Genomic DNA, 111,897 nt, shown 5'->3' with positions numbered 1-111,897 from the left:
GTCGAACACGCCGTCGTGGTTGACCAGGCACTTCCACGGCTCGTTCCAGTTGCCGGCGATCCAATTGATCATGTAGCCGCCGTAGCTGGCGCCGAGCGCGCACGCGTTCTTGCCGTCGAGGAAGGTGTACTTCTCCTGCGCCGCGGCCCAACCCTTCTGCAGGTCTTCCAGCGGGCGGTCGCCCCAATGCTGGCTGATCGCGTCGGTGAAGGCCTGGCCATAGCCGGTCGAACCATGGAAATCGATCATCACCACGGCGTAGCCCTGGCCGGCGTAGGTCTGCGGGTTCCAACGATAGCTCCAGCCGTCGCCGAAGCTGCCCTGCGGGCCGCCATGGATCAGGAACGCGACCGGATACTTCTGTCCTTCCACGTAGTCGTGCGGCTTGACCACGTAACCGTGCACGGTCTCGTTGTTCCAGCCCTTGAAGGTGAACTGTTCGAAATCACCAAACGACACATCCTTCAGCATGTCGCCGGCGCTGGGCGTGATGGCGCGCAGCGGCGCACCGGACAGATTGGTCGTGAACAGCTGATCGCCACTCTTCAGCGTGTTGCGGGTGAGCGCCAGCGTGTCGCCGGCGATGTCGAAGGCCGAGATGCTGCCGTCACCGACGATCTTCTTCACGTCGCCACTCGACGCGTCCACGGCGAACAGGGGATGCTGGCCCACGTCCTGCGCGGTGGTGTAGATCGTCGCGCCATCCTTCGACAGCACGATGCCATCGGCGGAGCGGTCCCACGTCGGCGCGATCTCGCGCACCTGCTTCGTGGCCACGTCCATCGCCATCAGGCCGAATCGATCGGCTTCGAAACCCGGGCGCTTCATCGCCCGGTAGTACAGCGTCCTGCCGTCGGCACTGAAGACCGGGCCGGTGTCCCACGCGGGATTCGCGGCGGTGAGGTTGACGGGTGCCGTGCTGCCATCGGCTGCGAACTGGTACAGGTCGAAGTTGGTGGACCAGGCTTCACCCTTGCCCGCCACGCGGATCGCGGCGACGACGGCGCTACCGTCGGGTGACCAGGTGTATTCGTCGGCGCCGCCAAACGGCTTGGCCGGCGCATCGCCATCGATCGTGTCCGTGAGCGAGGTGGCGTTGGCGACCGGCTTGGCCTTGCCCTCCGGCAATGCGGCCACGAACAGGCGGCTGCGACGGCCGTCGGCCCAGGTGTCCCAGTGGCGGACGAACAGGCCGTCGTAGATCACGCCGGTGCTCTTCTTGGCGGCGGTGTCGTCCAGCTTCTTCTTCGTGCAGGCGAAGTCTGCCTTGCACTCTGCGAAGGTGTCGGTGCTGAAGAGTACGCGCGTCCCGTCCGGCGAGAGTTTGTAGCCGGCCACGTCGAGTGCGAAGGCGGTCAGTTGCTTCGGAGTGCCACCACCAGCCGGCACCGCGTACAGCTGCTGCGCGCCGGACTTCGCGCTGAGGAAGTAGACGGTCTTGCCATCCGGCGAGAACGACGGCGAGTTGACGCTCCAGCCTTCCGGCGTCAGCCGCTTAGGCGGCGCCATGTCGCGGGTGAGCAGGTTGCGGATCCACAGGCTGCTGCTGGCCTTGACCACCTCGGCATCGACGATGCGCTTGGCGAACACGACGGTGCCACCGTCCGGCGACAGGACCGGCGACGAGACGCGGTCCAGCTTCTGCAGGTCGCGCACATCAAGGCCACGGGCGGCGGCCAGCGACGGCAGTGCCGCCAGCAGGCAGAGGGGCAACAGGGCGGATTTCAGCTTCATCCGGGGCTCCGGCAACAGGAAAACCCCGATGGTAGGCGCTAAGCGCGCCGCGGCGCAAAGGCGTGAGGTCACGCCTTTGCGCCATGTGTCCGGTCAGCGGGGACCGGGCTCCACGTCGCCCAGGGCCTTCGACCTGGCGCCGGTGCGGTACAGCAGCCAGCCGACGATGGCCAGGATCACCAGCCCGACGATCTCGCCCCGCTGGAACGCTTCCGGCAGCACCAGCACATCGCGATCCTTGGTGGCGTAGATCGCCACGCCCACCGCGATGCCCATCAATGCCTCGCCGGTGATCAGGCCCGCGGCGAACAGCGTGCCCGGGCGATGCAGGCGGTCGCGCGCTTCCTCGTCCTTCGTGCCGACCATGCCGTGGCGCTTCTCGACCAGGTACGACAGCAGGCCGCCGAGGAAGATCGGCACCATCAGTTCCAGCGGCAGGTAGATGCCGATGGCCGCCGCCAGTACCGGCACGCGGAAGCTGCTTTTCCGGGCCTTCAGCATCTCGTCGATGGCGATGATGACCGCGCCGATCACGGCTCCGATGGCGATGATGCCCCACGGCAGTTCGCCGCCGAACAGGCCCTTGGCGACCGAGGCCATCAGCGTGGCCTGCGGTGCGGACAGCGGGTTTGGATGCTCGGCCGTCGGTGCGCCGATGCCGTAGGCCTCGGACAGGATGTTCAGTACCGGCGCCATGATCAGCGCGCAGGAGAACGCACCGATACCCAGCATCAGCTGCTGCTTCCACGGCGTAGCGCCGACGATGTAACCGGCCTTGAGGTCCTGCAGGTTGTCGCCACCCACCGCTGCGGCGCAGCACACCACCGCGCCGATCATGATCGCGGCCACCGCTCCCAGCGGCGCGCCACCGACACCGACCGCCATGCGCCCGCTCTCGCCCAGCAACAGCAGCAGCACGACCGAGGCGAACAGGATGGTGGCGATGGTGATGCCCGACACCGGATTGTTCGACGAACCCACCAGGCCGGCCAGGTAGGCCGACACCGACACGAACAGGAACCCCGCCACGATCATGATGATCGCCATCGGGATGCTGACGTGCCACATGCCGACGATGGCCTGGTACAGCAGCAGCAGCGGCAGCACGAACACCACCAGCGCCACCAGCATCCATTTCATCGGCAGGTCGCGCTCGGTCTCAGCGACTTCGGCACCGCCCGATCCGGCACGCGCGGCAGCGATGCCGCTCTTCACGCCCGACAGCAACGACTTGCGCAGCGAGAACAGCGTCCAGACACCGCCGATCAACATGGCGCCGACACCCAGGTAGCGGATCTTGGCCGACCAGATCGCACCCGCGATGTCCTCAGGGCCCGCGCCTGCGATGCTCTGCGCCAGCGCAGGATCGGTGCCGAGGAACGCCATGTGGTACAGCGGAATGGCGATATGCCACGACAGGATGCTGCCCGAGAGCACCACGATGCCGATGTTCAGGCCGACGATGTAGCCCACGCCGAGCAGCGCCGGCGAGAGGTTGGTGCCCAGGTAGCCGAGGTATTTGCCGAAGAAGCCCGCGCCCGCCGCCGTGTCCGGGATCAGGCGCATGCCGCTGTGCGCGGCCACCTTGAGCACCGCGCCGATGGCGGCGGAGAAGGCGAGGATCTTCAGACCGGGACCCGGATTCTCGCCGGCCTTCAGCACTTCGGCCGCAGCCTTGCCTTCAGGGAACGGCAGCGGCTCTTCCACGATCATCGAACGACGCAGCGGCACCGAGAACAGCACGCCCAGCAGGCCGCCGAGACCGGCGATGGCCAGCACCCAGGAATACTGGAAATCCTGCCAGTAGCCCAGGATGATCAGCGCCGGAATCGTGAAGATGACGCCCGCCGCGATCGATGAGCCGGCCGAGGCACCGGTCTGCACGATGTTGTTTTCCAGGATCGTACCGCCGCCCAGCAGGCGCAGCACGCCCATCGAGACGACGGCCGCCGGGATGGCGGTAGCCACGGTCAGTCCGGCGAACAGGCCCAGGTAGGCATTGGCGGCCGACAGCACGACGGCCAGCACGATGGCCAGAACGACGGCGCGGAAGGTAAGTTGCGGGGTCCCCGGCGAGCTCATGATGCGTTCCCGAATGGCGGAAAGCGGACAAGCTAGCCTCCGCTGCGCGGCAAGTCCAGCTGCGGCGGCGGGGACGCCGCCTATACTCGCCCTGTTTTCCGACGCCGGAGCGGTCCTTGAGCCACCCTGTCCCCGCGGACACCGACCGCGACGACTTCCTCGGCCATCCCAAGGGCGTCTACGTCTGCTTCTTCACCGAGATGTGGGAGCGCTTCTCCTTCTACGGCATGAAGGCGTTACTGCTGCTGTACCTGACCAAGTACCACCTGTTCGCCGATGGCGCCGGCTACGACCTGATCGGTGCGTACGGCGGGCTGGTCTATTGCATCCCCGTGATCGGCGGTCTGCTGGCCGACCGCTGGCTGGGCATGCGCAAGGCCGTGGTGTTCGGCGGGCTGCTGCTGGTCGCCGGCCATGCCGGCATGGCGTTGGAGGGTGCGGCGGCGGTCTCGGATGGCGGCGTGGTGACCCGCGACGAAGGTGCGTTGCGCACGATGTACCTGTCGCTGGCGCTGATCGTGATGGGCGTGGGCTTCCTGAAGCCCAACATCACCGGCATCGTCGGGCGGTTGTATCCGCTGGGCGATCCGCGTCGCGATGGCGGCTTCAGCCTGTTCTACGCCGGCATCAACCTGGGCGCGCTTCTGGCCTCGCTGGTCTGCGGCTACCTCGGCGAGACGCTGGGATGGAAGTACGGCTTCGGCGCCGCCGGCATCGGCATGCTTCTGGGCCTGGCGATGTTCCTGTGGGGCCAGCGCCATCTGCAGGGCCATGCGGAGCCGCCCTCACCGGGCACCCTGCGCGTACCCGTGCTCGGCGTTCCGCGCGAGGTGGCGATCTATCTCGGTGCCCTGCTCGGCGTGCTGCCGCTGGCCTGGCTGATGTGGGCGGCGGCGAACGGCGCCTTCGCGCTGGGTGGAGAACTGTCGTTGGCGCTGGTCCTGATGCTGGCGGTGCTGATGCTGGTGCTGGGCTGGTTCACCTGGTTCGTCACCACGCAGTGCACCCCGCCGCAGCGGCGGCAGATGATCGCGCTGATGGCGATGATCTCCATGTGCCTGGCGTTCTTCACTCTGTACGAACAGACCTATGGTTCTTGGGTGATGTTCACCGACCGGCTGCTGACCAAGGACCTGTTCCCGGCGCTGGTGCAACCCCAGGGCGTGGTGGTGTGGTCGGACAGCCTGGCGGCGAACACCCGCATGTTCCTCTCCACCGCACCCTGGTCCACGTGGGGGTTGCTGGCGATGCCGCTTGCCTTCGTCGTCGCCGTTCGCGCCTCCGAGCGCAACCCGATGACGGAATTCCCGCGCGCCGTTTTCCTGGGAACTGCCGGCGTGATGGTGCTGCTGGTACTTCGCGATTCCGTCGTGCTCCCGCAGACAGCGGGATCGCTGACCTATCTCGGCGCGCTGTTCCTGGTGGTGCTGGCGCCGATCTTCGCGTGGCTGTGGGCGGCGTTGGGACGGCGTGGCCGCGATCCGTCCAAGCCGTTGAAGGGCGCGCTGGGCCTGCTGTTCGGTGGACTTTCGTTCGTACCGCTCGCCATCGCCGCGCAACAGGTCGGCGACACCGGCGTGATGGCCAGCGTGTGGTGGCTGGTGCTCGCCTATCTGCTGCTGGAAGTCGGCGAGATGTGCCTGGCACCTGTCAGCCTCGCAGCCGTCACCGAATTGTCCGTGCCACGCGTGGTGGGACTGATGATGGGCATGTGGCTGCTCGCCACCGCCTTCTCTGAAACCCTGGCGGCACAGTTCGGCAAGCTGGCGGCCGTGGATATTCCGGAGGACCAGACATGGGACATCGCGCAGGCAGCCGCAGGGTACGCGGACCTGTTCTGGCTGATGATGTGGATCGGCGTGGGGTGCGCGGCCCTGGCGCTGGTCGCGGCACCCGCATTGAAGCGGCTGATGCGCAAGGCTTGAACGACAACGGCGCCCGCAGGCGCCGTTGCGGCACGATCGAACAGGCTGCCTATTTCGCCTTCGCGCCGCCGAGGTGGCGGTGGAAGAAGTCCAGCAGCTTCGTGTAGTACTCGCGCTGGTTGGCTTCCATGTAGAAGCCATGCCCTTCCGTCTTGTAGTACAGCGACTCGACAGGCACGCCCGCGGCCTTCAGGCGACGCTCCATGATTTCAGTATGTTGAACGGGCGCGCGTTCGTCCTCGCCACCGGCGGCAAGGAACACCGGCACCTTGATCCTGTCGGCCATGTTGGTCGGCGAAACCGCTGCCAGGTCGGTGCGCAAGCCTATCCACTCGTTGAGATAGGTCTCACCCGATCCCCGCCGCTGCACGTCACCGCGTGTGTGCATCATCGGCAGGTCGTAGACACCCACGTATCCGGCCGCACAGCGATAGAGCCCAGGCTCCCTGGCTGCCCCCGTGACAGCCGCATATGCGCCGTAACTCGCACCATAAATGCAGATGCGACGAGGATCGGCGATGCCTTGCTGGATGGCCCACTTCGTGGCATCGGTGACATCGTCCTGCATGGCCAGGCCCCACTGGCGGGCACCCGCCTCCTGGAAGGTGCGGCCGTAGCCGCCGGACCCTCGGAAGTTCGGCTGGAGAACGGCGTAGCCAGCGCCGGCAAGCATCTGCGCTTCGTCATGGAAGCGCCACATATCGCGTACGCCGAAGGGTCCGCCGTGCGGAAGCACGACCAAGGGGAGGTTGCGTGGTTCCACGCCCCGGGGCAAGGTCAGGTAGCCATGCAGTGGCAAGCCATCACGCGTGACCAACTGCACCGGCTTGGACTCGGCCATCGCCTCGGGGTCGAACCAGTCCCGACGGCTGAGCAGGTAATCCGCCTTCCTCTCGTTGATGCGGAACAGGTAGAAATCGCCCGGGTTGCGGTCACTGGACATCTCGACCAGCGCAGTGCCGCCATCGGCTGTGATGGAGGTGATACCGACAGTGTGTCCGGCGAAGGCCTGCTCGAGCTCACGCTGCAGGATCGCCTCCTTGGCTGACTTGTCGAAGAAGGCCGTGCGTGGACGCCCATCCATATAGAGCGCGCCCACCGGCACGCGGCCGCCGGTCGCAGCGGCATCCAGTCCCACGACACCATCACTGTAGATGATGCCGTATGGATCGACGGTGGCATCCTGCAGCACGGTCTTTCGCTGACCCGAACCCACGTCGTAGGCAACGATGATATCGGGACCCTTGCGCTGCTCGCTCAGCAGATAGGCGATGCGATCATCTGCGGAAAATCCAAGTGCATACTCGCCGACGCCAGTCGCGGACTCATCGTTGATCAGCGACCATTCGGCGCCTTCGCCCGACCGGTAGTAGAGCTTTCGGATATTGTCGGAACCGGCGCCACTGGCGAACCTCACGGTGCCGGCGTTGTCAGTCACGAAACTGGCACGCCGGATCGGCGCGCGCGCCACCTGTGTCCGTCGACCGGAGTACACGTCCATGCGCTCCGCACGCGTGTAGGGGTCTTCGCTGAAGGGCCACACCGAAATGATGACGTTCTTGTCGTCACCCGGCAGTGTATCGACCAGGAACGCGGCCACGTCCTCGACCTTCTTGGGCTGGATGCGAGTCCCTGCGCCACGACTCTGCACCCGATAGCCGACGAGCATTTCCAGCTTGGTGCCGTCGACATTGATCCCGTACAACTCACCGGTCGGCTGCGGCTCGTCCAGCGCGCCGTACTTCTCGGAAATGGCAATCAGAACACGCTCGGGGTTGACCCACCAGAAACCGGATACGTGCGTGTTCTTTCCCAGCACGAAATGCGCAGTCAGCTTGTTGCCGCTCCTCAGCATGATCGCGAGTGCGGTCCTGTCCTCCAGCCTGACGGTCGCCGCATAGTACTCGCCACCCGGCGAGAGCTTGATGTCGTCGAACTTGTCCTTGCGGACGAACGCACCCACGTCGACGTCGTTGGCCGCCTCCGCGGACGCGGCGGCAAGACACACGCACAACAGGATGGCCTTGACGGCCACATGGATCCACTTCGTCATACTGCCTCCCCAGGCGATGCAGGCAGCCATCGTTCCACACCCACGAGCCGGGTTCAACGGTCGTGGACGCATGGACGGCAAGGCGTGGCTGCTTGCGGGCCTTCAGCCGCCGAGCACCTGTTGCAAGCCAGTCCGCCAGTCCGGTAGAGGACGTCCCAGTTGCTGCTCGAGCTTGCCAACGTCAAGCCGCGAATAGGAGGGGCGTTGTGCCCGCGTGGGGTAATCCGCCGTTGTGATGGCCAGAACACGGGGGGCGCGCGCCAGCAAACCCCGCGCGACTGCCTCATCGAAGATGGCTTCCGCGAAGCCATGCCAACTCGTCTCACCGCGCGGCGTCAGGTGGAAGGTGCCGGAAACCGGGGCCTGCTTGCGCAACAACTCGGCCGTCACGTCCGCGATCAGACTCGCGGGAGTCGGTGTGCCACTCTGATCGGCCACCACGCGCAGTTGATCCCGCTCGGCCCCTACCCTCAGCATGGTTCTCAGGAAATTATGGCCATACCGGCCATAGACCCACGCAGTTCGCAGGATCAGGTGACGGCCACCGGCATTGCGTACCGCCTCTTCGCCGGCCAGTTTGCTGGCGCCGTACACGCCGAGCGGCGAGGTCGCATCATCCTCGCGGTAGGGACGTGTGCCCTGGCCGTCGAAGACATAGTCCGTCGAGTAATGCACGAAAGGTGTGCTGCGGTCCGCACATACCCGCGCAAGCACACCCGGCGCCTCCGCGTTTGCGCGGAATGCGGCCTCGATGTCGTCTTCGGCCTTGTCCACCGCCGTATAGGCGGCTGCATTGATGACGATTGTCGGCCGGACGTGCTCGACCAGTTCAACCAGGGTGTCGGGCCGGTCGAAGTCGGCGACTTCACAGCGACCACCATCGGGCAGCTCACCGGACCGCGTCGCAGGCACGACCTCGCCCATCGCCGCCAGGCTGCGCCTCAACTCATTGCCGACCTGTCCATTGGCCCCCAGTAGCAGGAACGTCACGGCGCGTATACCGGCAGCCGCTCGGGCGCGATGTCGGCCAGCAGCGGTGCGGCTTCATCCTTGGCCGACAGCAAGGGCGCGGACACGGGCCAGTCGATGCCAATCGCAGGGTCGTTCCACCGCACACCAGCGTCTGCCGCCTTGTCGTATTGGGCCGTACACAGATAACTGAATATGGCCCGTTCGGACAACACCGCGAAACCGTGCGCGAATCCTTCCGGGATCCAGAACTGGCGCTTGTTCTCCGCGCTGAGGATCACCGCCGCCCACTGGCCGAAGGTCGGTGATCCACGGCGGATGTCGGCGACGACATCATAGACTTCGCCCTCCAGCACGCTGACCAGCTTCCCCTGGGGGTTCGGCCATTGGTAGTGCAGTCCGCGCAGCACGCCACGCGATGAAGATGACACATTGCTCTGAACGAACTTCGTCGGAAGACCCTGCTGGCCGTAGCGGTCGGCGTTCCAGGTTTCAAAGAAGAAGCCGCGGTCGTCGCCGAAGACGGCTGGCTCGACTACCACGCAACCGGGCAGGCTGGTTTCAACAACCTTCACCTGACCACTCCACGTGCTGCCAGCGAGAGCAGGTATTGTCCATATCCATTCTTGGCCAGTGGTGCCGCCAACTTCTCCAGCTGAGCCGCATCTATCCAGCCATTGCCATAAGCAATCTCTTCAGGACAGCACACGCGCAGCCCCTGGCGCGCTTCGATGGTTTCGATGAAAGTCGACGCTTCAAGAAGCGATTGGTGTGTGCCGGTATCGAGCCAGGCGTGCCCACGGCCAAGCTGCTCCAGGTGCAGGTTGCCGGCTTCGAGATAGCAGCGATTGAGGTCCGTGATCTCCAATTCACCACGCGGTGATGGTTTCAGCGAAGCTGCGTACTCGCTTGCCCGCCCATCGTAGAAATAAAGGCCGGTGACGGCGTAGTTGGATCGCGGTGTAGATGGCTTTTCTTCGATACCGATCACGCGTCCGTCCTTGTCGAACTCCGCGACACCGTATCGTTCAGGGTCGTTGACCCAGTAGCCGAAGACGGTAGCGCCACTCTCGCGGGAATCCGCACGACGCAGCTGATCCGTGAACCCATGTCCATAGAAGATGTTGTCCCCCAGAACCAGGCAGCTCGGCTTCCCATCGACGAAATCGCGACCGATGAGGTAAGCCTGTGCCAAGCCATCCGGGCTCGGCTGGACCGCGTACTCGATGTTCATGCCCCACTGGGATCCATCGCCGAGCAGAGCCTTGAACAATGCCTGTTCGTGCGGCGTATTGATCACCAGAACGTCACGGATGCCCGCCAACATCAGCACACTGAGCGGGTAATAGATCATGGGCTTGTCGTAGACCGGCAACAACTGCTTGCTGATGGCCTGGGTCAGCGGATAAAGGCGGGTGCCGGAGCCACCCGCCAGGATGATGCCTTTGCGCGTCGTCATGTCATGCCCCCGGATCAGATGGCGGTGCCGATGCGTTCGAGACGGTAGCTGCCATCCAGCACGCGCCGCACCCAATCCTGGTTTGACAGATACCAGTCGACGGTTTCGCCTATGCCCTGCTCGAAGGTGTACTCCGGCTCCCATCCCAGTTCGTCACGCAGCTTGGACGCATCGATCGCATAACGGCGGTCGTGTCCCGGCCTGTCGGCGACGAAGGTTATCTGGCTGCTGCGCGGCTGTCCGTCATCGCGGGGCACACGCGCATCGAGCAGCGCGCAGATCGTGTGCACGACCTCGATGTTCTGCTTCTCGGCATTGCCGCCGACGTTGTACGTTTCGCCGACCCGTCCCTTCGCGAGCACCGTGCGGATGGCGCTGCAATGGTCGCCGACGAACAACCAGTCGCGGACATTCTTGCCGTCGCCGTACACCGGCAACGGTTCGCCCGCCAGCGCGCGTGCGATGACCAGCGGAATCAGTTTCTCGGGAAAATGGTATGGGCCATAGTTATTGGAGCAATTGGTTGTGAGGACCGGCAGCCCGTACGTGTGGTGGAACGCGCGCACGAGGTGGTCGGAGGCGGCCTTGGAGGCCGAATACGGTGAATTCGGCGCGTAGGGCGTGGTTTCCGTGAACTTGCCGGTATCGCCCAGCGAGCCGTAGACCTCGTCCGTGGACACATGCAGGAAACGGAAATGTTCGCGGCGTTCTCCGTCCAGCGCTTTCCAGTAGTCGCGCGTCGCTTCCAGCAAGCCCAGCGTGCCGACGACGTTGGTCTGGATGAAGGCGCCCGGGCCATCGATGGAACGATCGACGTGGCTCTCTGCGGCGAAGTTGACGACGGCGTCCGGCCGATGCTCGGCCAGCAGGCGTGAGACCAGGTTCCGATCACCGATATCGCCTTCGGCGAAAACGTGCAGCGGATTGTCCTGCAGGGACGCAAGGGTATCCAGATTGCCGGCGTAGGTCAGCGCATCGAGATTGATCACCTTGACGCCGCTTGCAACCGCGCGCAGAACGAAATTCCCACCAATGAAACCGGCACCGCCGGTGACGAGCCATGTCGGCATATACAACTCCTTCAAATCAAGACAGATTGCCTTCCATTCGACCGCGATGCGCGGAAATCAGAACGGAATATCGTCATCCGCGAAGTCATCCATCGGCGCCGGCTGCGAAGCAGGCGCGGGCGCGGAACGACGCTGGCCACCACCACCGCCCTGGTTGCCGTAGTCCTGGCGCGGCGCACGGGCCGGGCGGTCGCCACCAGCCGCTCCGCCACCGCCGCCTTCGCGGCCGCCGAGCATCTGCATCTCGTCGGCGATGATGTCGGTGGAGTACTTCTCCTGCCCATCCTGACCGGTGTACTTGTCGTAGCGGATCGAACCCTCGACATACACCGAACTGCCCTTGCGCAGGTACTCGCCGGCGATCTCGCCGAGCTTGCCGAAGAACACCACGCGGTGCCATTCGGTGCGCTCCTGCTGGTTGCCGTCCTTGTCCTTGCGCACGCTGGTGGTGGCCAGGCTGATCCGGGTGATCGCCATGCCGCCCTGCGTGTAGCGGGTTTCGGGGTCGTTGCCGAGGTTGCCGACCAGGATGACTTTGTTGATGCCGCGGGCCATATCGATATCCGTTCAGGGATGCCCGCCAAGCGCGGGCAAAGACCAGTGGAGTATACCTGCCTCGCCCTCGCCATCGGCCGCCGACCCACCCGCCTGTAGGGCATTGCCGCACCCAAGACCCTATAATTACGTGACTTTCCGGCCCGTCGCCCCATGTCCGTCGTCGAATCCATCCGCACCGCCCTCGCCCTCCCAGGCATCCAGTCACTGGCCCAGGCCGACATGTCCGCCGTGGATGCCCTGATCCGGGCGCGGCTGGCCTCGGACGTGGTCCTGATCAACCAGATCGCCGACCACATCATTTCCGCTGGCGGCAAGCGCCTGCGGCCCATGCTGGTGGTCCTGGCCGGCCAGGCCTGCGGTCCGACCACGCCGGATCATCACCAGTTGGCGGCGATCATCGAGTTCATCCACACGTCCACCCTGCTGCACGACGACGTGGTGGACGAATCCGACCTGCGCCGCGGTCGCAGTACGGCCAATGCCCTGTGGGGCAACGCGCCGAGCGTGCTGGTCGGCGACTTCCTGTATTCGCGCAGCTTCCAGCTGATGGTGGAACTGGACCGCATGGACGTGATGCGCCTGCTGGCCGACACGACCAACCGGATCGCCGAAGGCGAAGTCCTGCAGCTGCTGCACGTCCACAACCCGGATACCGACGAAGCCGCCTACCTGCGTGTGATCGAACGCAAGACCGCCGTGCTGTTTGCAGCGGGCACGCAACTCGGTGCGATGGCATCCGGTGCGGAACCGGACACGCAGCGCAAGCTGTACGACTACGGCATGGCGCTGGGTTACGCCTTCCAGATCGCTGATGACGTGCTCGACTACACGGCCGATGCCGAAGCCCTCGGCAAGAACCTCGGCGACGACCTGGCCGAAGGCAAGGCCACGCTGCCATTGATCCACGCGATCCGCCATTCCGATACCGCCGCGGCGGAGCGCCTGCGCACCATCGTGCGGGAGGGAGACGCGGACGCCATGCCTGACGTCCTGGCCGCCATCCGTGCGACCGGCGGACTGGACTACAGCCGCGAGCTCGCGCACCACTACGCGACGATGGCCGAACAGGCCCTCGATGGCCTGCCCGAATCCGATGCGCTGGCGGCCCTGCGGGGTCTTGCGCGTTACGCCGTGGAGCGTGGGCACTGACCCGAGCGGCGCGTCACCTGGCGAACACCTCCGCGAAGAAGTCCGCCATCATCCGGTAGGCGCGCTTTGCCGAGCGCTCGTGATACACGCAACCCGGTGGATTCTGCGCATCCGCCTCGGCGAAACAGTGCACCGCGCCGCTGAAGTTCACGAATTGCCAATCGGCGCCGGCCCTGCGCATCTCATCCTGGAATGCGGTGATTTCCGCGCCGGATACGTAGGTGTCGTCGCCGCCGTTGAGCACCAGCACCGGCGACTTCACCGCACCGGCGGCCGGCAGGTCGGTGGCGAGCCCGCCATGCAGGCTGACCACGCCCGACAGCGCGTCACCCGCGCGGACGAGTTCCAGGACCGTGCTGCCGCCGAAGCAGTAGCCGAACGCAGCGATGCGCGTGGCATCGACCAAGCTCCCCGGTTGCTGCTTGAGCACCTCGACCGCCTTCTGGACGCGGGCACGCAGTTCCGGTCGATCGGCACGCATCGCGGTGGCCACGGGCCCGGCTTCGGCATCGGTCTTCGGCCGGATGCCCTTGCCGTAGACGTCGGCGACCAGCACCACGTAGTCGTCGCCAGCGACCAGACGCGCCTTCTCGATCGCGGACTCGTTCACGCCCTTCCAGTTCGGCACCATCAGCAGGCCCGGACGCGGCTGCTGCACCGCATCGTCGTAGACGAGCACGCCGGCGAATGTGTCGCCGCCGAGCTTCCACTCCACGGGCTTGGCCACGGGTGCGGCCCGCAGCAGAGGCGACCAGAACAGGGACAGCAGGCAGGGCAACAGCAGCATGCGGCGCATCACGCGTCCTCCTTGGGGGATGGCCTGCGAGTGTACGCCCGCGGATTGCAGGCGAATCGACGGTCCGTGCGGGCTCAGCCCGATCCGAGACCCGGGATGGCGGTGATGGCGTCCGGATCGAATCCGGCGAGTTCCGCGAAGTGGCGGCCGCGTGCCACGTAGTCCCGGTATTGCCCGAAGCTCGGTGCGCCGGGCGACAGCAGCACCACCCCGTCATCACCAAGCGCCTCGCGTGCGGCCGCCATCGCCTCCGGCAGTGTCTCGACGCCAATCAGCCTGAATCCCGCCTCGCGCGCCACAGGAGCGAGCAACGCGTGGATGCGCGGACCGTTGGCTCCCATCGTGATGATGGTGGCCGGCGCTTCATGGCGCATGTGCGCCGCGAAATCGGACCAGTCCACGCCCCGGTCATGCCCGCCGACCAGCAGCGCGATGCGGCGTCCCGTGAAACACTCGAGCGCGGCGACCGTGGCGTGCGGCGTGGTGCTGATCGAATCGTTGACCCAGGTGATGCCGTCCCGTGTGCCCATCGCCTGCAGGCGGTTGGGTAACGGACGGAACGATTGCGCATGCGCGGCCAGCGGCAACGCGTCGATGCCGCGCGCCTCCAGTGCCGTCAGCACCGCGCACAGGTTGCTGCGGTTGTGGCGCCCCGGCAGCGGCAGCGGCCGGGTATCCATAACGAACACATCGCCGCGGTACAGATCGTCCTCGCGCAGGTGCCAGCCATCGGCATGGTTGAACCAGCGCACCTCGCTGCGTGGCAGCTCGAGCGCGGCCAGGCGCGGATCGGCCACATTGAGCACGGCGATGCGGGGCTGCGCCGCGGTGACGAGCTTCAGCTTGTCCTCGATGTAGCGCGCCTCGCTGCCGTGCCAGTCCAGGTGCTCGGGGAACAGGTTCAGCACGATCGCCACGTCCGGGCGTGCACCGCTGTCCGCGACATCGCCGGTCTGGTAACTGGACAGCTCGATGGCCCACTCGTCCGGCGCCGGTTGTGGATCCAGCACCTCCAGCATCGGCAGGCCGATGTTGCCCGCCAGCACCGTGCGCCTTCCCGCTGCGCGCAGCAGATGCGCGAGCAGCGAGGTGGTCGTGCTCTTGCCCTTGGTCCCGGTAACGCAGAACGTGTGCGCGACCACACCGTCGTCGCCCGCGTGTTCGCCGAACCACAGGCCGGTGCCGCCGATGAAGCGCGTCCCCGACGACGACGCCGAAAGCGCCGTCGGGGTGTTGGGGCTGATGCCCGGAGACTTGATGACGATCCCGAAGGCCGACAGCCGCTCCGCCGTCGGCTGCGTTTCGATGGACAGATGCGCATCGCCCAGCGCGGCGGCCTCGACCGCTTCCGCATCGCTGCAGAACAGCGTCAATGGCAGCGACGGCAACCGCGACCGTACGGCGTGGTGAGCGGCGCGACCCTCGCGCCCCCAGCCCCACAGCGCAACACGTCGACCGTCAAGCTGCGAAATTCGCACGCAGGCGCTCCCACAGCGCAGCCGGGATGCGGTGTTCGCCGCCGATCTCCAGCAAGGGCGCCACCGCCAGGTCCCCGGCATCGAGCTGCGGGCGGATCTCATGATTGAAGCGCGCCACGATCGCGTCCTCCCGCCATTCCGGCCGATCGCCCAGCGTGGCCATCGCCGCGCGCGATTCCTGGCCTTCACCGACGCACTCGAACGGCTTGTGGTCCTGGTACTCGAGCAGCGCGTCGAAGCCTGCGGTCTGGTTCGCGTCGTCGAGCAGGTTGCGGCCGAAGATGCCGACCAGCCGAGGCTTGGGCATGAACGGCGCCAGCGCAAGGAACACGAAGTGGCACTTCGGGCAAACGCCGCACCAGCGGTTGGTAGGGCGCTCGCCGAGCAGGTGGAAGTTGCGATTGCAGCTGGAAAAATGCGCATCGTAGTGGTCGGTACGCGCGAACTGCCGCGCCACCGCCAGTTCCGACATGGGCCGCAGCAGCGAGTAGTAATGCAGGTCGGCCGCCACGTACGACTGCACGTAGGCGCCGAACGCCTGCTCGAACGCCCACCCCTTCGACCACTGGTGGTTCACTTCGCCGGTGCCGGGGATCATGCTGCCGTAGCTGGCCGAGCGCTCGTTGGAGAACACCACCTGGTCCACGCCGTGCAACAGCGCGGCCAGCACCATGATGGCGGAATTGATCGCCGTGACCGGGATATGTCCGTTCCACGCGCCCTGGCGGTTGTAGTCGAACAGCTCCGGCGCCAGCGCACGTCCGATATTGAGCGTCGGCAGCCCGGTGCGTGCGGCGCAGGCCGCAATCAACTGCGAGCCGCCGATCCAGGTGACGGTCTGGTCGATGCCGGCGCCACGCAGCGCCTCGATGCTGACCAGCGAATCCTTGCCGCCGCCAATGGCGACCAGCGCATGTTCGCGCAGCGCCGCCACCGGCGCGGGTGCCGGTGCCTGCGCAGCGACCGGGAAGCGGACGCGCCCATGCAGGCTCAGGCCGTTGCGGTAGGCGAACTCGCCCAGGCCGTGGACATACACCTGCTCCATCAGCACCGCAGTGGCGGCGTCGATGGCATAGCCGTCGATGCGGATCTCGTTCGGCACCGCCGCCTTGTAGTAGCTGACGCCAGTGATCAGGTGCAGCAGGCGCACCGCCTGTTCGACTGCCTGTGCACGTGTCGCGTCCAGCGCGAACGGCGCGCCCGGGATCGTCACCGTCTCGGTCAGCTCCGGGCCTTCGTCGAAGGCGTAGACCAGCCGCGCGATCCCGGTCTGTGCCTCGAAGGAGCAGCGGACGAAACGGAAGGTGCGGATGCTGGATTTGTCGAAAGTCGTCATGCGTGATCCGTCAAAGGAGCGGCCTGGCGGCGCAGGTAGCGGCGGCAGGCGAAGTATTCAATGGCAAAAAGCGGCGCGGCGCCGAACAGCACCGCCGCCAGGGAAGCGTAGAACACGATGACCGGCAACCAGGCCAGCGCGTCCGCAGATCCTGCCGGTCGACTGGCCACCAGCTGGTCGATGCCGGTGGCCACCACCGCCCATGCCGCAATGGCGAGCGGGAACAGCAGGAAGACCACCAACAGCATGCGCAGCGTCATGCCGCCGGCCTTCCATCGACGTCCCGCAGCGCTGGCATGCCTGTGCCAGCGGGTGACGGACCATGCGCCCAGCCCGGCTGCCAGCACCGAGGCCGGCAAGAAGCGCAATGCGGATGCCACCTCCGCCATGCCGGGCGTGCGACGGTCCGCATCCATCAGCACCACGGCCGCGACTGTCAGTGCTGCGGCGGCCAGCAGGCTGGATACGATGAACTCAGCCTGCGGCGACATCGCCGGGGACTCCTTCGATCACGTCTTCCGCCGGCAGCCCACGCAGGTTGTAGTGGCTGGCCATCACGTAGCCGTAGGCGCCCGCATCGGAGAACAGCAGCACGTCGCCTTCCGCCGTCGCCGATGACAGCTTGCGGCGCTTGCCGAAGATGTCGCTCGACTCGCAGATCGGACCGACCACGTCGAATGGCTCCTGCTCCGGGTCGTCCAGGCGCGACAGGTTGGCCACGTCGTGCCAGGCGTCGTACAGCGCAGGGCGTATCAACGTGTGCATGCCGGCATCGCTGCCGACGCGCCGGATACCCAGCTTCTCGACGACCTGCGTCACCTGCGCAAGCAACACGCCGGCCTCGGCCACGAGGTAGCGCCCCGGTTCGATCACCAGCTGGTAGGCGGGATAAGCCGCCTTGATCGCCGAGAGACCCTCACCCCACGCGGCCAGATCGAACGGCTCGTCGCCCTCGGCATAGGGAATCGGCAGGCCACCGCCGATGTCGATGGTCTCGATGGTACCGATCTGGTCCGCCAGCCCACCGAGCTCGTCGGCGATCTGGTTCCAATGCTGGGGGCTTTCCACGCCACTGCCGAGGTGCGCATGCAGGCCGGTGATGCGCACATCCAGCGCACGCGCGGCCGTGAGGAACGTTTCCAGCTTGGCCAGTGGCAGGCCGAACTTCGAAGTCTTGCCGCCAGTCTTCACCTTGTCGTGGTGGCCGTCGCCGCGGCCCAGGTCCACGCGCAACCACAGGCGGCGGCCACGGAAGACCTCCGGCCATTGTTCCAGCGCTTCGACATTGTCCAAGGTGACGTTGATGCCGCGTTCCAGCGCGAAGGCGTACTCGGCGCGCGGTGCGAAGCTCGGGGTGAACAGCACGCGGTCCATCGGCAGCGATGGCGCCACGTCGAACACGCGCTCCAGTTCGCCACGCGACACGCATTCCAGGCCGAAGCCTTCTTCCACCAGCGTGCGCAGGATGGCCGGATGCGAATTCGCCTTGATCGCGAAGAAGCGACGATCGACCGCCGCGATGCCGGCCAGCGCGCGGGCGCGGGCGCGCACGATGTCGAGGTTGTAGGCGTAGCGCGGCGTGCCGGCCTGCGCCAGCGACAGCAAGTGCTCACGCGCGGCCGGCGCGCTCCACCAGCGCACGCCGCGGTGGCGGACGGCGCCGTTGATCTCGCGCCAGCTCGGCCCGAATACGCTGCCTTCATCGACGGGCATCGCGCCGCTGTCGATCAACGCCTCGTGCAGTACGGGCAACAAACCTTCGGCGTCGGCTTCGTCGATCACGAACGTCAGGTTGAGGTCGTTCGACGACTGCGAGATCAGATGCACGCGTTCGCGGCCGAACATCGCCCACACGTCCGACAGCTTGTGCAGCAGCGACCGCATGCCACGGCCCACCAGAGTGATCGCCGTGCACGGTGCGATCACCTTCACCCGGCAGATCTCGGCCAGGTCGGCCGACAGCGCGGCCAGCACGTCGGTGTTGACCAGGTTCTCGCTCGGATCGAGCGACACGGTGACGTTGGTCTCCGACGAACCGATCAGGTCCACCGACAAGCCATGCTTCTTGAAGCGCGCGAACACGTCTGCCAGGAAGCCTACCTGCTGCCACATGCCGATGCCTTCCATCGACACCAGTACGATGCCGTTGCGGCGGCTGACCGCTTTCACGCCGGGCACCGTGATGGCGCTTCCGTCGATGGTGGTGCCGGGAAGGTCGGGGCGTTCGGTATCCAGGATCGCCATCGCCACGCCGGCATCGCGGCACGGCTTGATCGAGCGCGGGTGCAGCACCTTGGCGCCGGTGGTCGCGATTTCCTGCGCCTCGTAGTAGTCCAGCCGCGTCAGCAGGCGCGCATCGGGCACTTCGCGCGGATTGGCACTGAACATGCCCGGCACATCAGTCCAGATCTCCACCCGCTGCGCGCCGAGCAGTGCACCGAAGTACGCCGCCGACGTGTCCGAGCCCCCACGGCCAAGGATGGCGGTACCGCCATCGGCATGCCGCGAGATGAAGCCCTGCGTCAGCAGCATGCGGCTGGACTGCCCGGCGAACGCGCGGCGCCAGTCCTGGTCGGGCGCGGTGTTGCACGACACCGACAGCCGCTGTGCCCACGGGCTCTGGTTGGGCAGGAAGTTGGCCTGCAGCCAGTGCCGCGCATCGACCCAGCCGAAGTCCAGGCCTTGCGCGCGCAGGTAGGCCACGCCCAGCGTGGAGGACAGCAGTTCGCCCTGCCCCAGTATCTCGGCTTGCCAGTCCAGCGTGCGGCTGGCCGCGCGCGGATCGGCCAACAGGTTGCGCAACGCCGCGAGGCGCTCGCCCAGCACGTTGTCCGCGTCGAGTTCCATTTCGGCGACGAACTCTCGGTGGCGCTGTTCCAGCTTTGCCACGCGCTCCGCACTGTCCATCGCCCCGTCGGCGATCGCGGTCAGTTCGTTGGTGACGCCCGACAAGGCCGACACCACCACCAGGATGCGGGCATCACCCTCTTCCGCGCGTTTTTTCGCCAGCGTGCCAATCGTGTTCCAGCGGTGGCGACGCGACACCGAGGTGCCGCCAAACTTGAGAACAATCCAACGATCAGACGCGGGGATGGCAGAGGGCATGGATAGAATGGGGACGAATGCCCGAACCCTTCGGGCGTGAGCCCGCGATTCTAGCCGAACCCCACGCAGCCGACCGGACCGTACCGCATGCAACGAACGTCACATCGCTACCTGCAGGTCGACGTGTTCGCCGACCGGCCGGGCGCTGGCAACCCGCTGGGCGTCGTGCTGGATGCGGCCGGCTGGGATACCGCCCGCATGCAGGCGTTCGCCGCCTGGACGAACCTGTCCGAGACCATCTTCTTCCTCCCGCCGACAACGCCCGACGCCAGTTACCGCATCCGCATCTTCACCCCCCGGCAGGAACTCCCGTTCGCCGGGCATCCCAGTGTGGGCGCGGCCTGGGTCGCGCTGCAGGCTGGTCTGGTCGCCGCATCCGACCGCCTGGTGCAGGAATGCGCCGCCGGTCTGTTGCCCATACGGACCGACAGCACTGGTCCTCAACTCACGATTCAACTGAGGACACCGCAGGCGCACCTGGTCGAGACGCCGCCGCTACCCGCCCTGGATGCCGTCCTTTCATCACTCCCGATCGCCGGCCTCCGTCCCGCGCTATGGGACAACGGACCTTCCTGGTGGCTCGTGGAACTGGAGGACGCTGCAGCCGTGCGACACCTGGCGCCCGATCTCGCCACCATCGCTGCGTTGACCACGGCCACGGGGGCAGTGGGTCTGTGCGTGTTCGGCCGGACACCGCCAGGCAGCGACCACCACCTCGCCGTGCGCGCGTTCTGCCCTGCCGACAACATTCCGGAAGACCCGGTCACCGGCAGCGTCAACGCCTGCATCGCCGCGGCCCTTCACGCTGCCGGCACACTGCCCGGCAGCGGCGGACGCTACATCGTCAGCCAGGGCCGCGAGCTGGGTCGTGACGGCCGCATCCAGGTGCAGGTGGATGATGGGGGTCAGGTCTGGATCGGCGGTCAGGTGCAGTTGGTCATCGACGGCCGGATGACTTGGTAAGCTGCGCGGCCCCCACGCGAAACCCCGACATGACTTCTCGCCGTTACGTCCAGCTGGACGTGTTCGCCGACCGCCCTGGCGCCGGCAATCCCCTGGCCGTCGTGCTCGATGCCGCCGGCCTCGACGACACGGCGATGCAGGCCATCGCCCGCTGGACCCGCCTGCCGGAAACGACGTTCGTGTTCGCGCCCACGCAACCGGGCGCCAGCTACGCCGTACGCATGTTCAGTCCGCGCCGCGAAGTGCCGTTCGCCGGCCATCCCAGTGTGGGCACGGCGCATGTCGTGCTCGAAGCCGGACTGGCCGTGCCCGTCGATGGCCTGCTGGTGCAGGAAGGCGTGGCCGGCCTGCTGCCGTTGCGTGTCGAAGACGATGCTGCCGGCCGCACCATCGCGGTACGCACGCCGCGCGCCCACGTGGTGAAGGTGGGCGACACCCACAGCGACGATGTGCTGCGTGCCGCCATCGCGAACCTGCCGGCGGGCGCATTGCCACCCGCCCTGGTCGATGGTGGACGCCGCTGGTGGCTGACCGAAGTGCGTGACGAAGCCGCGCTGCGCGCCGCCGCGCCCGACTGGGCCGCGATCAGTGCACTGGCAACCGCCACCGACAGCATGGGTGTCTGCGCCTACGCACGCACGCACGGCCAGGGCTACGACCTTGCCGTGCGCGCCTTTGTCGGCGCGCCGGCCGCGTTCGAGGATGCGGCGTCCGGTGCGGCCAATGCAACGCTGGCCGCATGGCTGAAGTCGCGCGACGCATCGCCGGGTCGCAACGGACGGTACATTGTCAGCCAGGGCCGTGAAGTCGGCTACGACGCCCGCCTGCAGTTGCGCGTGGACGAGGCTGGTGACGTCTGGTCCGGCGGCCACGTGCGCACCATCGTCACCGGCCAGATCGACTGGTAGCGGAACCCGCCTCCTGTGGGAGCGACGTGAGTCGCGAAAGCGCGGTCTGCGACCGTTCCCGCAGCAACAGATGACGGGGAGCGATCGCGACTGACGTCGCTCCCACAACAGGGAACGGCTACTCCACCTCGTAAACCGGTTTCCCATCGACCCACGTCGAACGGACGTGCAAGTCGTCGAGCTGTTCGCCCGGAATCGCCAACGGGTCTTCGTCGAGGATCACGAAATCCGCACGCAGGCCGGGCGCCAGTCGGCCGACCGTCGCTTCGTCATGCGCGGCCCAGGCCGCATCGGCGGTGAAACCCCGCAGCGCCTCCGCAGCGCTCAGGCGCTCGGCCGCCCTCCAGCCTTCTGCAGGATGACCATGCGCGTCCTGCCGCGTCACCGCCGCGTGCAGGCCGCGCCGCGGATCGACCGATTCCACCGGAAAATCCGAACCCAGCGCCAGCTTCACGCCGCTGGCCTGCATGCGCTGCCACGCATAGGCACCCGCGATGCGCACCGGCCCCAGCCGGTCCTGCGCCCACGGCATGTCGGATGTCGCGTGCGTTGGCTGCATCGAGGCGATCACGCCAAGCTCGGCGAAGCGCGGGAACTCCTCCGGCGCGACGACCTGTGCATGCTCGATGCGCCAGCGATGGTCCGTCTTCGCCGTGTCGCCCAGCACGCGCTGGTAGGCATCCAGCACCAGGCGGTTGCCGCGATCCCCGATCGCATGCGTGGCCACCTGCACGCCACAACCCTGCGCCTTGCGCATCGCGGCTTCCAGCGCGGCAGGTTCGGTCACCAGCAGGCCGCGATTGCCGGGGTCGTCGCTGTAGTCCTCCAGCAACGCAGCGCCACGGCTGCCCAGCGCACCGTCGGCATACAGTTTCACGCCGCGCATCTGCAGTCGGCCACCCGCATGGCCATACAGACCGCGTGCGCACAGCTCGGCAAGCGCGGCGCCGTCGCCATCCGCATACGCGTCGATGCGCAGCGGCAGACGCTGTTCGTCGGCGAACTGCACCATCAGCGCCAGATCCTCGCGTGACACGCCCATGTCGTGCACACCGGTCAGGCCATTGCGCACTGCGGCCTGCAACGCCTTCTCCAAAGCCTGTCGGCGGTAGGCGCCATCGGGCGTGGGAACGACGGCATGGACCAGCGACATCGCGGCATCCACGAACACCCCGCTCGGCTTGCCATCGATGCGCTCGATGCGCCCGCCATCGGGCTGCCAGTCGCCTTCCAGCGGACGCGCCGCCTTCTCTGCCGCCTCGCGCAGCGCCGCGCTGTTCGCCCAGCCGGCATGGCCATCCACGCGCTCAAGCCAGACCGGACGCTCAGGGAAGGCCGCATCCAGATCGGCGGCCGTCGGAAATGCCTTCTCCGGCCAGTCGTTCTGGTCCCAGCCGCTGCCGAGCAGCCACGCATTCGGTGGAAGTTGCTTTTCGTACGCACGCAGGCGGGCGATCACCTCGGCCTTGTCGCGGGCATCGACCAGATCGACACGCATCAGCGCGTAGCCCAGGCCCATCACGTGGCCATGGGCGTCGATCAGGCCGGGGATGACGGTCTTGCCGGCCGCATCGATGCGCTTCGCATCGGGATACCGCGCGAGCAAGGTCTTCGCATCGCCGACCGCCAGCACGCGGCCCGTGGCATCCCATGCCAGCGCCTCCGCGACGGGACGGTCAGGATCGGAGGTATGCACGCGCGTCGCCGTCAATACCTGCACCTGCGCCTGTGCGACACCTGCCAACCCCAGCGCACACCCGATTCCCCATACCAGACGCCGCATGCCCCGCTCCCCGTTTGGTGACCGGCCGGACTATGCGGTCTCGCGCGCACTGCGGCAACCCGGATACACAAGAGGGGCCTTTCGGCCCCTCGGTTTCCGGCTGATATCCGTTGTCAGGCGAGATGTCCGCGGAGCGGACACCTCCGCACGATCATTCGGGGCGGACATCCACGCGGATGCGGATACGGTCGCCCGGATGATGGTCCGTACGCGTCCGGTAGGTGCGGTTGGCGTACTCGTAGGTCACGTCGTAACCGTTGACGCGTCCGCCACCGTAGTAATCGTCACCGTAGCGCCCGTCGCTCACCGGCACCGGATCGCAGACCCGCACCCGGCCGCGCTGTACCTGGCGCCCGCGCTGCGCGTTGTCGTAGATGGAACGGCCCGCCATGCCGCCGACCATCGAACCGACGGCGGTGCCGACGTAGCGGCCACTGCCATCGCCCACCTTGCTGCCGAGCACTGCACCGGCAATGCCGCCGATCACCGTGGCCACGGTACGGCCCGATTCGCTGCCACCGGCGGGATAGCGCCGGTCGCCGTAGCGGTCCTGTTCGTACACATCGCGGTAATCGCCATTGTCGTAGACATCGTCACGCGGGATGTCGCGCGCGTAGACATCGTCGGCATCGCGGTAGTAGCACCGCTCTCCGCCGCCATTGCTTCGGTACCCGCTGTCGATGACCGGATCCACCCGGACTACGCGGGCATAGTCGTAATAGGGCTGGTCGCTGTCACGGTCTTCGGTGCCGTAGTAGCGCGAGGATTGCGCGGACGCCATGCCCGTGGTCAGCAGGCCGATGGCCAGCACGGCGGCGGATAGACGCTTCATGTCGGGTACTCCCCACGCCGGAGTGGCGTGCCGGCATGCTCGGGCGCGCCGGGTGAAACATGGCTGAACTCAGGCGGCGGGCGATGCCCGGTTTAGCCATTCGACAGCTTGCGCGGCGATGCCGGCAGCCTCACGCCCGAGCAGTGGCCCGACGTGCGAACCCGAAAGCGTTTGCAGTGTTTCGGCGCCCCAGGCATCCGCGATGGCCCGAGTTACCCCGGGTGGTACGTCAGCGTCGTGTCGCGATACCACGCACAACGTCGGGCACGCGGGACGCCCCCGTGCGACGCCGCCCTGCGCCTCGCGCAGGACCGCGCCGGATTCGTCGCGCCAATGCCGGAAGGCGAACAGCGCCGTTGCCTCGTCCGTCCCGGGCAACGCCCTGCGGGTGCCGGCAAGCCGGGCATCGCGTCGCCACGACACCACGTCGGGCCAGTCGCGCACGGGCAATCCGGCGTGCCACGGTGCGGGCGGCAACGGATTGACCAGCACCACGGCATCCGCGTCCGCGGCGGCGCCCAGGGCCAGCAGGCCACCAAGGCTCGCACCCACCAGCACGCGTGGCCGGGGCAGGTCCGCGAGCGCAGCGCAGACCTGGGCCTGGTAGTCCTCCAGGCGGGTCGCCGCCAGTCCGCCGCGCACGGGCTCGAGGTCGGGCGCTTCCACCCGGATGCGCACCGCCTCGAACACGCCCCGCCACACGTTCCATTCCCAGCCGCCGCCACCGGCGCCATGCACCAGCAGCGCGGCCCGCATGGCCGTCAAAGCAGCGTGGCCTCCAGCGACACCGGCACCGACAGCGCGCGCGAGATCACGCAGCCCGCTTTCGCCTGCTGGGCGATCTCCTCGAACTGTGCGGCGCTGATGCCCGGCACGCTGGCCGATACGGTCAGCTTGATGCCGGTGACGGTGGGGCCCGGGTCCATGCCCGGCTCCATCGTCGCCTCGGCACGGGTCTGGATCTTGTCCGGCGTGAAGCCCGCCTTTCCCAACACCGCCGACAGCGCCATGCTGAAGCAGCCCGCGTGCGCGACCGCCAGCAGTTCCTCCGGATTGGTGCCCTTCTCGTCGCCGAAGCGCGTCTTGAAGGAATAGTTCTGGCCTTCGAACAGCCCGCTCTGCGGCGTGCTCAGGCTGCCTTTGCCGGACTGCAGGTCGCCATTCCACACCGCATCCGCATAACGCTTCAAAGCCATGGTCGTACTCCTCGGGTAAGGGACGCGCAGCGTACACCCGCCGATGTTCACGCCGCGTTCCGCAGTGCGACTTGACCCCTCCGGCAGCCGCGCCGATGCTGACCGCCCGCCATGACCGCCCGCCGAGCGACACCGCTCACGGGATGCGCTCAGCCCGGACAGCCATGACGGCCCTTCGACCCCAACCCTCGGGAGGAACGGCCTCATGTCGTACAGCACACAACAGATCCGCAACGTGGCCCTGGCGGGCCACCCCGGCGCCGGCAAAACAACCTTGTTCGAAGCCCTGCTGCATGCCGGCGGCGCCCTCCAGGTGGCAGGCACCATCGAGCGCGGCACCACCGTGTCCGACCACGACCCGATCGAGAAAGCGCGCGGGCATTCCATCGACACCGCCATCGCCAGCACCGATCACGGCGGCATGCACGTCAACCTGATCGACACACCCGGCTACCCGGAGTTCCGCGGGCCCGCCCTGTCGGCATTCTCCGCCGTGGAAACCGTACTGGTCGTGGTGGATGCCGATACCGGCATCGCGCATGGCACGCGGCGGCTGATGGAGCGCGCACGCGAACGCAACCTCTGTCGCGCCATCGTCATCAACAAGATCGACCACGAAGGTGCCGACTGCGCCGGCGTGCTGGCCGCGCTGCGCGAGGAGTTCGGTCCCGAACTGCTGCCGCTCAACCTGCCGGCGGACGGCGGCAAGGCAGTGGTCGACTGCTTCGGCCAGGCCAATGGCGACTCCGACCTCGGTCCCGTCGCCGACTGGCATCAGCGGATCATCGACCAGGTCGTGGAGATCAACGAGACAGTGATGGAGCACTACCTGGACCTGGGCGAAGGCGGACTGTCCGGAGAGGAACTGCACGATGCCTTCGAACAATGCCTGCGCGAAGGCCACCTGGTACCGGTGTGCTTTGCGTCCGCCCGTACCGGCGCGGGCGTGAAGGAACTGCTGGACGTGGCCGAGCGTCTGTTTCCGAATCCGGCCGAAGCCAATCCGCCTCCGTTCGTTAAGCTCAACGGCACCGGCCCGCAACCCATCGAGGCCGTCCCCGACGCGCGCGCGCATGTCATCGCGGATGTCTTCAAGATCGTCAACGACCCCTTCGTCGGCAAGCTGGGCATCTTCCGCGTCTACCAGGGCACGCTGAAGAAGGACACCCAGTTGTTCGTCGACGACGGCAAGAAGCCGTTCAAGGTCGGGCATCTGTTCAAGCTCAAGGGCAAGGACCACGTGGAAGTGGACCAGGCCATTCCCGGCGACATCGCCGCGGTGGCGAAAGTGGACGACCTGCACTTCGACGCGGTGCTGCACGACAGCCACGACGAGGACCACATCCAGCTGGCACCGATCGATTTCCCCAGGCCGATGTTCGGCCTGGCCATCGAGGCCGCCAGCAAGGGCCAGGAGCAGAAGCTGTCGGTGGCGCTGCAGAAACTGGCCGAGGAAGATCCCGCGTTCGTGGTCGAACACCAGCCTGAGTTGAACGAGACCGTCATCCGCGGCCTGTCCGACCTGCACCTGCGGGTGATGCTGGAACGCCTGAAGGAACGCCACGGCGTGGAAGTGAAGACGCGCCCACCGCGCATCGCCTACCGCGAAACGGTCAGCGCGAAAGCCGAAGGCCATCATCGCCACAAGAAGCAGACCGGCGGCGCTGGGCAGTTCGGCGAAGTCTTCCTGCGCATCGAACCCTTGCCGCGCGGCGGCGGCTTCGAGTTCGTCGACGAGGTCAAGGGCGGCACCATTCCCGGACAGTTCCTGCCGGCCGTGGAGAAAGGCGTGCGCCAGGTGCTGGGCAGCGGCGCGCTGGCCGGCTATCCGCTGCAGGACATCCGGGTGATCGTCCACGATGGCAAGCACCACGCGGTGGACAGCAAGGAAGTCGCCTTCGTTGCCGCAGGCAAGAAGGCCTTCCTCGACGCCATCGCCAAGGCGCGGCCACAGGTACTGGAACCGGTGGTCGACCTGGAAGTCGCTGTGCCCGAGGCGCAGGTGGGCGACGTCACCGGTGGCCTGGCAGGCAAGCGGGCGCGCATCAACGGCACGGATGTGCTGCGCGGCGAGATCGTGGTGAGAGCGCAGGTGCCGCTGGCGGAACTGGAAGGGTATGCGGCCGAACTCAAGTCGATGACCGCAGGCCAGGGCCGCTACAGCCTGGATTTCAGCCACTACGAACCCGTGCCGCCCGGCGTGCAGCAGAAGCTGGTGGACGCGTACAGGCCGAGGCACGAAGAAGAATGAGGGCATTCCGGTGCGGCATCCGGTCGCGGCGGGACGCGATGGATGCCGCTTCCGGCGCGCGCGGGCGGGCGGGTTTGCTCCTCACATACGGCCATTTCCGACGCGCGGCGAGCGCCGAATCGAAGAAAATCGAAAAAAACCGAAGAAAAAGCTGTTTTGGGGCCTTCCTGCCCTTGGCGGCGCGATTCCTTTGCCCTACATTTCGCTTGCCGATGCGATCGGCCCGATTACCCAACCACTCGACAGTAGAGACAGGACACATGGCAAAGAGCACCAAGAAGGCCGCGCCGAAGAAGGCCGCCAAGAAAGCTGCACCGAAGGCCGCCGCCAAGCCGGCCGCGCCGAAGCCGATCAAGGAAGCGCTGAGCAAGTCGGGCCTCGTCGCCCACATCGCCGAAGCGACCGCCATCGCCGCCAAGGACGTCCGCGCCGTGCTGGCCTCGCTGGAAAGCGCCGTGCACGCTTCCGTCAACAAGAAGGGCGCCGGCTCCTTCACCCTGCCGGGCCTGCTGAAGATCAGCGCCGTCAACGTGCCGGCCAAGCCGAAGCGCAAGGGCATCAACCCGTTCACCAAGGAAGAGCAGTGGTTCGCTGCCAAGCCCGCCTCGGTGAAGGTCAAGGTCCGTCCGCTGAAGAAGCTGAAGGACGCCGCAGCCTGATCGCTGCGCACCTCGTGTCACCCGAACGGGACGGCCATGCCGTCCCGTTTTCTTTTGCGGCACATCATCCAGCGCGCGCCTCCCGCCCAGGACGTACCGCCGCTCTGCGCGGCGATCGCACGGCGCGCTGCCGGGCACGACAGCTGCCGCCGCTTGCCCACGGCGCGGCGTGCCATCGGTCACCCTTGTGATCGTCCGGCGTCGCCCGCAGCTCTATTGCTGTCCTTCCTCCAACCCGGTACGCAACGCATGAAGATCCAGGGCTTCCTCGACCATCTGCTGAAATCCTCCAACGGCGGCAGCCTGCTCAATGCCGACTTCGGCAAGGGTGCGATCACCGGCGGCGCGCTCGGCCTGTTGCTGGGAAAGAACAAGACCACGCGCAAGCTGGCCACCTACGGCGGCCTGGCGGCCATCGGTGTGATGGCGTACAAGGCCTACGGGGACTACAAGCAGCAACAGGGTGGCTTCGCCGCCGGCGCCGGCCCGCAGACCGTGGATCGCCTGCCTCCGCCGCAGGCCGAACTGCACAGCCAGGCCATCCTGAAGGCGCTGGTTGCCGCAGCAAAGGCGGATGGCCACATCGATGCGCGCGAACGCCAGGTGATCGAGGGCGAGTTCGCCCGCATCAGCAACGACGGCGAACTGCAGCAGTGGCTGCATGCGGAACTGGAGAAGCCACTGGATCCGGTCGAGGTGGCGCGTTCGGCCAGCACGCCCGAAATCGCCTCCGAAATGTATCTCGCCAGCCTGATGGTCGCCGACGATCAGAGCTTCATGGAGCGCGCCTACCTGGATGAACTGGCCAAGCAGCTGAAGCTCGATCCGTCACTGAAGGCACAGCTCGAACACCAACTCTCGCAGCCGCAGCCGCCCGCATTGCCCTGACCGGCGCCATGCGACCGACCGCGCGCCGTTTGCGCCGCCTCGCCTGGTCGCTGCTGTGGCTGGCGGCGCTGGCCGTGCTGCTTGCCTGGGCGTGGGGCCGGCCATTCATGGCGTCGGCGCGCATGCTGTGGGACATCTCGCGTGCAACGCCGCCGAGCGAACTCCCGGTGCCCGTGCAGGGCGTGCGCGCACGACAGATCGCGGACACGTTCGGCGCCCCGCGCGGCAGCGACCGTACCCACCAGGGCGTGGACATCTTCGCCAAGCGTGGCACGCCGATCGTCAGCGCCACGCGCGGCGTGGTGGTGTCGGTTCGCGACAGCGGACTCGGCGGAAAGCAGGTGTGGGTGCTCGGCCCCGGCCGTGAACGCCACTACTACGCCCACCTGGACGGCTGGGCCGACGATCTGTCCACCGGACACGTCGTCCAGCCCGGCGATGTGCTGGGCTACGTCGGCACCACCGGCAACGCGCAGGGCACGCCGCCGCACCTGCACTACGGCATCTATGGCGAACAGGGCGCCTACGATCCGCTGCCGCTGTTCAAGGCCGCCGCGGACACACGCCCGCGCTGACTGAACGACACGAACCGGCAGAACAGTCCATCGCGACAGCAGCCCTCGTTCCACTGCGCACACGGGCCTATCTTGGCCTTGGTCCCCACCGCGCTCCCGCGCCCGCCGCCATGCCCAACACCACCCATCGCTACCGCATCACCGTCACCCCCATCGAAGACGATGGCCTGCAATGCAACGGCCGTTGCACCATCGAGTTCGAACACGCCTGCCACGACGACTGGATGCGCATCCTGGAAAAGCTCCAGCGCCAGCGCGGCCTCAGCGGCGACGAGCGCGCTGCGCTGGTCGTCGGCACCAAGCTGCTCAGCGGCCTGATGCTGGATCATCGCAAGGACGCCGACGACCTGTTCGCGCCATTGCGCCCGCACATGGGCGAATTCATCGCATCGCTGAAGGAGCGCGGTCGCGACGCAGGCTGACATGCCGCCCATCCCGCGCCAGCCTGCGTCGAGGAAAGCACGCCATGCCGACGACGCGCGCGTACTCGAGGACATCCCCAATATCGGGCCGTCCATCGCCGCCGACCTGCGTGGCATCGGCATCGCCCGGCCGCAGGGGCTTGTCGGCCAGGATCCCTTCGCACTCTACCGGCGCGTGAACGAAACCACCGGCCAGCGTCACGATCCCTGCCTCTGCGACTGCTTCATCGCCGCCGTGCGCTTCATGGAAGGCAGCGGACCGGTGCCGTGGTGGCACTACACGGCCGAACGCAAGCAACGATTCCAGCAGGATCCCGCACTCGCCGGTTAGCCTTCGGACAGGCGGCGCCGGCTAAGGTGCGGCGACCCGTCACGGAGCTTCCCATGCGTACCCGCCGCCGCTTCCTGGTCGCCGCCCTCGCCGGTACCACCGCGCTCGCCCTCGCCGGCTGCGAGACCCTCAACACGGTCACCGGCCTGTTGGGTAACCAGATCAATTTCACCCAGCCGCAGCTGCAGCGCTACCTCAACCACAGCTTCCCGCGCGAGTTCGACAAGCTGGGCGGGCTGGTATCGGCCACGCTCACCAATCCGCGCCTCAGCATTCCGTCGGGCGATGATCGCCTGCGTCTGGATTTCGACATCGGGGTGAGCGCACTGGGCGCACGCGATGTCAGCCGCGGCCATTTCGCACTGGCCAGCCGCCTGCGCTACGACCCCGCCACCCAGGGCCTGCACCTGGACAACCCTGAAATCCTGTCGGTCGACGTGCCCGGCTCCGGCTCGCTGATGTCCGGCGGCACGCGCCAGCTGGTCAACACGGTGCTGGCCGAGTACGCCCGCTCCGAACCGGTCTACCGGATCGACAGCGACACCTTGCGGCGCCTGCCGGCCAGCAAGCGGATCGGCAGCACGCTGATCGAAGACGGCCGCGTGGTCATCCACCTGCAATAAGGCACGCCCATGAAGAACCTGCTCTCGCGCGTCGCGCTGATCGCCCTGCTCGCCCTGTCCACCATCGCCATGGCCGATACCGGCAGCGTGCTGCGCTTCAACGCCGCCCAGCTGCAGACGGCGGCGCGTGCCGGTTTCCCGATGGAACAATCGCTATTGGAAGGCTTCGCATCGCTCACGCTGAGCGATCCGGATGTGCGCATTCCCTCGCCCGGTGAACGGCTGACGTTGCAGATGGACTACGACATCGCGCTGGCCACGGGCGAACGCCTGGAGAACGGCAACGTAGTGGTCAGCAGCGGACTGCGCTACGACCCCGGCACCCGCGGCCTGCACCTGGTGGATCCGCGGATCGAACACCTGGGCACCGGCGCCGCCGGTCGCGGCCTGCCCGGCGGCTCGCGCGAGGTCCTGCAGGAGCTGATCGGCGAGTACGCCCGCACCCGGCCGCTCTACACGCTCACCGAAGCGGATCTGGCCCAGGCACCCGGCCCGTTGGGCGCGGACTCGCTGCGGATCAACGACGGCCACGTGGAACTGCGGCTGGCGCCGGCCGCGACGCCGTGAAGCCGGCCTGACGGAGATCCGCAGGGTCCGGAGACTCGCCTGCGACTCCTCGGGGCTTGCGCGCGACCTTCTGAGTCCCATCCGCAAGCAGCAGACACTTGCGTGCAAGGCGCCGATACCGAGCCATGGGTCGCGAAGACGCGCGCGCAAGCTGCCGGAACCCGGGCGCAAGGCCATGCCTGCCCACACACGAGTCGCGGAGCCTTGCGCGCAAGATCCTGAGACTCGTGAGCGAGACTCCCGATACCGGCACGCGAGACGCAGAGTCCTGCGCGCAAGTCGCGGAAACCCGCCCGCGACATTCCCGTCAGTGGCGCACGAGCCGTGGCGCGTCGCGCGCCAGCCCAGGAACCTCGCGCGCAAGGCTCCCGATACTCACGGCCCGGAATCCAGGCCTTGCGCGCCACCTGAAGGCGGCGGCGACCTCATATCTCGAAGCGGTAACTCAGCTTCACCACCAGTTGCTCGTCGTCGCGCAGGCGGAAGCTGTCCTGCAGCAGGTCCTCCACCCCTTCGGTGCCGGTGCGCTGCTCGTAGCCACCGCGGGCATAGACCACGTACAGGTAGGACAGCGGCGCCAGTTCGTAGCGGTAGCGCACCTGGAACCCCAGGTTGCGCACGCTGAAGTCCTCCACCGTGTCGGTCGCCGCCAGCGCGTAGCCCTGCGGATCGAAGCGCCAGGCATCCTGCACGCGGGCGTCCAGCGCGATGGCCTGCATCTTCACCCGCAGTTCGTGGCGGTCATCGACCACCCAGTCCAGGCCGGCGCTGAGATCGAACTGCCGTCGCTTGAAGCCGCCCACCAGGTCCTCGCGTTGCCACACCAGCCAGTCGGGGGTGTACAGCGCGTAGCCACCGGCGTAGATGCTGAAGGCATCATTGATGAAGTAGGTGACGGTGTATCCGGCGCCCGCGCCCAGCTTGCGATTGCCGGCCAGGCCGCCGGTGAAGGTTTCCAACTCCGTTTCGTGCGCCCAGTCGCCCTTGCGCGGCCGCTCGTACTCGAAGTACGTGTTGAAGTTCGCCGGCAGCCGCACCACGCCGTTGCCACGCAGCAGCATGTCGCTCAGGCCCGCGCTGTTGACGTTGATCTGGGCGTATTCGTAACTGCCGTTGCGCAACTGGCCCTCGCGGCTCATCCGGAACTGGTCGTTGAGCTTGTCGCCGTGGTTGTTGTGGCTGCTGCTCACCCGCCAGCGCCAGTCCTTGGATGAGTAACGCGAGGCATCCGGCAGACCGGTGAACCGCTTGCGGACTTCCCAATGCAGGTAGTTGGTGCTGTTGCGGGAGAGATAGCCGAAGTCGTTGATCTGCAGGTCGTTGCCGAAGTGCATGGCGATCCACTGCTGGCGCCAGCCATCGTCCATTTCATAGTCGGCCCACACCGTCGCACCCAGGTCCTGCACGCGATCCCCGGCCTGATCGATGCGGCTGCCCAGCAGACGGCTGCGGATGTTCCAGCGCGCCGTCGGCCGCCAGTTGTGGTCCACGCCCAGCACGGTGGCCTCGCGGTCGGTGGCGTCCTGCTCCACGCGGGTCAGCATGGCGCCGAGGTTCTGCTTGTCGAAATCGCGCACCACGCGCAGCGCGTGGAAGCTCCTTCCGTACTCGCCATCCTCGTCGGCCGAGAACAGGCCGTAGTTCGCCTTGCCCAGGCTGCCGTTCAATTTCAGCGCCGCGGTGATGTCGCCCGTGCTGCCCACGCGACGCGTGTACAGCTGCTGGCTGTCGTCCGACGGCGTGGTCAGCTCGAAGATGCCCTGGTTCTCGGTGAAGAACGGTCGCTTGTCGCTGATGAAGGTCTCGGTGGCGCTGAAGTTCACCACCAGGTCGTCCGCCTCCACCTGGCCGAAGTCCGGGTTCACCGTGGCGGTGAGCTGGAAGCGCCCGTTGGGCTTCCAGAACACGTCCGCACCGCCGTTGAAGTCGCTGCGCCGGCCCACGTTGTCGTACAGGCCCGACACATACGGCGTCAGCGCCAGCAGCGACTGGTCGTAACGCGGCACGGTGACGGACGCGAAATCGGACATGAAGCGCGGGCGCTCGAAACTGGCGCTCGGCCAGGCCATGCGCTCGCCGGTCACGCCGATCACGCGCGCCAGGAACACTTTCAGCGTGCGCTGTCCGTCGGTGCCATCGCGCATCGGCGCGGTATGCCACGGGATCAGCAGTTCGACGCTCCAGCCCTGTTCGTCTTCACCGACCGCATGCCGCCACTGGCCGTCCCAGTCGCTGTTGAACTGGTTTTCGTTGGTGATGACCTCGTCGGCGATGCCACCGGTGGAGCTGACGGTGAACGCATAGCCGGTGCGCCCATCGCCATCGAAATCGATGAACGCATTGACGCGGTCGACCTGTTCGTCGAAATCGCGCTGCACCTTCTGCCGCGTCCGCGGCACGCCGGCAGGGTGCGTGTTGCGGAACGCGATGGCCAGGCCGTCCGGCGTGGCCAGTATCCAGGACTCGGTGGGCAACGAACCCGGCTCGCCGGTCAGCGGCTGGGTCTTGCGGAAGTCGGTGACGTGGTGCGCACCCTGCCATTCGGCAGGATCGACGCGGCCATCGATCTCGACGGCGTGGACGGAGGCGCAGGGCAAGGCCAGGGCAAGCAGGCCGATCAGGCGTGGCAGGGTCATGGAGGCTGGGGAGTGGTCCGGTGCGCGCACGTTAGCGGCGGAAAACACGGGCGACACCTGCCTTCGGTCATTTCAACCCTCAGGCCTTCCGCGGCATCCGTGCCTGATGGGGATCAGCGGCCTTTCTTGGGCTGCAGCATCGTGCCCGTGCACTTCCTGCTGCCGCAACGGCAGGCCCAGATCTTCTTCAGGCGCGCGGTGTGCGGTTCGGACAGGGTGATGCCGTAGTTGTAGGTCAGCTCCTCGCCGGGCTTGATCGCGCGGATCGCCTCGATGAAGACCTTGTCCTTCTTGCGGTTCTTGCCGTCGTGCTCTTCGATCACGGCTTCGCAGTTGGGGTCGCAGCTGTGGTTGATCCAGCGCGCCTTGTTGCCCTTGTGGTTGGCGTCGATGACGTAATCGTCGTTGAGCGTGAACAGGAACGTGTGGCCCGAATCCACGTCGCCGGTGTCGTCGGCGTCCACTTCGTCATGCGTGCGGCGCTTGCCCTTGTACTCCACTACGCGCTCGCCCTTCTCGATCGGGGCGATGGCGAACACGCCGTTGCCATGGATGTCGGATTGGCGGGCTTCGATCTTGCGGGGCATGCGGTATCCAGGGAGGCAGTGGAGTGCGGAGGGGGGATTCTCGCCCAATGCCGCCGCGTTTCCCACCTTCCGTGCCGCTGAACGGCATCGCGCGACACATGGCCGGTCCGCACGGGGCGGTGCGTTCCTTGCCCGGTTCCCTTCAATTTGCCCTCGCCATGCGCCCTGTCCGTGCCCTGCTGATGCCCGCCTCGTTGCTGTTCCTGGCCGCGTGCCAACCCACCCCGACGCGTACCGTCGCAAGCTTGCCGCCGCCCCCGTCGGCACCGGCGGGCGATCTGCTCGCGCGCGGCGAATACCTGGTCCGCATCGCCGGCTGCAACGATTGCCACACGCCGGGCTATGCCGAATCGGGCGGCAAGGTCGACAAGGCGGGGTGGCTGGTGGGTTCGCCGATGGGTTTCCACGGCCCTTGGGGCACGACGTACGCCAGCAACCTGCGCCTGCGCATGCAGCAGCTGACGGAGGCGCAATGGCTGGAATACAGCGCCAACCTGCGCACCCGCCCGATCATGCCGGACTTCGCCGTGCGCGACATGAGCGAGGAAGACCGTCGCGCGATCTACCGTTTCGTGCACGCACTCGGCGCCGCAGGACAGCCGGCGCCCGAGGCGCTGCCGCCGGGCAGGACGCCGCCGCCGCCCTACTTCGGCATGGTGCTGCCGGAACCGCCTGCAGCGTCTGCCGCAGCCCAGTGAACGGTGTTGGCGGCGTCACCACGGAAACACGCGGCCACTGACCATCCAGAACAGGCCGAACGCCAGGCCGAACAGCGTCCAGAACAGCTGGCCCAGCCCGCGGAACAGCTTCACTGCCAGATAGACGCCACCGATGGCCAGCAGGACACGCCACAGGAAGCCCTGGTCCAGGCCGTGACGGGAGGGAGCGGATTCGGGGTGACCGTGGATCGTGTTCATGGCAAGTGTCCTTGAAGAGAGGCTGTCCGCGAGTGGACGCTGCCCATCTTCCCGACCCGGCGCACCCGGCATCAGTCGCAGCCGTCAGCCATCGCGGGTGACATTCGTCAGCCCGCGTCCGCACGCCTGAACGGGGAATCCGTCGGGGTTTGAGCCTCGGGGGCCAAAAGCGTACAATTTCGGTACGTTTTCAAGACCCGCCTCCCCATGCTCCGTGTCACCAAGCTCACCGACTACGCCACCGTGGTCCTGACCGTGCTCGCCGCACGGCCGGGTGAAGTGCTCAGCGCGTCCGATCTGGCCGAGCATTCCGGCCTGGAGACGCCCACGGTCAGCAAGGTGTTGAAGCCGCTGGCCCAGGCCGGGCTGGTGGAAGGCCTGCGCGGCGTGCACGGCGGCTACCGCCTCAGCCGCGGCGCGGCCGACATCACCCTGGTCGAGATCGTCGAGGCCATGGAAGGTCCGCTGGCCATGACCGAGTGCAGCCAGAGCGAAAGCCACTGCGGCATCGCCCACCAGTGTGGCGCCCGCGCCAACTGGCGATTGATCAATGACGTGGTGGCCGACGCCCTGCGCGGCTTCACGCTGGCCCAGATGATCACCCCTCCCCCTTCCTCCGACGACACGCGCAGGCGCCCCATCGCCGTGCATGTCGCCGCCAGTTGACCTGTAGGCAGCCCCATGGCCACCGAAAACGCTGAAATCCTGGAACAGCTGGGACGTCGCTACGACGCCGGCTTCATCACCGACATCGAATCCGATTCGCTGCCGCCCGGCCTCGACGAGGACGTGGTGCGCGCACTCTCGGCGAAGAAGGAAGAGCCCGAGTGGATGACCGAGTGGCGCCTGGCCGCCTATCGCCACTGGCTGACCATGCCGGTGCCGCACTGGGCCAAGCTGAAGATCGCGCCGATCGACTTCCAGGCCATCAGCTACTACTCCGCGCCGAAGGCCAAGTACGCCTCGCTGGACGAAGTACCGCAGGAACTGCTGGACACCTACGACAAGCTCGGCGTGCCCCTGCACGAGCGCGCCAAGCTGGCCGGCGTGGCGGTGGACGCGGTGTTCGACTCCGTGTCCGTCGGCACCACCTTCCGCAAGGAACTGGCCGAGAAGGGCATCGTGTTCTGCTCCATGAGCGAAGCGATCAAGGAACATCCGGACCTGGTCAAGCAATACCTGGGCAGTGTGGTGCCGGTGGGCGACAACTATTTCGCCGCACTGAACTCGGCCGTGTTCTCCGATGGCAGCTTCGTGTTCATCCCCAAGGGCGTGCGCTGCCCGATGGAACTGAGCACCTACTTCCGCATCAATGCCGGCCATACCGGCCAGTTCGAGCGCACACTGATCATCTGCGAGGACAAGGCGTCCGTGTCCTACCTCGAAGGCTGCACCGCGCCGATGCGCGACGAGAACCAGCTGCATGCCGCCGTGGTGGAACTGGTCGCGCTGGAAGACGCGGACATCAAGTACAGCACGGTGCAGAACTGGTACCCCGGCGACGAGGAAGGCCGTGGCGGCATCTACAACTTCGTCACCAAGCGCGCCGAATGCCGCGGCGCCCGCAGCAAGGTGGTGTGGACGCAGGTGGAAACCGGTTCGGCGATCACCTGGAAGTACCCGTCCTGCGTGCTGTTGGGCGACGACTCGACCGGCGAGTTCCACTCGGTCGCGCTCACCCACCATCGCCAGCAGGCCGACACCGGCACCAAGATGATCCACGTGGGCAAGCGCACCAAGAGCAAGATCGTCAGCAAGGGCATCAGCGCCGGCCGCGGCCAGAACACCTACCGTGGCCTGGTGAAGGTGGACCGCAACGCCGACGGCGCACGCAACCACACCCAGTGCGACAGCCTGCTGATCGGCAAGAAGTGCGGCGCCCACACCTTCCCCTACATCGAGGTGAAGAACCCGACGGCGACGCTGGAACACGAGGCCACCACCTCGAAGATCAGCGACGACCAGATGTTCTACTGCCGCGCCCGCGGCATCAGCCAGGAAGATGCGGTGTCGATGATCGTCGACGGCTTCTGCAAGCAGGTCTTCCGCGAGCTGCCGATGGAATTCGCGGTGGAAGCGAAGAAGCTGCTGGAAGTGTCGCTGGAAGGCAGCGTGGGATAAGGCTTTTCCCTTCTCCCGTCGGGAGAAGGTGGCGCGAAAGCGCCGGATGAGGGTGCGACGAAATCGGGATGGTTCACCGCCAACGATTCCGCCGGACCCTCACCCCAACCCCTCTCCCGGTGGGAGAGGGGCTCAAGAAATCAAACGGAAACGAACATGCTCAAGATCGACAACCTCCACGCCAGCGTCGCCGGCAAGGAAATCCTGAAAGGCCTCTCGCTCGACGTGAAGCCGGGCCAGGTGCACGCCATCATGGGCCCCAACGGCGCGGGAAAGTCCACGCTGGGCAACATCCTGGCCGGCCGCGAGGGCTATGAAGTCACCGCCGGCACCATCGAATTCGAAGGCAAGCCCCTGCTCGACCTTGAGCCGGAAGAGCGCGCCGCTGCCGGCGTATTCCTCGCCTTCCAGTACCCGGTCGAAATCCCGGGCGTGAACAACACCTACTTCCTGCGCGCCGCGCTCAACGCCCAGCGCAAGGCGCGTGGCGAGGCGGAACTGGATTCCATGCAGTTCCTCAAGCTGGTGCGCGAGAAGCTGGCCGTGCTGCACCTCAAGGACGAACTGCTGCACCGCGGCGTCAACGAAGGCTTCAGCGGTGGCGAGAAGAAGCGCAACGAGATCTTCCAGCTCGCCGTGCTGGAACCGAAGCTGGCCATCCTGGACGAAACCGACAGCGGCCTGGACATCGACGCGCTGAAGAACGTCGCCGAGGGCGTCAATGCCTTGCGTTCGCTCGATCGCGCCTTCCTGGTCATCACCCACTACCAGCGCCTGCTCGACTACATCAAGCCGGACGTGGTGCATGTGCTCGCCAATGGCCGCATCGTGGAGACCGGTGGCCCCGAGTTGGCGCTGGAACTCGAACAGCACGGCTACGCGTGGATCAAGGACCGCGTGGCGCCGGAGAAGGTCGCCTGATGAGCGCGCTGCTGGATTCCCTGTCCGCCGGCTTCAATGGCGACGCGGCGCGCCGCACCGTACTGGACGAAGCCCTGCGCGACGGCCTGCCCGGCCCGCGTACGGAAGCGTGGAAGTACACCTCGTTGCGCCAGCTGGAGCGTCGCAGCTTCGCCGGCGTGGACGCCGCGCCCACCGTGGACCCGATGGTCTTGGCCGACATCCCGGCACCGCGTGCGGTGTTCGTCAACGGCCGCTACTCCGTCGCGCTGTCGCTGACCACCGACCTGCCCGATGGCGTCACCCTGCAATTGCTGTCCGAAGCCCTGGCCGAGGGAGGCGAAGCTGCGCGTTTCCTGCAGCGCCGCTTCGAGCGCGGCGAGGAAGTGTTCGCCCGCCTCAACGCCGCGCTCGCCACCGAAGGCGTCCTTTTGCGCGCCGAGGAAGGTACGCGCAGCGAACAGCCGTTGCACCTGGTCTTCATCGGCGCCGAAGACGGCACCGACCGTGCCTGGCACCTGCGCAACCTGATCGAACTGCGCGCCGGCGCCGCGCTGACCGTGGTCGAGCACCATGTCGCCATCGGTGCGCATGCACACCTGATCAACGCCCTGAGCCATGTGCACCTTGCGCAGAGCGCCCGCCTGACACATGCGCGCGTCGAAGCCGACAGCGCGCGCGCCACCACATTGCTGCGCACCGACGCGGTATTGGCCCGCGACACCGAGTACCGTCGCGTGGACCTGGAGCTCGATGGCGGCCTGTCGCGCCATGAACTGAATGTCCGCCTCGAAGGCAACGGCGCGCGCCTGATCGCCAACGGCGTGCTGCTGGCGCACGGTCGCCGCCACGTGGACACGCGCCTGGGCATCGACCACATCGCCCGCGATACCGCCTGCGAGCTGACGTGGCGCGGCCTGGGTGCCGGTCGTGGCCGCGCGGTTTTCCACGGCGGCATCCTGATCCGCGAGGGTGCTGACGGCACCGACGCAGCGCTGTCGAACAAGAACCTGCTGCTCTCCGACAACGCGGAGATCGACACCCAGCCGGTGCTCGAGATCCATGCCGACGAAGTGAAGGCGGCGCATGGCGCCACCGTCGGCCAACTGGAAGCCAATGCGCTCTTCTACCTGCGCTCCCGGGGCCTGTCCGCGCCGGAAGCCCAGCAGTTGCTCACGGCCGCATTCTGCCGAGAACCGCTGTCGGTCATCGAGGACGCGGGCCTGCGCGACCTGCTGGTGGCGCGTGTCGATGCGGCGCTGGCGACGTTGGGCGCGGCATGAACCACGAGACCGTTCACCTGCCTGCAGCGGAGACCGGCATCGACTGGGCGCGTGTCCGCGCCGATTTCCCCTTGCTCACGCGGCAGGTCAACGGCAAGCCGCTGGTCTATCTGGACAGCGCCAATACCGGCCAGAAACCCGCATCGGTGATCGAGACCGTCGACGCGTTCTACCGACAACACAACGCCAACGTCAGCCGTGCCGTGCACACACTCGGCACCGAGGCCACCGATGCCTACGAAGGCGCGCGCAGGAAGCTGGCGCGCTTCCTCAACGTGCGCCCGGACGAACTGGTGCTGTGCAGCGGCACCACGTTCGCGATCAATCTGGTCGCCTACTCGTGGGCACTGCCGCGCCTGAAGGCCGGCGACACGATCCTGGTGTCGCGCATGGAACACCACGCCAATATCGTGCCGTGGCAGCTGGTGGCCCAGCGTACCGGCGCGACCATCAAGGTCGCGGAGATCGACGCCGACGGCACGCTCGACCTCGACGCACTGTATACCGCGATGACCGGCGACGTGAAGCTGCTGGCCATCACCCACACCTCCAACGTGCTGGGCACCGTCAACCCGGTGCGCGAGATCTGCCGCGAGGCCCGCAAGCGCGGCATCGTCACTGTGGTCGACGGCTCGCAGGCCGTGCCGCATCGTGCGGTGGACATCGCGGCCATCGGGTGCGACTTCTACGCCCTGACCGGCCACAAGATGTGCGGCCCCACCGGTACCGGCGCACTGTGGGCACGCCGGGAACACCTGCAGGCCATGCCACCTTTCATCGGCGGTGGCGAGATGATCAAGGAAGTCAGCTTCGACGGCACCGTCTTCAACGACGCGCCGCACAAGTTCGAGGCCGGCACGCCCAACATCGCCGGCTTCATCGGCCTGGGTGCGGCCGTCGACTACCTGGATGCGCTGGGGATGGAAAAGGTCGAGGCACGCGAAGCTGAACTGCTGGCGCACGCCACCGAGGAACTGGACAGGATCGAGGGCCTGCGCATCTTCGGCCGTGCGCCGGAGAAGGCGGCCGTCATCTCGTTCCTGATCGAAGGTGCCCATGCGCACGACCTGGCCACACTGCTGGACCTTGAAGGCGTCGCCGTCCGTTCCGGCCAGCACTGCGCGCACCCCCTGCTGCAGTTCTATGGCGTGGCAGCCACGCTGCGGGCGTCGTTCGCGTTCTACAACACGCACGAGGAAGTGGAGCGCTTCATTGCCGCACTGAAGAAGGCGCGCAGCCTGCTGGCATAACGCGTGTTTCTGTTAGGAGCGACGTAAGTCGCGACCGCACGCCCGAACGACATCAGACACCTGCCAGCAGGCGGAAGATTCCCGGTCGCGACTGCCGTCGCTCCTACAGGTTGCCGGATTTACGTAAAATCCGGTCATGGACACCCCGACATTCCGCGCGGCCACCGAGGCCGACATCCCCGAACTCGTCGCCCTGGTGACGTCCGCCTACCGGGGGGACGTCAGCAGGCAGGGCTGGACCACCGAAGCCGATCTGCTGGACGGCCAGCGTATCGACGCCGATGCGCTCCGCCACGACATCGAACGGCCGCGCAGCAGGATCATCATCGCCGAGCGGGACGGTGCGCTACTCGCTTGCGCACACGTGGCGGACGACGACGGTGCCGGTTACTTCGGCATGTTCTCGGTGCGTCCCGACCTGCAGGGCGCCGGCGTGGGGAAAGCCATGCTGGCGGAAGCAGAGCGTATCGCGCGCGCCGAATGGCAACTGCCTGCCATGCGCATGACCGTGATCGACCTGCGTGATGAACTGATCGCCTTCTATGAGCGGCGCGGCTATGCGCGCACCGGCGTCAAGAAGCCCTTCCCTTACGGCGACTCACGCTACGGCATTCCCAAGCGTGACGACCTGCGTTTCGAAGTCCTGGAGAAGCCGCTTCCGGGGGACACGGCATGAGCGGGACATGGACCTTCGTCTGCGCCACCGGCGAGTTGCTGCCCGGGGAAATGAAGACCGTCTTCGACGAAGTCACCGGTACGCCGATCGTGGTCGTCAACCAGGACGGGGCCCTGTATGCGCTCGAGGACAAGTGCAGCCATGAGGATTTCGAGCTGTCGGCGGGCAGTTTCGACCCGGCCGAGGGCAGCCTCGAATGCGTGCTGCATGGTGCGCGGTTCGATGTCAGGGACGGGCGCGCCCTGTGCGCACCGGCTTATTCGCCGGTGGTGAAGTTTCCGACCCGGATCGAACACGGTGGCGTCTGGACCCGGGACGATCGGGACTGAGTCCGGCATGTAAAGCTTTTGTTGTAATCGCAAATCATTCTCATTATCCTGTCGCACCGCTGCGACAGGCTGTCGCAGCCCGACCCGTCCGAGGCCCTGGTGCTGCGCGAGACCCGCCCTTTCCCGACCATGTTCGCCAGCTTGCTGCTGGCGTGCCTGCTCGTGCTGGCAGGCAGCTCGCACTGGTTCATCTCCGACATGGTCGCCCAGACCGGAAGCGCATCGGCAACGCCATCCCAGCACGATGCTCTGTCCGACCTGCGGGACGACATGCACACTGCGTCCGCCGCTCTGGTGGGGCCGGCAACGGAAAGCCCGCCCGTGCCGGCGGAGTGCGAAGGCGATGACGCCATCGTCCCGCCCGCCTCCGGGCCGGTGTTGTCCCGGACACGCGCTGGCGTTGGTGGTCACACCGACACGGCACCGCCGCGCGACATCCGCCACCCGGGCCGCGGACCGCCCTACGCCTGACCGCGTGCGCCGCACCCGTCGGCGCCCCCCGCTGCTTTCCGATCCTTGCGCCGACCGGGGTCGACCCGTCTCCATCACTTCCCGCCAGCCTTCGCCACCGGGTATTCCTTCACCGCACCTGAGGATGCTCATGAACCTGCGCCACTCTCCCCTCGCCACTGCCCTGCTGCTGGCCATCACCACACCTGCCTTCGCCGCCCCGGCCGGCGATGCGCCCGCCGACGCGGCCATGCAGGCCAAGGAGCTCGATACCGTCGAAGTGCACGGTGAACGCGTGCAGAAAGCGAGCTCACCGAAGTACACCGAAGAACTGCTCGACACGCCGCAGACCATCACTGTGGTCACCAGTGAGGTGATGGCGCAGCAGAACCTGCTCGGGCTGAGGGACGTGCTCAGCACGTTGCCCGGCATCACCTTCGGCGCCGGCGAAGGCGGCGGCGGTTATGGCGACAGCATCAACCTGCGCGGCTTCAACGCCACCACCGACATCACCGTGGACGGCGTGCGCGACAGTGCCCAGTACACCCGCACGGACAACTTCAATCTCGAATCGATCGAACTGATCAACGGCGCCAATTCGGCCATGTCGGGCGCGGGCTCGGTGGGCGGCAACATCAACCTGGTCAGCAAGATGGCAAGGGAAGGCGACTTCAATACCTTCACGCTGGGTGCCGGCACGGACAGCTTCGGTCGGGCAACCGTGGACAGCAATACCGACCTGGGCGAGGGCCAGGCGCTGCGCGTGAATGCGATGATCCATCGCAACGACGTGCCCGATCGGGATGTCGAGGAATACAAGCGTTGGGGCATTGCGCCTTCATTCGCGATCGGCCTCGGCTCGGACACCCGCTTCACGCTCAGCTACCTGCACCAGCACGACGAGAACATTCCGGAATACGGACTGCCCTATTTCGCGGCCTATGGCGGATTGCTGCCCGGCGTCAGCCGTGAAGCCTACTTCGGCTACCGCAACATGGACACGCAGGAGATCGATGTCGACGTGCTGACGGGCGTGTTCGAGCATGATTTCAGCGACACGACCTCCCTGCGCAGCCTGGCCCGCTATCAGAAGGTGGACCAGTACACGGTGGTCAATCCGACCCAGGGCACCTGGTGTCTCGACAGCGGCGTCAACCCGGCCAACGGTCAGCCGTGTGCTTCGCCGGGAACGTACCAGCCCAGTGGCCCGCGCGGAACGACCCGCGACACGACGAACGGCCTGGCGCTCAGCCAGACCGACCTGACCACGCGATTCAGCACCGGCCGTATTGAGCATGCACTGGTCGCCGGAGTCTCGTTCATGCACGAAACCTACGAACTGGACAACGGCAATACCCAGCGCAACGCCGACGGCACGGCTCCTGTTTATCCGGTGATGGACATCCACAACCCGAATAACGTGTACACGGGGCCGGTCAACTACATCCGCACAGGGCACACGGACGGCACGCTGGACAACCAGGCGCTCTACGCGTTCGACACCCTGAAGTTCAGTCCACGATGGGAGCTCGCACTGGGCGCGCGATACGAACACAACGAAGGCGATACGCGCACACTGAGCTTTGCCACGCCCGCCGCGGGCGGCGCCATCACCGTCGGCCCCACCCTCAGGAATGAGGATGACCTGTTCTCCTACCGCGCAGGCCTGCTTTTCAAGCCAGCGGACAATGGCAGTGTCTACCTGTCCTACGCCAACTCGAAGACGCCATCGAAGGCATCCGTGAACGGAGCCTGCAATGCAGCGACTTGCGAGGTCGATCCGGAGACCGCAGTCAACATCGAACTGGGCACCAAGTGGAATCTGCTGCAGGACAGGCTGGCGGTGACCGCGGCCCTGTTCCGCAACGAACGCCAGAACTACAAGGTGGCCGACCCCAGCAACCCGGACAACCCCTCCGGTACGCAGCAGTTGGATGGCAAGGCGCGCGTGGACGGCATCGCACTGGGTGTGGCCGGCAACATCACCCGCGCCTGGTCGATCTTCGCCAACTACACCTATCTGGACAGCGAAGTCCTGCAGAGCGTGTCGGACCATGTGCGTGAGACCACCGGCATCGATGCCCAGGCAGGCAATCCGCTGCCGAATACGCCGGAGCATTCGGCCAGTGCCTGGACCACCTACGCGCTGCAGGGCTGGACGTTCGGCTACGGCGTCACCTACCAGGGCGACTTCTACACGGCGAGTACGGCCAATGCCCCGCGCGTGAAGAGCTACACCATGCACAGGGCGATGGCGGGTTACCAGTTCAATGCACGCTTCGGACTGCAGTTGAACATCGACAACCTGTTCGACAAGGCGTATTTCACCCGCGTGCGCAACAACGGCTGGGCGACCCCGGGCGCGGCCCGCTCCGCCGTGCTGACGGCGACGTTCAAGTTCTGATCGGCACCATGCGGTAGTTCCCATCCACCCCGTCCATGCACAATGGACGGGGTGGCTTCATTCCGAGGTAGTTCGATATGCTGCTGGCGATTCCGGATGTCCTCACGGCCGCACAGGTGTCGCAGGCACGCGCCATGCTCGATGCGGCGGACTGGGCCGATGGCCGCATCACGGCCGGCTATCAATCAGCGAAAGCCAAGGACAATGCGCAGTTGCCGGAGGATTCACCTGCTGCGCGCGATGTCGGCGCGATGGTCCTCGATGCCTTGGCGCGCAACAGCACGTTCTTCTCGGCGGCGCTGCCCAAGCGCATCTATCCCCCCCTGTTCAACCGATACGGCGGCGGCCAGTCGTTCGGTTACCACGTCGACAACGCCATCCGCTACGACCGCAGCCGTGGCGGCGTGGATCCCGTACGGACCGACCTGTCGGCCACGCTCTTCCTCAGCGCGCCGGACGAGTACGACGGCGGCGAACTGATCATCGAAGACACCTTCGGCATGCAGAGCGTGAAGCTGCCGGCCGGGCACATGGTGCTGTATCCCGGCACCAGCTTGCACAAGGTCACCCCGGTGACGCGGGGTACGCGCGTGGCGTCCTTCTTCTGGATGCAGAGCATGGTGCGCGACGACGGCCAGCGGCGACTGATGTTCGACCTGGATGTCGCGATCCGCCACGTGACGGCCGACGTTCCCGACCATCCCGCACTGGTCCAGCTGACCGGCGTGTACCACAACCTGCTGAGGCAGTGGGCGGAGACGTAAGCCCATCAACCACAAACAAGATTCATCCTTGTTTGCATTTGATAAGTATTCTCATTTAAGATGACCCCGCTTGATGCACCGCCTACGGCGCATCGTCGGGGAAACGCTTGATCCACGCCTTGCCAGTCACTGCCCGCCAGACCTGCGCACCACGCCATCGCGCGTCGTCATGGCGTTGGCTGTCGGTGCTCCTGGCCCTGATGATGCTCTGCGTGGCCATCGGCTCCGCCGCCGCCCACACGACGCCTGTCGAAACGGCGACCACCCGCGCCACGGCCCCATCGTGGGCGATGGCCGACGCGCACCGGGGCGACCCGCCCCGCGAGGTGCGCCATCGCGGATTGCACCTGAAGAAGCCACGGCTGGCGGCACTGCAGGTTTGCACGCTGCGGGCGTTGCACGCGCGTGCGTCGCTGGTCTTCGGTCACGGCGATGGCGACGCCGTCCCATCGGGTGACGACTTCGCACGTCGCTCCTCTCCGGCGGATTCCGTGCACGCCCATCGCACCGATCCTGCCCTGCGCCTGCATCCGGGCCAAGCTCCGCCGCACGCTGCCTGACGCCCCTGGTTCGTGCCAGACACGGCCGTCCGGACCCTTCCTGCGTCCTCCGGCGTCAGCGCCTGTGCGCGTGTGCGCCAAGCCCTCCTTCCCCACTTCGACAAATGCCATGAATCCTTCTTGCAGCTCCCTGCAGGCGCCGCTGCGCCGCAATCGCCTTGCCGTTGCCCTTCTCGCCCTGGCCTCCGCTCCCGTGCTCGCACAGCCTGCGCCGGACGGCGCGGCGGATGCCACCGATCTCGATACCGTCGTGGTCACCGCCTCGGGCTTTGAACAGAAGATCACCGATGCGCCCGCCAGCATCAGCGTGATCACGGCGGAGGAGTTGCGGCAGCGCCCTTACATCACGCTGATCGATGCGGTGCGCGACCTGGAGGGCGTGGATGTCGGCGAAACCTCGGACAAGACCGGGCAGAAGACGATCAGCATCCGCGGCATGGGGCCGGATTACACGCTGATCCTCATCGACGGCAAGCGCCAGAACAACCACGGCGACATCTACCCGAACTCGTTCGGCGGCAACCAGTTCAACCACATTCCGCCGCTGGACATGGTCCAGCGCATCGAAGTCATCCGCGGCCCCGCATCGACGCTGTATGGCGCCGACGCGCTGGGTGGCGTGATCAACATCATCACCCGCAAGGTGTCCGATCGCTGGCGCGGGTCGGCCACGCTGGGCCACGGCATCCAGGAGAACAGCGATTTCGGCAGCGACAGCACGTTCGACTTCGCCCTGATGGGACCACTGGTGAAGGATCGCCTGGGCCTGGGTGTTCGCGGCTCCTGGTACGAGCGCAATGCGTCGACGCCCGAATATGAAGCGATCACCGCGCCGGATGGCACCATCTTCGAGCGCTCGCTGGGCTTCGGCGGTGGTGGCAAGACGGTGGACAACACCAACAAGAGCGCGGGCGTGACCCTGAGCTGGACGCCGACGGACAACCAGAGCGTCATGTTCGACTACGACACCTCCGAACATGTGTACGACAACACGCCGTACATCAACAACCTCGGCACCGAAACCTATCCGCTGGGCACCGTGGACGGCCTGGCGGGCATCTGGCGCGCGGCGCCGCAGGTCGGTTATGCCGCCGACCAGGAGTTCACCCGCGACCAGTGGTCGATCACGCACAACGGCCAGTGGGCGTTCGGCACCAGCTTCGTGTCGCTGGCGCATATCGACACCGGCAATCACGGCCGCACGCTGCCCTTCACGGTGGCCGAGCGACTGCTGCATCGGGACATCTATTGCAACAACGCGGCGACCTGCGCCACGGGTCCCTATGCCGGACAGACCCGCGCGCAGCGCCAGCAGTTGGCCATCGACACCTTCCTGCCGCGCCCCAAGCGCACCATGGAGAGCAGCCAGTACACGCTGGATGCGAAGCTGGATTTCGCCGTCGGCGATACCCATCGCTTCGTCGTGGGCGGCCAGCTGATCGACGGCGAACTGGAAGACGGCGTCTTCGGCATGGAAGGCGGCGGCGATGGCGGCGGTACCGTGCAGGAGCACAAGATGTGGTCGCTGTTCGCCGAGGACAACTGGAATCCGCTCGATGCGCTGACCATCACGCTGGGGCTGCGCCATGACGACCACAGCGTGTTCGGCAGCCAACTCAGTCCGCGCGCCTATGCCGTGTGGGATATCAGCGAAGCATGGACGCTGAAGGGTGGCGTCAGCACCGGCTTCAAGACACCCAAGACCACCGACCTGTACGACGGCATCACCGGCTTCGGCGGCCAGGGCACCACGCCCTTCGTCGGCAACCCGGACCTGCAGCCCGAGACCAGCGTCAACGGCGAGATCGCGCTGTACTGGACCTCGCCGGACGACGCGCACAACTTCAACGTCACCGTCTTCCGCAACGACTTCGACGACAAGATCGCGCGCGGCGAGAGCAGCCAGAGCTGCGAGCAGACGGGCGGCACGCGCCCCTGCGCCAACCTCGGTGACTACGCGCTGTTGGGCTATACGACGTATGCGCAGAACATCAACATCGATGAAGTACGCATCCAGGGCGTGGAGATCGCCGGGCGCTGGGGCATCACGGAGACCGTGTCGCTGCGTGCCAACTACACCTTTACCGACAGCGAGCAGCTGAGTGGTGCGCAGAAGGGTCTTCCGCTGACCAATACCGCCCGGCACATGGCGAACACCAGCCTGAACTGGCAGGCGACCGCGAATTTCAGCCTGCAGCTGCTGGCGGAAGCCCGATCCAAGCGCTATCGCGACACCCTCAATGGCGTGCGCCGCGACTACCAGGACTACACCGTGCTCCATCTGGGCGCGCAGTACCGCTTCAACGACCACGTCTCGGTATCGGGCCGCATCAACAACCTGCTCGACGAGGACTTCACCACCTTCCAGACGGTCTTCAGCGACCTCGACAACGACGGCATTTACACCTCCAACGAGGTGTCGTACCTGGACGACTACAACAATAAGGACAAGTCGCGGAACCTGTGGCTGAGCCTCAACGTCAGCTTCTGACGCTGAAGTGCGCCCCCTCTCCACGCGGGAGGGGGACGCACCTCAATTGAGAGCCATTCTCATCTATGCTGTAATGACGACCCGCCTCAACCTGCGCCGAGACTGCCGTTGTCCCCTCCCGCTTCCCCAGCCCTCCAGCAACAACGCCGTGGCTTCTGGCTGCGCACGTTGCACCAGTGGCACTGGATCAGTTCGGCGGTGTGCCTGATCGGCATGCTGCTGTTCGCGATCACGGGGATCACGCTGAACCACGCCGCGAAGATCGAAGCCACGCCCCAGGTCACCAACCTTACCGCCACCCTTCCTGCACCCGTCCTCGCCACCCTGGGCGCCCGGCAGGAAGGCAATGCACCGCTGCCTGCGGCCGTTGGCGGTTGGCTGGAGCAGGAGCTGTCGATATCGATCGGCACGCGACCCGCGGAATGGTCCGACATGGAGCTGTATCTCTCGATGCCGGGCCCGGGGACCGATGCATGGCTCAGCATCGACCGCGAAACCGGAGCCGTCGAGTACGAACGGACCAGCCGCGGCTGGATCTCCTACTTCAACGACCTGCACAAGGGTCGCAATGCCGGGCCGGCGTGGGGATGGTTCCTGGACATCTTCGCGGTGGCCTGCCTGGTGTTCTGCATCACCGGCCTGTTCCTGCTCTACCTGCATGGCCGGCAGCGCCGCATGACGTGGCCGATGGTGGGCCTGGGCCTGCTGGTGCCGCTGCTGATCGCGCTGCTCTTCATCCATTGACCCTTTCCCCTACCCGGAACCCCGCATGTCGAAGATCGCCGTCTACACCACGCTGACCATCGCGCTCAGCGGCCTGCTGGCCACGCCGGCCTACGCCGCCACGCTCGACGTCAATGTCGAGATCCCGAAACTCAACGTGGCCGAGTACCACCGTCCTTACGTCGCCGTGTGGATCGAAGGCGCGGACCAGAAGGTCGCCGCCAACCTCTCCGTCTGGTACCAGCAGACCAGCAACTCTGAAGGTCATGGCACCAAGTGGCTGCCGGACATGCGCCAGTGGTGGCGCAAGTCCGGCCGCGCGCTGAAGGTGCCGGTGGATGGCGTGACGGGGCCCACCAAACCGGTCGGCAAGCACGCCTTGAGCTTCAGCGACAAGCAGCACCTGGCCAAGCTGGCACCCGGCCAGTACACGCTGGTCGTCGAAGCCGCGCGCGAAGTCGGCGGCCGTGAGCTGCTCAAGATCCCCTTCACCTGGCCCGCCAAGGGCGCACCGCAGTCGGGCAAGGCGCAGGGCGCCACCGAACTGGGCGCCGTCACGCTCACCGTCAAGCCCTGACCTGCAGAGGAGGGGCTTCAGTCCTGATCGCTTTCCGCGTGAAGCGATCGGAACTGAAGCCCCTCCTGCACCCCCATCCCACATCGCTGGAGATTCCAATGAAACGCAACGCCCTGATCCTCGCCCTCTCGCTCGCCGTAACGACGCCGTTCTCCGCGCTGGCGCACAAGGCGTGGCTGCAGCCGTCGCAGACCGTCATCGCCGGCACCAACCCCTGGATCACGGTGGACGCCGCGGTGTCCAACGACCTGTTCTACTTCAACCACGTGCCGCTGCGCACCGAAGGCCTGGTCATCACCGCGCCGGATGGGTCCACCGCCGGGGCGCAGAACCTCGCCACGGGCAAGTACCGCACGGTGTTCGATATCGAGCTGAAACAGCAGGGCACCTACCGCATCGCCACGGTCAACAAGAACCTGATGGTTCGCTGGGAGGGCGCCGACGGAAAGCCGGGTGGCCTGCGAGGCGCGAAGCCCGAAGACCTGGCGACCAAGGTACCGAAGGACGCCAAGAACCTGCAGGTATCGCAGTCGATCGGACGCATCGAAACGTTCGTGACCAATGGGGCGCCGAACGACACCGCGCTGAAGAGCACGGGGGAAGGGATCGAACTGGTGCCGGTGACCCACCCGAACGACCTGTTCGCAGGTGAAGCCGCCACGTTCCGCATGCTGGTCGACGGCAAGCCCGCGGCCGGCCTGGAATTCGAGATCACGCGCGGCGGCACGCGTTACCGCAACGCGCAGGAAGAGATCAAGGTCACCACCGACGCCCGCGGCGAGTTCAGCGTGACCTGGCCGGAAGCCGGCATGTACTGGCTCGAAACCGGTACGCAAGATGACAGGACGTCGGTACCGCAGGCCCGGCAGCGTCGCCTGACCTACGTGGCCACGCTCGAAGTGCTGCCGCAGTAATGCGCATGGCGCCGCCGGACAGGCATCCGGCGGCGCGTATCCGAATGAACGTTTCCCTCTCCCCGCTCTCCGCGCCTCCATCGCCCGTGCAGGCCGTGCACGGACAGACCATGGGCACCACCTGGTCCGTGCAATGCGTCAGCGAGACGCGCCTCGATCTCCACACACTGCACGACGCGGTGCAGGCGCGCCTGGATCAGGTCGTGGCACAGATGAGCACGTGGCATGCGGATACGGACATCATGCGCTTCGGCCGCGGCATGGCGGGAGAATGGTTCGCGTTGCAGGACGACGTCCTGCACGTGCTGACGGCAGCGCTCGAGATCGCGGCCGCCAGCGAGGGCGCTTTCGATCCGACTGTGTCGCCCCTGGTGGCCGCGTGGGGTTTTGGCGCGCATGCCGGCGCCCGCGGACGTCCGACGCCGGCCGATCTCGTCGCGGCGCGCGCGCGCGTTGGCTGGCAGCATCTCCGCTTCGATGCCGACCAACGCCGCATCAGGCAGCCCGGCGGCCTCATGCTCGATCTGTCGGCCATCGCCAAGGGCTACGGCGTGGATGTCGTCGCCGCGCTGCTGCGCCATCGCGGCATCGACAGCGCGCTGGTCGAAGTCGGCGGCGAGCTGTACGGCTATGGTCGCAAGTTGGACGGCCAGCCCTGGCGCGTGCTGGTGGAGTCGTCGCCGGATGAAGAAGCGGACAGCGAGGGCCTGGAGCCGCGTGTGCTCACCCTCGATGGCGTGGCGGTCGCGACCTCAGGTGACCGCTGGCATGCCTATGCGCATGAAGGTCGCCGCTACTCGCACACCATCGATCCGCGCAGTGGCGAACCGGTGACCGATGCCGCAGCAGCGGTCACCGTAGTCGCGACCGATGCCATGCGAGCCGATGCGTGGGCGACCGCGTTGACCGTGATGGGGGCAACCGCTGGCCGGGCATTCGCAGCGCGCCACGGATTGGCAGCGCGCTTCCTGCAACGCTCCGCGCAAGGCCTGCAGGAAGCGAAGACGCCTGCGTTCGAGCGGCACCTCGCGGCATGAGCGCGTCTCCTGCTCCCTCGCGCGGAATCGCTCCACTGCTGGGCAACACGGTCGCGATCCTGCTGCTGGCCGCATGCGCGTGGCTGTTCGCACGCCTGCACGAGGGCGACTGGTGGTTGGCCACGCCATCGGCGGCACGCGGATATGCCGCTGCGGCAGCGCTGCTTGCGTACGCGGGATTGACGGCCTGGTTCCTGCAACGCGCCCGCATGCGCCTGCGCGACGCCCAGCCCAGCGCGCAGGCCGTGCAGGATGCGGTGTGGGTCGTGCATGCCAGTCAGACAGGCTTCGCGCTGGAAGTGGCCGACCTGACCGCCGCCTCGCTCCGCCACAGCGGCGTGGCCGTGCAACGCGCGGGACTCGAGCACCTGGATGCGGTCAGGCTGAAGAGCATGACCCGCGCGGTCTTCGTGGTCAGTACGACCGGTGAAGGCGATCCGCCGGACCCCGCCCTGGGCTTCGTGCGTCGGGTGATGCCGCAATCGCTTTCGCTGGCAGGCTTGCAGTACGCGGTGCTTGCGCTGGGCGATCGTGAGTATGCGCACTTCTGCGCTTTCGGCCATCAACTGGACGACTGGCTGCGCCGCCACGGTGCGCAACCACTGTTCGACATCGTCGAGGTGGACAACGCCGACGACAGCGCGCTGCGTCATTGGCAGCACCACATCGGCCAGCTCGGCAATGGCGCCGACATGCCCGACTGGTCGACGCCACGCTACGAATCCTGGCGACTGCGCGAGCGCATCGAATTGAATCCCGGAAGCCTCGGCGGCCCCGTATTCCATCTTTCGCTGGAGCCCGTTGAGGGCACGATGCCGGCATGGACCGCCGGCGACATTGCCGAGATCGGTCCACGACACGCCGTCGCCGATGTTGAGGCTCTCCTGCTTGCCTACGGCCTGCAGGGCGATGCGGTCGTGGACTGGCAGGGCGACCGGGTGACGCTGGCCGACGCACTCGCAGGCAGCCAGTGGCCCTCAACGGCCGGAGCGCCCCTGCTTGTTGACCCGCAGGCGTTCGTTGACGGCTGCGTGCCGCTGCCGCATCGCGAGTACTCCATCGCGTCGATACCCGAAGATGGCGCGCTGCACCTGCTGGTTCGCCTGATGCAGCGCGCGGACGGTACGCCCGGACTCGGTAGCGGATGGCTGTGCCGGCATGCCCGACCTGGCGAAACGATCGCGCTGCGCATCCGGAAAAATCCCAACTTCCATCCCCCTGCAGCGCGGGTGCCGATGGTGCTGATAGGCAACGGCACGGGGCTGGCGGGATTGCGCGCGCACGTGAAGGCACGGATGCGGGCGGGAGCGAGCCGGAACTGGTTGCTGTTCGGCGAACGCCAGCGAACCCGCGACTTGTTCCATGCCGACGAACTCATGGCATGGCGTTCACAAGGTGCGCTCGAACACCTCGACCTGGCCTTCTCCCGCGATGAAGGCGGACACCGGTATGTCCAGCACGCCCTGCTGGCGCAGGCCGAGCGCCTTCGCCAGTGGGTCGACGAAGGTGCCGCCCTGTACGTGTGCGGCAGCCTGGCGGGCATGGCGCCGGACGTGGACGCCGCGCTGCGCCGGATACTCGGCGACGACAGGGTCGAGCAACTGCGCGGTGACGGCCGCTACCGACGCGACGTGTACTGACGCCATCCGTTCACGCGCTTTTTCCAGCACCCCCATCCTCGATGCGGATCGCCAGCAGTTCGCCACCACCGTGAAGCGCGTAGCGGGTACGCGCCGGCCCGGCGGCCAGGATGGCCGTGTCGCCGTTCCAGAGATTCCCTAGCCCGCAATCGGCATCGAATGCAGCCTGCCCTGCGAGCAGGTGAACCACCCACTGCACGCCGGGCTCGGTGAAGAACAGCATCGGCCCCACCAGGGGACGATGCAGCAACTCGGTACGGACGACATCGCGCCGCCACATCAGATTGAAGTCATGCGTGGGACCGTCGACCAGTTCGCCGGTCACGGCGTCTTCGCCCGCGAAACGATGGCGACCATGCGGTGGTGCAAGGTCCACCACGCGCTCTCCGTCGAAACGGAGGCGCAGGCCATTGCCACGCAACAGGACCAGTTCGCGATCAATGCCGGGGAACGCGGAAAACGCAGCGTCATGCTCGATCTCGGCGATCGAGAGGCGCCAGTCCCATGCCTCGGCATCGGGCACGCGCACGATTTCGCGGGTCCAGCCCAAGCCATTCCTCCATCGCTCCCGCCGGTACTCGTTGGCAGGAATGATGCGCGACACGTCCGGCATGGTGGTTCCCCCCGTCAGGATGCGGCGCGATTCTAGCCCCTTCGCACTCCCTGGGCAGCCACGCGGCGGCCACAGAAAGACATCGCCCGGATGCGCTTCCTGCGCACCCGGGCGATGTCCACCTCCGTGTCGGCGTCGGGACAGTGACGGGCCAATGCCTGTTCCTGCCCTTGCGCATCCTGCGCGTTGTAGTTACGTCCCTGTCGGCCTCCTGCCTGTTTCCCCCTTGGCATCCAGCCCCTGTGTCCGGCGTTCCACATCCTGTGGAAGCGCCGGGCACGGGAATCCATCAGCGCCGCGCTACCGGCTTTGCGGGCGTTGCGGCGGCGGCTCCCGGCTTGCGCACCGGGGTGGCACCAGCCCGCAGTTCGATGCGGTCGCGGTTCTGTTCCACGGTGCTCAGGCCGATGCCCTTCACCATCGCCAGTTCCTCGGCGCTCTTGAACGGCCCGTTGGCCTTGCGGTATTCGACGATGGCGACAGCCTTCGCCGGACCCACGCCCACCAGCACTCGATCAAGGGCGGCCGCATCCGCCGTGTTGATGTTGACCTTCTCTGCGGCCATCGCCTGCATGGCGAGCAGCAGCGAAAGAACAGCGGCAGATACGATGTGGATGAACGACTTCATGACAACTCTCCTTGTGACGTTGGACTCTCCATGGATGGCGGATGCGTCGACGCATCCGTCATGTTCCGTCGATCGCCTCAGGCCCGCGACGGTAGGGAGAGTGTCCAGCGCCCATGGGCATCAAGGTATCGCCACGGCGCGTGCGAATCTGCCCGTAAACACCCCGGTAACGCGTAGGAAAAGTCCTACCCCAGGCAAGGGCGTAGAATGGAGCGCTACGTCTTCAGTACCCCGGAGTTGCCATGGATACCGCCAAAGTCGACCGCTACGTAGCCGAGAAATGGGACGACGACATCGTCCCGCAGCTGGTCGAGTACATCCGCATCCCCAACAAGTCCCCGATGTTCGACAAGGACTGGGTGGCCAACGGGTACATGGAACAGGCGGTCCAGCTGATGGAGCGCTGGGCGAAGGCGCAGCCGGTTCCGGACATGCAGGTTGAAGTGGTGCGCCTTGAAGGTCGCACGCCGCTGATCTTCATCGAGATCCCGGCTACCGGGCCAGAAACCGCGGCGGACACGGTGCTGCTCTATGGTCACCTGGACAAGCAACCGGAAATGACCGGTTGGGACGACGACCTTGGCCCGTGGGTGCCGGTGATCAAGGGCGACAAGCTGTACGGCCGTGGCGGTGCCGATGATGGCTACGCGATCTTCGGCTCGCTGGCCGCCATCCAGGCGCTGCAGCAGCAGGGCGTGCCGCATGCGCGGTGCGTGGTGCTGATCGAGGCCTGTGAGGAATCGGGCAGCTACGACCTGCCCGCCTACGTGGACCACCTCGCCGACCGCATCGGCAAGCCGTCGCTGGTCGTCTGCCTGGATTCGGGTTGCGGCAACTACGAGCAACTCTGGTGCACCACATCGCTACGCGGGCTGGCCGGCGGCAATTTCACCGTGAAGGTGCTGGAGGAAGGTGTGCATTCCGGCGATGCGTCGGGCGTGGTGCCCTCCAGCTTCCGCCTGCTGCGCCAGTTGCTGTCGCGGCTGGAAGACGAGCAGACCGGCCGCATCCTGCCTGAGGGTCTGCAGGTCGAGATCCCGGCGGACCGCCTTGCGCAGGCCCGGGAAGCCGCGCGCGTGCTGGACACGGCGGTGTTCGACAAGTTTCCGTTCCTGCCCGGCATGACGCCGATGGCAGAGGACCTGACCGAACTGGTGCTCAACCGCACGTGGCGTCCGGCGCTGTCGGTCACCGGCGTCGACGGCATGCCGCCGCTGTCGTCGGCGGGCAACGTGCTGCGGCCGTACACATCGGTGAAGCTGTCGCTGCGCCTGCCGCCCACGCTGGATGGCAAGCACGCCGGACAGTTGCTGAAGGACTTGCTGGAGAAGGATGCGCCGAACGGCGCGCAGGTCAGCCTGGAGCTGGAGAAGGCGAGCACCGGCTGGAACGCCCCGGCCATGTCGCCATGGCTGGAGAACGCCATCGACGCATCCAGCCGCGAGTTCTTCGGCGCCCCGGCGATGTACATGGGCGAAGGCGGCACCATTCCGTTCATGGGCATGCTGGGCGAGAAGTTCCCCGGCGCGCAGTTCATGATCACGGGTGTGCTGGGGCCGCATTCCAACGCGCACGGGCCGAACGAATTCCTGCACATCCCGATGGGCAAGAAGGTCACCGCCTGCGTGGCACGCGTGATCGCCGAACACCATGCCGCCAGCGTACGCGGTGAAACCACGGGCGTGGGCGTGGCGGCCGGCGGCGAGCAGCACGGCGATCACGGCTGCTGCTGATCCGCGCGTTCCGGTTCCCTTGCGATGAAGGCCGGGGCGACCCGGCCTTCGTTGCTTCCCGCCTCATGCGCATGAGGGTCGTGAAGGCTTAGGGCGCTTGTCCCGAGTCGGCCTCTCCGCCTCTGACTGCCTCTGCCCGCCGCCATCCCACTCCGCGCGCAGCTGGGTTACGCTGCGCATCGCCCCACACCTTCCCAACCGGAGTGTTTCGATGGAACAGATCTTTGGCGGTGGCATCCTCTGGACCTTGCTGATCGGCTTCCTCGCCGGCCTGCTCGCGCGGGCACTCAAGCCCGGCAACGACAAGCTCGGCTTCTTCATGACCATCGTGCTGGGCATCCTGGGCGCCCTGCTGGCCCGTTTCATCGGGGGTGCGCTGGGCTGGTACTCACCCGGCGAACCGGCGGGCTTCATCGCCTCGGTGGTGGGCGCCATCGTGCTGCTCTTCATCTACGCCATGGTGAAGAAGAAGGCCTGAGCCATCGGGGACAACCGGACGGCCCAATGCAGCGAAAAGCCCCGCCACGCGGGGCTTTTTCTTGTAACCGTGTGGCGCGCACGACTGCTTTCATAAATCTTCATCCGGCTGTCAGGCGCTTCACCGAGGCTCGCGATGGAATGACGCTCCCTTCCAAGGAGCGATGCCATGCGTCATTTCCTGCTGTTGTTGTCCCTCGCCACGTCCTCCGTTGCGCACGCGGCGGAATCGGCCGCCGGCGCCGCCCTCCCACCCGAAGCCTATCGCCCGCCCGTGCCGATGCAGGATGGCTGGCAGACCGCCGACGCCCGTCGCGACGGCTGGCAGCTTGATCGCCTGCAGGCACTGGAAGCGGCCATCGCCAGGGGGGATTACGCGGGGGTCACCAGCATCGTCATCGCCCACCAGGGCAAGCTGGTGTACGAGCGCTACTTCAACGGCGGCGGCCCGGATGTGCTCAACGACACGCGTTCGGCCACCAAGAGCGTCACCGCCCTGCTGCTGGGGGCGGCGATCGATCGAGGGCACATCCCGGGTGCGCAGGCGCCCGTGTACACCTACTTCGCCGACAGGCAACCGTGGCAGAACCCCAGTCCCCGCAAGCAGCGGATGACGCTGGAAGACCTGCTCACGATGAGCTCGGCCTGGGAATGCGACGACGAAAACCAGTTCTCCGCCGGCAACGAGGAACGCATGTACCTGAGCGAGGACTGGACCCGGTTCGCGCTGGACCTGCCGGTGCGTGGTTTCGCGCCGTGGATGACGCGCCCAGAGGACAGTCCGCATGGCCGGGCCTTTTCGTACTGCACGGCGGGCAGCTTCCTGCTGGGTGCGGTGATCGAACGGGCAACCGGAAAACCGCTGGCGACCTTCGCTGCCGAGGCACTGGAACACCCGCTGGGCATCCAGCAGGTGCAGTGGAACAGATCATCGGAGGGGGTGGGCATGGGCGGCGGTGGCACGCGCTACCGCAGTCGCGACCTGGCCAAGATCGGGCAACTGGTGGCCGATGGCGGTCGCTGGCAGGGCCGGCAGGTCATCTCCGCGCCCTGGATAAACGCGGCACTGACAGTGCATGCGCAAGCGCGCGAGGATGCGGACTACGGCTACCAGTTCTGGCGGTTCCGTTTCCCGCGTGCGCAAGGGGAACAGGCGGCGTGGGCCATGTCGGGCAACGGCGGCAACTACGTCTTCATCGTGCCCGAACGGCAGCTGGTGGCGGTGATCACGCGGACCTCGTTCAACCAGCGCAACGTGCACCCGCAGTCGCAACAGATGTTCGGCGACTACATACTCAAGGCGATGCCGTAAGGCGTTCCAGCAACGCGCCGGGCACCTTGCCGTGCTCGAGCGCGACGCGCCGGTTGAGCGCATCCACGCTGCGGGCGAATCCCGGCTCGGCTGCCATCGTCCTGAACAACGGCGACACCCGCAGGTACGCCGTATCGCTGTAACCCGCATCCACTGCGCGTTGCAGCGATGCGAGCGCCGCCGCTCGGTCGCCGGCAGCCTCGCGCAGCACCGCGACTTCGAGCCAGTCGGCGGGGTAGCCTGCACCGCCTTCCAGATCGCGGGTGATGCGGTCGGCACGCGCATGGGCCCATGCCGGATCGACAGGGCCGGCCTGAAGCTGGGCCAGTGTCGCTGGCAGGCTTGCCTGCGGGCGCAAGGCTTCGGCCTGCCGATAGGCCGCCAGGGCAACGGCGGGGTCGCCCCGCAGTTGCGCCAGTTCGGCGGCCAGCAGGAACAGGTCCACATGATCGGTCCCCCGTTGCATGGCCTGGTCCAGCGCGGCCTGGGCTTCCGTCGTGCGTCCGTGCCGGAACAGGAAACGCGGCCACGCGATGTTGGAGAACACATTGTCGGGATACAGCGCGAAGCTTTGGCGATAACGCGCTTCCGCGGCCTGCGGGTAGCCCAGCAGATCCAGGATGCCCGCGATCTGCACCTGCAGGTAGCGCACGCGCGCTGGATCGCCGCGCAGCGATGTGTTCGCGAGCAGTGCCTGGGCGAGCAGTCCCTTGCGGTCGTAGAGGTAGGCCGCGGACGCGCGGCTGCTGTCGGCGGCGGGGTCCAGGGCAAGCGCGCGTTCGTAACCGGCAAGCGCATCGTCGATGCGTCCGCGACAGTCATGCGAGTAACCCAGGGCGGCATGGGCAGTCACGCGCCCGGGCTGCGCGCGGATGGCCTGCTCGGCCAGCGTCTGCGCGCGCGCCGCCCATTCCGGGGGGAAATTGAACAGGCAGACGCGGGCACTGTAGGCGCGGCTCAATCCGACCAGCGCATCCACGTTGCCGGGCTTTTCTTCAAGGGCCTGGCCGAAGAGTTCGATGGCGCGTTCGTTGTCGTCGCGCTGGCCGATGCCCGCGTAGTAGGCGGCGCGCTGCAGCAACGAAGGTGGCTCCGACGTGGGGGCTGCGACGGGGATGTCCATGCGGTTGGCGTGCTGCTTCCACGCCCATAGACCTGTGCCCGCCGCAAGCACCACGATGCCTGCCATGACCACCGTCATCACGCGTGATCGGTGCGGACGAGGTGCCGGCGACGTTGCAGGCTCGGTGGCGGGCAATGGCTGCGGACGAAGGCACAACTGGTAACCCTGCCCGCGTACCGAACGCAGATAGCGCGGGCTGCGTCCGTCGTCCCCCAGGGCTTGGCGCAGCAGCTTGACCCGTTGGGTGACGGTCTCCTCGCTGACGACCGCCGGTGCCCACACGCGCTGGATGAGCTCGTCGAAACCCACGACGCGGTCGTCCTGCTCCACCAGATGGCGCAGCAGCTGGAAACTGAGCCCCGCCACGTTGAGGAGTGCGCCGTCGCGTTCGACGCGCTGCCGCTCCAGATCGATCACCAGATCGTCCAGGCGGTAGCGCGCTGAACTCACGCCATTACTCACTGCGGCCGTACACATCCTCGAAGCGCACGATGTCGTCTTCACCCAGATAGCTGCCCGACTGCACTTCGATCAATTCCAGCGGCACCTTGCCGGGATTCTCCAGGCGATGTTTCACGCCGAGGGGAATATAGGTGCTTTCGTTTTCCGAGAGCAGCAGCGTCTCGTCGCCCCGCGTCACCTTGGCCGTGCCGCTGACCACGATCCAGTGCTCGGCGCGATGGTGGTGCATCTGCAGGCTGAGCGCGGCGCCCGGTTTGACCTTGATCCGCTTCACCTGGTGGCGGCCGCCGTTGTCGACCGAATCGTAGCTGCCCCACGGGCGGTGCACTTCGCGGTGCAGGACGGCCTGGCTGCGCTGCTCCTTCTTCAGCTGGGCAACGACCAGCTTGACGTCCTGCACACGGTCCTTGCGTGCGACCAGCACTGCGTCGTCCGTTTCGACCACCACGATGTCGTCCACGCCCACCAGCGCGACCAGGCGCTGCGCGTAGGCATAGCTGTTGCGGCTGTCCACGGCGATCACGTCGCCGTGGTGTGCGTTGCCGTCGGCATCGCGCTCGGCGACATCCCACAGCGCCGACCAGCTGCCGACATCGCTCCAGCCGATGTCGACCGGCAGCACCATCGCATGCTCCGTCTTCTCGAACACCGCGTAATCGATCGAGTCCGACGGGCACGCCGCGAAGGCCTGCTTGTCGAGCCGGACGAAGTCGCCGTCGTGGCGTGCCGCCGCGTGCGCAGCGCGCACCGCATCGACGATGTCGGGGCGGAACCGCGCGAGCTCCTCGAGATAGCGGCTGGCGCGGAACAGGAACATGCCGCTGTTCCAGTAGTAGCCGCCGGCATCGAGGTAAGCCTGGGCCGTGGCGGCATCGGGTTTTTCGACGAAGCGCGACACCTTGCGAAGGCCGTCGCCGGCTTCGGCCTGGATGTAGCCAAAGCCGGTTTCCGGCGCATGGGGCACGATGCCGAACGTCACCAGCGCTCCCGCATCCGCGGCAGCCGAGGCTTCGCGTACGGCGCGCTGGAAGCCGGACACATCACGGACCACATGGTCCGACGGCAACACCAGCAACAGGGGATCCGCACCATCGGCCATCGCCTGCAGCGCGGCAGCCGCGATCGCGGGGGCGGTGTTGCGGCCGACCGGCTCCAACAGGATGGCCGGCACGGGGGCGCCGATCTGCCGAAGTTGTTCGGCGACCAGGAAACGGTGTTCCTCGTTCGCCACCACGATCGGCGCACGTTCGGCCAGCCCTTCGACCCGTCGCCACGTGGCCTGCACCATCGTGTCGTCACCGACTAGCGGCAGGAACTGCTTGGGATAGGCCTCGCGCGAAAGCGGCCACAGGCGCGTGCCGGAGCCGCCGGACAGCAGCACGGGTTGGAGATGGGCCATGCAAGCCTCGCAAGTCGGTAGGGCGCCAGTTTACCCTGTAGGCCTTATCGCCTCTGCGTGGCCGCGACTGCATGAACCCAACGATTCAGGACCCTTCCGGACGCGGCGCCCAGCGCCTGGAGTGGGCGCGCGGCGCGCTCGGCGACCCGTACGCGCAGCTCGAACGCGCGTCGATGGACGCGGGCTACCGCAGCTACTGGCGCAGTCTGGGCGACGGACCGGGACGGATCGTGATGGATTCCCCTCCTGGCCTGGAGGACGTGCGGCCCTGGCTGGCGATGCGCGAACTGCTGGCCGGTGGCGACGTCCGCGTGCCCGACGTGCTGGCCATCGACACGGAATTGGGTTTCCTGCTGCTGGAAGATCTGGGGGGGCCGACGCTGGCGCATGTGATCAGCGAGGACAATGCGGACACCTGGTTCGATGCCGCCATCGAACAATTGCTTCGCCTGCAGGCCATCGCACCGCCGGAGGGCATGGGCGAATTCGGCGAAGCCCTGCTGCAGCGCGATGCCGGCCTGTTCGACGAATGGTTCCTGCGCCGCCACCTGGGCCTGACGCTGGATTGCGGCGAGACCGAAGGGCTGGAACTGTCGCAGCGTCGCCTGATGGACAACGCACTGTCGCAGACACGCGTGCTGACCCACCGCGACTTCATGCCGCGCAACCTGATGCCGATGACGCCCGGCCCTGCGGTGATCGATTTCCAGGACTGCGTGCGGGGCCCCGTCGCATACGACGCCATGAGTCTGTTCAAGGATGCGTTCCTGAGCTGGCCGATCGAACGCGTCGACGGTTGGCTGGCGCGCTACCACGCGCGCGCCACGCGTGCCGGGTTGCCGGTGCCGGAACTGAAGGTGTTCCTGCGCGATGCGGACTGGATGGGCATCCAGCGGCACCTGAAGATCCTCGGCATCTTCTCGCGCCTGCATTATCGCGACGGCAAGACCCGCTACCTGCCCGACGTGCCGCGCTTCATCCGCTACCTGGACGAGGTGCTGCCGCGCTACCCCGAACTCGCAGGCCTCCGCACCCTGCTCGACAAGCGCATCAAGCCGGTGTTGCATGCGCGGGGTGAGATCGCATGAAGGCGCTGATCTTCGCGGCTGGACTAGGCGAGCGCATGCGCCCATTGACCGACCACACGCCCAAGCCGCTGATCGAAGCCGGAGGCAAACCGCTGATCGTCTGGCATCTCGAAAAGCTGGCGGCGCTGGGCGTGCGCGATGTCGTCATCAACACCAGTTGGCTGGCTGACCGGTTCCCCGAGGCGTTGGGGGATGGCGAACGCTGGGGGATGCGCATCCATTACCTGTACGAAGGCGACACGCCCCTCGAAACCGGCGGCGGCATGCTCAACGCGCGCCCGCTGCTGGGCGAAGCGCCTTTCCTGCTGGTCAATGGCGACATCTGGACCGATTTCGATTTCGCGCGACTGCCGCGCGAGCCGCAGGGGCTGGCACACCTGGTGATGGTGGAACCTCCGGCCTTCGCGCCGCGCGGGGACTTCGCACTCGACGCTGCCGGCCAGTTGCACCGCGAAGGCGAGCAGCGACTGACGTACGCTGGCCTGGGGCTTTACCGCCCCACACTGCTGGATCCCTGGCAGGAGCACATCACCGGCGAGCTCCGTGTCACGACCGGTGGCAAGCCGCGTTTCCCGTTGCTGCCCCTCCTGCATGCCGGCATGGCTGCAGGACGCGTGACGGGCGAGCGTCTGCAGGGGCGCTGGACCGACGTCGGCACGCCGCAACGGCTGGCCGACCTGGAAGCCACGCTGAGCGCGTAGCCGACAGCGTTCTTCCCCTGCACTACGCCGAACACATCGCGGGCATGACCCGCTCCTACAGCACGCTGCGCAGGAACGGCACCGTGATGCGTCGCTGTGCCGCGAGGGATGCGCGGTCGAGGCGGTCCAGCAGTGCCACCAACGTACCCAGGTCGCGATCGGTCCGCGTAAGCAGCCATTCCAGCGCGGCATCTTCCAGCACCAGGCCGCGCCGCTGCGCACGCTCGCGCAGCACATCGCGGCGACCGGCGTCGTCCAGGGGATCCAGCATCACGCGCAGGCACTGCTGCAGGCGCGAACGCAGATCGGGAAGACCAAGGCCGATGTCGTCCGGGATACCGCGCGCGGTGTACAGCACGTTCAAACCGGAGGCGCGTGCGCGGTTGTGGAAATCGAACAGCGCCACTTCATCCTCGTGCGCGCCCGCGATCACCTCGATACCGTCCAGCGCAACCACGTCATTGCCCTCCAGTGCGTCGAGTGCATCGCGCAACCGGCCGGCCGCAGCCGCCATCGGCAGATAGGCCGCGCGACGATGCTGCTGTTCGGTGGCGGCGCACAGTGCCAGCGCCAGATGGGTCTTGCCGGTCCTTGAAGGGCCGGCCAGATAAACCCAGTCAGCACCCGGTCTGGTCGCCAGTGCATCCAGCGCAGCCAACGCGCCTTCCGGCGGACCGATGAAGCTCTCGAAGCGCTGATCCGGTGGATAGCGCAGCGTCAACGGCAATTGCGGACCAAGATCGGTGCCCTGCATGTCCCTGCTCACGGCGTATCGATGTCGCGCGCCGGCGCCTGCTCCACGCTGCCCTTGTCGATGTACGAATCCAGCACGATGGACGGCCGGTCGCCGGCATACAACCGGCTCTGCGTGTAACGCTCGTGGGCGAAGCGAAGCAGCACGTTCGCGATCGCCGCCACCGGCAGCGCCAGCAGCATACCGAGGAAGCCGAACAACTGGCCACCAGCCATGATGGCGAAGATCACCGCCACCGGATGCAGGCCGATGCGATCACCCACGATGCGCGGCGTCAGCACGTAACCTTCCAGCATCTGGCCGACCACGAACACGCCCAGCACCATCGCCACCAGCGACCAGTCGCCACCGGACTGCACCAGCGCGGCGATCACGCCCAGCACGATGCCGGTGGCGGTGCCAAGGTAGGGCACGAAGCTGATCAGGCCAGCGATGATGCCGATCAGCAGGCCCACTTTCAGGCCCACCACCGACAGGCCGGCCGCATAGATCGCGCCGAGCGCCAGCATGACCAGGAACTGGCCGCGCAGGAATGCGCCCAGCACTTCATTCGATTCCAGCGCCAGTCGGGTGACCGTCGCGATGTGGTCGCGTGGCACCAGTGCGGCGATGCGCTCGACCAGCAGATCCCAATCGCGCAGGAAATAGAACGTCAGGATCGGCAGCAGCACCAGGTTGGCCACCCATGCCATCACCGCAAAGCCCGAGCGCGAGAAATAGCCGAACATCGTGGCCGCCACCCCACCGGCCTGCTGCCAGTGCCCGCGCACCCACTCCGTCAGCCGGTCCGGATCCAGCCAGGCGACCAGTTCCAGCCCGGTGCGACGCTCCACCCACGGCAATGCGGTCTGAACGAACCAGTCCCGGTAGGCCGGCAGCGATTCGATCACCGTGACCACCTGACGTTCGATCATCGGCACCAGGATGACCAGCGCCAACACCAGCAACAGCAGCATCAGCGTGAACACCAGCACCACCGCCACGGTACGCGAGCGCCCTGAGCGTTCAAGCCGGTCGACCCATGGGTCGCCCAGCCAGCCCAACAGCGCCGCGCAGACGAACGGCGTCAGTACCGGCGCCAGCAGCCAGATCAGCCAGCCGACGATCACTGCGATCAGCAGCCATTGCCAGCGGCGGGCCAGCGTTCCGACCGGCGTGGGGGAAAGATCCATGGGCATCCTTGTATGTCAGCGCATCTGGTAGGCCGGTGGCTCGCCTTCGCCCCCGGTGAAGGGGGCTTCATCGCCCATGGTGCGACGGAAGCCGGCCAAGCCCGAGACCAGTTCCAGGTCGAGTTCCACGACATCGCCACTGGCGCGCACGGGGGTGATGCGCCGGACCACCGCCATCTTCTGCAGGTGCCCGGTCAGGCGCAGGTAATCGTCCGTGCTGCGGATGCCCGTGAAGAGCACGCGATAAGTGCCCGCAGGGCCCGCACTGCCACGCTTGCCGTATCGCTTCACCAGCGCGTCGGCCGTGCCGTCGGCACCGGATGCCATCGCACGACGCGCATCGGCATCGGTCACCGACCATTTGGCCAGCACCTTGCCCGCATCGACGAACACCCAGTCGGCCGTCCAACCCCCCTTGTTGCGGTACAGCTTGCCCACCAGTTGCATCGGCGGGCTGTAACGCGCCGATGCGCGGGCGACGGCGGCGGTGTCCTGGCGCCAGATCGCACCGACCAGCGCCTGTTCCGCCGCACCACCGGCCGGCAGGCCGAGTCCGTAGCCGCGCTCGATGGCGCGATTGAGCAGCGGCCGCGCGGCATTGGCGTGCTGCAAGCCCATCAGGCGCGGACCGCTGCCGTCATTGATCGCCAGCCAGACCACCGGCTTCGGGCGTGGCTGAGGCCAAACGGGCAGGCCAAGCGCGCCCGCCAGGCCGTTGACCTGGTCTTCGTCGAAACGCACCACAAGCGTGGTGCGGAAGGTGGGGGCACCGGTGGGCGATGTACCCTGGTCCTGCCGGTAGTCGTAGCCGTCCACGTAGTCCTTGGCATTGCGCAGCTCGGCGCCGACGCCAGGACGCGACATCGCCGACCGGTCGCCCGACAGTTTGCCCAGCACCGTTCCCAAAGCACGTGCGAAACCGCCCTGCCGCTCTTCCTCGCCCTGTCCGTTGACCGGCACCTCGGCCTGATACAGCCCGCGCGCGGAGACCGCGTCGCCTTCGGTGCGCAGGCCCGATTGGGCGAGTGCGGCGGGCGCCGTGGTCATTGCCGCCAACAGCAAGGCGGTAGCGAGGGCGAAACCTGGGATCCAGCGCATCGAGCGTCCTTGGGCTCAGCAGACCCTGTGAATTGTTGCCCGAATGGCACGCCATCGCCAACGCCACCCGTTCAGGACGGCCGCGAGGCGCGTCGATTCCATTAAAATCACGCCTCTTGCCCCATCGACGACCGCCCGTGAACCAGCCGACGCCTTCCGCCCCCACCCCGATGACCTATCGCGACGCGGGTGTCGATATCGACGCCGGCAACGAACTGGTCGAACGCATCAAGCCGCTGGTCAAGCGCAGCTTCCGGCCGGAGGTGATGGGCGGCCTGGGCGGCTTCGGCGCGCTGTTCGACCTGTCCGGCAAGTATCGCGAGCCGGTGCTGGTCTCCGGCACCGATGGCGTGGGCACCAAGCTGAAACTGGCTCAGCAGCTGGGCCGCCACGACACCATCGGCATCGATCTGGTCGCCATGTGCGTGAACGACGTGCTGGTGCAGGGTGCCGAGCCGCTGTTCTTCCTGGACTACTTCGCCACCGGCAAGCTGGACGTGGACACGACCGTCGCGGTGGTCGGCGGCATCGCCCGCGGCTGCGAACTGTCCGGCTGTGCGCTGATCGGCGGCGAGACCGCCGAGATGCCGGACATGTACGGTCCGGGCGAATACGACCTGGCCGGGTTCTGCGTGGCGGCGGTGGAGAAGTCGAAGCTGCTCGACGGCGCCAGGATACGTGCAGGCGACGTGCTGGTCGGTATCGCCTCCAGCGGCCCGCATTCCAATGGTTACTCGCTGGTCCGCCGCATCTACGACCGTGCCGGGCGTCCCGCCGACCTCGACGTGGGCGGCGTGAAGCTGGCCGATGCGCTGATGGCGCCGACCACCCTGTACGTGAAGCCGATCCTGGAGTTGCTGCAGGCGCACGACCTGCACGGCATGGCGCACATCACCGGTGGAGGGCTGACCGAGAACATCATCCGCGTCATCCCCGACGGCCTGGGCCTGCAGATCGATGCCAGCGCGTGGACGCTGCCGCCGGTGTTCGACTGGCTGCAACGCGAAGGCGCCGTGGAGAACGCCGAGATGTGGCGCACCTTCAATTGCGGCATCGGCTTCGTGCTGGTGGTCGCGCCAGACCAGCTTGCCGCCGTCCAGTCGGACCTGGCCCGCCTGCACCTGACGCACTGGCAGATCGGTGAAGTGGTCGCTGCGCCGGGTGGCGAACGCGTCCGCATTGGTTGAACGCGGCATGCCGCGCAGCAAGGGGATCGCCTTCGGGCTGACGCTGGCGGTGTTCGGCGCCAGCTGGATTGCGCCGCGGTGGCCGGTCGAACAGGCGATGCACAGCAGCCTGACCGTGCTCGGCCTGGCGTGGCTGTGGTGGCATGACCGGCGCTGGCCACTGCGGCCGGTGCATTTCGCGCTGATCTGCGCCTTCATCGTCGCGCACTGCGTCGGGGCGCGCTGGCTGTATTCCTATGTGCCGTACGACGCGTGGCTGCAGGCCGCGACGGGGCTGTCGCTCGCGGAGGCGTTCGGCTGGCAGCGCAACCACTTCGACCGCTTCATCCACCTGATGTATGGGGTCTGTTTCACGCCCGCGGTGTGGCATTGGTTGCGTCAGCGCTGGCCGCGGCTATCGGTTGGCCAGGCGTTCACGCTGGCAGTGATGCTGGTCATGTGCACGAGCCTGGCTTACGAATGGCTGGAGTGGGGCATCGCGCTGACGATGTCGCCCGAAGCCGCCGAGTCCTACAACGGCCAGCAGGGCGACCCGTGGGACGCGCATGCCGACATGCTGCTGGCCACGCTCGGCGCGCTGCTGGCCTGGCCACTGGCGCGCGCCGAGCGCCATGGTGTGACGGCATGACCGCGCGCATCGCAGTACTGGCCTCCGGCCGCGGCAGCAACCTGCAGGCCATCCTGCAGGCCATTGCCGACGGCACCCTCGACGCCGACGTGGTGGGCGTGTTCTCAGACAAGCCGACCGCCCCTGCCCTGCATCTGGTCCCGGCAGCGCGGCGCTGGAGCGCGCGACCCGCAGCATTCCCGGATCGTGCCGCGTACGAGGCCGCCCTGTCGGACGCTGTCGCCGCCAGCGGTCCGGACTGGGTTGTCTGCGCGGGCTACATGCGCATCCTGGGCCATGCCTTCATCGCCCGCTTCCGTGGCCGGCTGCTGAACATCCATCCATCGCTGCTGCCCAAGTACCGCGGCCTGCACACCCACGCCCGCGCGCTTGAGGCTGGCGACACCGAACATGGCGCCAGTGTCCACTTCGTCATTCCTGAACTGGATGCAGGGGCTGTGATCGCCCAGGCTAGGGTGCCGGTCCTGCCCGGCGACACGCCGGAAACACTGGCCGCACGACTGCTCCCGCGCGAGCACGCCCTGCTGCTGGCCGTGCTGCGCCTGGCCGCCGCCGGCGACTTGGCTGAACAGGGCGACATCACACTCTGTCACGGTCAGCCGCTATTAAATGCCCTGTCCCTAGATTCAGCCGACCGTCTGCTGCCCTGACCCGCTCCTCTGATGCTTCTCACCCTTCGCTCCCTGTTGCTCGGCCTGTCCATGGCAGGAGCCACTGCGCCCGCACTGGCGCTGGAGCCGTTCGTGGCCAGCTACCAGGCTTACAACGAGGGCAAGCTGGCTGGCAGCGCGAGCATGAAGGTGGTGCCCAAGGCGGGCAGTCAATGGCAGATCGACCTGAACGTGAGGGGTACGCGCGGCTTCGCTCGGCTGGCCGGACTGAACATCGAACAAAGCACCGTCTTCGATACTGCCGATGGACAGTTCCGTCCCCTCAGCCAGGCCACTGTCCGCCGCGCTCTGCTGATGGGCAAGAAGATGATCGGCACCTACAACTGGACCACCCGCACGGCACAGTGGCAGGGCGACATCAAGAAGAACCGGCGCGCCCCACTGCCCCTTGAGCCGGGCGACATGAGTGCGCTGCTGATGAACCTGGCGGTGATCCGCGATGCCGCCCCCGGGAAACAGCTCGACTACCGGGTGGTGGACAATGGACGTATCCGCGAATATCAGTACGCCGTATCACCCGAACCGGAAAACGTGACCGTCGAAGACCTGAGCTACAGCGCGCTGCGCGTGAGCCGTGCCAATGGCGGCAACGACGAAACCATCTTCTGGGTCGCCGATGGCGTGCCCACCCCCGTGCGCATCCTGCAGCGGGAAAACGGGCAGGACGGCGTGGACCTCCGCCTGGTCGAATACCAAGGAGCACCATGAACATGATGAAGACCGCATCCCCCATGACGCGTACGTTGCTGGCAGCCGTGTTGCTCGCCGGCGCCAGCGCGCCCGCCCTGGCCATCGAGGCCTTCACTGCGCAGTACAGCGCCAGCGCGCTGGGCATGGTGGGCGAAGGCCAGATGTCAGTCTCGCCACAGCCAGGCGACCGCTGGCAGTACTCGCTGAGCGTGCGCAACCAGGCCGTGGACCTCAGCCAGAAGACCGTGTTCGACGTGCAGGATGGCCGCATGCGACCGCTCAGCAGCACCGACAGCTCGCGTCTGCTGATCAAGAAGAAGAACGTCAACACGGTCTATGACTGGTCCAAGGCCCAAGCCACCTGGAGCGGCGACGTGAAGCCCGATCGCGCCGGTCCGGTGAAGCTGGCCGTCGGCGACATGGATGCCCTGCTGGTCAACCTGGCCATCGTCCGCGACGTGGCAGCAGGCAAGCCGTTGACCTACCGCATGGTGGAGAACGGTCGCGCCAAGCCGATGACCTACCAGGTCGCTGGCAAGGAGCGCATCACCATCGGCGGCAAGCCACAGGACGCCACCAAGGTGGTGCGCACCGACGGCGACAAGCAGACCATCGTCTGGGTCGTTGCCGACGCTCCGGTGCCTGCACGCATCCTGCAGCGCGAGAATGGACAGGACACCATCGACCTGACGCTCAAGTCCTGGCGCTGAGCCGCGCGCTCCCGCACTTCCGAGACCCTCATGACACGGATGTCCGTCCTCTTCCTCACCGCCGCGCTGGCCACGGTGGCCCTCCCCGCCCATGCGCTCAAACCGTTCACGGCGCAATACGAGGCGTCGTTCAAAGGCATCTCCGCAGGCGGCGCGATGTCGCTGAGCCAGCAGGGCAACCGCTGGACCTACGCGATGGGGGTCCGCAACACGATGGCGAACCTGAGCCAGGCTACGGTGTTCGAGGACGCGGCCGGACGCTACCGGCCGCTGGGGGGCAGCGATCGTGCCACCTACCTGATGAAGACCCGCTCGGTCATGACCGTCTACAACTGGAAAGCCATGCAGGCGCGCTGGACCGGCGACGTGAAACCGCAACGCGCGGGCCCGGTGGCCATGCAGCCTGGCGACATGGATGCATTGCTGGTCAACCTCGCGCTGGTGCGCGACGTCGGCTTCGGTCGCACGGTCATGACCTATCGCCTGCTGGAGAACGGCAAGGCCAAGCCGATGACCTACCGCGTGGCCGGTCGCGAGAAGATCACCGTGGGTGGTCGCGCATTGGACACGACCAAAGTGGTGCAGAACGCCGGCGGCAAGCAGACCACCGCGTGGATCGCCGCGGGCGTCCCCACGCCGGTCCGCATCGTGCAACGGGAAGACGGCAGCGACGTGTTCCGCCTTCAACTCACGTCCTGGCGCTGAATCCTTCAGGCATCCATGAAAAAGCCCGGCCGAGCCGGGCTTTTCTTCATTCGGCCGCGGCGTCGGCAGCCTGGAATACCGTCTTGCAGTCCATGCGGATGGTTCCGCTGCCGTTGCGCCACGCGTAAGCGTTGCACTGCCGGTTTCCATCCTGCGTCTGCTCGACCACCACCGAGAACACCGCCTGCGCGATCTCGCCCTGGGTCACCGTACCGTCGCCGTTCCAGTCCATGTCGCGGGTGGTGATGCCGTGCGTAGCTGCCGAGCCGGTGTAATGCAGCCACGCCACCAGCGCCAACAGCGCGATGACGATGCCCAGCAGGATCTTGCGGCGCAACGGGAAGCGCGTGCGCTTCCCGGAAAGCGTGGGGGCGCGCTTGCTCACGACACGCGCCTGATCTTCGCGCCCAGGCCGCCCAGCTTCTCTTCGATGTTCTCGTAGCCGCGGTCGAGATGGTAGATGCGGTCGATGGTGGTTTCACCGTCGCCCACCAGACCCGCCAGGATCAGCGAAGCCGATGCACGCAGGTCGGTCGCCATCACCGGTGCACCGCCCAGCTTCTCCACGCCCCGCACGATGGCCGTATGTCCTTCGACACGGATGTCCGCGCCCAGGCGCAGCAGTTCGTTGACGTGCATGAAGCGGTTTTCGAAGATCGTCTCGTTGATCACGCCCACGCCGTCGGCCACGCAGTTCAGCGCCATGAACTGCGCCTGCATATCGGTGGGGAACGCCGGGTACGGTGCGGTGGTCAGGCTGACGGCTTTCGGACGCTTGCCCTGCATGTCCAGCGTGATGCTGTCAGCGGTGGTCTCGATCTTCGCACCGGCCTCGGTGAGCTTGTCGAGCACCGCTTCCAGCGTGTCGGGACGCGCATTGCGCGCAGTGACCTTGCCTCCCGTCATCGCCGCAGCGACCAGGAAGGTGCCGGTCTCGATACGGTCCGGCACCACCGAATGGCGCCCGCCACCCAGGCGCTCGACACCATGGATGACGATGCGCGAGGTGCCCGCACCTTCGATCTTCGCACCCAGCGCGTTGAGGCATTCGGCCAGGTCGGTGACCTCCGGCTCCATCGCGGCGTTTTCCAGCACCGTGGTGCCTTCTGCCAGCGTGGCCGCGGCCATGACGTTCTCGGTACCGGTGACGGTGACCATATCGAACACGAAACGCGTGCCCTTCAATCGCGCCGCGCGTGCCTTGATGTAGCCGTTCTCGACGGTGATTTCGGCACCCAGCGCCTGCAGGCCCTTGATGTGCTGGTCGACCGGACGCGAACCGATCGCGCAGCCGCCCGGCAGCGACACCACGGCCGCACCGTGGCGCGCGACCAGCGGGCCGAGCACGAGGATCGAGGCGCGCATCGTCTTCACCAGTTCGTACGGCGCGACGAAGCGGCTGACGGTGGTGGGATCGACGGTGATGCCGCGTCCCTTTGCCAGCGTACCCTCATCGATGGTGATGCCGGCACCCAGTTCGCCGAGCAACTTAACCGTGGTGACCACATCGTGCAGGTGCGGCACGTTGGTGATCTCCACCGGCGCGTCCGCCAGCAGCGTCGCGCACAGGATGGGGAGCACGGCGTTCTTGGCGCCCGAGATGGTGACTTCGCCGTTGAGCGTGTTGCCACCGGTGACGATGATCTTCTGCATGTGTGGTTCGGTTCTGGAAAGGGAGGGGGAATTGCAGGCCGCGCTACGGCCGTTTGCCGGGGACCGCAGGTGACTTGAGCATTCTGTCGAGCCGTTCGGCGTGCTGCGCCTGCCACGGATCGGTCCGATCCAGCTTGGCGAGCAACGCCCGGACGTCCGCCTCGTCGATCATCGATTCGGCCATGACGTCGTGGTAGAACAACAAGACGGGGACGCGCCCGTCATCCGGGTACTCGGCGTTGATCCGGTCGATGTAAGGCTTGGCGCGCTCGGCATTGGCCTTGCGTGCACGGACGCCGGGGTCGCGGAACAGATGGATCTCCGCCAACGCGCGCAACGATTGCTGTCTCAACCCCTGGTCCTTCGCCGAGGCTTCGAACTCGCGCGCGGCGTCGTCGTATCGTGTCATGTTCTGGTAAGCGGCACCCGCGTAGAAACGCGCGTTGGCGTTGTCGGGCTCCAGCGCGAGCGACTGCAGCGAATACCTGAGGCTCCATTCGGGTTCCGTGGACAGCAGCAACGAGCTGATGACCCTCGCTGTCCATGCGTCGACCTTGCGGAACCGGCTCACCTGCAGGAAGTAGGCGAGCTGGCGGGCGCCACCCGCCGGTCCGCTCAGCACATTCCTCGCGGCCGTGCCGGCATTCTTCAGGGCATCCTCGTCGCTGCCCATCGCGATCGCCGCTTCCAGCACCTCCAGCGCCGCCTCCGGTACCGGCTCTTCCGCCAACAGCAAGTTGCCCTGGTCGGCCAATGGCTGCGCCAGGTGGATCGCAAGGTGCGGGCGTTGCGCTACCCGTTCGGACAGCTTGCCGGCATGGACCAGCATGTCTTGGTAGCTCCCGCCCCACCGCGGCCTCAACGACCGCATGGTCACGTTCGCCAGTTCCGGGCACGCGGGATCCAGCGCCTCGGCGGCACGGCGCGCGCGCGCCTCCAATGCCGGCCGGGAGTCGATCATGCCGATGTCGATCATGCCGGTGTAGGCGGCGATCAGGCGAGGCTTGATGGCGACCGCCTTCTCAAAGTGCGGAATGGCCTGCGCGGCGAACGCACTCATGCGACGCATGTTCTCACGCGGCGTTTCGGAGGCATACTTGCCGCCTCGCGCCTTCCAGGCGGCGCCGTTGAAATAAGCCGCACGCGCAAGGTGCGCGTACGCACTTTCCGGCGCCTGCTGCAGCCACGCCTCGCTCAGGACGTCGACACGCTCCGAGCTCGACTTGGCCGTCAGAAGGTAGTTGAACGTGTCGTGGATGTCGTCGCTGAAGTGCTCGCCCGCGTAATGGCGGTCCAGGCTGGCATCGAACAGGGCCTCCAGCTTCGCCATCTCGCCGCGCTGGACCATGCTCTCGATGTCGTCCAGCGTGGGGCGCTCGATCAAAAAGTGATGTCGACAATGCGCCGCGGCATGACCTTCCGGCCAATGGTTGACTGGAAGGTCGGGGAAAGCCAGGCAACGCTGCAACGGGTCCGCGATGCGCTCCGCCGCACGCACCTGGCCCAAGTAGGCGCGCCAAGGTTCGGGCACGCCCACAAACATCGCGCCGTCGTCCTTGTCCGGAATCGCCGGCGATGCGGCCGCGTCTGCACACACCAGCCAGACCCCCAAGAGGACACACACCCGCTTCATTCCCATGAACGCGCCCCCGATGACAGAAGAATCAGGCGCCGGTCTCTTCTGGCGTCTGCGTACGCAGCTGCAGCGCATGGATCGCACCGCCCATCAGTTCGCCCAGCGTGGCGTAGACCATGCGGTGTCGGGCCAGCGGCAACTTGCCGCGGAAGGCCTCTGACACCACGGTCGCCTCGAAATGGACGCCATCGTCGCCCTGGACGTCGGCACGGGCGCCCGGCAGGCCGGATTCGATCAGTTTACGGATGGTTTCGGCGTCCAACGGGCTTTCCTAATAAAATACCCGGCCATTCTACCCGCCGGCGCCCCGTCCGCATGTCCCAGCCGTCCCCCCTGACACCTCCCGCGTCGCCTGCCAGCCTGGCGGCCAGTGGCCGTCGGGTCATCGAGATCGAGGCGCGCGCGCTGGATGCTCTGGCGGCCCGTATCGACGGCACGTTCTCGGCGGCCTGCCATGCGATCCTCGCCGGCCAGGGCCGCGTGGTGTGCACCGGCATGGGCAAGTCCGGCCATGTGGCCCGCAAGATCGCGGCGACGCTGGCTTCCACTGGCACGCCCGCGTTCTACGTGCACCCGGGCGAAGCCGGCCACGGCGACCTGGGCATGATCACCGACGCCGATATCGTGCTGGCGCTGTCGTACTCGGGCGAGTCGGACGAAGTGCTGATGCTGCTGCCGGTGCTCAAGCGCCAGGGCAACCTCGTCATCGGCATGACCGGCCGGCCGCAGTCCACGCTGGCGCGCGAGAGCGACCTGCATCTGGATGTCAGCGTTCCCGCCGAAGCCTGCCCACTGGACCTGGCCCCCACCAGCAGCACCACCGCCTCGCTGGCGATGGGTGATGCGCTGGCCGTGGCGCTGCTGGATGCGCGCGGCTTCACCGCCGACGACTTCGCCCGCTCCCACCCCGCCGGCAGCCTCGGCCGCCGCCTGCTGCTGCACATCACTGACGTGATGCATGCCGGTGACGACGTGCCGCGCGTGGACGTGGACGCGACCCTGAGCCAAGCGCTGGTGGAAATGAGCCGCAAGCGCCTGGGCATGACCGCTGTCGTCGATGCCGACGGCCGCCTGGCCGGGCTGTTCACCGACGGCGACCTGCGCCGCACGCTCGACAATCCCGCACTGGATGTCCGCAGCGCGCGCATCGCCGAAGTGATGACGCGCGCCCCCAAGACCATCGGCGCGGACCAGTTGGCCGTCGAGGCTGCGCGCCTGATGGAAACCCACAAGATCAGCGGTCTGATCGTGGTGGACGATGAACAGCGCCCCGTCGGCGCCCTCAACATTCACGACCTGTTGCGCGCCCGCGTGGTGTAACCCGCAGGGTTGTGCGTTCCTGAACCCTTGCGTTGCCACCATCCCCACCCGATCCTGTCCCCATGCCCCTTCGCCATCTCCATGACCTGACCGATGACGTGCTGTCCCGTGCCGCGCGCATTCGCCTGGCGTGTTTCGACGTGGACGGGACGCTGACCGACGGCCGCCTGTATCTGGACGGCGAAGGGCGGGAACAGAAGGCGTTCCACGTGCAGGATGGCCAGGGGCTGGTGTTGCTGAAGCGCGCCGGCATCGAGGTAGCCTTCGTCACGGCCCGCGGCGGCACGGTTGCCATTGCCCGGGGCCGCGAGCTGGGGGTGCAGGTCTTCACCGGCATCAAGGACAAGCTGGCCAAGGTGCATGAGCTGTGCCATGCGGCCGGCATCGGCCTTGAGCACGTCGCCTTCATGGGCGATGACCTGCCCGACGTGCCGCCGTTCTCCGCCGTGGGCCTGGCCATCGCGCCCGCGGACGCGCACCCGTGGACAGCCCGGCACGCGCATTGGCGCACCCGCCGGATGGGAGGCCAAGGTGCGGCGCGCGAGGCTTGCGACCTGCTGCTGGGCGTTCAGGGCCACGCACCCACCTTCGAGGGCGGCACCGCATGAGCTGGCGCACCACGCTGGGCCTGATCCTGCTGCTGGCAGCCATCGTGAGTGGCTGGTCGGCCTGGAAGAACCGCGACATCCCCGAGGCCAACCGCGTGGTGGTCGACCGGTCGGACTACGTGATGCGCGACTTCGAAATGATCGCACTGAACGGAGAGGGGCAAGAGGCCGTGGCGGTGCGTGCCCCCGAGATGGCGCGCAATCCGCACGACCAGACGTTCACCATCACCACCCCGCTCTTCCTGCTGCCGGAAGAAGAAGGCCGGTCGTGGGAGTTGCGCTCGAAGACGGGCTGGCTCAGTGCGAAAGGCGAGGAATTGCGTCTGAAGGGCAACGTGCATGGAACGTCGCCGAAGGGCGGCGCCCGCCAGGCGGAATTCCGCACGGACACGCTCGACGTGTTCCCCGACCGGAACGTGGCGCAGACCGATGACGTGGTGACGGTTACCCAGCCCGGCTCTAGACTGAGCGGGCGCGGTTTTGAGACCAACCTCAAGACCAAGGACTACACATTCAAATCCGAGGTGAGATCCATCTATGAACCGCGCTCTGCTCGCTAGTGCCGCACTGTTGCTCCTGCTGCCCGTCGCAGGTGCCATGGCCAAGTCCACGGACCGCAACCAAGCCATGACCATCGATTCCGGCAGCCAGTCCGGCAACATGGAAGGCAATGGCAAGACCTTGCTGGGCGGTGGCGTGGTCGTCACCCAGGGGTCGCTGGAAATCCGCTCCAACGCCGCCGAGATCCACATGGCCGACGGCGAGATCTCGCGCTCCATCTTCACCGGCAAGCAGGTGAAGATGAAGCAGCAGATGGACGACGGCAGCTGGATGGATGCCCAGGCCGACCGCGTCGAATACGACATGAGGTCGGAGACCATCACCTTCATCGGCAACTACACCGTGAAATCCGACCGCGGCTCCAACAGCGGACAGCGCATGGTCTACAACACCAAGTCGGGCAACATGGAAAGCGGTGGCGACGGCACCCGCGTGCGCACCGTCATCCAGCCCAAGTCGGCGCAACCCGCACAGGGCAAGAACTGATGCTCACCGCCAAGGGACTGCGCAAGCGCTACAAGCAGCGCGAAGTCGTCGCCGACTTCGGCCTGACCCTGCAGCCGGGCGAAGTGGTGGGCCTGCTGGGCCCGAACGGCGCGGGCAAGACCACCTGCTTCTACATGATCGTCGGCCTGGTGGCCGCGGACGCAGGCACCATCGAACTGGACGGCAAGGACATCACCGCGCAGCCGATGTACCAGCGCGCCAAGCTGGGCGTGGGCTACCTGCCGCAGGAGCCCTCGGTGTTCCGCAAGCTCAGCGTGGCCGACAACATCCGCCTGGTGCTGGAACTGCGCGAGGACCTGGACAGCGCCGGCATCGAGCGCGAACTGGCCTCGCTGCTGGACGAACTGCAGGTCACCCACGTGGCCGACCAGCTGGGCGCCAGCCTGTCCGGCGGCGAGCGCCGGCGCGTGGAAATCGCACGCGCCCTCGCCGCCCGGCCGCGCCTGATGCTGCTGGACGAACCCTTCGCCGGCGTGGACCCCATCTCGGTCGGCGAGATCCAGCGCATCGTGAAACACCTCAAGGATCGCGGCATCGGTGTGCTGATCACCGATCACAACGTGCGCGAAACCTTGGGAATCTGCGACCGGGCGTATATCCTCAATGCCGGTAGCGTTCTGGCGCAGGGGGCCCCGGACGCACTGCTGGCCAATCCGGACGTACGCCGGGTCTATCTGGGCGAAACCTTCCGCCTGTGATCCCGTCGGCGGCTCTTGGCCGCCTTTCGGGTTCCTGGGTCGGACATGAAGCCACGCCTGCAGACATCGCTGGGACAACATCTGGTCATGACGCCCCAGTTGCGTCAGGCCATCCGGCTGTTGCAGATGTCCACCGCCGAGCTCGAGATCGAGTTGACCGAGGCCGTGGAGACCAACCCCCTGCTCGACTGGACCGAGGCCGACGAAGAACCCGCGCCCACGCAGGGCGCCGAGGACGACCGCCCGCCCGAAGAAAGCCCCAGGGAAGCCGAACGCGACGCCTCCGACGATCGCGACGACTGGTCGCCGGATGAAGGCCCGTGGGCCTCCTCGGGCGGTGGCTCGTTCGACGACGAAGACGGCGGCAGTCCGGCCGAACGCGTGGCCGAAGCCGATACGCTGCACGGCCACCTGCTGTGGCAACTGCACCTGTCGCATCTCTCCCCACGCGACCGCCGCATCGGTGCCACGCTGATCGATGCGTTGGAAGAAGACGGCTACCTGCGCGAACCGCTGTCCGGCATCGTGCAGGCGCTGCGTCCTGACATCGAGGCGAACGAGGACGATGTCCTCGTCGTCCTGCACCAGGTGCAGCGCTTCGACCCGGTGGGCGTGGCAGCCCGGACGCTCGGCGAATGCCTGCATCTGCAATTGGCCGTGCTGAGCGACGACACGCCGGGCAAGGCGCTGGCCCTGCAGATCGCCGACACGGCCCTGGAGCGCCTGCCGCGTAGTGGCGTGGCCGGCATCGCCCAGGAGATGAAGCGACCGGTCGCCGAGGTGGACGAGGCCGTGCAATTGTTGCGCACGCTCGATCCAAAACCCGGGGCGCAGGTCGGCGACCTCTCGCATGACACCTACGTGGTGCCGGACTGCGTGGTCTGGCGCCAGCGGGGCGTCTGGCGCGCCGCGCTCGCGGGCAGCACGCTGCCGCGCATCGCGATCCATCGCGGTTACGAACAGATGATCCGGCAATGCGGCGACAGCGATGCCGGCTACCTGAAGGCGCAACTGCAGGAAGCCCGCTGGCTGCTGAAAAGCGTGGAAGCACGCGGCGAGACCCTGCTCAAGGTCATGCGCTGCCTGCTGCACCAGCAGGCCGGCTTCCTGGAATTCGGCGAGCAGGCACTGCGCCCACTGACGCTGCGCGACGTGGCCGAAGAAGTGGGCCTGCACGAATCCACCGTGTCGCGCGCCATCGCGCGCAAGTATGTACGCACCCCGCGCGGCACCCTGCCCATGCGCGCCTTCTTCGCCTCCGGCATCGACACGGAAGGCGGCGGCGAAGCATCCAGCACCGCCATCCAGGCGATGATCCGCCGGCTGGTCGATGCCGAGAATCCCCGCAAGCCGCTGTCCGACGCAAAACTCGCGGACCTGCTCAAGGCATCCGGCATTCCGGTGGCACGGCGCACCGTGGCCAAGTACCGCGAAGCACTGAACATCCTCTCTTCGCACGAGCGCGTGCGCATCGCCTGAATCCCGCTTGGCGCGCACCGGTTCCGTGACCGCGTTCCGGGGCGGCGCAACGCATTTTTCACACCCGTTCGCACTGCGCGAAAAAGAACGCGCCAGAGGTTGATAGTTGCCGCCGACGGGTCCATCTTTGATCCTGCAAGCACCGCTTCCCACCGCAACTGCCATAGGAGGATTGCCGGAACCCAGACCCTGTCCGCGTTGTCATTCCATGACACGCCATCCGCGCCCCGCGCGCGGCTCTACCGACCCGAAGGAGGCACCATGCGTATCGAGACTTACGGCCATGAAATCGAAGTCACTCCCGCCCTGCGCGAATACGTCGAAACCAAACTGAAGCGGCTCGAACGCCACTTCGAGCAACCCTTCGAGGTCCGTACGCAGTTGGGAACCCGCAAGCCCGATTACCTGGCCGAGGCCACGATCATCGTGGCGGGTCGCACCCTGCACGCCGACGCCGGCGCGCAGACCATGTACGCCGCCATCGACATCCTGGCCGACAAGCTCGACCGCCTGCTGGTCAAGCACAAGGAAAAGCGCAACGACGTCCATCGCACGGCGGCGCGCGGCGAGTTGATCGGCTGACGCCGGCCCCACGTGACGCAAGGTCGCTCCGCCTGCGGGGCGGCCTTCACTGATCCCGGCGCGCGCTGCACGCACCTGTCGCGCCACAAAGCGCCCACGCGGTCGCGAACCTGCGGATGGGCCATTACACTGGCAGGCGCCGCCTCCCGGCATGGAAACGCGACGACGGTGTCCGTGCGCGCGTTGTGTCCCGGGCCCGGCACCCTCTCCTGCCGGCCGCCTCCGCATGATGAATACCAGCATCACCGCCCGTGAACTGTTCGATCAGCAGAAGGACAAGCTGGCCCTGCGCTGGCTGGCGGGCCAGAAGGGCGAGAAGCGGATACTCGAATCCGGCGATACCGTGTCGCGGCGTCCCTCGCTCGCCGGTTATCTCAATGCGGTGTACCCCAACAAGGTGCAGATCCTCGGCACCGAGGAACTGACCTGGCTGGACTCACTGGATTCCCGCCAACGCTGGGAGACCATCGAGAAGATCGTGCAGGCCAAGCCGCTGGCGCTGGTGATCAGCAAGAACCAGTCCTGCCCCGAGGACCTGCGCGAAGCGGCGAACGAGAACGACACGCCGCTGTGGCTCTCCCCCAAGCGCGGACACGAGCTGCTCAATCATCTTTCCTACCACCTGGCCCGCACGCTGGCGCCGCGGGTCACGCTGCATGGCGTGTTCATGGAAATCTACTCCATCGGCGTGCTGATCACCGGCGAAGCCGGTTCCGGTAAGAGCGAACTGGCGCTGGAACTGCTGAGCCGCGGCCACCGGCTGGTCGCCGACGACGCACCCGAGTTCACCCAGATCGCGCCGGACGTGCTGGACGGCACCTGTCCCGAGCTGCTGCAGGACCTGCTGGAGGTACGCGGCCTGGGCGTGCTCAACGTGCGCGAGATGTTCGGCGACACGGCGGTGAAGAAGAACAAATACCTGCGCCTGATCGTGCACCTGACCCGTCCGATGACCGAGCCCAATCCCCACGGCTACGAGCGCCTGACCGGCGATTCCGGCACCCGCCACGTGCTGGACCTGGACGTGCCGCTGATCACCCTGCCCGTCATGCCCGGCCGCAACCTGGCCGTGCTCACCGAAGCGGCGACCCGCCTGCACATCCTGCGCACCAAGGGCATCGACCCGGCCGCGATGTTCATCGCGCGCCACAGCAACCTGCTGGAGCGCAGCACGCCATGACGCAGGCCGGCAACACCCCCGTGGACGCACACGAAGAGAACGGCACCACGCCTCCGCTTCCGCCGACCGTGGTGATCGTCAGCGGCCTGTCCGGCTCGGGCAAATCGGTGGCGCTGAAGACCTTCGAGGACCTCGACTACTACTGCATCGACAACCTGCCGGTGGACCTGCTGCCCTCCTTCGTCCGCAGCCTGATGCGCGAGGACGAACTGCCGCCCAGGATCGCCATCGGCATCGATGTACGCAGCCGCCAGAGCGACCTGTCCAAACTCGCCCAGTGGCGCGCCGCACTGGCGCAGTTGGGGCTGGAAGGCAGGCTGATCTTCTTCGATGCCGATGACGAGGTGCTGCTGCGGCGTTACTCGGACACCCGCCGCCGCCACCCGCTGGGGCATGGTGGCCTGTCGCTGCAGGAAGCCATCCACCAGGAACGCGCGATCATCCAGCCCCTGCGGGACGAGGCCGATGTCGTCATCGACACCAGCCAACTCAACGTCCACCAGCTGCGACGCCGGATCATCGCCGAGTTCGCCTTCAACAAGGGCACGCAGCTCTCCCTGCTGTTCGAGTCCTTCGCCTACAAGCGGGGCGTACCGGCCGACGCCGACTTCGTGTTCGACGCACGGGTGCTGCCCAATCCGCACTGGAACCCGGAACTTCGTCCCTATGCCGGTCGCGACCCGAAAGTGCGTGCGTTCCTCGACGCCCAGCCGGAAGTCGCCGAGTACGTCGGCCAGGTCAGCGGCTTCCTGGATACCTGGCTGCCGCGCCTGCGTGGCGAGACCCGCAGCTACGTGACGATCGCCTTCGGTTGCACGGGCGGCAAACATCGGTCGGTCTATCTCGCCGAAACCATGGCGCGGCATGCGCGCGAGCAGGGCTGGGAAGAAGTCGCCACCTTCCACCGCGAACTGGACTGACCCGGGTTGCCGGGCGCTTTTCTGCAGGAGGGGCTTCAGCCCCGATGCTTTCAGGTCACCGTGCGTGAAACCCAGGTTTACGTTCGGGGCTGAAGCCCCTCCTGCAGAACAGTCTCCGATGCCGCGAACCGGACGGCACCCGACACCAGCCGATACCGGCACGGGACAGCGAGGCAGTGAGGCGCGTCCCCGTGGACCGATGGCATGCGACCCCGTCCCGCTCCATTCCATCCGCGCGGCTTCCAGCCTGTCACGCCCGTCTGTTAACGTTCCGGCATGGCCTGTGGCATTCTCCTTGTGACTCATCCTGGCGTGGGCGCGTCGATCCTGACGGTCGCCACCGCGCTGCTGCGACAGCTGCCCCTGAAGGCGGAAGCCTTCGAGGTGCCGTTCGACGCCGACCTCGACGCCCTGCTCCCGCGGGCGTCGGCCGCGCTGCGGCGCGTGGACGGTGGCGACGGCGTGCTGGTGTTGACCGATCTGTATGGGGCCAGCCCCAGCAACCTGGCCGGCAAGCTGGCCCGCCTGGGCACCCCGGTGCGCCGCGTGTCGGCGCTCAGCCTGCCCATGCTGCTGCGGGTGATGAATTATTCGGAACAGGGACTGGACGAACTGCCGGCTACTGCCGCGGCCGGCGCACGCAATGGAGTCATCCACGACGATGCTTGAACAAGAACTCACCATCTCCAACCGCCTCGGCCTGCATGCGCGCGCGACCGCCAAGCTGGTACAGACGCTGTCCGGCTTCCGTTGCAACGCCACGCTGGCCGCCAAGGGCCGCGAGGTGAACGCCAAGAGCATCATGGGCGTCATGCTGCTGGCCGCCGGCCAGGGCACGCCGGTGATCGTCCGCATCGAGGGTGAGGACGAGGCCGCTGCCATGCAGGAAGTGGTTTCGCTGTTCGAACGACGGTTCGACGAGGACGCCTGATGCGGGCGCTGCTGCCGGGCCACGGAGCGTCGCGCGGCAGCGCGCTGGGACGCGCCCGGGTCCGGCTGCCGCATGTCCTGGATGTCGCCGAACAGCACATCCGCCCGGACCAGGTCGATGACGAACTGGTCCGCCTGCACGATGCCGTCGACGCCACCCGCCGCGAGATGCACAGCCTGCGCGCGCGCCTGCACGGCGCACTGGCGAAGGAGGTGGGCGAGTTCCTCGACCTGCATGCCCTGCTGCTGGACGACCCCGAACTGCTGCATGGCCTGGACGAACTGATCCGCACCGGCCGCTATTCGGCGGACTACGCACTGCGCCTGCAACGCGACCGGCTGGCCGCCGTCTTCGATGGCATGGACGACGCCTACCTCAAGAGCCGCATGGACGACCTCGACCATGTGATCGGGCGCATCCACGCACACCTGCACCAGCGCGCGGACGACACCCCTGGCGCGGCGGGCGAGATCCTGGTCAGCGACAACGTGGCGCCGTCGGAGCTGGCCGAACTGCAGACGCAGGGGGTGGTGGCCGTCGTCACCGCCGCCGGCAGCACGCTGTCGCACAGCGCGATCCTGGCGCGCAGCCTGCACCTGCCGCTGGTCGTGGGCAATGCGCTGGCCCTGCAGAAGATCAACGATGGCGACGTGCTGCTGGTGGACGGCAGCACGGGCGAAGTCGTGGTCAATCCCGATCCGGAGGACCTGCGTCGCTACCGTGAACGCCTGCGCGATGCGGCACGTGAAGCGCGTGAACTGGGCCGGCTGCGTTCCAAGCCCAGCCGCACGCGCGACGGCGTCGACATCGCGCTGTGGGCCAACGCCGAATCCCTCGAGGACGTAGCCAGTGCACACGCGCTCGGCGCATCCGGCGTGGGCCTGTACCGCACCGAATTCCTGTTCCTGCAGCGGCGCGAACTGCCGGGCGAGGACGAACAGTTCCAGGTCTACCGCGACCTCGTGCTTGGCATGAGCGGCCGCCCCGTCACCATCCGCACCCTCGACCTGGGGGCGGACAAGGCCGACCGCACCGGACTGGTCGTCGGCGACGAAGAAAATCCGGCGCTCGGCCTGCGCGGCGTGCGCCTGTCGCTGGCGCATACCGGCGTCTTCGACACGCAACTGCGCGCCATCCTGCGCGCATCAGGCTACGGGCCGGTGCGCATCCTCGTGCCGATGGTCAGCAGCCGCGAAGAGATGATGGAAGTCCGCCGCCGCCTGCGCCGTGTTGCCCTGCAGTTGCGCAAGCAAGGGCACGAGATCGCCGGGCAGGTCGAGCTAGGCGCGATGATCGAAGTGCCCGCGGCCGCGATCGCCTTCCATGGCTTCGTGGACGTGGTGGATTTCGTGTCGATCGGCACCAACGACCTGGTGCAGTACCTGCTGGCGGCCGACCGCAACAATGAGGCCCTGGGCGAACTCTATTCCCCCCTGCACCCGGGTGTGCTGCGCCTTCTCCGCCATGTCATCAGCATCGGCGCGGAGCACAAGGTGCCGGTGGCGATGTGCGGCGAGATGGCCGGCGACCCCATCCTTGCCCCCATGCTGCTTGCATTAGGCCTGCGGGAATTCAGCCTGCATCCGGCCACGCTGCTGGAACTGCGCAAGGCGATCCGTGAAAGCGATCTGTCGGACCTGCAGGTCCGCGCGGCCAAACTGCTGCAGGCGCGCGATCGCGCCGGCATCGAGCGCTGGCTCAAGGCTGCCACTCCCAGCTGACCCGCCCTGTAGGAGCGCCCCATGGGCGCGATGCTGTTGCTTTGGATCGCAGGCGAAAAGCATCGCGCCCAAGGGCGCTCCTACAACGGCGCGGATAGGGTGCGGCGGCGTTACGGGGTGTCCATAAATCGCAGCCCGGGCGATAATGGCGGAATGAACGCTTGATGCCCCGGTCGCATCCGCCTGACGGATCGGCCCCATTCCGGAGTACCGAATGGTCGAGACCATCCGCCACGACAAGACCGCACGCCAGTTGCGCCTGCTCTCCGACGCGCTCGACAGCGGTCGGCTGGGGCCCGTGCGCCGGCTGGTCAATACCTTGTCGCCCGCGGAGATCGGCAACCTGCTGGAATCGCTGCCGCCCGGCAAGCGTGAGGTCGTCTGGGGCCTGGTCGACCCCGAGGACGACGGCGAAGTGCTGGTGCACGTCGGCGACGAGGTGCGAGAGAGCCTGCTGGCGGACATGGACACCGACGAGATCGTCGCCGCGGTCGAGGACCTCGACATCGACGATCTCGCGGACCTGGTCGAGGACTTGCCCGACACCGTCATCGACGAAGTCCTCAAGTCGATGGACCGCGAGAACCGCGAGCGCCTGGAGCAGGTGCTGTCGTACCCGGAGGACACCGCCGGCCGCCTGATGAACCCGGACGTGGTCACCGTGCGCGCCGACGTCAACGTCGACGTGGTGCTGCGCTACCTGCGCCTGCGCGGCGAACTGCCGGATCATACCGACCACCTGTACGTGGTCAGCCGCCGCCACCAGTACCTCGGCCGCGTGCCGCTGGCCGCGCTGGTCACGCACGAGGACACCACGCCCATCAACCGGCTGATCGACGACGAGCAGCCGGCCATCGACGTGGGCGAGAGCGCGCAGGAAGTGGCGCGCCAGTTCTCCGACCACGACTGGGTCTCCGCGCCCGTCGTGGACGACAACAACATCCTGCTCGGCCGCATCACCATCGATGACGTGGTCGACATCATCCGCGAGCAGGCCGAGCACCAGGCACTGGGCGCCGCCGGCCTGGACGAGGACGAGGACCTGTTCTCGCCGGTCAAGCGCGCCGTGCGTGGCCGCGTGGTGTGGCTGGGGATCAACCTGTTCACGGCGTTCATGGCGGCCACGGTAATCAAGGAGTTCGATGCCACGCTGGAGAAGATCGTCGCCCTGGCCGTGCTGATGCCCATCGTGGCCGGCATCGGCGGAAATGCGGCAGTGCAGGTGCTGACGCTGATGGTGCGCGGCCTGGCCCTGGGCCAGGTGGGATCGAGCAACGCCGGCATCCTGTGGTGGAAGGAACTCCGCGTGGCCCTGATCAATGGCGTGCTGATCGGCGGCATCGTCGGCGTGATCGCCTTCCTCTGGTTCCGCAGCCCGATGCTGTCGCTGGTGATCGCGATGGCGCTGGTGCTGAACTTCTGCGCCGCCGCCACCGCCGGCGTACTGTTGCCGCTGCTGCTGAAGCGCATGAACATCGACCCGGCCGTTGCCGGCACCGTCGTCGTCACCGCGGTCACCGACGTGATGGGCTTCTTCTGCTTCCTGGGCCTGGCCACGCTGATCCTTTTGCACTGAGGCCTCACGCTCGATGGAACGGCTCGGCAAGGTCAGCGAATGGAACGACGACCGGGGCTTCGGCTTCATCGCGCCACTCGATGGCGAACCGGCCCGCGTGTTCTTCCATGTGCGCGACTACCGGCTCGATGGCCGCCGTCCCGAGGCCGGCGAACTGGTGAAGTTCGCCGCGCAGCGCCAAGCCGATGGCAAGTGGCGTGCCCATGCAGTCCGTCGGGCAGCATCCGCCACGCGACCTGCAAAGCCCTCTGCACTCGCACGGACAGCCTCGCCGCGGCACGCGTCATGGCTGACCGGCGCAGTCGCCATCGCGGCCTATGCGTTGCTGGTTGCCTGGGCCATCGACAACGGTCGCATTCCTTTCGAAGCGGTGTTCGTACCGCTGATCCTGTCGGCAATCACCTTCGTCGCCTATGCCCTCGACAAGCATGCAGCGCAGACCGGCCGCTGGCGCACCCCAGAATCCACGCTGCACCTGCTCGAACTCGCCGGCGGCTGGCCCGGTGCGTGGATCGCGCAACAGACACTGCGCCATAAATCGCGCAAGCCCGGCTACCGCGTCGTGTTCTGGACGATGGTGTTCCTGCATGGCATCGCGCTGATCGCGTGGTGCTGGACGAGGTCATGAATCCAGCACTGCAGGCTTCTTCCTTTTCCTCGGCCCGACCACGCTGATCCTGTTGGCCTGAGCGATCACCTCGCGGGGCTTTCCTACAGACCACCGCGACGTGCCCTGATCCCGATGATCAACCCTGCGCGCGACGCTGGCCTGCCTCCCTTCGGCTCGCCGCCATGCGCCTGCTCCTCGTTACCCTGCTGTACCTGCTGGTCTGGCCCGCCCTTTCGGCCCCGCCTCCCGAGCCGATGCTGGCAACGCCCTATCGCGAAGGTGTGCCGGTCAGCGCCTTCCTTGTCAGCGAGAAGCTGGACGGCGTGCGTGCCCGCTGGGATGGTCGGGCACTGTGGACGCGTGGCGGCGCGCGGATTGCGGCACCGGCCACGTTCACTCGCGGCTGGTCTGCCGAACCCATGGACGGCGAGCTGTGGATCGCACGCGGCCGCTTTGACGACATCAGCGCCCTTGTCCGCCGCGTGGGAACCGATGCGCAGGCGTGGCGCGGTGTACGCTTCATGGTCTTCGACCTGCCCACCCACCCTGGGCCGTTTGCGGAACGCGTCGTTCGCATGCGCGGCCTGGTGTCGATGGCGCGCAACACGCACCTGGCGATGATCCCGCAGCAACGCCTCGACACCCGGGCCCAACTGGACGCAGAACTGGCCCGCGTGGTCGCCGCCGGGGGCGAGGGCCTGATGCTGCATCGGCGCACTGCGTACTACCGCGCCGGGCGCAGTGAAGACCTGCTCAAGTACAAGCCCCATGAGGACGCCGAGGCGCAAGTCGTCGCGCATCTGCCGGGCAAAGGCAAATACGACGGGATGATGGGCGCGCTGCAGGTGCGCACGCCCAACGGTCGCCACTTCCGCATCGGCACCGGCTTCACCGATGCGCAGCGTGCCGCACCACCGCCGCTGGGCGCGTGGCTGACCTACCGCTATACCGGCCTTACCTCGACCGGGTTGCCGCGTTTCGCCCGTTTCGTCCGCCTGCGTGACGACATGCCACCGCCTGATCCCGAACGCTGACGCGGCCGGGCCCACACACGCTTGCCGTGTGTGCTGCGAAACCGAGCTCGGCTCCGCACAGTGCCATCGGGTTATGCTGCCGATCGTTATCCTTTGACCGTCACCGCCATGCGCACTCTCGCCACCGCCTGCCTGGGCTTGCTGCTGATCCTGATGACCGCCTGCACCACGACACCCCCGATGAACCCGACCGGCGAATTCGTCTCGCGCGAGGTCGCACTCGAAGGCAAGACCTATCGCTACCAGGTGTTCGTGCCTGCGGCGCGCTTCCGCCGCGGCAAGCCGCCGGTGGTGCTGTTCCTCAACGGCTCCGGCGAACGCGGCAGCGATGGCGTGAAGCAGACGATGGCAGGCTTGGGGCCATACCTCCGTCAGCATGCCGACACTTTCCCCGGGCTGGTCGTGTTTCCACAGGCACCGGAAGACACCGAGTGGACCGAGGTCGCCGGCCCGATCGCCTTCGCCACGCTGGATGCCGCACTGCGCGAATTCGATGGCGATCCGGATCGCGTGTCGCTGACCGGCATGTCGATGGGCGGCTATGGCACGTGGGAACTGGCGCTGCAGCAGCCGACCCGCTTCGCTGCGCTGGTGCCGGTGTGCGGTGGCATCACCGTCGACTGGGGGCGGGACCGTTCCAGCATGAACGTGCACAGCGTCGCGGGTGCCGCCGATCCCTTCGCCGCCGCCGCGCAACGCCTGAAGGACGTGCCGGTGTGGATCTTCCACGGCGGCAAGGACGACGTGGTGCCGCCGTCCCAGTCGCGCCGCATGGACGCCGCGCTGAAGGCGGCCGGCGCGCGCGACGCGCGATACACCGAATTCCCGGACGCCAACCACAACAGCTGGGACGCCACCTACGCTTACGCCCCGATGTGGGAATGGCTGTTCGAACAACGCCGCGGACGTTGAGCCGTGGCCGAACTCGTCACCGATTACTTCAACGCCGGCTGGCGTGAGCGCGAGCTGCCTTGTCCCTGCAACTGGCAGGGCGACAGCCGTGCGATGGCCATGGAACTGCACGACGCGGTCACCGACTACGCCTGTCCGCAGTGCGGCAACCTGCTGCTGATCGTCTCCCACCCGACCCTGGACCAGGTGCGCGCCGCGGCGGCGATGGGTCACGGCGAGGCCATGGCCCACCTGGCCATCATCGAGGAAGCCCGGCTCCGCTATCCCCCGAATGCCGGCTGATGCCGCGCTGGCGCCTCCTGCGTCACGCTTCGCACGCCCCCGCCTCCTGCGGATGCCACCGGCCCTCAACCGCGGCCCATTGCAGCCGATAACCCGGCATCCCCTGGTGGTCGACGGGCATCCGCCCATGGCCGTGCGAGCGACTTGAATGGCTGACGTGGCCGACGAAAACTCCGGTATTGCGGGCGGCTTCCGCCGGCTGTGGCCACGCCGCCGCGAGGCGGGCGCACCGACGTCGCGTGAACTTGCCACCACCCCGCCGGCACGTCCGGGGCCCGCCATCAGCAGCGCGCAGTTGCAGGCGCTGTTCGCCCATGCGGAGGAACCCGGCGCTCTTCTGTCCGCGTTCGCCGATGGCGTCGCGGGTCTGCCGGGCGAACTGCACGGCATGGGCGAGCGCCTGCAGTCCGCGCATGCCGACGCCGACTGGCCGCGTTACGGGCGCGCCATGCGGCAACTGGTCGACAAGTACATCCGCACGATCCAGGACGAACCGCTGTCCGGCGAAGCCGAACAGCTTCGCGACCTGCTGCACCACCTGCTGGTGGGCGGCATGGAACACCTGCTGCGCGACGACACCACGCTGCTGCCGCAGGCGCACGCCCTGGCAGACCGCGTGCGCCAGTGGCAGCCCGCCCAGCCGCTGGCCGAGCTCGGCCACGACATGAAGGAACTCTGCCTCCAGGTCGGCCTGCGCACGCACGAAGTGAACGACGCGCAGGAACTGATGCGCAGCCTGTTCGACCTGCTGCTGGAAAACGTCGGCGAACTGATCGAGGACGGCAGCTGGCTGCAGGACCAGATCGGCGCGGTACGCCAGCTGCTCTCCGGCCCGCTGGACCGCACGGCGCTGGAACAGACGCGCGCGGGCCTGCGCGAAGTCATCTACAAGCAGGGCCTGCTGAAGCAGGGCCTGGCCGAGTCCAAGGCGTCGATGAAGGAGATGATGGTGACCTTCGTCGAGCGGCTGGACGGCATGGCCAGCAGCACCGGCGAGTACCACGACCGCATCAGCTTCCACGCGCAGGCCATCCGCGACAGCCGCAGCATCGCCGAACTGGGCAAGCGGATGGAGGACATCCTGGACGACACCGCACAGGTGCAGGCACAGGCCCTGCGCGCGCGCGACAGCCTGATGGAAGCCCGCCGCGAGGTGGAGGAAGCCGAGCGGCGCGTCATGAACCTCGAACAGGAACTGCAATCGGTCTCCGAACTGGTGCGGGTCGACCAGCTGACGGACGCGCTGAACCGGCGCGGCTTCGACGAACTGTTCAAGCGCGAATCCGTGCGCGCACTGCGCAGCGGCCAGACGTTGAGCCTGGCGCTGCTGGACCTGGACGACTTCCGCCACATCAACGCCGCCCACGGCCACCTCGGTGGCGACGCGGCACTGTGCCATGTCGTGGCGCTGGCGCGCGCCACCCTGCGCGCGAGCGATGCCGTGGCGCGCTTCGGGGGCGAAGAGTTCGTGCTGCTGTTGCCCGACACCAGCTTCCTGGAAGCGATGGGCACGCTCGAACGCCTGCGCGACCGGCTGGCGCACAAGCCGCTGGTCTACGAAGGCCGCGGCATCGTGGCGACGTTCAGCGCGGGCGTGGCGCGCTGGCTGCCCGGCGAATCGCAGGACGAGCTGCTCGCCCGCGCGGACCGCGCGATGTATCAGGCCAAGCAGGCCGGCAAGAACAGAGTGGTCGCGGCAACGGAGTAGGCCTCAACGCCTGCAGGAGGCCCTTCAGGGCCGACCGGAACGCGCCGGGCCTGTGAAGCCGCCTTACGCCAGCAGCATTTCCAGCACCGCCATGCGGATGGCTACGCCGTTGCTGACCTGGCGCAGCACCAGCGACTGCGGGCCGTCGGCGACCTCGTCGGTGATCTCCACACCGCGGTTGATCGGGCCGGGATGCAGTACCACGGCATCCTTTGCCGCGCGCGCCAGTCGCGTCGTGGTCAGGCCGTAGTCACGGTGGTAGTCCTCAAGCGAGGCCACCAGCCCTTCTTCCATGCGCTCGCGTTGCAGGCGCAACATCATCACCACGTCGACGCCTTCGAGCATGGCGTCGACGTCCTGTCCCACCTCGCATCCCGCCAGCGTGCCATCGTCGGGCAGCAGCGACTGCGGACCGCAGACGCGGATCTCGCCCGCACCCAGCGTGCGCAACGCATGCAGGTCCGAGCGCGCCACGCGCGAATGCTTCACGTCGCCGACCATCAGCACCTTCAGGCGCGAGAAATCGGCCCCCTTGGCCTGCCGGATCGTCAGCACGTCCAGCAAACCCTGGGTTGGGTGCGCGCTGCGACCGTCGCCCGCGTTGATCAAGGCCGTGCCCTCGCCCGCCTCGCCGGCCAGCGCCGCGACTGCGCCATCGTCGGCGTGGCGGACGATGAAGCCGCGCACCCCCATCGCCTCCAGATTGCGCAGGGTGTCGCGCGCGGTCTCGCCCTTGCGCGTGGACGAGGTGGATGCGTCGAAGTTCAGCACGTCCGCACCCAGTCGCTGCGCGGCGATGTGGAACGAACTGCGCGTGCGCGTGGACGGCTCGAAGAACAGCGTGCAGACCGTCGTGCCGTCCAGGACCTGTCGGCGCGGCGTGCGACCGAGCGCGGCATCGCGGATCTGGCCGGCACGGTCGATCAGGCGGCAAAGGGTCTCGCGGGGCAAGCCCTCGAGGGTCAACAGGTGACGCAGGCGTCCATCCGGATCAAGTTGGGAAGTCATGGAGTTTCGTCAGTGAAGAATCAGGTCAACTGGGTCGCATCCTGGGGAGCGGCCAGCCAGCGTTCGATGATCACGGCCGCTGCGACGGCATCCAGCGCCACGGCGTCACGACGGCGCTTGCGGCCTTCGGCGCGGTCCAGCGCGAAGCGCTGCGAGGCTTCGACGGAACTGGTGCGTTCGTCCACCAGCACCACCGGCAGGTTGTAACGTGCGCGCAGTTCGCGGGCGAAGGCATGCGCGCGCTTGCGGATGGGCTGGTCGCCGCCGTCCAGCGTCATCGGATCGCCCACCACCAGGCCATCGGGCTTCCACTCCGCATGCAGCTTGTCGATCGCCGGCCAGTCCGGCCCGTGGCCATGCACGTCGATCACCGCCAGCGCACGCGCGCCGGTGCCGAACGCGCTGCCGACCGCCACGCCGATGCGGCGGGCGCCCACGTCGAATCCCAGTACGGTGCCATCCAGCTTCATGCCATCTGCCTCCGTTCGATCACGCGTGCGCCATCCTGCACCGGCTGCCGTGGAGACGACGTCTGCGGGCGCGGGCACGGGCTCATGCGTGGCCGCTGTAATCCGTCAGGCGCGTCATGTCCACACCGATCCGCTGCCCTGCCGCCTGCCAACGCTGCTCCAGCGGCAGCGCGAACAGCAGCTCGACATCGGCAGGCGCCGTCAGCCAGCTGTTCTCGCCCAGTTCGTATTCCAGCTGGCCCGCCCCCCAGCCGGCGCAGCCCAACGCCATGACGGCATTGGCCGGCCCCTCGCCCACCGCCATCGCTTCCAGGATGTCGCGCGAGGTGGTCAGGTACAGACCGTCCGCCACTTCCAGCGTGGACTCCCACGCGCGCGCATCGTCATGCAGCACGAAGCCGCGCTCCGGATGCACCGGCCCGCCCGCCAGCACGATCTGGTCGTCCAACTGCGGATCGTGCGAGGCGAGGTTCATCTGCCGCAGCACTTCACCCAGCGTGTACTCCGACGGGCGATTGACGACCACGCCCATGGCGCCTTCGTCATCGTGCTGGCAGATCAGCGTGACGCTGCGCGCGAAATTGGGATCGGCCAGCGCCGGCAGGGCGATCAGCAGCTGGTTGGCCAGGGGCGTGGCGGCATCGTGCATGGCCACCATTCTAGCGCCCGGACGCGCGCGGGCGGTTCCTGTCCGCAACACCGCCTAGAATCGGGAATCCCCGCTCGGCCCCGTTCCCCATGTCTGGATACTGCGACATCGCCCCCGGCCACCCGCTGCACGGCCCTTACCACGACCGCGAGTATGGCTTCCCGCAACGCGACGAAGCGGTCCTGTTCGAGCGCCTGCTGCTGGAAATCAACCAGGCCGGCCTGAGCTGGGAGACGATGCTGAAGAAGCGCGAGGGGTTCCGCACCGCCTACAGCGGCTTCGAGGTGGACAAGGTCGCGCGCTACGGCGACAAGGACCGCGCCCGCCTGCTGGCCGATCCCGGCATCATCCGCAACCGGCTGAAGGTCGAGGCCGCGATCCACAACGCACAGGTCATCCGGCAGCTGCGGACGACCCATGGCGGATTCGCCGCGTGGCTGGACGCCCACCATCCGTTGCCGAAAGCCGACTGGATCAGGCTGTTCAAGAAGACCTTCCGCTTCACCGGTGGCGAGATCACCAACGAGTTCCTGATGAGCCTGGGCTACCTGCCCGGTGCGCACCGCGAGGATTGCCCGGCCTTCCACCGCGCTTCGAAGCAACGGCCGCCATGGATGATCGCGGCAGGGCATTGATCCGGCGCAACCCGCGCGTAAGCCGATGCCCGTATCCTGCGGCGCGATAATCCCCGTTTCGCTCCGCCTATGCCCATCCCGATGCACGAAGACCGTATCCGCCACGCCGGCCTGCGCGGCCGCGTGATCAGCGCCGAACATGCCGCCCGCCTCATCCAGCCCGGCGAGACCGTCGCCATGAGCGGCTTCACCGGCTCCGGCTACCCCAAGGCCGTGCCGCTGGCGCTGGCCACGCGCATCGAGCATGCGCACGCCGCGGGCCAGCCGTTCCAGATCAAACTGATGACCGGCGCGTCCACCGCGCCGGAACTGGATGGCGCACTCGCCAAGGCCGACGCCATCGCGCTGCGCATGCCGTTCCAGAGCGATCCGGACGCACGCAAGCGCATCAACGACGGCACACTGGATTACATCGACATCCACCTGAGCCATGTCGCGCAACATGTGTGGTTCGGCTTCTACGGCCCCATCGACACCGCGGTGATCGAGGTGTCGTCGATCCGCGAGGACGGAAAACTGGTGCCGTCCACCTCGGTCGGCAACAGCAAGACCTGGCTGGACCTGGCGAAGAAGGTCATCGTGGAGGTCAACGACTGGCAGCCCGCCGACCTCGACGGCATGCACGACATCTACTACGGCACCGCGCTACCGCCGCACCGCAAACCGATCCCGCTGGAACACGTACACGACCGCATCGGCGACACCGCGCTGCACTGCGACCCGGCCAAGATCGTCGCCGTGGTGCGCACGAACGGCCCGGACCGCAACAGCCCGTTCACGCCCATCGACCCTACCAGCGAGCGCATCGCCGAACACCTGATCGCGTTCCTGAAGCACGAAGTCGCGCGCGGTCGCCTGCCCGCCAACCTGCTGCCCCTGCAATCCGGCGTCGGCAACATTCCCAATGCCGTGCTGGCCGGCTTGGCGAAGAGCGGCTTCCGCGGTCTGACCGCGTTCACCGAGGTCATCCAGGACGGCATGCTCGAGCTGTTGCGCGAAGGCGTACTCGATGTCGCGTCGTGCACGGGCTTCGCGCTCAGCCCGGAGGCGAACGAAACGTTCAAGCGAAACATCGCGTTCTACCGCGAGCGCATCATCCTGCGCACACAGGAGATGTCCAACCATCCCGAACTCGTGCGACGCCTGGGTTGCATCGGCATGAACGGCATGATCGAAGCCGACCTGTACGGCAACGTCAACTCCACCCACGTGATGGGCAGCCGCATCCAGAACGGCATCGGTGGCTCAGGCGATTTCGCCCGCAACGGCTTCATGTCGGTGTTCCTGAGCCCCAGCACCGCCAAGGGCGGCAGCATCTCCGCGCTGGTGCCCATGGTCAGCCACGTGGACCACACCGAGCACGACGTCTCCGTCATCGTGACCGAACAGGGCCTTGCCGACCTGCGCGGCCTCACGCCCAAGCAGCGCGCCCGCCTGCTGGTCGCGAACTGCGCCCACCCCGACTACCGCGACGCGCTGCAGGACTACTTCGACCGCGCCCTGCACCACAGCTACGGCAAGCACACTCCGCACCTGCTGCCAGAGGCGCTGTCGTGGCACCAGCGGTGGCTGGAGACGGGGAGCATGAGGGGCTGAAGCCCTTCGTAGGATGTATATGGACTCCTCCCGTATATGGACTCCTCCCGATTGCCAACCGATTTTGATACTGGGTTGAGATTGCGAACGTATATCCGGCCTGTGATTGAAGCCTTTGGCTTCTGGCCATGATGGAGCAGTCGCACGCGAGCGCCTCATTGGGTTATCGGCCTCCAGGGCCACCAACCTACTCAGGCTCTTCCCGCGCTGGTCTTCCCGGTGATCGTCATCCTCGGTCAGCAAACTCGTTGATGGGCGGTGTAGCTCAGTTGGCGCGGTAACGCTGTTCACTGGTCAGGATGGCCCAGGCAATCCTGGCGTTCTTGTTGGCTTGCGCCACGGTGGCGATGTTGCGGTGCCGTCGTGCCGCCAGGTTCACCAGCCATCGGCTTCGGTCGTCGGGTTTGTCGGTTGCGGTACGCAAGACGCTGCGTGCACCGTGGACCAACAGGCCCCGCAGGTAGCTGTCGCCGCGCTTGTGGATGCCCAGCAGTCGGTTCTTGCCGCCGCTGGAATGTTGTCTTGGCACCAGTCCAAGGAAGGCCGCCATCTGCCTGCCATTGCAGAACTGCTTGGCATCGCCGACGGTGGCGATCAGGGCGCTGGCGGTGAGGGGGCCGATGCCGGGGATTTCCAGCAGGCGCTTGCCCTGGTCATGGGCGCGGACGTCGCGTTCGATCCGCTGTGTCAGTTCCGCCACACGCCGGTCGATCGCGACCAACTCCTCGTATAGCTCGGCCAGCAACTGTCGGAAGTCGAAGCTCAGGCCGTTGCCGGCATCCTCCAACAGTTCTGGAATCGCCTTGCGCAGTGCAGCGGGCGAGACGGCGATGACCAGGCCGTACTCGGCCAGAAGACCCCGCGTCTGGTTGATCAGGGCCGTGCGCTGCTTCATGCGCATGGCGCGAACGCGATGCAATGCCTGAACGTCCTGCTGGGCGATCGTCTTGACGGTAACGCGTGGAATTTCCGGGTGCGACATGGCGGTGCAGACAGCTACCGCATCGTTGGCATCGTTCTTCTGGCCGAGCAGGAAAGGTTTGACGTATTGAGGCGGCAAAAGCTGAACGCGATGTCCCATCGCCTGCAGATGGCGGGCCCAATGGTGGGCGCTGGCACAGGCTTCCATGCCTACCTCGCAGGGCGGCAGGTCGCGGAATAACGGCAGCAGTTGAGTGCGGCGAAGCGACTTGCGCACGACAGGACGCCCCGAGCTATCCACGGCGTGCACCTGGATGAGGTTCTTTGCCAAATCCAAAGCGACTCGACTAATCTTCATGGCGGACTCCTCCTGCTGTGTGACTGGTGGGTAACAACTCCAGTCTGGCACCTAGATGCCGTATCAGTGGGAGGAGTCCATTCCATTGGGTTGAGCCGAAGGCGATACCCATCATCGAAATTCTAGCGATGCAGCAATGATGGGTATCGCCTTCGGCTCAACCCATCCTACGTCGTCCTTCAGGCGCTACGCTCGACGAGGCGCTGTCCTTTCATCGTTCCCAACACGCGCACGGCACGCGCCATGAACAGGCCGCTGAAGACGCCGTAGGTGCCGGCGACCACGACTACCGCCAGCGTTGTATCGAGAACGTCAGGCGTGATGGCGTGGATGACGGCCACCGCGTACTTGAAGAAAAAGATGCCCATCATCAATGCCAGCGGCACCCAGCTGCCGGCCACCGTGAACTGCGCCGTTCCGGCATCGTAGGACGCGCTGCGCGACGGGCCGCGTGCAAGACCGAAGGCCACGACCGCCCCCCATGCACAGGCCCACGCTGCCAACGCCGTGAGATGGGCGTCGAAGGTCGACCACACCGAGTACAGCGACCAGGCCAGCATGGCGATGGGCAGCACGATGAGCCTTTGCCGCGACACGTGCCGGGTGCGCCTCTGGACGAATCCAAGGTAGACCAGGCCCGAGAACAGGCCAAAGACCCAGAGGGGCGTGTGGGTGAGGATTTGCGTCATGGGGCAAGGGTCCTGGAGAGGCCGACATCGCGTCGGTTCCCGCACATCATCGGATCCAGCCGTCGCGCAGTGAGGTGCCGGAAGTCAACACTTGCGGGTGCCGGAGGTCCTTGAGGGCAGGCGATCCCCCACGAAAAAGGGGCGGTCGCCCGCCCCTTCCGTTTGACGCGTATTGCGCGCAATCACCTGACTTCCGCAATCTCCACCCCATCCAGCCCCTGCGCAAGCGTGCGTGCATCGCCGCCCTGGGCCAGTTTGATGCGCAGGCGGACTTCGTTCTGCGAGTCGGCGAAACGCAGCGCGTCCTCGTAGCTGATCTCGCCGGCCTGGTACAGCTCGAACAGGGCCTGGTCGAAGGTCTTCATGCCGAGGTTGGTGGATTCCTTCATCACCTCCTTCAGCTTGTGCACCTCGCCTTCGCGGATGTAGTCCTGCACCAGCGGCGTGCCCAGCAGGATCTCCATCGCCACCCGGCGCGCCTTGCCGTCGGGGGTGGGAATCAGCTGCTGCGCCACCACGCCCTTCAGGTTCAGTGACAGGTCCATCAGCAGCTGGGTGCGGCGGTCTTCCGGGAAGAAGTTGATGATGCGGTCCATCGCCTGGTTGGCGTTGTTGGCGTGCAGCGTGCACAGCACCAGGTGGCCGGTTTCTGCGAACGCGATGGCGTGGTCCATGCCTTCGCGCGTGCGCACTTCGCCGATCATGATGACGTCGGGCGCCTGACGCAGGGTGTTCTTCAGCGCCGCGTCCCAGCTGTCGGTGTCGATGCCCACTTCGCGCTGCGTGATGATGCAGCCCTCGTGCTTGTGCACGAACTCGATGGGGTCTTCGATGGTGATGATGTGGCCGGTGGAATTCTGGTTGCGGTAGCCGATCATCGCCGCCAGCGAGGTGGACTTACCCGTACCGGTCGCACCGACGAAGATGATGATGCCGCGCTTGGTCATGGCCAGCGTCTTGATGACCGGCGGCAGGTTCAGCTCTTCGATGGTCGGGATGCGCGTCTCGATACGACGCAGCACCATGCCCACCTGGTTGCGCTGGTAGAAGCAGCTCACGCGGAAGCGGCCCACGCCGGCCACGCCGATGGCGAAGTTGCACTCGTGGGTCTTCTCGAACTCTTCGCGCTGCGACGGCGTCATCACGTTCAACACCAGGTCGCGCGACTGCTGCGAGGTCAGCGGCGTCTGCGTGATCGGCGAGATCTTGCCGTTCACCTTGATGGATGGCGGCATGCCGGACGTGATGAACAGGTCCGACGCCTTCTGGTGCGCCATCAGCTTGAGGAACGAGGTGAAATCGATGGTGCTCATGGCGGAACTCCGGGATTCGGGGATCGGGATTGGGGATCCGTCGGAGCAAGGACCGCGAGCTTCTGCGAATCCCCAATCCCGAATCCCTGATCTCGGCTACTCAAACAGACGCTTGTCCTTCGCGTATTCCTTGGCCTGCTGCCGGGTGATGAGGCTGCGCTTCACCAGATCCTGCAGATGCTGGTCCAGGGTCATCATTCCGTAGTTCTGGCCGGTCTGGATGGACGAGTACATCTGCGCCACCTTGTCTTCGCGGATCAGGTTGCGGATGGCGGGCGTGCCCACCATGATTTCCCACGCGGCAGTCCGGCCGCCGCCGATCTTCTTCAGCAGCGCCTGCGAAATGACCGCACGCAGCGATTCGGACAGCATCGAACGCACCATCGGCTTCTCGCCGGCGGGGAACACGTCGATCACGCGGTCGATGGTCTTGGCCGCCGAGCTGGTATGCAGGGTGGCGAACACCAGGTGGCCGGTTTCCGCGGCGGTCAACGCCAGGCGGATGGTTTCCAGGTCGCGCAACTCGCCGACCAGGATGTAGTCGGGGTCTTCACGCAGGGCCGAACGCAGCGCCTCGTTGAAACCGTGCGTATCGCGATGCACTTCGCGCTGGTTGATCAGGCACTTCTGCGAGGTGTGGACGAACTCGATCGGATCCTCGACGCTGAGGATGTGGCCGTATTCGTTCTTGTTGATGTGGTCGATCATCGCCGCCAGCGTGGTCGACTTGCCCGAGCCGGTCGGGCCGGTGACCAGGATCAGGCCCTGCGGCTGCTGGATCAGCTCGCGGAACAGCGGCGGGCAGCCCAGGTCTTCAAGCGTCAGCACTTCCGAGGGAATGGTACGGAACACCGCACCCGCACCGCGGTTCTGGTTGAACGCGTTGACGCGGAAGCGCGCCAGCGACGGGATCTCGAACGAGAAGTCGACTTCCAGGAATTCCTCGAAGTCGCGCCGCTGCTTGTCCGACATGATGTCGTAGACCAGCGCGTGCACCTGCTTGTGGTCCAGCGCCGGGATGTTGATGCGGCGTACGTCGCCGTCCACGCGGATCATCGGCGGCAGGCCGGCTGACAGGTGGAGGTCCGATGCCTTGTTCTTTACCGAGAACGCCAAGAGTTCGGCGATATCCATGACGCTGCTTCCCCAAGTTGCTGCGAACTGGAACGTTACTTCCCCGAAGGGCAGTATAGCGCCCTTGCCGTTCCCGCCAATGGTTGGATGAACATGCTCGCCGACGCTCTCAGCGGGACCCTGCAACGTCTTGAAAACGCAGCAGATGCCGCCCATCGGCCAGTCCCCGATCTGTTGGCCGTGTCCAAGCTGCACCCTGCCGCCGCCGTGGCCGCATTGGCCCGTGCCGGGCAGCGCGCCTTCGGCGAGAACTACGTGCAGGAGGCGCAGGCGAAGATCGGCGAACTGGCCGGCATGGGACTGGAATGGCATCTCATCGGCCACCTGCAATCCAACAAGGCGGAGATCGCCGCGCGCATCTTCGACTGGGTGCAAACGGTAGACCGTCACACATTGATCGGCGCCCTGTCACGCTATCGGCCCACGGATCGCCCGCCGCTGAACGTGCTCATCCAGGTGAACATCGACGACGAAGCGAGCAAGCACGGCTGCCGTCCCGACGACGTCATGGCCCTGGCAGATGCCATTGCCGCTGCGCCTGGCTTGAGACTGCGTGGACTGATGGCGATTCCCGCGCCGCATCCGGACCCGGCCGCACGCGCCGCTGCGTTCAGCCGCATGAAATCGCTGCAGGACGCGCTGGCGTCGCGATACCCCGGCATCGATACCCTGTCGATGGGCATGAGCGACGACTTCGCACAGGCCATCGCACATGGCGCCACGATGGTCCGCATCGGTACCGCACTGTTCGGCGCGCGACCGGCGCGAACCGCCTGATGCCGCGTCCCAACCCGCCACTTCCACGAGGCTCCACCCCATGACCCGCTCGAACACTTCCCCTCTGCTGACGCATCCGCTTGCCTTCATCGGCGGCGGCAACATGGCGCGCAGCCTGATCGGCGGCTTGGTCAAGCGCGGCGCGGACCCCTCGCGCATCCGCGTGGCGGAACCTGCCGAAGCCCCGCGCGCTGCACTGGCTGCGGATTTCGGTGTGCAGGTCTTCGCCGAGGCGGGCGAGGCGGCCTACGGCGCCGATACCTGGCTGTTCGCCGTGAAGCCGCAAGTGATGCGCGCGGTGTGCGAAGGCCTCGCACCGCTGGCGCAGTCGCAGCGCCCGCTCGCCGTGTCCATCGCGGCCGGCATCACGACCACGCAGATGCAACGCTGGCTGGGCGGAGGCGTGCCGATCGTCCGCAGCATGCCCAACACGCCTGCCCTGCTGGGTGCCGGTGTGACCGGGCTGCATGCCAGCAGCGAAGTCGATGCGGCAGGTCGGCAGCGCGCCGAACTGCTGCTGTCCGCCGCAGGTCCGACCGTGTGGATCGAGGCCGAGGCCACGATGGATGCGGTCACCGGCGTATCGGGCAGCGGGCCGGCGTATGTCTTCCTGCTTGCCGAAGCGATGGAAGCGGCGGCGAAGGCGGAAGGGCTGTCCGACGAAGCGGCACGTACGCTGGTACTGCAGACCGTGCTGGGCGCGGCGCGCATGCTGACCGAGAGCGGTGAAACACCGGCCGAGCTGCGCCGTCGCGTCACCTCGCCCAATGGCACCACGCAGGCGGCCATCGAGACCTTCCAGGCCGGTGGTTTCGAAGCGCTGGTGGCACAGGCCGTGCACGCCGCCACCGTGCGTGGCGGCGCGCTGTCGGCGGCGAACGACTGAGCCTGCATCCGCCTCCTTCCCGACGTCGTACGCTACCCGGGCCCACATCCCCCATGCACATGAAACGATTCGCCGCCGCATTTGTCCTGGCCTTGTTGCCGCTGTTGTCCGCCTGCTCCGGCGGCGACGCGCCGCGCGCCGCCGAGTTCGTGCAAGCCACACCGGCCGAGGCCGACTTCGGCACCCTGCGCGTGCGCTACAACGCGCTGCCGACGCTGGCGTTGAGCGAGGCGGTCGCCAGGCAGTACGGCGTGCCACGTGACGCCGGCACGGCGCTCGTGCTGGTCGCGCTGCGCACCGTGGACGGTGGGGAAGAGGTCGATGCGGAGGGTGACGTCAGCGTCACCGCGCACGATCTGTCCGGCGCGCGGCAGGCCATCACGCTGCGCAAGGTCGACGCCGGCGGCTATGCCGACCATATAGGCACGGCCCGCATCTCACCGCGCAATTCCTACCGTTTCGAAATCGTGGTGACAGCCGGCGGCCGCACCGAGACGGTGAAGTTCCAGCGGAATTTCTGAGGCAAAGGAAAACCTGTGGGAGCGACGCAAGTCGCGACCGCGGACTGGACGACGCGAGACGGGATGGGGCGCTCGCGATCCTCACGTTTGCCATGGATCGATGTCGCGGATGGCATGCGGTCGCGACTTACGTCGCTCCTACAACGGACACCAGCCTCACGCCCGCCGCGCCGCCCACGCCTGCACGATATCCGCGATCGCCCGCACACCATCGGTCAGCGCCGCCGGTCCCGGCTGCAGGACAAGCGGCGACTTGATCTCGTGCAGTTCGCCGTCGCGTACGGCGGGAATGGCCTCCCAACCCGGCCGTCGCGCGACCTTGTCGGGGCGGAACTTCTTGCCGCACCACGAGCCGAGGATGATGTCCGGCGCACGCCGCACGACCTCGCTGCCATCGGCGAGGATGCGCTGCTTCGCAAGCGGCTCGCGCGCCATCTCGGGAAACACGTCGTCGCCGCCTGCGATGCCGATCAGTTCCGACACCCAGCGGATGCCGGTGATCTGCGGTTCGTCCCACTCTTCGAAGTAGACCTTGGGGCGTCGTGGCAGGCGCGCCGCCTGCGCACGCACGTCATCCAGCCCTCGCTGCAGCACATCGGCATATGCGTTGGCACGCATGGCGGCACCGACCAGTGCGCCGAGCCGCCGGACGTAGTCGACGATGCCGTCCACGCTGCGGTGATTGCTGATCCACACTTCCACGCCCTGCCGCACCAGTTCGGCCGCGATGTCGGCCTGGATGTCGGAGAAGCCGATGGCGAGGTCGGGCCGGAGTTTCAGGATTTCGTCGATCTTCGCACTGGTGAACGCGCTGACCTTGGGCTTCTCCCTGCGCGCCTGCGGGGGGCGCACGGTGAACCCGCTGATGCCGACGATGCGGTCCTGCTCGCCGAGCGCGTACAGCGTCTCGGTGGGCTCCTCGGTGAGGCAGACGATACGTTGGGGGCCTATCATCGCACTGCGCATCCTGTGGGAGCGACGTGAGTCGCGAGCCTTTCGCAGCGTCCCGAGAGCTCGCGACTTACGTCGCTCCCACAAGGACGATCGATATCCCTCACGGAAACAACATCCGCTTGCTCCAGGCACCGGCGGCATCGCATTCATAGCGCCAGCGTTCGTGCAGCCGGAACTGCGCGCCGTACCAGAACTCGATCGCTTCCGGCGCCACACGGTAGCCACTCCATCCGTCCGGGCGCGGCACGTCGGTACCGGCGAAGCGTGCCTCCACCTCCGCCATGCGCGTCTCGAAGGCCTCGCGTGAATCCAGCGTCTCGGACTGGATCGACGCCCAGGCACCCAATTGGCTCTGGCGCGGGCGCGAGGCGAAGTAGGCGTCGGCTTCCGCATCGCTGACGCGCGTGACGGTGCCTTCCACGCGCACCTGGATGCCAGCGTCGCGCAGGCTGCGCCACAGGAACAGCAGTGCGGCCCACGGGTTGGCGTGCAGCTCGCGCCCCTTCTGGCTGTGGGTGTGGGTGTAGAAGACGAAGCCGAGTTCATCGAACGCCTTCAGCAACACGGTGCGTGCGGAAGGACGACCGTCCGGCGTGGCGGTGGCCAGCGTCATCGCGTTGGGCTCGACCTCGGTGCCCGACGACTTGGCCTCGCCGAAGAGCGTGGCGAACGTGGCGAGGGCTTCGGCGTACAGATCGGTCATGGCGTCGTCAGGGCAGCGCCCGCGTGCCGGGCATGCGCTATTGTCGCGCGATGACGCAGGCAACGCACCCCGAGGGCTTTCCCGACGTTCTCGTCGGCGACGCGCTGGCCGCCGCGCGTGCATTGCCGGCACGTACGCCGGTCTTCGCCATCACCGGCCTGCAGGGAAGTGGCAAATCGACGCTGGCCCATCAGATCGCGATGCAGGCGGAGGCCTCCGGCCTGCGCGTGGCCGTGCTGTCGCTGGACGACCTCTATCTGACCCGCGCCCAGCGCATGCGTCTTGCCGCAGAGGTGCATCCCTTGCTCGCCACGCGCGGGCCACCGGGGACGCATGACGTGGCGCTCGGCTGCCAGGTGCTGGATGCGCTGCGTGCCGGCAAGGACATCGCACTGCCGCGGTTCAACAAGCTGGCCGATGACCGCCTGCCAACGGCCGGATGGCCATGCATGTCGGAACGGGCGGATCTGGTGCTGTTCGAAGGCTGGTGCCTGAAAGCCATGCCCGAGGACGACATCGCCCTGTCCGCGCCGGTCAATGCGCTCGAACGCGATGAAGACCGCGACGGGGCGTGGCGCCGGCATTGCAACGATGCGCTGCGCCGCGACTATCCCGCGCTGTGGTCGCGCATCGACACCCTGTGGTTCCTGCAGCCGCCGGGCTTCGGGATCGTGCGGACATGGCGCTGGCAGCAGGAACAGGCGATGCTCGCCCGCGATCCCGCCCGCACCGGCATGGATCGCGCGCAGCTGGACCGCTTCATCCAGCACTACGAGCGGACCAGCCGGCACCTGCTGGCGACGCTGCCAAGGATCGCGGACAGGACGATTCAGCTGGATGAGGCGCGGCAGCCCGTTGCCGGACAGGGTGCTGTGGGAGCGACGTAAGTCGCGATGAAGCGGCTGGATGCCGTCATCGCGACTTACGTCGCTCCCACAACCCGGTGCTCGTGGGCACCGCGTGCCTTACGCCACCACGAAGCTGATGCGCAGGTTGACGCGCCACTCGGTGACGTTGCCGCCATCGTCGGTGACGACCTTGATCTCGTTGACCCAGGCGCCCTTGATGTTCTTCACGGTCTCGGAGGTCTTCTTGAGGCCGACCTTCACCGCGTCTTCCATGCTGGTCTTCGACGACGCATTGACCTCGATGATCTTGGCGACGGACATGATCCTTCCTTCTTCGATTGCCCCGGCACGGCGCCGGACAGCTACCGTAGACCCGTGGGTGTTAAGGCCACGCCATGCGTTCGCAGTGCTAGCATCTGGCGCATCATGAATCCGGCCCCCAACCTGATCCTGGTCGGCCCCACCGGGGCCGGCAAGACCTCCATCGGCAAGCGCGTGGCCGAGCGCTTCGGGCTGGTCTTCGTCGATGCGGACCAGGCCATCGTGGACCGTACCGGCGCCAGCATCGCCACCCTGTTCGAGCACGTCGGAGAAGCGGGCTTCCGCGAGCGCGAGAAGGCCGTCCTGAGCGAACTGCTGGCCGGCGGCGGCCGCCTGGTCTCGACCGGCGGTGGCGCCGTGCTGGATGCCGACAATCGGATACTGATGAAACAACGCGGCTACGTGGTCTACCTGCAGGTCAGCGTGGAGGCGCAGCTGAAGCGCCTCGGCCGCTGTACCAACCGTCCGCTGCTGCAACGCCCGGATCGCGAGCAGGTGCTGCAGGACATGGCCACGCTGCGCGAACCGCTGTACCGCGAGGTCGCCGACCTCGCCCTGGATACCGACGGCCTGACGCCGCCGGAAGCGACGGCCCGCCTGACCCAACTGCTGGCGCACCGCTGGCAGCCCATCGAAGAGAACGCATGAACCACGCACGCACCGTCGATGTCGACGGCGAGATCCCCTACACCATCGCCATCGGGCCGGGCCTGCTGGGCGACGGCGCCGCGCTGGCGCGCCATGTGCGCGGCCGTCACGTGCTGCTGGTCAGCGACGCGATCGTCGCGCCGCTGTACGCCGGCACGGTGCGCGAGGCGCTGCACGCCGCACGCCCGGACCTGGCCATCGGCACATTCATCCTGCCTGCGGGAGAAGAGTCGAAGACGCTGGCCCACTTCGGCCATGCCATCGAGGCACTCGCCACGCTGGGCGCAACGCGCGACGCCTGCGTGGTCGCACTGGGAGGCGGCGTGGTCGGCGACCTGGCCGGGTTCGCGGCCGCATGCTGGATGCGCGGCGTGGACTGCGTACAGGTGCCGACGACGCTGCTGTCGATGGTCGATTCGTCGGTCGGCGGCAAGACCGCCGTCGACATCCCGCAGGGCAAGAACCTGGTCGGCGCCTTCCATCCGCCGCGCGCGGTGTTCGCCGACACGGGGGTATTGGCGACGCTGCCCCCGCGCGAACTGCGCGCCGGACTGGCCGAAGTGATCAAGTACGGCGCCATCCGCGATGCGCGCTTCTTCCAGTGGCTGGAACAGGAACGCGAAGCGCTGCTGGCGATGGACGGCGAGGCGCTGGCGCTGGCCATCGCCGCCAGCTGCGAGCACAAGGCCGAGATCGTGGCGCGCGATCCGCTGGAGAAGGGCGAGCGCGCGCTGCTGAACTTCGGCCACACCTTCGGCCACGCCATCGAGACCGAACAGGGTTACGGCGGCGTGGGCAACGACAACCTCAATCATGGCGAAGCCGTGGCGGTGGGCATGGTGCTGGCGGCGCGGCTGTCGGCCGACCTGGGTCTGGCGCCGGCGACCGACACCATCCGCCTGGAAGCCCTGCTCGCGGCCTGTGGGCTTCCTGTCCGGATACCGGCCGGCCTGGCACCCGAGGCGCTGCTGGCCCGCATGCGCCTGGACAAGAAGAACCTGGCCGGCCGCCTGCGCCTGGTGCTGTGGCGCGGGCTGGGCCAGGCCGAGGTGGTGCCCGACGTGGACGAAAGCCGCGTGCTGGCCGTGCTGTCCGGCTAAAATGCCGGCATGCGCGTCTTCCTCCAGCAACGCCCCGACGCGGGCGAAGCGCCCCGCTACGTCCAGCTGACCTTGCAGCCCGACCTGTTCGGGGGCTGGGAGTTGTTGCGCGAAACCGGCCAGATCGGCGGTCGTGCCGCGCTCAAGCGCGAGCAGTACCTGCTGCAGGACGAGGCCAATGCAGCCTTCGAGAAGGCCCGCGACAGCCACCTCAAGCGCGGCTTCCAGCTGATGTTCGCCCGCGGCGCCGACGCGCCCAAGTAACCCTTTCCGGATCCCCCGATGACCGCTTTGAAGAATGATCGCTTCCTGCGCGCCCTGCGCCGCGACCCCGTGGACCGTACGCCGGTATGGCTGATGCGCCAGGCCGGCCGTTACCTGCCGGAGTATCGCGCCACCCGCAAGGAGGCCGGCAGCTTCCTCGGCATGGCGAAGAACCCCGATATCGCCTGCGAAGTCACCCTGCAGCCGTTGCGCCGCTTCGACCTGGACGCGGCCATCCTGTTCTCCGACATCCTGACCATTCCGGACGCGATGGGCCTAGGCCTGTATTTCGTCGAAGGCGAAGGCCCGAAGTTCGAACGCACCGTGCGCAGCGCCGCCGATGCGGCGAAGCTGGGCGTGCCGGACATGGAAACCGAACTGCGCTATGTGATGGACGCGGTGCGGGTGATCCGGCGCGAACTGGACGGCAAGGTGCCGCTGATCGGCTTCTCCGGCAGCCCGTGGACGCTGGCCTGCTACATGGTGGAAGGCGGCGGCAGCAAGGACTTCGCGCGCATCAAGGCGATGGCGCTGAACGAGCCGGCCGCGCTGCACCGCCTGCTGTCGGTCAACACCGATGCCGTGATCGCCTACCTGGCCGCCCAGCGCGCCGCCGGCGCGCAGGCGCTGCAGGTGTTCGACACCTGGGGCGGCGTGCTGTCGCCCGCGATGTACCGTGAATTCTCCCTGCCCTACCTGCAACGCATCGCGCAGGAACTGCAACGCGGTGACGGCGCCGAGCGCACCCCGCTGATCCTGTTCGGCAAAGGCACCGCCGCCTACCTCGAAGACCTGGCCGCCACCGGCGCCGAGGGCGTGGGCGTGGACTGGCTGGTCGAGCTGGGCGAGGCCGCGCGCCGCACCGGCGGCCAGGTCGCGCTGCAGGGCAACCTGGATCCGGCCACGCTGTACGGTTCGCCCGAGGCGATCCGCCGCGAAGTCCGCCGCGCGCTGGACAGTTTCCGCGACGGCAACGGCGGTTCGCGCGAAGGACACGTCTTCAATCTTGGCCACGGCATGTCGCCGGACATGAACCCGGACCACGTCGCGGTGCTGGTGGACGAAGTGCACGCCTACAGCGCACGCTGATCCACGCCCTTTCCCGCCGGAGTGACGCAATGGAATGCAGCCCCCTGTTTGCCCCCGCAGCTGCCGGTCTGTTGCTGATGGCAGGCGCGCAGGTCCGCGCAGAGGACAAAGCCGCGCCACCCCTCCTGCATGTCGCAGGGGGCGACTTCCCGGCGCTGGTGATGGTGGTGCCGGCTGACCACGCCTCGCACGCACTGGATGTCGCCCCGGGCTGCGAGCGCATCCGCGCACGCCGTCTGGATGAACTCGCGCCCGGATGGTGGCAACACGTGGTCCGCGTGGAACTGGACTGCGATGACGCCATGGCCGATGACGATAGCGAAGCGCTCACGGCCGTGAATGCCCGTGCGCAGCTGCATCCTGAACGCGTGCGGTTGGCGGGCCAGCCGGTGACGGAGGTACGCCTGATGGATTCCCAGCGCTGGGGCGACCATCAATACGTGCTGGCGACGCCGTATGTCGCAGCCGCGCCGGCGCTGCGACGGTTCGTCGAAGACGCCTGCCGCGAACAGGCCACCGCACGGGAAACGGTCAACACGGCGTGCACCATGCTGGAAGCGGAAGACGGCCTTTACCTGCCAGCCGGCGATGCCGGCGGCATCTGGATCCATGCCGATCCGGACGATGACACCCGTACCCTGTACGTCGAAGCCTGGGCGGACTGATCCCATGCGCCGCTTCGCCTTGCTGCTCCTGTTCTGCATTCCGTGCGCATTCGCGGATGCTGGCGAGCCACCGGCCTTCGCCGGCAGGTATGGTCACGACGCGACCGCACTCCCCGATGACGTGGTGTGGATCGTGCAGCAGGCTGGCGACCGCTGGCGCGTGATGCAGGTGGGCGATGGCGCGACGTCCGACGCGCATCGATTGCAGCGGCGTGGCCGTGACGCATTCTGGGCACGCATGGATTGGCCCGAGGGCACCGGCACCGATGCGGACTGCCTCAGCTGGGGCGAAAAACCCGGATCGCTCCAGGACCTGCTGTCGGAGGCTCCGCCCGCGCCCTCCGCCCCCGGCGAAGACTACGGCCATGCCCTGCTCTGCCACGTGCCACAGCCATCGCGCGCGCGGATCGCGTGGCTGGCGGACAACACCAGCGACTGGTTCTATTACGATCCTGTTTTCGGGGTGATCGAAGTCCGCGCGTTGCCCTGAGGGCGCAGGATCACCCCACGCCCGTGCGGCGTCCGCGCAACCGTGGCGTGGTGCCGTCCGAGCGTTCCGGCGGCAAGCGGTATTCGAAGCGGATTTCGCGCATGCCGTCCGGCACGGCGATCTCCATCATCTCAGGCGACACGCACCGGCCGCGCAACACGTCGCGGATCGATTGGGCCTCGCTTCGCAGCCGCACCACGTCCTGCTCCCGTGCGATCACCGACGGGCGGAGATAGACGGTTTCGTCGGCGATCCACATTTCGTCTTCGCGCCCGTCGTTCGTGCTGGCCATCACCGCTTCCGGTTGCACACCGTCCGCCGGCAGCGGACTGACCTGCAGGACCTGCCGGCAGCGCCCGGTGTTCAGCACGCGCACTTGCGTGGCGAAGCCGGCAAGGAAGGCCTCCGCCTGCCGCTGCACATCCTCGTCGGAAGCATTGTCGGCCTCCACGCTGTAGCGGATCTTGATGAAGTACAGGTCGCGCACAGTCATCGCGAGCGCGGACCGGTACCGCTTCTCGCGCATCGGGATCTCCATCGCGAACGAACGTGCCTTGACGGCCAGGTCGCCCAGCATGCCCTCGCCTGCCACTGGCTGCGTGGGGAGCGTCCGCGCGTCGCCCAGACGTACGTCGCCGGCGTTGCGTTCGCGCGCGATCTGTACGATTTCGTCGACGCTCTGATTGAACACGCGCTCGAATGCCGGATCGAACATCACGCCAGCCGGATACAGGTACAGATCCATCCAGCGATCCGGCTTGCGGGTGTCCTGGTAGCGCACCGACACGCCCAGCTCCTGCTGTTCGTAGCGCTTTTCGCCGACCGCCTCCCAATCGCCCACGCGCAGCGGGTACAGCGCGCGACTGTCCGTGATGTAGTCGCCCAGCAACGGGGGCTGCGGTGTTTCGGCAGCCGCAGCGCCGGCCAGCGCCAGTACCAGGAGCACGCCGATCACCGATTTCACGATCTTCAAGAGGCTTCTCCCTGTTCCGTCCCGTCGCTGCGTTCGAGGAGCGATGCGATCGCCGTGGCCAGCATGTCGCCCGTCACCGGCTTGCGGATGAAGTCGTCGAAGCCGGCCTGCCGCGCGAGCGGCTCTGCCTCCGCATCCGTGCGCGCGGTCAGCGCGATCAACGGCATGGTCACGCCGCGCAACCGCAACTGCTGCGCCAGCGCCATGCCATCCAGCCCGGGCAGGTCCAGATCGAGGAACGCCAGGTCGAAGGCGGTACCTGCCACCTCGGTCAACGCCGCCAGTCCGTGCGGGGCATGCAGCACGCGATGGCCGCGTGCGCGCAGCAACCCGGCCACCACGTCCGCCACTGTCGTGTCATCCTCGACCAGCAGGATGTCCAGCGGCCTCACCTGCGCCGGCGCACCCACGGCCGGCGCGGGCGCCTGCACGGGTTCGCCCGCGCTTGCATTCAATGCGGGCAGATCGACGAAGAAGCGCGTGCCCTTGCCGGGTGCGCTCTCCAGTTCGATGCGTCCCCCCATCGCCACCGCCAGTTCCTGGCAGATCGCCAGGCCCAGCCCGCTGCCGCCGTAGCGCGATGTGGTCTGCGCACCCTCTGCCTGCTCGAAACGACGGAAAAGCCGCATCTGCTGCTCGGCGTTGATGCCCGGCCCGGTATCGCCCACCGTCAGGCGCACGCCCTGCGGCGCCAGCGGCAGCGCGTGCAGCGATACATGGCCCGCCTCGGTGAACTTGATCGCGTTCCCCAGCAGGTTCAACAGGATCTGCCGCAATCGCAGCGGATCCCCGCGGACCACGCGCGGGACGCCTGCCGCGATGCCGTGATGGAAGGCGAGCCCGCGCTTGCCCGCCACCGGACCCATCAGCGCACCGACGTCGCCGATCAGCACATGCAGGTCGAATTCGACCTGCTGCAGTTCCAGCTTGCCTGCCTCGATCTTCGCCAGGTCCAGCGCATCGTTGACCAGCCGCAGGAGATGCGTGCCCGCACGCTGGATGGCATTCGTGTAGCCCTGCTGGCGCTCGTCCAGCGGCGTGGCCTGCAACAGCTCGGTCATGCCCAGCACGCCGGTCATGGGCGTGCGGATCTCATGACCCAGCGTGGCCAGGAAACGCGTCTTCGCCAGCGAGGCCTGCTCGGCCACTTCGCGCTTGTGCTCGGCCAGCTGCCACGCACTCCGGCGACGCACCCGCCTGCGATATGCCGCACCGGCCGCCAGCAGCAACAGCAGGCCGATGACGGCGAACAGCACCATCCCCCAGGTGCTGCGCCACCACGGCGGCAGCACATGCACCGGCAGCACGAGCTCCTCCGATGCGTTGCCGGCGGCGTCGAACGCCTGTACCCGCAGGCGGTAGCGGCCCGGCGTCAGCGTCGAGAACACGCGCTCGCCGCTGGAGCCCTGGTCCGTCCAGCCGCTGTCGAATCCCTCCAGCAGGGAGCGATACCGGTTGCCCAGCGGATTCTCGTAGCTCAGCAGGCGGGTACCTACCAGCAGTTCGTGGTCCTCCGGGCGCAGTTCCAGCGACGCCATCGGTGGCAGGTGCAATACCGTGTCGCCTCGACTCACCTGCAGGCTGTCCAGCACCAGGTTGGGCGTTATCGGCCGCGGGTCGGGCAGATGCGTGTCGAGCAACGCCACCGAGCCGTCCGCGGCGGTCGTGGCGAGCAGGCCGTCGGTGGTCATCAAGATGCCGCGGTCGTTCAACTCCTGGCTCAGCAGGCCTTCGCGCACACCGAAGTTGCGCAGCAATGCGCGCGAACCACGCAGGTTGGGGTCGATGCGGAACAGGCCACGACGCGTCCCCAACCACACGCGACGCTGCGGATCCACGGCGAGA

The 111,897-nt window shown here is 67.0% G+C and carries 114 protein-coding genes and 1 pseudogene (2 of these 115 running past the window's edge); 72 read left to right on the top strand and 43 right to left on the bottom strand.

Annotated elements, in window-relative coordinates:
* Window positions 1-1,734: the 5' portion of a S9 family peptidase gene (locus OY559_RS04810; protein ID WP_277728956.1), read on the bottom strand. Its footprint begins 333 nt before the window's first position; 1,734 of the gene's 2,067 nt are visible here — the first part of the coding sequence; it begins with the start codon at window positions 1,732-1,734; the stop codon falls past the left edge of the window.
* Window positions 1,735-1,827: 93 nt separating this feature from the next.
* Window positions 1,828-3,816: an OPT family oligopeptide transporter gene (locus OY559_RS04805; protein ID WP_277728955.1), complete on the bottom strand. Its 1,989-nt coding sequence runs from the start codon at window positions 3,814-3,816 to the stop codon at window positions 1,828-1,830.
* A 116-nt stretch (window positions 3,817-3,932) separates the two neighbouring features.
* On the opposite strand from OY559_RS04805, the gene OY559_RS04800 reads away from it, so the two are divergent.
* Complete coding sequence (locus OY559_RS04800) at window positions 3,933-5,741, top strand: peptide MFS transporter (protein WP_277728954.1); 1,809 nt, start codon at window positions 3,933-3,935, stop codon at window positions 5,739-5,741.
* A gap of 49 nt (window positions 5,742-5,790) precedes the next feature.
* Here the strand turns inward: OY559_RS04800 and OY559_RS04795 are convergent, their stop codons facing one another.
* The 6 genes from OY559_RS04795 to OY559_RS04770 form a co-directional block, all read right to left on the bottom strand.
* Complete coding sequence (locus OY559_RS04795) at window positions 5,791-7,794, bottom strand: alpha/beta hydrolase family protein (protein ID WP_277728953.1); 2,004 nt, start codon at window positions 7,792-7,794, stop codon at window positions 5,791-5,793.
* Window positions 7,795-7,896: 102 nt separating this feature from the next.
* A complete protein-coding gene (rfbD, locus tag OY559_RS04790; protein WP_277728952.1) occupies window positions 7,897-8,784 on the bottom strand; it encodes a dTDP-4-dehydrorhamnose reductase in 888 nt (295 codons plus the stop codon).
* Window positions 8,781-9,338, bottom strand: a complete 558-nt coding sequence (rfbC, locus tag OY559_RS04785; protein ID WP_277728951.1) for a dTDP-4-dehydrorhamnose 3,5-epimerase — start codon at window positions 9,336-9,338, stop codon at window positions 8,781-8,783. Before rfbC ends, rfbD begins: the two co-directional genes overlap by 4 nt.
* Window positions 9,335-10,222 carry a glucose-1-phosphate thymidylyltransferase RfbA gene (gene rfbA / locus OY559_RS04780; protein WP_277728950.1) on the bottom strand — a complete coding sequence of 296 codons (888 nt, stop codon included), beginning with the start codon at window positions 10,220-10,222 and terminating at the stop codon, window positions 9,335-9,337. The genes rfbC and rfbA overlap by 4 nt, the downstream gene beginning before the upstream one ends.
* 14 nt (window positions 10,223-10,236) lie before the next feature.
* Window positions 10,237-11,292, bottom strand: coding sequence for a dTDP-glucose 4,6-dehydratase (rfbB, locus tag OY559_RS04775; RefSeq protein WP_277728949.1), 1,056 nt, complete (start codon window positions 11,290-11,292; stop codon window positions 10,237-10,239).
* A gap of 57 nt (window positions 11,293-11,349) precedes the next feature.
* Window positions 11,350-11,847: a single-stranded DNA-binding protein gene (locus tag OY559_RS04770; RefSeq protein ID WP_277728948.1), complete on the bottom strand. Its 498-nt coding sequence runs from the start codon at window positions 11,845-11,847 to the stop codon at window positions 11,350-11,352.
* Between the two features lie 153 nt (window positions 11,848-12,000).
* Between OY559_RS04770 and OY559_RS04765 the strand changes: the two genes are divergently transcribed.
* The gene (locus tag OY559_RS04765) at window positions 12,001-12,999 is read left to right on the top strand and encodes a polyprenyl synthetase family protein (RefSeq protein ID WP_277728947.1); all 999 of its coding nucleotides are present in this window, start codon (window positions 12,001-12,003) and stop codon (window positions 12,997-12,999) included.
* A 13-nt stretch (window positions 13,000-13,012) separates the two neighbouring features.
* On the opposite strand, the gene OY559_RS04760 is transcribed toward OY559_RS04765, so the two are convergent.
* From OY559_RS04760 to OY559_RS04740, 5 genes are all read right to left on the bottom strand, one after another.
* Window positions 13,013-13,795, bottom strand: a complete 783-nt coding sequence (locus OY559_RS04760) for a dienelactone hydrolase family protein (protein WP_277728946.1) — start codon at window positions 13,793-13,795, stop codon at window positions 13,013-13,015.
* Window positions 13,796-13,869: 74 nt separating this feature from the next.
* The gene (gene murD / locus OY559_RS04755; protein ID WP_277728945.1) at window positions 13,870-15,273 is read right to left on the bottom strand and encodes a UDP-N-acetylmuramoyl-L-alanine--D-glutamate ligase; all 1,404 of its coding nucleotides are present in this window, start codon (window positions 15,271-15,273) and stop codon (window positions 13,870-13,872) included.
* A complete protein-coding gene (gene murL / locus OY559_RS04750; RefSeq protein ID WP_277728944.1) occupies window positions 15,254-16,609 on the bottom strand; it encodes a UDP-N-acetyl-alpha-D-muramoyl-L-alanyl-L-glutamate epimerase in 1,356 nt (451 codons plus the stop codon). The genes murD and murL overlap by 20 nt, the downstream gene beginning before the upstream one ends.
* Window positions 16,606-17,100: a hypothetical protein gene (locus OY559_RS04745; protein WP_277728943.1), complete on the bottom strand. Its 495-nt coding sequence runs from the start codon at window positions 17,098-17,100 to the stop codon at window positions 16,606-16,608. Before OY559_RS04745 ends, murL begins: the two co-directional genes overlap by 4 nt.
* Window positions 17,084-19,714 carry a bifunctional aspartate kinase/diaminopimelate decarboxylase gene (locus OY559_RS04740; RefSeq protein WP_277728942.1) on the bottom strand — a complete coding sequence of 877 codons (2,631 nt, stop codon included), beginning with the start codon at window positions 19,712-19,714 and terminating at the stop codon, window positions 17,084-17,086. The genes OY559_RS04745 and OY559_RS04740 overlap by 17 nt, the downstream gene beginning before the upstream one ends.
* 87 nt (window positions 19,715-19,801) lie before the next feature.
* Between OY559_RS04740 and OY559_RS04735 the strand changes: the two genes are divergently transcribed.
* Entirely contained in the window at window positions 19,802-20,677 is an 876-nt protein-coding gene (locus OY559_RS04735; RefSeq protein ID WP_277728941.1) for a PhzF family protein, read from the top strand.
* Window positions 20,678-20,706: 29 nt separating this feature from the next.
* A complete protein-coding gene (locus OY559_RS04730) occupies window positions 20,707-21,585 on the top strand; it encodes a PhzF family protein (protein ID WP_277728940.1) in 879 nt (292 codons plus the stop codon).
* Between the two features lie 118 nt (window positions 21,586-21,703).
* Here the strand turns inward: OY559_RS04730 and OY559_RS04725 are convergent, their stop codons facing one another.
* The 4 genes from OY559_RS04725 to OY559_RS04710 form a co-directional block, all read right to left on the bottom strand.
* Window positions 21,704-23,368 carry an amidohydrolase gene (locus OY559_RS04725; protein ID WP_277728939.1) on the bottom strand — a complete coding sequence of 555 codons (1,665 nt, stop codon included), beginning with the start codon at window positions 23,366-23,368 and terminating at the stop codon, window positions 21,704-21,706.
* A gap of 151 nt (window positions 23,369-23,519) precedes the next feature.
* On the bottom strand, window positions 23,520-24,200 hold the full coding sequence (locus OY559_RS04720; protein ID WP_277728938.1) for a glycine zipper 2TM domain-containing protein: 681 nt from the start codon (window positions 24,198-24,200) through the stop codon (window positions 23,520-23,522).
* Between the two features lie 69 nt (window positions 24,201-24,269).
* Window positions 24,270-24,956, bottom strand: a complete 687-nt coding sequence (locus OY559_RS04715) for an alpha/beta fold hydrolase (protein WP_277728937.1) — start codon at window positions 24,954-24,956, stop codon at window positions 24,270-24,272.
* A gap of 5 nt (window positions 24,957-24,961) precedes the next feature.
* Window positions 24,962-25,396 (bottom strand): OsmC family protein, encoded by a 435-nt coding sequence (locus OY559_RS04710; RefSeq protein WP_277728936.1) that lies wholly within the window; start codon window positions 25,394-25,396, stop codon window positions 24,962-24,964.
* Between the two features lie 205 nt (window positions 25,397-25,601).
* Here OY559_RS04710 and fusA point away from each other — a divergent pair, with 205 nt between their 5' ends.
* From fusA to OY559_RS04670, 8 genes are all read left to right on the top strand, one after another.
* Window positions 25,602-27,647 carry an elongation factor G gene (gene fusA, locus OY559_RS04705; protein WP_277728935.1) on the top strand — a complete coding sequence of 682 codons (2,046 nt, stop codon included), beginning with the start codon at window positions 25,602-25,604 and terminating at the stop codon, window positions 27,645-27,647.
* Window positions 27,648-27,907: 260 nt separating this feature from the next.
* Window positions 27,908-28,306, top strand: a complete 399-nt coding sequence (locus OY559_RS04700) for an HU family DNA-binding protein (protein ID WP_142123653.1) — start codon at window positions 27,908-27,910, stop codon at window positions 28,304-28,306.
* 249 nt (window positions 28,307-28,555) lie between these two features.
* Window positions 28,556-29,194, top strand: coding sequence for a tellurite resistance TerB family protein (locus OY559_RS04695; RefSeq protein WP_277728934.1), 639 nt, complete (start codon window positions 28,556-28,558; stop codon window positions 29,192-29,194).
* An 8-nt stretch (window positions 29,195-29,202) separates the two neighbouring features.
* Window positions 29,203-29,769 carry a M23 family metallopeptidase gene (locus OY559_RS04690; RefSeq protein ID WP_277728933.1) on the top strand — a complete coding sequence of 189 codons (567 nt, stop codon included), beginning with the start codon at window positions 29,203-29,205 and terminating at the stop codon, window positions 29,767-29,769.
* Between the two features lie 110 nt (window positions 29,770-29,879).
* Window positions 29,880-30,191, top strand: a complete 312-nt coding sequence (locus OY559_RS04685; protein WP_277728932.1) for a DUF3861 domain-containing protein — start codon at window positions 29,880-29,882, stop codon at window positions 30,189-30,191.
* A 1-nt stretch (window position 30,192) separates the two neighbouring features.
* Window positions 30,193-30,522, top strand: a complete 330-nt coding sequence (locus OY559_RS04680) for a helix-hairpin-helix domain-containing protein (RefSeq protein ID WP_277728931.1) — start codon at window positions 30,193-30,195, stop codon at window positions 30,520-30,522.
* A 53-nt stretch (window positions 30,523-30,575) separates the two neighbouring features.
* Complete coding sequence (locus OY559_RS04675) at window positions 30,576-31,145, top strand: DUF1439 domain-containing protein (protein ID WP_142123648.1); 570 nt, start codon at window positions 30,576-30,578, stop codon at window positions 31,143-31,145.
* A 9-nt stretch (window positions 31,146-31,154) separates the two neighbouring features.
* The gene (locus OY559_RS04670) at window positions 31,155-31,712 is read left to right on the top strand and encodes a YceB family lipoprotein (RefSeq protein ID WP_277728930.1); all 558 of its coding nucleotides are present in this window, start codon (window positions 31,155-31,157) and stop codon (window positions 31,710-31,712) included.
* A gap of 425 nt (window positions 31,713-32,137) precedes the next feature.
* On the opposite strand, the gene OY559_RS04665 is transcribed toward OY559_RS04670, so the two are convergent.
* Entirely contained in the window at window positions 32,138-34,348 is a 2,211-nt protein-coding gene (locus OY559_RS04665) for a DUF5916 domain-containing protein (RefSeq protein ID WP_277728929.1), read from the bottom strand.
* Between the two features lie 113 nt (window positions 34,349-34,461).
* A complete protein-coding gene (locus OY559_RS04660) occupies window positions 34,462-34,935 on the bottom strand; it encodes an SET domain-containing protein (protein ID WP_277728928.1) in 474 nt (157 codons plus the stop codon).
* A gap of 158 nt (window positions 34,936-35,093) precedes the next feature.
* Here OY559_RS04660 and OY559_RS04655 point away from each other — a divergent pair, with 158 nt between their 5' ends.
* Window positions 35,094-35,633: a cytochrome C gene (locus OY559_RS04655; RefSeq protein ID WP_277728927.1), complete on the top strand. Its 540-nt coding sequence runs from the start codon at window positions 35,094-35,096 to the stop codon at window positions 35,631-35,633.
* Between the two features lie 15 nt (window positions 35,634-35,648).
* Here the strand turns inward: OY559_RS04655 and OY559_RS04650 are convergent, their stop codons facing one another.
* Complete coding sequence (locus OY559_RS04650; protein ID WP_277728926.1) at window positions 35,649-35,852, bottom strand: hypothetical protein; 204 nt, start codon at window positions 35,850-35,852, stop codon at window positions 35,649-35,651.
* Between the two features lie 207 nt (window positions 35,853-36,059).
* On the opposite strand from OY559_RS04650, the gene OY559_RS04645 reads away from it, so the two are divergent.
* The 17 genes from OY559_RS04645 (at window position 36,060) to OY559_RS04565 (ending at window position 53,971) form a co-directional block, all read left to right on the top strand.
* The gene (locus OY559_RS04645) at window positions 36,060-36,518 is read left to right on the top strand and encodes an SUF system Fe-S cluster assembly regulator (RefSeq protein WP_277728925.1); all 459 of its coding nucleotides are present in this window, start codon (window positions 36,060-36,062) and stop codon (window positions 36,516-36,518) included.
* 15 nt (window positions 36,519-36,533) lie between these two features.
* Window positions 36,534-37,973, top strand: a complete 1,440-nt coding sequence (gene sufB, locus OY559_RS04640) for a Fe-S cluster assembly protein SufB (RefSeq protein WP_277728924.1) — start codon at window positions 36,534-36,536, stop codon at window positions 37,971-37,973.
* Window positions 37,974-38,129: 156 nt separating this feature from the next.
* Entirely contained in the window at window positions 38,130-38,894 is a 765-nt protein-coding gene (gene sufC, locus OY559_RS04635) for a Fe-S cluster assembly ATPase SufC (RefSeq protein ID WP_277728923.1), read from the top strand.
* Complete coding sequence (gene sufD / locus OY559_RS04630; protein ID WP_277728922.1) at window positions 38,894-40,156, top strand: Fe-S cluster assembly protein SufD; 1,263 nt, start codon at window positions 38,894-38,896, stop codon at window positions 40,154-40,156. Before sufC ends, sufD begins: the two co-directional genes overlap by 1 nt.
* Complete coding sequence (locus OY559_RS04625) at window positions 40,153-41,406, top strand: cysteine desulfurase (RefSeq protein ID WP_277728921.1); 1,254 nt, start codon at window positions 40,153-40,155, stop codon at window positions 41,404-41,406. Before sufD ends, OY559_RS04625 begins: the two co-directional genes overlap by 4 nt.
* Before the next feature lie 136 nt (window positions 41,407-41,542).
* Window positions 41,543-42,082 (top strand): GNAT family N-acetyltransferase, encoded by a 540-nt coding sequence (locus tag OY559_RS04620; protein ID WP_277728920.1) that lies wholly within the window; start codon window positions 41,543-41,545, stop codon window positions 42,080-42,082.
* Window positions 42,079-42,411, top strand: coding sequence for a non-heme iron oxygenase ferredoxin subunit (locus tag OY559_RS04615; protein ID WP_277728919.1), 333 nt, complete (start codon window positions 42,079-42,081; stop codon window positions 42,409-42,411). The genes OY559_RS04620 and OY559_RS04615 overlap by 4 nt, the downstream gene beginning before the upstream one ends.
* Before the next feature lie 99 nt (window positions 42,412-42,510).
* On the top strand, window positions 42,511-42,882 hold the full coding sequence (locus OY559_RS04610; protein ID WP_277728918.1) for a hypothetical protein: 372 nt from the start codon (window positions 42,511-42,513) through the stop codon (window positions 42,880-42,882).
* A gap of 130 nt (window positions 42,883-43,012) precedes the next feature.
* On the top strand, window positions 43,013-45,265 hold the full coding sequence (locus tag OY559_RS04605) for a TonB-dependent receptor (RefSeq protein ID WP_277728917.1): 2,253 nt from the start codon (window positions 43,013-43,015) through the stop codon (window positions 45,263-45,265).
* A 77-nt stretch (window positions 45,266-45,342) separates the two neighbouring features.
* Complete coding sequence (locus OY559_RS04600; protein WP_277728916.1) at window positions 45,343-46,029, top strand: Fe2+-dependent dioxygenase; 687 nt, start codon at window positions 45,343-45,345, stop codon at window positions 46,027-46,029.
* 119 nt (window positions 46,030-46,148) lie between these two features.
* Window positions 46,149-46,589 carry a hypothetical protein gene (locus OY559_RS04595; RefSeq protein WP_277728915.1) on the top strand — a complete coding sequence of 147 codons (441 nt, stop codon included), beginning with the start codon at window positions 46,149-46,151 and terminating at the stop codon, window positions 46,587-46,589.
* A gap of 109 nt (window positions 46,590-46,698) precedes the next feature.
* The gene (locus OY559_RS04590) at window positions 46,699-49,080 is read left to right on the top strand and encodes a TonB-dependent receptor domain-containing protein (protein ID WP_277728914.1); all 2,382 of its coding nucleotides are present in this window, start codon (window positions 46,699-46,701) and stop codon (window positions 49,078-49,080) included.
* Between the two features lie 108 nt (window positions 49,081-49,188).
* Entirely contained in the window at window positions 49,189-49,824 is a 636-nt protein-coding gene (locus OY559_RS04585; protein ID WP_277728913.1) for a PepSY-associated TM helix domain-containing protein, read from the top strand.
* 25 nt (window positions 49,825-49,849) lie between these two features.
* Complete coding sequence (locus OY559_RS04580) at window positions 49,850-50,380, top strand: DUF2271 domain-containing protein (protein ID WP_277728912.1); 531 nt, start codon at window positions 49,850-49,852, stop codon at window positions 50,378-50,380.
* 98 nt (window positions 50,381-50,478) lie between these two features.
* A complete protein-coding gene (locus OY559_RS04575) occupies window positions 50,479-51,294 on the top strand; it encodes a DUF4198 domain-containing protein (RefSeq protein ID WP_277728911.1) in 816 nt (271 codons plus the stop codon).
* Between the two features lie 44 nt (window positions 51,295-51,338).
* On the top strand, window positions 51,339-52,331 hold the full coding sequence (locus OY559_RS04570) for an FAD:protein FMN transferase (RefSeq protein ID WP_277728910.1): 993 nt from the start codon (window positions 51,339-51,341) through the stop codon (window positions 52,329-52,331).
* On the top strand, window positions 52,328-53,971 hold the full coding sequence (locus tag OY559_RS04565; protein ID WP_277728909.1) for a sulfite reductase subunit alpha: 1,644 nt from the start codon (window positions 52,328-52,330) through the stop codon (window positions 53,969-53,971). Before OY559_RS04570 ends, OY559_RS04565 begins: the two co-directional genes overlap by 4 nt.
* 10 nt (window positions 53,972-53,981) lie before the next feature.
* Here the strand turns inward: OY559_RS04565 and OY559_RS04560 are convergent, their stop codons facing one another.
* Both OY559_RS04560 and OY559_RS04555 read right to left on the bottom strand, forming a co-directional pair.
* Window positions 53,982-54,584, bottom strand: coding sequence for a HutD/Ves family protein (locus OY559_RS04560; protein WP_277728908.1), 603 nt, complete (start codon window positions 54,582-54,584; stop codon window positions 53,982-53,984).
* A gap of 289 nt (window positions 54,585-54,873) precedes the next feature.
* A complete protein-coding gene (locus OY559_RS04555) occupies window positions 54,874-55,212 on the bottom strand; it encodes a ComEA family DNA-binding protein (protein ID WP_277728907.1) in 339 nt (112 codons plus the stop codon).
* A gap of 242 nt (window positions 55,213-55,454) precedes the next feature.
* Here OY559_RS04555 and OY559_RS04550 point away from each other — a divergent pair, with 242 nt between their 5' ends.
* The 3 genes from OY559_RS04550 to OY559_RS04540 all read left to right on the top strand — a co-directional run bounded on the left by OY559_RS04550 (window position 55,455) and on the right by OY559_RS04540 (window position 58,734).
* Window positions 55,455-56,945 (top strand): M20 family metallopeptidase, encoded by a 1,491-nt coding sequence (locus OY559_RS04550; RefSeq protein ID WP_277728906.1) that lies wholly within the window; start codon window positions 55,455-55,457, stop codon window positions 56,943-56,945.
* A gap of 211 nt (window positions 56,946-57,156) precedes the next feature.
* The gene (locus tag OY559_RS04545) at window positions 57,157-57,423 is read left to right on the top strand and encodes a GlsB/YeaQ/YmgE family stress response membrane protein (protein ID WP_192200384.1); all 267 of its coding nucleotides are present in this window, start codon (window positions 57,157-57,159) and stop codon (window positions 57,421-57,423) included.
* 279 nt (window positions 57,424-57,702) lie between these two features.
* Window positions 57,703-58,734 carry a serine hydrolase domain-containing protein gene (locus OY559_RS04540; RefSeq protein ID WP_277729920.1) on the top strand — a complete coding sequence of 344 codons (1,032 nt, stop codon included), beginning with the start codon at window positions 57,703-57,705 and terminating at the stop codon, window positions 58,732-58,734.
* Here the strand turns inward: OY559_RS04540 and OY559_RS04535 are convergent.
* Window positions 58,718-60,307 carry a winged helix-turn-helix domain-containing protein gene (locus OY559_RS04535; protein ID WP_277728905.1) on the bottom strand — a complete coding sequence of 530 codons (1,590 nt, stop codon included), beginning with the start codon at window positions 60,305-60,307 and terminating at the stop codon, window positions 58,718-58,720. The two genes, OY559_RS04540 and OY559_RS04535, sit on opposite strands and share 17 nt — an antisense overlap.
* Window positions 60,308-60,311: 4 nt before the next feature.
* The gene (locus tag OY559_RS04530) at window positions 60,312-61,718 is read right to left on the bottom strand and encodes a mannose-1-phosphate guanylyltransferase/mannose-6-phosphate isomerase (RefSeq protein ID WP_277728904.1); all 1,407 of its coding nucleotides are present in this window, start codon (window positions 61,716-61,718) and stop codon (window positions 60,312-60,314) included.
* 71 nt (window positions 61,719-61,789) lie between these two features.
* On the opposite strand from OY559_RS04530, the gene OY559_RS04525 reads away from it, so the two are divergent.
* A complete protein-coding gene (locus OY559_RS04525) occupies window positions 61,790-62,806 on the top strand; it encodes an aminoglycoside phosphotransferase family protein (protein ID WP_277728903.1) in 1,017 nt (338 codons plus the stop codon).
* Window positions 62,803-63,507 (top strand): N-acetylmuramate alpha-1-phosphate uridylyltransferase MurU, encoded by a 705-nt coding sequence (gene murU / locus OY559_RS04520; protein WP_277728902.1) that lies wholly within the window; start codon window positions 62,803-62,805, stop codon window positions 63,505-63,507. The genes OY559_RS04525 and murU overlap by 4 nt, the downstream gene beginning before the upstream one ends.
* A gap of 55 nt (window positions 63,508-63,562) precedes the next feature.
* On the opposite strand, the gene hda is transcribed toward murU, so the two are convergent.
* The 3 genes from hda to OY559_RS04505 are packed head-to-tail and all read right to left on the bottom strand — an operon-like array spanning window position 63,563 to window position 66,531.
* Window positions 63,563-64,261: a DnaA regulatory inactivator Hda gene (gene hda / locus OY559_RS04515; protein WP_277729919.1), complete on the bottom strand. Its 699-nt coding sequence runs from the start codon at window positions 64,259-64,261 to the stop codon at window positions 63,563-63,565.
* A gap of 8 nt (window positions 64,262-64,269) precedes the next feature.
* Window positions 64,270-65,433: an AI-2E family transporter gene (locus OY559_RS04510; RefSeq protein WP_142123616.1), complete on the bottom strand. Its 1,164-nt coding sequence runs from the start codon at window positions 65,431-65,433 to the stop codon at window positions 64,270-64,272.
* A gap of 15 nt (window positions 65,434-65,448) precedes the next feature.
* Window positions 65,449-66,531, bottom strand: a complete 1,083-nt coding sequence (locus tag OY559_RS04505) for a DUF2066 domain-containing protein (RefSeq protein WP_343228761.1) — start codon at window positions 66,529-66,531, stop codon at window positions 65,449-65,451.
* Window positions 66,532-66,701: 170 nt separating this feature from the next.
* Here OY559_RS04505 and purM point away from each other — a divergent pair, with 170 nt between their 5' ends.
* The 6 genes and pseudogenes from purM to OY559_RS04475 all read left to right on the top strand — a co-directional run bounded on the left by purM (window position 66,702) and on the right by OY559_RS04475 (window position 71,122).
* Window positions 66,702-67,718: a phosphoribosylformylglycinamidine cyclo-ligase gene (gene purM / locus OY559_RS04500; RefSeq protein ID WP_277729918.1), complete on the top strand. Its 1,017-nt coding sequence runs from the start codon at window positions 66,702-66,704 to the stop codon at window positions 67,716-67,718.
* A gap of 7 nt (window positions 67,719-67,725) precedes the next feature.
* Complete coding sequence (locus OY559_RS04495; protein WP_277728901.1) at window positions 67,726-68,346, top strand: DUF2238 domain-containing protein; 621 nt, start codon at window positions 67,726-67,728, stop codon at window positions 68,344-68,346.
* A pseudogene (gene purN, locus OY559_RS04490) lies at window positions 68,343-68,909 on the top strand (phosphoribosylglycinamide formyltransferase); the annotation flags it as partial. The gene OY559_RS04495 and the pseudogene purN, both read left to right, overlap by 4 nt.
* A gap of 138 nt (window positions 68,910-69,047) precedes the next feature.
* Window positions 69,048-69,725, top strand: a complete 678-nt coding sequence (locus OY559_RS04485; RefSeq protein WP_277729917.1) for a DUF3108 domain-containing protein — start codon at window positions 69,048-69,050, stop codon at window positions 69,723-69,725.
* Between the two features lie 5 nt (window positions 69,726-69,730).
* Entirely contained in the window at window positions 69,731-70,417 is a 687-nt protein-coding gene (locus OY559_RS04480) for a DUF3108 domain-containing protein (protein ID WP_277729916.1), read from the top strand.
* 39 nt (window positions 70,418-70,456) lie between these two features.
* Entirely contained in the window at window positions 70,457-71,122 is a 666-nt protein-coding gene (locus tag OY559_RS04475; protein WP_277728899.1) for a DUF3108 domain-containing protein, read from the top strand.
* Window positions 71,123-71,168: 46 nt separating this feature from the next.
* Here OY559_RS04475 and OY559_RS04470 read toward each other — a convergent pair whose 3' ends face one another.
* The 4 genes from OY559_RS04470 to OY559_RS04455 form a co-directional block, all read right to left on the bottom strand.
* On the bottom strand, window positions 71,169-71,507 hold the full coding sequence (locus tag OY559_RS04470; protein WP_277728898.1) for a cell division protein FtsQ/DivIB: 339 nt from the start codon (window positions 71,505-71,507) through the stop codon (window positions 71,169-71,171).
* Window positions 71,504-72,775 carry a UDP-N-acetylglucosamine 1-carboxyvinyltransferase gene (gene murA / locus OY559_RS04465; RefSeq protein WP_277728897.1) on the bottom strand — a complete coding sequence of 424 codons (1,272 nt, stop codon included), beginning with the start codon at window positions 72,773-72,775 and terminating at the stop codon, window positions 71,504-71,506. Before murA ends, OY559_RS04470 begins: the two co-directional genes overlap by 4 nt.
* 43 nt (window positions 72,776-72,818) lie before the next feature.
* Window positions 72,819-74,372 (bottom strand): DUF4034 domain-containing protein, encoded by a 1,554-nt coding sequence (locus tag OY559_RS04460; RefSeq protein WP_277728896.1) that lies wholly within the window; start codon window positions 74,370-74,372, stop codon window positions 72,819-72,821.
* Window positions 74,373-74,439: 67 nt separating this feature from the next.
* The gene (locus tag OY559_RS04455) at window positions 74,440-74,673 is read right to left on the bottom strand and encodes a BolA family protein (protein ID WP_277728895.1); all 234 of its coding nucleotides are present in this window, start codon (window positions 74,671-74,673) and stop codon (window positions 74,440-74,442) included.
* Window positions 74,674-74,726: 53 nt separating this feature from the next.
* Between OY559_RS04455 and OY559_RS04450 the strand changes: the two genes are divergently transcribed.
* The 19 genes from OY559_RS04450 to OY559_RS04360 all read left to right on the top strand — a co-directional run bounded on the left by OY559_RS04450 (window position 74,727) and on the right by OY559_RS04360 (window position 91,040).
* Window positions 74,727-75,731, top strand: a complete 1,005-nt coding sequence (locus OY559_RS04450) for a KpsF/GutQ family sugar-phosphate isomerase (RefSeq protein WP_277728894.1) — start codon at window positions 74,727-74,729, stop codon at window positions 75,729-75,731.
* 62 nt (window positions 75,732-75,793) lie between these two features.
* Window positions 75,794-76,339 carry a KdsC family phosphatase gene (locus tag OY559_RS04445; RefSeq protein ID WP_277728893.1) on the top strand — a complete coding sequence of 182 codons (546 nt, stop codon included), beginning with the start codon at window positions 75,794-75,796 and terminating at the stop codon, window positions 76,337-76,339.
* The gene (gene lptC / locus OY559_RS04440; protein ID WP_277728892.1) at window positions 76,336-76,899 is read left to right on the top strand and encodes an LPS export ABC transporter periplasmic protein LptC; all 564 of its coding nucleotides are present in this window, start codon (window positions 76,336-76,338) and stop codon (window positions 76,897-76,899) included. The genes OY559_RS04445 and lptC overlap by 4 nt, the downstream gene beginning before the upstream one ends.
* On the top strand, window positions 76,877-77,386 hold the full coding sequence (gene lptA / locus OY559_RS04435) for a lipopolysaccharide transport periplasmic protein LptA (protein WP_277728891.1): 510 nt from the start codon (window positions 76,877-76,879) through the stop codon (window positions 77,384-77,386). Before lptC ends, lptA begins: the two co-directional genes overlap by 23 nt.
* Complete coding sequence (gene lptB, locus OY559_RS04430; protein ID WP_277728890.1) at window positions 77,386-78,105, top strand: LPS export ABC transporter ATP-binding protein; 720 nt, start codon at window positions 77,386-77,388, stop codon at window positions 78,103-78,105. The genes lptA and lptB overlap by 1 nt, the downstream gene beginning before the upstream one ends.
* A gap of 45 nt (window positions 78,106-78,150) precedes the next feature.
* Window positions 78,151-79,584 carry an RNA polymerase factor sigma-54 gene (locus OY559_RS04425; RefSeq protein ID WP_277728889.1) on the top strand — a complete coding sequence of 478 codons (1,434 nt, stop codon included), beginning with the start codon at window positions 78,151-78,153 and terminating at the stop codon, window positions 79,582-79,584.
* 261 nt (window positions 79,585-79,845) lie between these two features.
* A complete protein-coding gene (gene raiA / locus OY559_RS04420) occupies window positions 79,846-80,166 on the top strand; it encodes a ribosome hibernation-promoting factor, HPF/YfiA family (RefSeq protein ID WP_142123600.1) in 321 nt (106 codons plus the stop codon).
* A gap of 229 nt (window positions 80,167-80,395) precedes the next feature.
* Window positions 80,396-81,346 (top strand): HPr(Ser) kinase/phosphatase, encoded by a 951-nt coding sequence (gene hprK / locus OY559_RS04415; RefSeq protein WP_142123599.1) that lies wholly within the window; start codon window positions 80,396-80,398, stop codon window positions 81,344-81,346.
* Complete coding sequence (rapZ, locus tag OY559_RS04410; protein ID WP_277728888.1) at window positions 81,343-82,266, top strand: RNase adapter RapZ; 924 nt, start codon at window positions 81,343-81,345, stop codon at window positions 82,264-82,266. Before hprK ends, rapZ begins: the two co-directional genes overlap by 4 nt.
* A gap of 276 nt (window positions 82,267-82,542) precedes the next feature.
* Window positions 82,543-82,935 (top strand): PTS sugar transporter subunit IIA, encoded by a 393-nt coding sequence (locus OY559_RS04405; RefSeq protein ID WP_277728887.1) that lies wholly within the window; start codon window positions 82,543-82,545, stop codon window positions 82,933-82,935.
* Window positions 82,928-83,197: an HPr family phosphocarrier protein gene (locus tag OY559_RS04400; RefSeq protein WP_277728886.1), complete on the top strand. Its 270-nt coding sequence runs from the start codon at window positions 82,928-82,930 to the stop codon at window positions 83,195-83,197. Before OY559_RS04405 ends, OY559_RS04400 begins: the two co-directional genes overlap by 8 nt.
* Entirely contained in the window at window positions 83,197-84,918 is a 1,722-nt protein-coding gene (gene ptsP / locus OY559_RS04395) for a phosphoenolpyruvate--protein phosphotransferase (RefSeq protein ID WP_277728885.1), read from the top strand. The genes OY559_RS04400 and ptsP overlap by 1 nt, the downstream gene beginning before the upstream one ends.
* A 21-nt stretch (window positions 84,919-84,939) precedes the next feature.
* A complete protein-coding gene (locus OY559_RS04390) occupies window positions 84,940-85,083 on the top strand; it encodes a hypothetical protein (RefSeq protein ID WP_277728884.1) in 144 nt (47 codons plus the stop codon).
* A gap of 49 nt (window positions 85,084-85,132) precedes the next feature.
* Window positions 85,133-86,494: a magnesium transporter gene (gene mgtE, locus OY559_RS04385; protein ID WP_187573280.1), complete on the top strand. Its 1,362-nt coding sequence runs from the start codon at window positions 85,133-85,135 to the stop codon at window positions 86,492-86,494.
* Between the two features lie 13 nt (window positions 86,495-86,507).
* The gene (locus OY559_RS04380) at window positions 86,508-87,122 is read left to right on the top strand and encodes a DUF1294 domain-containing protein (protein ID WP_277728883.1); all 615 of its coding nucleotides are present in this window, start codon (window positions 86,508-86,510) and stop codon (window positions 87,120-87,122) included.
* 164 nt (window positions 87,123-87,286) lie between these two features.
* The gene (locus OY559_RS04375; protein ID WP_277728882.1) at window positions 87,287-88,138 is read left to right on the top strand and encodes a DNA ligase; all 852 of its coding nucleotides are present in this window, start codon (window positions 87,287-87,289) and stop codon (window positions 88,136-88,138) included.
* Window positions 88,139-88,246: 108 nt separating this feature from the next.
* Window positions 88,247-89,050 (top strand): carboxylesterase family protein, encoded by an 804-nt coding sequence (locus tag OY559_RS04370; protein WP_277728881.1) that lies wholly within the window; start codon window positions 88,247-88,249, stop codon window positions 89,048-89,050.
* 3 nt (window positions 89,051-89,053) lie between these two features.
* Window positions 89,054-89,332, top strand: a complete 279-nt coding sequence (locus OY559_RS04365) for a hypothetical protein (RefSeq protein WP_277728880.1) — start codon at window positions 89,054-89,056, stop codon at window positions 89,330-89,332.
* 148 nt (window positions 89,333-89,480) lie between these two features.
* On the top strand, window positions 89,481-91,040 hold the full coding sequence (locus OY559_RS04360) for a GGDEF domain-containing protein (protein ID WP_277728879.1): 1,560 nt from the start codon (window positions 89,481-89,483) through the stop codon (window positions 91,038-91,040).
* 63 nt (window positions 91,041-91,103) lie between these two features.
* Here the strand turns inward: OY559_RS04360 and OY559_RS04355 are convergent, their stop codons facing one another.
* The 3 genes from OY559_RS04355 to OY559_RS04345 form a co-directional block, all read right to left on the bottom strand.
* Window positions 91,104-92,048, bottom strand: a complete 945-nt coding sequence (locus OY559_RS04355; protein WP_277728878.1) for an aspartate carbamoyltransferase catalytic subunit — start codon at window positions 92,046-92,048, stop codon at window positions 91,104-91,106.
* A 20-nt stretch (window positions 92,049-92,068) separates the two neighbouring features.
* A complete protein-coding gene (gene ruvX / locus OY559_RS04350; RefSeq protein WP_142123588.1) occupies window positions 92,069-92,518 on the bottom strand; it encodes a Holliday junction resolvase RuvX in 450 nt (149 codons plus the stop codon).
* A gap of 82 nt (window positions 92,519-92,600) precedes the next feature.
* The gene (locus OY559_RS04345; RefSeq protein ID WP_277728877.1) at window positions 92,601-93,167 is read right to left on the bottom strand and encodes a YqgE/AlgH family protein; all 567 of its coding nucleotides are present in this window, start codon (window positions 93,165-93,167) and stop codon (window positions 92,601-92,603) included.
* A gap of 89 nt (window positions 93,168-93,256) precedes the next feature.
* Between OY559_RS04345 and OY559_RS04340 the strand changes: the two genes are divergently transcribed.
* On the top strand, window positions 93,257-93,802 hold the full coding sequence (locus OY559_RS04340) for a DNA-3-methyladenine glycosylase I (RefSeq protein WP_277728876.1): 546 nt from the start codon (window positions 93,257-93,259) through the stop codon (window positions 93,800-93,802).
* Window positions 93,803-93,883: 81 nt separating this feature from the next.
* On the top strand, window positions 93,884-95,398 hold the full coding sequence (locus OY559_RS04335; RefSeq protein WP_277729915.1) for a succinyl-CoA:acetate CoA-transferase ScpC: 1,515 nt from the start codon (window positions 93,884-93,886) through the stop codon (window positions 95,396-95,398).
* A gap of 265 nt (window positions 95,399-95,663) precedes the next feature.
* Here OY559_RS04335 and OY559_RS04330 read toward each other — a convergent pair whose 3' ends face one another.
* The 4 genes from OY559_RS04330 to OY559_RS04315 all read right to left on the bottom strand — a co-directional run bounded on the left by OY559_RS04330 (window position 95,664) and on the right by OY559_RS04315 (window position 99,813).
* Complete coding sequence (locus OY559_RS04330; protein WP_277729914.1) at window positions 95,664-96,677, bottom strand: IS110 family RNA-guided transposase; 1,014 nt, start codon at window positions 96,675-96,677, stop codon at window positions 95,664-95,666.
* 179 nt (window positions 96,678-96,856) lie between these two features.
* Entirely contained in the window at window positions 96,857-97,366 is a 510-nt protein-coding gene (locus tag OY559_RS04325) for a DUF6622 family protein (protein ID WP_277728875.1), read from the bottom strand.
* Between the two features lie 182 nt (window positions 97,367-97,548).
* On the bottom strand, window positions 97,549-98,679 hold the full coding sequence (locus OY559_RS04320; protein ID WP_142123584.1) for a PilT/PilU family type 4a pilus ATPase: 1,131 nt from the start codon (window positions 98,677-98,679) through the stop codon (window positions 97,549-97,551).
* A gap of 96 nt (window positions 98,680-98,775) precedes the next feature.
* Window positions 98,776-99,813 (bottom strand): type IV pilus twitching motility protein PilT, encoded by a 1,038-nt coding sequence (locus OY559_RS04315; protein ID WP_277728874.1) that lies wholly within the window; start codon window positions 99,811-99,813, stop codon window positions 98,776-98,778.
* 93 nt (window positions 99,814-99,906) lie between these two features.
* On the opposite strand from OY559_RS04315, the gene OY559_RS04310 reads away from it, so the two are divergent.
* Genes OY559_RS04310 through OY559_RS04300 form a run of 3 tightly spaced genes read left to right on the top strand, consistent with a single transcriptional unit; the run spans window position 99,907 to window position 101,997 of the window.
* Window positions 99,907-100,590: a YggS family pyridoxal phosphate-dependent enzyme gene (locus tag OY559_RS04310; protein ID WP_277729913.1), complete on the top strand. Its 684-nt coding sequence runs from the start codon at window positions 99,907-99,909 to the stop codon at window positions 100,588-100,590.
* A 40-nt stretch (window positions 100,591-100,630) separates the two neighbouring features.
* On the top strand, window positions 100,631-101,476 hold the full coding sequence (proC, locus tag OY559_RS04305; RefSeq protein ID WP_277728873.1) for a pyrroline-5-carboxylate reductase: 846 nt from the start codon (window positions 100,631-100,633) through the stop codon (window positions 101,474-101,476).
* 59 nt (window positions 101,477-101,535) lie between these two features.
* On the top strand, window positions 101,536-101,997 hold the full coding sequence (locus OY559_RS04300) for a DUF4426 domain-containing protein (protein WP_277728872.1): 462 nt from the start codon (window positions 101,536-101,538) through the stop codon (window positions 101,995-101,997).
* A gap of 156 nt (window positions 101,998-102,153) precedes the next feature.
* Here the strand turns inward: OY559_RS04300 and OY559_RS04295 are convergent, their stop codons facing one another.
* Together OY559_RS04295 and pdxH are read right to left on the bottom strand one after the other, a co-directional pair.
* Window positions 102,154-102,951 carry a cobalamin-binding protein gene (locus OY559_RS04295; protein ID WP_277728871.1) on the bottom strand — a complete coding sequence of 266 codons (798 nt, stop codon included), beginning with the start codon at window positions 102,949-102,951 and terminating at the stop codon, window positions 102,154-102,156.
* A 100-nt stretch (window positions 102,952-103,051) separates the two neighbouring features.
* Window positions 103,052-103,654: a pyridoxamine 5'-phosphate oxidase gene (gene pdxH, locus OY559_RS04290; protein ID WP_277728870.1), complete on the bottom strand. Its 603-nt coding sequence runs from the start codon at window positions 103,652-103,654 to the stop codon at window positions 103,052-103,054.
* Between the two features lie 32 nt (window positions 103,655-103,686).
* Between pdxH and OY559_RS04285 the strand changes: the two genes are divergently transcribed.
* Complete coding sequence (locus OY559_RS04285; RefSeq protein ID WP_277728869.1) at window positions 103,687-104,541, top strand: kinase; 855 nt, start codon at window positions 103,687-103,689, stop codon at window positions 104,539-104,541.
* 78 nt (window positions 104,542-104,619) lie between these two features.
* On the opposite strand, the gene OY559_RS04280 is transcribed toward OY559_RS04285, so the two are convergent.
* Window positions 104,620-104,823, bottom strand: coding sequence for a dodecin family protein (locus tag OY559_RS04280; RefSeq protein ID WP_142123577.1), 204 nt, complete (start codon window positions 104,821-104,823; stop codon window positions 104,620-104,622).
* 105 nt (window positions 104,824-104,928) lie between these two features.
* Here OY559_RS04280 and OY559_RS04275 point away from each other — a divergent pair, with 105 nt between their 5' ends.
* From OY559_RS04275 to OY559_RS04250, 6 genes are read left to right on the top strand one after another with little or no spacing between them, the layout of a single operon-like run.
* Window positions 104,929-105,471, top strand: coding sequence for a shikimate kinase (locus OY559_RS04275; RefSeq protein ID WP_277728868.1), 543 nt, complete (start codon window positions 104,929-104,931; stop codon window positions 105,469-105,471).
* Window positions 105,468-106,571, top strand: coding sequence for a 3-dehydroquinate synthase (aroB, locus tag OY559_RS04270; RefSeq protein ID WP_277728867.1), 1,104 nt, complete (start codon window positions 105,468-105,470; stop codon window positions 106,569-106,571). Before OY559_RS04275 ends, aroB begins: the two co-directional genes overlap by 4 nt.
* A 9-nt stretch (window positions 106,572-106,580) precedes the next feature.
* The gene (locus tag OY559_RS04265) at window positions 106,581-106,835 is read left to right on the top strand and encodes a WGR domain-containing protein (protein WP_055936474.1); all 255 of its coding nucleotides are present in this window, start codon (window positions 106,581-106,583) and stop codon (window positions 106,833-106,835) included.
* 18 nt (window positions 106,836-106,853) lie between these two features.
* Window positions 106,854-107,924: a uroporphyrinogen decarboxylase gene (gene hemE / locus OY559_RS04260; RefSeq protein ID WP_277728866.1), complete on the top strand. Its 1,071-nt coding sequence runs from the start codon at window positions 106,854-106,856 to the stop codon at window positions 107,922-107,924.
* Between the two features lie 29 nt (window positions 107,925-107,953).
* Window positions 107,954-108,589, top strand: a complete 636-nt coding sequence (locus OY559_RS04255; RefSeq protein WP_277728865.1) for a hypothetical protein — start codon at window positions 107,954-107,956, stop codon at window positions 108,587-108,589.
* A 4-nt stretch (window positions 108,590-108,593) separates the two neighbouring features.
* Window positions 108,594-109,079: a hypothetical protein gene (locus tag OY559_RS04250; protein WP_277728864.1), complete on the top strand. Its 486-nt coding sequence runs from the start codon at window positions 108,594-108,596 to the stop codon at window positions 109,077-109,079.
* Between the two features lie 10 nt (window positions 109,080-109,089).
* On the opposite strand, the gene OY559_RS04245 is transcribed toward OY559_RS04250, so the two are convergent.
* Together OY559_RS04245 and OY559_RS04240 are read right to left on the bottom strand one after the other, a co-directional pair.
* Window positions 109,090-110,052, bottom strand: a complete 963-nt coding sequence (locus OY559_RS04245; protein WP_277728863.1) for a hypothetical protein — start codon at window positions 110,050-110,052, stop codon at window positions 109,090-109,092.
* Window positions 110,049-111,897 carry the 3' portion of a hybrid sensor histidine kinase/response regulator gene (locus OY559_RS04240; protein ID WP_277728862.1) on the bottom strand. Its footprint extends 1,718 nt past the window's final position, so 1,849 of the gene's 3,567 nt are visible here — the last part of the coding sequence; its start codon lies off the right edge, out of view; it ends in the stop codon at window positions 110,049-110,051. The genes OY559_RS04245 and OY559_RS04240 overlap by 4 nt, the downstream gene beginning before the upstream one ends.

Origin of the sequence: Pseudoxanthomonas sp. SE1, from assembly GCF_029542205.1 — a bacterium.
Lineage (GTDB): Bacteria > Pseudomonadota > Gammaproteobacteria > Xanthomonadales > Xanthomonadaceae > Pseudoxanthomonas_A.
Note: the sequence above shows the minus strand (reverse complement) of the source record. Positions and strands in the feature narration are given on the sequence as shown.

Bases quoted from the DNA above. Each gene is read 5' to 3' on its own strand.
- OY559_RS04805 (WP_277728955.1), bottom strand. From the start codon at position 3,816: ATGAGCTCGCCGGGGACCCCGCAACTTACCTTCCGCGCCGTCGTTCTG.
- OY559_RS04795 (WP_277728953.1), bottom strand. From the start codon at position 7,794: ATGACGAAGTGGATCCATGTGGCCGTCAAGGCCATCCTGTTGTGCGTG.
- rfbA (WP_277728950.1), bottom strand. From the start codon at position 10,222: ATGACGACGCGCAAAGGCATCATCCTGGCGGGTGGCTCCGGCACCCGC.
- rfbB (WP_277728949.1), bottom strand. From the start codon at position 11,292: ATGCCGACATGGCTCGTCACCGGCGGTGCCGGTTTCATTGGTGGGAAT.
- OY559_RS04770 (WP_277728948.1), bottom strand. From the start codon at position 11,847: ATGGCCCGCGGCATCAACAAAGTCATCCTGGTCGGCAACCTCGGCAAC.
- OY559_RS04765 (WP_277728947.1), top strand. From the start codon at position 12,001: ATGTCCGTCGTCGAATCCATCCGCACCGCCCTCGCCCTCCCAGGCATC.
- OY559_RS04760 (WP_277728946.1), bottom strand. From the start codon at position 13,795: ATGCGCCGCATGCTGCTGTTGCCCTGCCTGCTGTCCCTGTTCTGGTCG.
- murL (WP_277728944.1), bottom strand. From the start codon at position 16,609: ATGACGACTTTCGACAAATCCAGCATCCGCACCTTCCGTTTCGTCCGC.
- OY559_RS04745 (WP_277728943.1), bottom strand. From the start codon at position 17,100: ATGTCGCCGCAGGCTGAGTTCATCGTATCCAGCCTGCTGGCCGCCGCA.
- OY559_RS04740 (WP_277728942.1), bottom strand. From the start codon at position 19,714: ATGCCCTCTGCCATCCCCGCGTCTGATCGTTGGATTGTTCTCAAGTTT.
- OY559_RS04735 (WP_277728941.1), top strand. From the start codon at position 19,802: ATGCAACGAACGTCACATCGCTACCTGCAGGTCGACGTGTTCGCCGAC.
- OY559_RS04730 (WP_277728940.1), top strand. From the start codon at position 20,707: ATGACTTCTCGCCGTTACGTCCAGCTGGACGTGTTCGCCGACCGCCCT.
- OY559_RS04725 (WP_277728939.1), bottom strand. From the start codon at position 23,368: ATGCGGCGTCTGGTATGGGGAATCGGGTGTGCGCTGGGGTTGGCAGGT.
- OY559_RS04720 (WP_277728938.1), bottom strand. From the start codon at position 24,200: ATGAAGCGTCTATCCGCCGCCGTGCTGGCCATCGGCCTGCTGACCACG.
- OY559_RS04715 (WP_277728937.1), bottom strand. From the start codon at position 24,956: ATGCGGGCCGCGCTGCTGGTGCATGGCGCCGGTGGCGGCGGCTGGGAA.
- OY559_RS04710 (WP_277728936.1), bottom strand. From the start codon at position 25,396: ATGGCTTTGAAGCGTTATGCGGATGCGGTGTGGAATGGCGACCTGCAG.
- fusA (WP_277728935.1), top strand. From the start codon at position 25,602: ATGTCGTACAGCACACAACAGATCCGCAACGTGGCCCTGGCGGGCCAC.
- OY559_RS04700 (WP_142123653.1), top strand. From the start codon at position 27,908: ATGGCAAAGAGCACCAAGAAGGCCGCGCCGAAGAAGGCCGCCAAGAAA.
- OY559_RS04695 (WP_277728934.1), top strand. From the start codon at position 28,556: ATGAAGATCCAGGGCTTCCTCGACCATCTGCTGAAATCCTCCAACGGC.
- OY559_RS04690 (WP_277728933.1), top strand. From the start codon at position 29,203: ATGCGACCGACCGCGCGCCGTTTGCGCCGCCTCGCCTGGTCGCTGCTG.
- OY559_RS04685 (WP_277728932.1), top strand. From the start codon at position 29,880: ATGCCCAACACCACCCATCGCTACCGCATCACCGTCACCCCCATCGAA.
- OY559_RS04680 (WP_277728931.1), top strand. From the start codon at position 30,193: ATGCCGCCCATCCCGCGCCAGCCTGCGTCGAGGAAAGCACGCCATGCC.
- OY559_RS04675 (WP_142123648.1), top strand. From the start codon at position 30,576: ATGCGTACCCGCCGCCGCTTCCTGGTCGCCGCCCTCGCCGGTACCACC.
- OY559_RS04670 (WP_277728930.1), top strand. From the start codon at position 31,155: ATGAAGAACCTGCTCTCGCGCGTCGCGCTGATCGCCCTGCTCGCCCTG.
- OY559_RS04665 (WP_277728929.1), bottom strand. From the start codon at position 34,348: ATGACCCTGCCACGCCTGATCGGCCTGCTTGCCCTGGCCTTGCCCTGC.
- OY559_RS04660 (WP_277728928.1), bottom strand. From the start codon at position 34,935: ATGCCCCGCAAGATCGAAGCCCGCCAATCCGACATCCATGGCAACGGC.
- OY559_RS04655 (WP_277728927.1), top strand. From the start codon at position 35,094: ATGCGCCCTGTCCGTGCCCTGCTGATGCCCGCCTCGTTGCTGTTCCTG.
- OY559_RS04650 (WP_277728926.1), bottom strand. From the start codon at position 35,852: ATGAACACGATCCACGGTCACCCCGAATCCGCTCCCTCCCGTCACGGC.
- OY559_RS04645 (WP_277728925.1), top strand. From the start codon at position 36,060: ATGCTCCGTGTCACCAAGCTCACCGACTACGCCACCGTGGTCCTGACC.
- sufB (WP_277728924.1), top strand. From the start codon at position 36,534: ATGGCCACCGAAAACGCTGAAATCCTGGAACAGCTGGGACGTCGCTAC.
- sufC (WP_277728923.1), top strand. From the start codon at position 38,130: ATGCTCAAGATCGACAACCTCCACGCCAGCGTCGCCGGCAAGGAAATC.
- sufD (WP_277728922.1), top strand. From the start codon at position 38,894: ATGAGCGCGCTGCTGGATTCCCTGTCCGCCGGCTTCAATGGCGACGCG.
- OY559_RS04625 (WP_277728921.1), top strand. From the start codon at position 40,153: ATGAACCACGAGACCGTTCACCTGCCTGCAGCGGAGACCGGCATCGAC.
- OY559_RS04620 (WP_277728920.1), top strand. From the start codon at position 41,543: ATGGACACCCCGACATTCCGCGCGGCCACCGAGGCCGACATCCCCGAA.
- OY559_RS04615 (WP_277728919.1), top strand. From the start codon at position 42,079: ATGAGCGGGACATGGACCTTCGTCTGCGCCACCGGCGAGTTGCTGCCC.
- OY559_RS04605 (WP_277728917.1), top strand. From the start codon at position 43,013: ATGAACCTGCGCCACTCTCCCCTCGCCACTGCCCTGCTGCTGGCCATC.
- OY559_RS04600 (WP_277728916.1), top strand. From the start codon at position 45,343: ATGCTGCTGGCGATTCCGGATGTCCTCACGGCCGCACAGGTGTCGCAG.
- OY559_RS04590 (WP_277728914.1), top strand. From the start codon at position 46,699: ATGAATCCTTCTTGCAGCTCCCTGCAGGCGCCGCTGCGCCGCAATCGC.
- OY559_RS04580 (WP_277728912.1), top strand. From the start codon at position 49,850: ATGTCGAAGATCGCCGTCTACACCACGCTGACCATCGCGCTCAGCGGC.
- OY559_RS04575 (WP_277728911.1), top strand. From the start codon at position 50,479: ATGAAACGCAACGCCCTGATCCTCGCCCTCTCGCTCGCCGTAACGACG.
- OY559_RS04570 (WP_277728910.1), top strand. From the start codon at position 51,339: ATGAACGTTTCCCTCTCCCCGCTCTCCGCGCCTCCATCGCCCGTGCAG.
- OY559_RS04565 (WP_277728909.1), top strand. From the start codon at position 52,328: ATGAGCGCGTCTCCTGCTCCCTCGCGCGGAATCGCTCCACTGCTGGGC.
- OY559_RS04560 (WP_277728908.1), bottom strand. From the start codon at position 54,584: ATGCCGGACGTGTCGCGCATCATTCCTGCCAACGAGTACCGGCGGGAG.
- OY559_RS04555 (WP_277728907.1), bottom strand. From the start codon at position 55,212: ATGAAGTCGTTCATCCACATCGTATCTGCCGCTGTTCTTTCGCTGCTG.
- OY559_RS04550 (WP_277728906.1), top strand. From the start codon at position 55,455: ATGGATACCGCCAAAGTCGACCGCTACGTAGCCGAGAAATGGGACGAC.
- OY559_RS04545 (WP_192200384.1), top strand. From the start codon at position 57,157: ATGGAACAGATCTTTGGCGGTGGCATCCTCTGGACCTTGCTGATCGGC.
- OY559_RS04540 (WP_277729920.1), top strand. From the start codon at position 57,703: ATGCAGGATGGCTGGCAGACCGCCGACGCCCGTCGCGACGGCTGGCAG.
- OY559_RS04530 (WP_277728904.1), bottom strand. From the start codon at position 61,718: ATGGCCCATCTCCAACCCGTGCTGCTGTCCGGCGGCTCCGGCACGCGC.
- OY559_RS04525 (WP_277728903.1), top strand. From the start codon at position 61,790: ATGAACCCAACGATTCAGGACCCTTCCGGACGCGGCGCCCAGCGCCTG.
- murU (WP_277728902.1), top strand. From the start codon at position 62,803: ATGAAGGCGCTGATCTTCGCGGCTGGACTAGGCGAGCGCATGCGCCCA.
- hda (WP_277729919.1), bottom strand. From the start codon at position 64,261: ATGCAGGGCACCGATCTTGGTCCGCAATTGCCGTTGACGCTGCGCTAT.
- OY559_RS04510 (WP_142123616.1), bottom strand. From the start codon at position 65,433: ATGGATCTTTCCCCCACGCCGGTCGGAACGCTGGCCCGCCGCTGGCAA.
- OY559_RS04505 (WP_343228761.1), bottom strand. From the start codon at position 66,531: ATGCGCTGGATCCCAGGTTTCGCCCTCGCTACCGCCTTGCTGTTGGCG.
- purM (WP_277729918.1), top strand. From the start codon at position 66,702: ATGACCTATCGCGACGCGGGTGTCGATATCGACGCCGGCAACGAACTG.
- OY559_RS04495 (WP_277728901.1), top strand. From the start codon at position 67,726: ATGCCGCGCAGCAAGGGGATCGCCTTCGGGCTGACGCTGGCGGTGTTC.
- OY559_RS04485 (WP_277729917.1), top strand. From the start codon at position 69,048: ATGGCAGGAGCCACTGCGCCCGCACTGGCGCTGGAGCCGTTCGTGGCC.
- OY559_RS04480 (WP_277729916.1), top strand. From the start codon at position 69,731: ATGAAGACCGCATCCCCCATGACGCGTACGTTGCTGGCAGCCGTGTTG.
- OY559_RS04475 (WP_277728899.1), top strand. From the start codon at position 70,457: ATGTCCGTCCTCTTCCTCACCGCCGCGCTGGCCACGGTGGCCCTCCCC.
- murA (WP_277728897.1), bottom strand. From the start codon at position 72,775: ATGCAGAAGATCATCGTCACCGGTGGCAACACGCTCAACGGCGAAGTC.
- OY559_RS04450 (WP_277728894.1), top strand. From the start codon at position 74,727: ATGTCCCAGCCGTCCCCCCTGACACCTCCCGCGTCGCCTGCCAGCCTG.
- OY559_RS04445 (WP_277728893.1), top strand. From the start codon at position 75,794: ATGCCCCTTCGCCATCTCCATGACCTGACCGATGACGTGCTGTCCCGT.
- lptC (WP_277728892.1), top strand. From the start codon at position 76,336: ATGAGCTGGCGCACCACGCTGGGCCTGATCCTGCTGCTGGCAGCCATC.
- lptA (WP_277728891.1), top strand. From the start codon at position 76,877: ATGAACCGCGCTCTGCTCGCTAGTGCCGCACTGTTGCTCCTGCTGCCC.
- lptB (WP_277728890.1), top strand. From the start codon at position 77,386: ATGCTCACCGCCAAGGGACTGCGCAAGCGCTACAAGCAGCGCGAAGTC.
- OY559_RS04425 (WP_277728889.1), top strand. From the start codon at position 78,151: ATGAAGCCACGCCTGCAGACATCGCTGGGACAACATCTGGTCATGACG.
- raiA (WP_142123600.1), top strand. From the start codon at position 79,846: ATGCGTATCGAGACTTACGGCCATGAAATCGAAGTCACTCCCGCCCTG.
- hprK (WP_142123599.1), top strand. From the start codon at position 80,396: ATGAATACCAGCATCACCGCCCGTGAACTGTTCGATCAGCAGAAGGAC.
- rapZ (WP_277728888.1), top strand. From the start codon at position 81,343: ATGACGCAGGCCGGCAACACCCCCGTGGACGCACACGAAGAGAACGGC.
- OY559_RS04405 (WP_277728887.1), top strand. From the start codon at position 82,543: ATGGCCTGTGGCATTCTCCTTGTGACTCATCCTGGCGTGGGCGCGTCG.
- OY559_RS04400 (WP_277728886.1), top strand. From the start codon at position 82,928: ATGCTTGAACAAGAACTCACCATCTCCAACCGCCTCGGCCTGCATGCG.
- ptsP (WP_277728885.1), top strand. From the start codon at position 83,197: ATGCGGGCGCTGCTGCCGGGCCACGGAGCGTCGCGCGGCAGCGCGCTG.
- OY559_RS04390 (WP_277728884.1), top strand. From the start codon at position 84,940: ATGGGCGCGATGCTGTTGCTTTGGATCGCAGGCGAAAAGCATCGCGCC.
- mgtE (WP_187573280.1), top strand. From the start codon at position 85,133: ATGGTCGAGACCATCCGCCACGACAAGACCGCACGCCAGTTGCGCCTG.
- OY559_RS04380 (WP_277728883.1), top strand. From the start codon at position 86,508: ATGGAACGGCTCGGCAAGGTCAGCGAATGGAACGACGACCGGGGCTTC.
- OY559_RS04375 (WP_277728882.1), top strand. From the start codon at position 87,287: ATGCGCCTGCTCCTCGTTACCCTGCTGTACCTGCTGGTCTGGCCCGCC.
- OY559_RS04370 (WP_277728881.1), top strand. From the start codon at position 88,247: ATGCGCACTCTCGCCACCGCCTGCCTGGGCTTGCTGCTGATCCTGATG.
- OY559_RS04360 (WP_277728879.1), top strand. From the start codon at position 89,481: ATGGCTGACGTGGCCGACGAAAACTCCGGTATTGCGGGCGGCTTCCGC.
- OY559_RS04355 (WP_277728878.1), bottom strand. From the start codon at position 92,048: ATGACTTCCCAACTTGATCCGGATGGACGCCTGCGTCACCTGTTGACC.
- ruvX (WP_142123588.1), bottom strand. From the start codon at position 92,518: ATGAAGCTGGATGGCACCGTACTGGGATTCGACGTGGGCGCCCGCCGC.
- OY559_RS04345 (WP_277728877.1), bottom strand. From the start codon at position 93,167: ATGCACGATGCCGCCACGCCCCTGGCCAACCAGCTGCTGATCGCCCTG.
- OY559_RS04340 (WP_277728876.1), top strand. From the start codon at position 93,257: ATGTCTGGATACTGCGACATCGCCCCCGGCCACCCGCTGCACGGCCCT.
- OY559_RS04335 (WP_277729915.1), top strand. From the start codon at position 93,884: ATGCACGAAGACCGTATCCGCCACGCCGGCCTGCGCGGCCGCGTGATC.
- OY559_RS04330 (WP_277729914.1), bottom strand. From the start codon at position 96,677: ATGAAGATTAGTCGAGTCGCTTTGGATTTGGCAAAGAACCTCATCCAG.
- OY559_RS04325 (WP_277728875.1), bottom strand. From the start codon at position 97,366: ATGACGCAAATCCTCACCCACACGCCCCTCTGGGTCTTTGGCCTGTTC.
- OY559_RS04320 (WP_142123584.1), bottom strand. From the start codon at position 98,679: ATGAGCACCATCGATTTCACCTCGTTCCTCAAGCTGATGGCGCACCAG.
- OY559_RS04315 (WP_277728874.1), bottom strand. From the start codon at position 99,813: ATGGATATCGCCGAACTCTTGGCGTTCTCGGTAAAGAACAAGGCATCG.
- OY559_RS04310 (WP_277729913.1), top strand. From the start codon at position 99,907: ATGCTCGCCGACGCTCTCAGCGGGACCCTGCAACGTCTTGAAAACGCA.
- proC (WP_277728873.1), top strand. From the start codon at position 100,631: ATGACCCGCTCGAACACTTCCCCTCTGCTGACGCATCCGCTTGCCTTC.
- OY559_RS04300 (WP_277728872.1), top strand. From the start codon at position 101,536: ATGAAACGATTCGCCGCCGCATTTGTCCTGGCCTTGTTGCCGCTGTTG.
- OY559_RS04295 (WP_277728871.1), bottom strand. From the start codon at position 102,951: ATGATAGGCCCCCAACGTATCGTCTGCCTCACCGAGGAGCCCACCGAG.
- pdxH (WP_277728870.1), bottom strand. From the start codon at position 103,654: ATGACCGATCTGTACGCCGAAGCCCTCGCCACGTTCGCCACGCTCTTC.
- OY559_RS04285 (WP_277728869.1), top strand. From the start codon at position 103,687: ATGCGCTATTGTCGCGCGATGACGCAGGCAACGCACCCCGAGGGCTTT.
- OY559_RS04280 (WP_142123577.1), bottom strand. From the start codon at position 104,823: ATGTCCGTCGCCAAGATCATCGAGGTCAATGCGTCGTCGAAGACCAGC.
- OY559_RS04275 (WP_277728868.1), top strand. From the start codon at position 104,929: ATGAATCCGGCCCCCAACCTGATCCTGGTCGGCCCCACCGGGGCCGGC.
- aroB (WP_277728867.1), top strand. From the start codon at position 105,468: ATGAACCACGCACGCACCGTCGATGTCGACGGCGAGATCCCCTACACC.
- OY559_RS04265 (WP_055936474.1), top strand. From the start codon at position 106,581: ATGCGCGTCTTCCTCCAGCAACGCCCCGACGCGGGCGAAGCGCCCCGC.
- hemE (WP_277728866.1), top strand. From the start codon at position 106,854: ATGACCGCTTTGAAGAATGATCGCTTCCTGCGCGCCCTGCGCCGCGAC.
- OY559_RS04255 (WP_277728865.1), top strand. From the start codon at position 107,954: ATGGAATGCAGCCCCCTGTTTGCCCCCGCAGCTGCCGGTCTGTTGCTG.
- OY559_RS04250 (WP_277728864.1), top strand. From the start codon at position 108,594: ATGCGCCGCTTCGCCTTGCTGCTCCTGTTCTGCATTCCGTGCGCATTC.